Origin of the sequence: Veillonella montpellierensis (genome assembly GCF_947090115.1) — a bacterium.
Lineage (GTDB): Bacteria > Bacillota > Negativicutes > Veillonellales > Veillonellaceae > Veillonella > Veillonella montpellierensis.
Genome location: NZ_CAMUMS010000010.1, coordinates 1 through 115,343, shown reverse-complemented (window position 1 = coordinate 115,343; position 115,343 = coordinate 1). Strand labels below are relative to the sequence as shown.

Here is a 115,343-nt window from a genome sequence, read left to right as displayed (position 1 = left end):
GGTGACTTTGGCACTGAAGACAAGTTGAAATTGAATGAACAACTTGCTGTTACTGGTGGTATCACTGATAAAGCTAAGTTGAGTCAAGATGACAACATCGGTGTTGAAGCAGATGGTGCTAAAGGGTTAATTCTTCGCTTAGCGAAAGAGCTTAAAGGGTTAGATGGCATTACCTTCGGTGCTGGCGATACAGCGATGAAGATTGATGGCACTCAAAAAACTATCAATAACATTACGAAGATGACTTTCAAAACACCAGATAACAAGGATAGCATCGTAGTAGATGGTACCAATAAAGTAATTACTGGACTTTCCAATACTACATTGCCAAAAGATATGACCACCATAAAGGCTGACCAAGCAGCGAGCCAAGGCCAATTAAAAGAAGTTTTGGATAATGCTGTGAAGTATGATAAAAAACAAGATGGTACCGTAGATACAAGTAGCATTACCTTAGAAGGTGGTAACGATGGTACAGTTATCAAGAATGTAAAAGCTGGCGATGTGTCTGAAAACAGTAAAGAAGCTGTCAACGGTAGTCAATTGTACAAGACAAATCAAGGTTTTGATGTGTATATTAAAGACAAGACTGATGACAATACATTTAATGTAAAATTAGGCGACGATACAAAAGACGCTTTCGGTTTCGATGCAGGCAATGGCCTTGCTATTACACGAAATGGTAAGAAGATTATCTACTCCTTACAAGATGATGTTTCAATTGGTAAAGCTGGACAAGATGGTAAGGACGGTAAAATCACTGTCAATGGTAAAGACGGCGAATCGGTTACTATCAAGGGCAAAAATGGTGAAATTGGAATTCAAGGACCAAAAGGTGCTGATGGTAAGTCGAATAGCGTTACTTTGAGTGGTAAAGATGGCACTATTGGCGTTCAAGGACCAACAGGTGCTGATGGTAAAGATGGCAACAGCGTTACTTTAAATGGTAAAGATGGTTCCATCGGTATCAAAGGCAAAGATGGTGAGAATAAAGTAGACATTACCACTGGAAATGGAAAAGTGGGCCTTGACGGTACGGATGGCGAAACACGTATTATCGTTAAAGATGGTAATAAGAACAATGAATTGGCAACCATGAATGATGGCTTGAAATTCCAAGGCGATGATGGCAATGCTATTGGCGTTAAATTGAATAAGCAAGTAAATATCGTTGGCGGCGCTAAAATTGTTAGAGATCATGAAACCATCACCAACTTGACCGACAATAATATTGGTGTAGAATCTATTGCTGATGAAGCAGACGGAACAAATGCGAAGATGAAGATCCGTTTGGCGAAGAACCTTTCTGATTTAGAAAGTATTACCTTTAACAGTAAAGACAAAACAAATCCAATGAAGATTGATGGCGACGCTAAGACTATCGAAAACATCAAGAAAATGACCTTCGGTAAAGATGGTAGTACTGATAGTGTTACCGTAGATGGCGAACAAAAGGTGATTACCGGACTTTCCAATACAACCTTACCAACTGATTTGAGCCAATTAAAAGATGATCAAGCAGCGAGCCAAGGTCAATTGAAAGCAATTTTGAACAAAGCGACTGCTACCGATGACGCTTCTGTTAAATATGATAAAAAAGGTACTGGCGAAATCGACAAAAATTCTGTTACCTTAGGCGGCGATACAAATGGTACAGTTATCAAGAATGTAAAAGCTGGCGATGTGTCTGAAAACAGTAAAGAAGCTATCAATGGCAGTCAATTGTACAAGACAAACCAAGGTTTCGATATTTTGGTAGGTCAAGATACAGCCGATAACAGAGCCAACGTTGCGTTAGGCAAAGACAATAAGGAAACTGTTGAATTTGCAGCAGGCAATAGCCTTGAAGTTACATTGGACAAGAATGCTAAGAAAGTTACCTATTCCTTGAAAGATGACATTGAAGTCGGCAAAGAAGGACAACCTGGACAAGCTGGCAAAGATGGCAAGGTTACTGTAAATGGTAAAGACGGTGAAAAGGTTACTATTGATGGTAAAGATGGTAAGATTGAAAGCAAGGCGAAAGATGGTACAACCGTTACAGTAAATGGTAAAGATGGTACTGTAGGCGCTACAGGCACAGATGGTACAACTGTTACCATGAACGGTAAAGATGGTACTGTGGGTGCTACAGGCACAGATGGTACAAGTGTTACCATGAATGGTAAAGACGGTACCATCGGCGGTAAAGGTGCAGACGGCACAACTGTTACCATGAACGCTAAAGACGGCACAATCGGTGCCCAAGGACCAAAAGGTACTAATGGTAAAGATGGCGCGTCTGTTACTATCAACGGTAAAGATGGAGTTACAACGATTACCGGTGCTACCGATGATAAGGATCATAAAAATGTCATCGCTCTTGACGGTAAAGACGGCAAGATGGGCGTTACCGGCAAAGACGGCAATAGTGTTACATTAAATGGCCAAGACGGTTCTATCGATATGAAGGGTAAAGACGGTACAAATAAAGTACAAATTACCACAAAAGATGGCAAAGTCGGCGTTGACGGTAAGGATGGAGACACACGTCTTGTTGTCAAAGAAGGCACGAAGACGCATGAATTGGCAACGATGAATGACGGTATGAAATTCATGGGTGACTTTGGCACTGAAGACAAGTTGAAATTGAATGAACAACTTGCTGTTACTGGTGGTATCACTGATAAAGCTAAGTTGAGTCAAGATGACAACATCGGTGTTGAAGCAGATGGTGCTAAAGGGTTAATTCTTCGCTTAGCGAAAGAGCTTAAAGGGTTAGATGGCATTACCTTCGGTGCTGGCGATACAGCGATGAAGATTGATGGCACTCAAAAAACTATCAATAACATTACGAAGATGACTTTCAAAACACCAGATAACAAGGATAGCATCGTAGTAGATGGTACCAATAAAGTAATTACTGGACTTTCCAATACTACATTGCCAAAAGATATGAGCACCATGCAGGCGGACCAAGCGGCAAGCCAAGGTCAATTGAATGAATTATTAACTAAGGTACAAACAGAAGCAACTGATTATCGGTTGGTGGGTAATGAACAAGCTACTGATAAGAAATACACAGTAGATGCGAATGGTGATATTACACTTACTGTACAAGATCAAAATCATAAAGATAAAACCGAAACAGTTACCATTAAAGATGTAGCGAAGAAGTCTGATTTAACTGCATCGGATAAGAAATTTACCGATTATGCGGTGAAATATGATAAAAAGGGCGACACAGTAAACAAGGATTCTATTACCTTAGAAGGGGATACTACAACAGGTACAGTTATTAAAAATGTAGGTGCTGGTAGTGTTAATAAGGATAGCAAAGAAGCTGTCAACGGCAGTCAATTGTACAAGACCAACCAAGGCTTTGATGTATATATTAAAGATAATAGCATTGACAATACATTTAATGTAAAATTAGGCGATGCTACAAAAGACGCTTTCGGTTTCGATGCAGGTAATGGCCTTGCGATTACACGAACTGGTAAGAAGATTATCTACTCCTTACAAGATGATGTTTCAATTGGTAAAGCTGGACAAGATGGTAAGGACGGTAAAATCACTGTCAATGGTAAAGACGGCGAATCGGTTACTATCAAGGGCAAAAATGGTGAAATTGGAATTCAAGGACCAAAAGGTGCTGATGGTAAGTCGAATAGCGTTACTTTGAGTGGTAAAGATGGCACTATTGGCGTTCAAGGACCAACAGGTGCTGATGGTAAAGATGGCAACAGCGTTACTTTGAATGGTAAAGATGGATCCATCGGTATCAAAGGCAAAGATGGTGAGAATAAAGTAGATATTACCACTGGAAATGGTAAAGTGGGCCTTGACGGTACGGATGGCGAAACCCGTATTATCGTTAAAGATGGTAATAGGAACAATGAATTGGCAACCATGAATGATGGCTTGAAATTCCAAGGCGATGATGGCAATGCTATTGGCGTTAAATTGAATAAGCAAGTAAATATCGTTGGCGGCGCTAAAATTGTTAGAGATCATGAAACCATCACCAACTTGACCGACAATAATATTGGTGTAGAATCTATTGCTGATGAAGCAGACGGAACAAATGCGAAGATGAAGATCCGTTTGGCGAAGAACCTTTCTGATTTAGAAAGTATTACCTTTAACAGTAAAGACAAAACAAATCCAATGAAGATTGATGGCGACGCTAAGACTATCGAAAACATCAAGAAAATGACCTTCGGTAAAGATGGTAGTACTGATAGTGTTACCGTAGATGGCGAACAAAAGGTGATTACCGGACTTTCCAATACGACCTTGCCTGAGGATTTAAGCACGATGCAAGCTGATCAAGCGGCGAGCCAAGGTCAATTGAAGGAAGTCTTAGATAAAGCAACTGCTACCGATGATTTCTCTGTTAAGTATGATAAAAAAGATAATGGTGAAGTCGACAAAAATTCTATTACCTTAGGTGGCGATACAAATGGCACAGTTATCAAGAATGTAAAAGCTGGCGATGTGTCTGAAAACAGTAAAGAAGCTATCAATGGCAGTCAATTGTACAAGACAAACCAAGGTTTCGATATTTTGGTAGGTCAAGATACAGCCGATAACAGAGCCAACGTTGCGTTAGGCAAAGACAATAAGGAAACTGTCGAATTTGCAGCAGGTAATAGCCTTGATGTTACTTTGGATAAGGATAATAAGAAAGTTATCTACTCCTTGAAAGATGACATTGAAGTCGGCAAAGAAGGACAACCTGGACAAGCTGGCAAAGATGGCAAGGTTACTGTAAATGGTAAAGACGGTGAAAAGGTTACTATTGATGGTAAAGATGGTAAGATTGAAAGCAAGGCGAAAGATGGTACAACCGTTACAGTAAATGGTAAGGATGGTACTGTAGGTGCTACAGGTGCAGACGGTACAACTGTTACTATGAACGGTAAAGATGGTACAATCGGAGCTACAGGCGCAGACGGTACAACCGTTACAGTAAATGGTAAGGATGGCACTGTAGGTGCTAAAGGCACAGATGGAACAGCTGTTACCATGAACGGTAAAGATGGTACAATCGGCGGTAAAGGCGCAGATGGTACAACTGTTACCATGAATGCTAAAGATGGTACAATCGGAGCTCAAGGACCAAAAGGTGCTAATGGTAAGGATGGCGCGTCTGTTACTATCAATGGTAAAGATGGAATTACAACGATTACTGGTGCTACCGATGATAAGGATAAGAAAAATGTCATCGCTCTTGACGGTAAAGACGGCAAGATGGGCGTTACTGGCAAAGACGGTAACAGTGTTACATTAAATGGCCAAGATGGTTCTATCGACATGAAGGGTAAAGACGGTAAGAATGCTGTCAATATTACTACAAAAGATGGCACTGTTGGTGTTGATGGCCAAGATGGTACGACTAGAATTGTCGTTAAAGATGGCGATAAAACTAACGAATTAGCCACTATGAATGATGGTATGAAGTTCATGGGTGACTTTGGCACTGAAGACAAGTTGAAATTGAATGAACAACTTGCTGTTACTGGTGGTATCACTGATAAAGCTAAGTTGAGTCAAGATGACAACATCGGTGTTGAAGCAGATGGTGCTAAAGGGTTAATTCTTCGCTTAGCGAAAGAGCTTAAAGGGTTAGATGGCATTACCTTCGGTGCTGGCGATACAGCGATGAAGATTGATGGCACTCAAAAAACTATCAATAACATTACGAAGATGACTTTCAAAACACCAGATAACAAGGATAGCATCGTAGTAGATGGTACCAATAAAGTAATTACTGGACTTTCCAATACTACATTGCCAAAAGATATGACCACCATAAAGGCTGACCAAGCAGCGAGCCAAGGCCAATTAAAAGAAGTTTTGGATAATGCTGTGAAGTATGATAAAAAACAAGATGGTACCGTAGATACAAGTAGCATTACCTTAGAAGGTGGTAACGATGGTACAGTTATCAAGAATGTAAAAGCTGGCGATGTATCTAGTACTAGCAAAGAAGCTGTCAACGGTAGTCAATTGTACAAGACAAATCAAGGTTTTGATGTGTACATTAAAGACAATACTGATGACAATAGATTTAATGTAAAATTAGGCGACGATACAAAAGACGCTTTCGGTTTTGATGCAGGTAACGGCCTTGCGATTACACGTACTGGTAAGAAGATTAGCTACGCCTTACAAGATGACGTTTCAATTGGTAAAGCTGGACAAGATGGTAAGGACGGTAAAATCACTGTCAATGGTAAAGACGGCGAATCGGTTACTATCAAGGGTAAGAATGGCGAAATCGGAATTCAAGGACCAAAAGGTGATGATGGTAAGTCGAATAGCGTTACTATTTCTGGTAAAGACGGTACAATTGGAACAAATGGCAAAGATGGTAGTTCTGTTGTATTGAACGGTAAAGACGGATCCATCGGTATCAAAGGTAAAGATGGTAAGAATAAAGTAGACATTACCACTGGAGATAGTAAAGTAGGTCTTGACGGTACGGATGGCGAAACACGTATTATCGTTAAAGATGGTAATAAGAACAATGAATTGGCAACCATGAATGATGGGTTGAAATTCAAAGGCGATGATGGCACAGCGGTAGGCGTAAAACTAAATAATCAAGTGAATATCGTTGGCGGCGCTAAAATTGTTAGAGATCATGAAACCATCACCAACTTGACCGACAATAATATTGGTGTAGAATCTATTGCTGATGAAGCAGACGGAACGAATGCGAAGATGAAGATCCGTTTGGCGAAGAACCTTTCTGATTTAGAAAGCATTACCTTTAACAGTAAAGATAAAACAAATCCAATGGTAATTGATGGTGCAGGCCGTACAATTAAAGATATAACTACTATTAACTTCTTGAAAGATGGAAAAAATAATTCCATTACTGGACTTTCCAATGTAACATGGCCAGCTAAGGACCAAAGAGGTACTGATTTCGATGTATCTAAGGCGGCTACACAGGGACAAATTCAAGATGTAGAAAATGCAGTAGATGAAAAGTTGAAGAAGAGCAATCAAGGCTTTGATATTCTAGTAGGCGAAGATACAGAAGAGCATCGAGCTAATATTGCCTTAGGTAAAGATAAGAAAGAAACTGTCGAATTTGCAGCAGGTAATAGCCTTGATGTTACTTTGGATAAGGATAATAAGAAAGTTATCTACTCCTTGAAAGATGACATTGAAGTCGGCAAAGAAGGACAACCTGGACAAGCTGGCAAAGATGGCAAGGTTACTGTAAATGGTAAAGACGGTGAAAAGGTTACTATTGATGGTAAAGATGGTAAGATTGAAAGCAAGGCGAAAGATGGTACAACCGTTACAGTAAATGGTAAGGATGGTACTGTAGGTGCTACAGGTGCAGATGGTACAACTGTTACTATGAACGGCAAAGATGGTACAATCGTAGCTCAAGGACCAAAAGGTGCTAATGGTAAAGATGGCGCGTCTGTTACTATCAATGGTAAAGATGGAATTACAACGATTACTGGTGCTACCGATGATAAGGATAAGAAAAATGTCATCGCTCTTGACGGTAAAGACGGCAAGATGGGCGTTACTGGCAAAGACGGCAACAGTGTTACATTAAATGGCCAAGATGGTTCCATCGACATGAAGGGTAAAGACGGTAAGAATGCTGTCAATATTACTACAAAAGATGGCACTGTTGGTGTTGATGGCCAAGATGGTACGACTAGAATTGTCGTTAAAGATGGCGATAAAACTAACGAATTAGCCACTATGAATGATGGTATGAAGTTCATGGGTGACTTTGGCACTGAAGACAAGTTGAAATTGAATGAACAACTTGCTGTTACTGGTGGTATCACTGATAAAGCTAAGTTGAGTCAAGATGACAACATCGGTGTTGAAGCAGATGGTGCTAAAGGGTTAATTCTTCGCTTAGCGAAAGAGCTTAAAGGGTTAGATGGCATTACCTTCGGTGCTGGCGATACAGCGATGAAGATTGATGGCACTCAAAAAACTATCAATAACATTACGAAGATGACTTTCAAAACACCAGATAACAAGGATAGCATCGTAGTAGATGGTACCAATAAAGTAATTACTGGACTTTCCAATACTACATTGCCAAAAGATATGACCACCATAAAGGCTGACCAAGCAGCGAGCCAAGGCCAATTAAAAGAAGTTTTGGATAATGCTGTGAAGTATGATAAAAAACAAGATGGTACCGTAGATACAAGTAGCATTACCTTAGAAGGTGGTAACGATGGTACAGTTATCAAGAATGTAAAAGCTGGCGATGTATCTAGTACTAGCAAAGAAGCTGTCAACGGTAGTCAATTGTACAAGACAAATCAAGGTTTTGATATTTTAGTCGGTGAAGATACAGAGGCTAATCGAGCTAATGTAGCGCTTGGACAAGATAAGAAAGAAACAGTTAAATTTGATGCTGGTAAGAACTTAACAGCTTCACTTGATAAAGCATCTAAGAAAGTATCGTATCGCTTGAATGATGAAATTGTATTAGGCGAAGAAAAAACGGCAGATGCAACAGGTATAAATGGTAAGATCACTATCCATGGTACTACTGGAGAAAAGATGACTATGGATGGGAAAAATGGTGAAGTTATCATTGAAACAAGTGATGAAAATGGCAAGAAGAATGAAGTATTCCTTAAGAGTCATGATGGCACTATGGGCGTTATTGGTAAAGAAAACAATGGAGTCACTTTACACGGGGAAGGATTTGTACAAATCAAAGGCGCTGGCAGTGATAAGGCTATCGATTTGACAACCGAAAAAGGACAAGTTGGTGTTGATGGTCAAGGTACCTCCACACGTCTTTTGATGAAAGAAGGCAATATTCCTCATGCATTGGCTACTATGGATGATGGCTTGAAATTCATGGGTGATAGTGGCACCACTGTAGGTGTAAAATTAAACAACCAAATCAATATTGTTGGTGGTGTGAAAGCTGAAAAAAAAGGCGACGTAGTTAAGAATTTAACTGACAACAACATCGGCGTTGAATCAATAGTAGACGATCAAAATGGCAAAAATGCGAAGATGAAGATTCGTTTGGCTAAAAAACTTTCTGATATGGAAAGCATTACCTTTAATAGTCAAGATAAAACAAATCCAATGACGATTGATGGTGCAGGCCGTACGATTAAAGATATAACTACTATTAACTTCTTGAAAGATGGAAAAAATAATTCCATTACTGGACTTTCCAATGTAACATGGCCAGCTAAGGACCAAAGAGGTACTGATTTCGATGTATCTAAGGCGGCTACACAGGGACAAATTCAAGATGTAGAAAATGCAGTGGATGAAAAATTCAAGAAGAGCAATGCTGGTTTTGACGTGTATATCAAAGAAAAAACCAATGAAAATACCTTTAATATCGCTCTTGGAAAAGATGAAAAAGAAGCCTTTGGATTCTTAGCAGGTAATGGACTTGAAATCACACGAAATGATAAAGAAATTACTTATGCTATGAAAGATGACATCACATTAGGTCATACAAATAGCGCTGGCCAAGATGATGGCAAGGATGGTAAATTTACTGTTACTGGTAAAGATGGTAATTCTGTAACTGTTGATGGCAAAGATGGTAAGTTGACATTAGCGAGTGCGACTGATGATAAGGGCAAGACTAATCAGATAGCCTTGAATGGTAAAGATGGTAGTGTTAGTGGTAATGGTAAGAGCGGCAATGCGTTTGAAATGAATGCAGATGCTGGTACTGTCGGTGCAAAAGGTGCTGATGGCAGTGCAGTTGTATTAAATGGTAAAGACGGCACTATCGGTATGAACGGTAAAGACGGTAAGAATAAAGTCACCATAGGAACCCAAGAAGGTAAAGTCGGCATAGATGGTACTGATGGAACAACACGCGTTGTTGTAAAAGAAGGCGATAAAACGAATGAATTAGCTACCATGAATGACGGCTTGAAATTCAAGGGTGATAGTGGCGATGTAGTCAACCGTAAATTGAATGAAACACTTTCCATTGAAGGTGGTGCAGATACAACAAAATTATCTGATAAGAATATCGGCGTAGTAACCGATGCAGCAAATGGCAAGATGCTAGTTAAATTGGCAAAAGACTTGAAAGACTTGACCAGTGTAGAAACGAAGGACGATCAAGGCAATACTACCAATATGACTGGTGCTGGTGTTACTACAAAAGATGATAAGGGTAATATTACTGCCACAACAGCTACAGGCATGACGAATACGGATGCTGCTGGCCATGAAACAAATACTACGGCGTCTGGTGTGGTTGCGAAAGACATAGATAAGAATGAAACAAGCCTATCTGCAACAGGTACAGTTGTAAAAGATAAGGATGAACATGAAACATCTACTACCGCAACCGGTGTTGTAACAAAGGATAAGGATGGCAATCAGACCACAGTGAGTGCTGCCGGTGTGACAACAGAAGATAAAGATAAGAATACAAATGTATCGACAGCCAAAGATATAACAGTAGCCGATAAAGATGGTAATAAGACGGTTATTAACAAGGATGGCATGACGATTACTCACGCAGGACAAGACGTGATTTCCTTAACTAAAGATGGCCTTAACAATGGTGGTAAGACTATTACCGGTGTAGCGACCGGTGTTAACGATACAGATGCAGTAAATGTTAAACAGTTGAAAGATGAAATAGAGAAGAATCGTACGAGGTTAGAAGGTAGTGATAATATAGCTGTATCCGGTTCCGGTAAGGCAGACGATCCGTTCAAAGTATCCTTGAAAGATGACATCACCTTGGGGAAAAAGAATAGTGCTGGTCAAGATGATGGTAAGGACGGTAAGTTCACTGTTACCGGTAAAGCCGGCAACTCCGTAGCCGTAGATGGCAAAGATGGTCAGTTGACATTAGCGAGTGCTACTGATGATAAGGGTAAGAAAAATCAGATAGCCTTGAATGGTAAAGATGGTAGTGTTCGCGGCGATGGTAAGAGCGGCAATGCGTTTGAAATGAATGCAGACGCCGGTACTGTCGGTGCAAAAGGTGCTGATGGCAGTGCGGTTGTATTAAATGGTAAAGACGGCACTATCGATATGAACGGTAAAGACGGTGAGCATAAAGTCACCATAGGAACCCAAGAAGGTAAAGTTGGCATAGATGGTACTAATGGAACAACACGCGTTGTTGTCAAAGAAGGCGATAAAACGAATGAATTAGCTACCATGAATGACGGCTTGAAATTCAAGGGTGATAGTGGCGATGTAGTCAACCGTAAATTGAATGAAACACTTTCCATTGAAGGTGGTGCAGATACAACAAAATTATCTGATAAGAATATCGGCGTAGTAACCGATGCAGCAAATGGCAAGATGTCAGTTAAATTGGCAAAAGACTTGAAAGACTTGACAAGCGTAGAAACGAAGGACGATCAAGGAAATACGACCAATATAACCGGCGGAAGTACGACTACAACCGATAATAAGGGTAATACGACTGTCACAACAGCTACAGGTGTGACGACTACTGATGGAAAAGGGAATAGTACTACCACCACAGTGGATGGTGTAACAACCACTGACGGAAAAGGTAACACGACTGTTATCAATAAGGGCGGTATTACCATTCAGGCAAAAGATAAGAAAGCTGTTTCTTTAACCGAAAAAGGATTGGATAACGGCGGTAATAAACTAAGCTCTATTGAAAATGGGGATATTAGTGAAAATTCAAAAGATGCGGTTAACGGCGGTCAACTTTACAAGACAAATCAAGGTTTTGATGTATTGGTAGGAGAAGATAAAGCCGAAAATAGAGCTAATGTTGCCTTAGGTAAGGATAAGAAAGAAACCGTAGAATTTGCCGCCGGAAATGGTTTGATTGCTACTATTGACAAAGATACCAAGAAGATTACCTATGCGATGAAAGATACTATCGAAATCGGTAAAAAAGGCGAAAAAGATGGTAAATTAGTTGTTAATGGTAAAGATGGAGAATCCATTACCATGAATGGCAAGGATGGTATCGTTGAAACTAAAGGCACAGATGGTACAACTGTTACTATGAACGGTAAAGATGGTACTGTGGGCGCTACAGGTAAAGACGGTACAACTGTTACTATGAATGGTAAAGATGGCACAATCGGTGGTAAAGGTGCAGACGGCACAACTGTTACCATGAATGTTAAAGATGGCACAATCAGTGCCCAAGGACCAAAAGGTGCTGATGGCAAAGACGGCGCATCTGTTACTATCAACGGTAAAGATGGTACTACGACTATTAACGGTGCTACTGATAAAGACGGTAAGAAAAACACTATTTCTCTTAACGGTAAAGACGGCAAGATGGGCGTTACTGGCAAAGATGGCAATAGCGTTACATTAAATGGCCAAGATGGTTCTATCGGCATGAAAGGTAAAGACGGTAAGAATACTGTTCAAATTACGACCAAAGATGGCAAAGTCGGTGTTGACGGTAAAGACGGAGAAACACGTATTGTTGTCAAAGATGGCGATAAAGTCAATGAATTAGCTACCATGAATGACGGCTTGAAATTCAAGGGTGATAGTGGCGATGTAGTCAACCGTAAATTGAATGAAACACTTTCAATTGAAGGTGGTGCAGATCCAACAAAATTATCTGATAAGAATATCGGCGTAGTAACTGATGCAGCGAATGGCAAGATGCTAGTTAAATTGGCAAAAGAAATCAAAGGTCTTGATCGTGTAGAAACAAAAGTTCTTAAAGCAGATAACATCGAAACAAAATCCATGACAATGGGTGATGTGACTGTGAATGAAAATGGCCTTACTATTAAGAATGGACCAGCTGTTACAAAACAAGGTATCAATGCTGGAGGAAAAGCTATTCACAATGTAGCACCAGGTGTGATTGCACCGAATAGCCTTGATGCTGTTAATGGTGGACAACTCTTTGGTACAGAAATGCGTGTAGCAGAACTTGGTGGACGTATCAGTAAGGTCGGTGCTGGTGCAGCTGCATTAGCAGGACTTCATCCGCTTGATTTTGACCCTGATAACAAGTGGGATTTTGCCGCTAGTTATGGTAACTATAGTGGAAATAGTGCATTTGCATTGGGCGCTTACTACCGTCCAAGTGAAAGTTCTATGATTAGCTTTGGTGGAACAGTGGGCAATGATCGCAATATGTATAATGTTGGTGTTAGCTTGAAGATGGGTAGCGGTGAAAATAATGTAACTGGTTCTAGAATTGCTATGGCAAGAGAAATCATTGACTTACGAAAAGAAAATGATGGACTTAAAGGTCGCCTAGATGCAATGGAACGTAAAATGAATCAAGTGCTTACCCAATTAGATGCACCAAAAGATCAGTTGTATACACCAGCGATGTATCCAGATACACCTGACAATCATTGGGCATATGAATATATCAAACAACTCCAAGCAAAAAATATGTTGGGAGCGTTCCAAAACATGGCAAATAAAGCAGAACTTTCTCGCCATGAAATGGCACAAATGATTTATGCCGCATTGAAGAAAGGTGCACCGGTAGATGATATGATGGACAGAGCTTTGAGTGAGTTTGAAAACGAAATCAGAGATGTGCGTGATGCACGTATTCGTGTAGATCTCGGTGGTCGCCGTATCATTAAAAAATCAATCGATCGTGTTCGCGTTAATCCTGTATATGATACAAAACAATCTCAAGCCAATGTGTAATACATATTTCTAATAGGTACAACTAAAACAGCGAGGCTCATAGAGCCTCGCTGTTTTATGTATGTCCTTTTTATTATTTTATCTATGTTCCTATGCTATATGATTTGATGTATCGTCTTTCACAGTTTTACCTATGTTTTTTTATTATTTCATCTATCTATCGATTAGGACACTACTATGGTGTAGTAATGTATATAGCTATAGATTCACTATCATAGAAGATGCATAGGCATCATGGATACGTATGGCGAAAGAGAATCTATATTTTGAAGATAGGTGCGTATAAGTTTGCTAGATGTATAGCTTCTACTATAGATTGGTTTAACATTTTTTAAGAGTTGATATGGATAGAAAGAGAGAATACTATGATGTATAGCGATAGTCCTACTAATAGATGAGAACTGCTCTATATATGTGTATCATCATCTATGTGGTATATAATTTTTATGACCTCTATGTAGAAGGAACGATAGATTACTATATTTCATGGTATAATAAAGTAACGTTATATGTTGAAGGATACATTGTTAATAGGTATATATATGGAGAGGGGTAAGTACTATGGATATCGTCATAGCTACGTTTATATTGGGTACCATATTAGGTTTTGTCGGTGCTGGTGGGGCTGGCGTAGTCATTGCTCTATTGACGGTAGGTTTTGGTATTCCCATTCATTTGGCACTGGGCACATCTTTGGCAGCCATGGCATTTACTACTTGTTCAGGTGCATATAGTCACTATCGAGAAGGCAATGTGTATGTTAAGCTCGGTGTTGTGATGGGATTAGCGGGTGCCGTAGGGGCCTATATAGGATCTCATATTGCTAATGCTATTCCAGCTAATTTTATGCATTATTGTACAGGGATAATGTTGATTATATCAGCCATTTTAATCTACCTACGCGTCTATCATCCACACAATGGACCGTTTGCAACCCATGATCGAGAACCTATGGCAGTAGGTACTAAATTTTATAGTACCGCCATTGTAGCTGGTGTAATTTGCGGCATTTTATCTGGTAGTTTTGGCATCGGTGCGACTCCTTTTATACAGCTTATGTTACTTATTATTTTTGGCGTTCCTTTGTTTATCGCTGTAGGTACGACGATGTTAGTCATTTTACCCATTGCTATATCCGGTGGTTTTGGGTATTTAGTGGCAGGTCATTTAGAAATGCTTTTATTAGTAGAAGTATTAATCGGTTTGACTTGTGGGGCCTATGTGGGAGCTAAATTTACTCGTCGTGCTCCACGATGGTTCTTACAATTCATGATGGTCGCAGCCCCTACTATCGGTGGTATGATTTTATTAATTAAGTAACGATGGTTATTTATGAAGCTTTGTATTATGTAAGAAATATGCATTGGGAATATGCATTTTTAATTAGCGATTTATATATTCCTTATAAGCATGGTCAGTTGAGAAGAATTACGTACGTTAGCTATGGTATGGGAATAAGACCTCATGCATATCTTTTACAGGTCTAAGCAGGCTGAAATAAATTATTAGCCATGATTGATCGGTAAGAATGTGTTATCTGATGAGAGACTATTATGTGGTATAAGTTAATTTTCAATATACTATGATAGATACTATCTACTTTTATATGATATACTTTGATAGGATATTAAGAGATTATCTATGAATTTTATTATCTATAGAGTGAGTATAGTTTAACGAGGAGGTGAGAGTATTCGATTAGATATGACCCATGGTAGCATGGGAGATAAATTGATTATGTTTGCCTTGCCAGTAGCGGCAACCGCCTTATTAGAACAGTTATTTAATGCGGCAGATATTGCCGTCTTAGGCCGTTATATAGGCACTAGTGCAGTAGCAGCAGTAGGTAATAATTTTGCGATTATTGGCATGTATATTTGTTTGTTTATTGGCTTATCCTTAGGCAGTAACGTAGTCATTGCTAAATTGTTGGGAGCCAAACAAATCAGTTCTGTTAAAGAAGCGGTGCATACATCGTTAGTAGTAGGATGTATTGTAGGTGTTATGATGTGCATTGTAGGACAGTTAGTAACGCCCTATGTATTGCAATGGCTATCTGTACCAACGGATGTATTAAAAGATGCAGAAACATATATGCGTGTCTATTTATGGGGCATGCCGTTCATTAGTATCTATAATTTTGGTACCGCTGTGTTTAGAAGTAATGGTAATACAAAAACACCGCTAATAGGTCTAGTATTGGCAAGTATTGTGAATGTGGTATTGAATATCGTATTTGTTACTACCATGACTGATGGTGTAGCCGGTGTCGCTTTGGCTACGGTTCTATCTTTTGTGGTAGCCGCCACGTATGTGCTAGGAAGATTATATCAGTCTAACGAGACGATTGCTTTTCGTTGGCGCTTATTAGGAATTAATTTGTCTTTATTACAACCTATTGTTCGCATTGGCGTGCCTGCTGGATTACAAGGCGTTGTATTTTGCTTATCGAATATTTTAATACAAGAAGCAATTAATAGTCTAGGCCCTGATGTTATGGCCGCTTCGAGTATTTCTATAGCCATTGAAATGTTTATTTTTTGTATCATTATGGCTTTTTCTCAAGGAGGAACTACATTTATTAGTCAAAATTTTGGGGCAAAGCATATTAGGCGCTGTATACGGGTAACGGTGTGGTCTTTAGGCTTGGCATTTTTTTTCACCATCATAGCGTGTGGACTTGTTATGATATGGGCCGCAGACATCGCTGGATTTTTCAATCCAGATCCCACTGTGATTGCTCTTTGCGTATTGCGTATGACTTATGTAGTAGCCTTAGAACCGTTACAAGTGCTGATTGATGTACTAGCAGGCGCTATGCGTGGTTATGGATTGTCATTAGCACCGGCTATGCTTACGTTGCTTGGCATTTGTGGTGTGCGCATTATCTGGGTATATACAGTATTTCAAAGAGATCCGTCTTTTGAGCTATTGATGATGGTATACCCTATTAGTTGGGCCGTAGCAGGGGGCTTATTAATTTTGCTATATATGTACTTTACTCGTCATTTATTGACGTTTTTACAACGAAATCGATAATATAAAACATGCGAGTTGTAGACACATAAGTGTGTACAACTCGCATGTTTGCTTTTATAAGGAACTGCCGAACAGGTGGCATATTTATTCTGTTAAAATAGTGTATAACAGGTCAAGTATATCACTGCTTATACTAGGTAAATCGCAATCATACATAGTAAGTATGGAGCGTCAGAACTGATTGTGGTTTCTAATCAATTTGATGCTATCTATTCTTGCTTCGTAGTAGAAATTGCAGCATCTTCTTTATGATCTGTAGTTTCTTTGGTAGATGAAGTATATTCATCAGAATGTGTTGTGAAAGCGTCTGCTACTTCTTCCGATGTTTTGGCGTTTAATGAAGTAGGTCCTTGGATCGCCATGCTGAACCCTTGGCCGATTACTTCTGATGTGTCGGTAATAAACATAAATGCATAGGGATCGACTTCGTTGACCGCATTTTTGAGTTTAGCCACTTGCAATAGGCTTACAACGGTGAGAATGACTTCTTTCTTATCATGAGTATACGCGCCTTCACCAGATAGTAATGTAGCACTGCGACCAAGTTTGTGAATGATACTATCACAAATGAGATGTGGTTTATTAGAAATGATGAAGATAACTTTTCGCTTACTGAAACCCATTACGACACGATTCGTTAGTTCTCCCGTTAAAAATACATTAATGAGAGCGATAATGGCGAGTTCCACATTGGTAATATAAATGGCCATAGCAATGATTATACTGTTAAGCATAAATGAAACGGAACCGATTTGTAAACCATAGTATTTGCGGATAATGAGCGCAATGGGGTCAAGGCCACCAGTATTTCCACCATAGCGATAGACGATGCCGAAACCAATACCAGCAATAATACCACCTGCCATGGAGGCGATAATGGGATCATGCACGACTTGATAGGCCGATAAAAAATGAAGGGCATCAATGGCAACGGATACGATAAGCGTGCCAATGATAGTCATCATAGTTTGCCAAGTGCCTAACCATCGATAAGCGGCATAGATAACGGGAATATTTAGGACCGCATTGATAATACCTACAGGAATATCGGTCACATAATAGATGAGTAGAGCCATACCACTCATACCACTACTGGTTAAGTTGGCAGGTATGATAAAGAGGTTCAGGGCAAATGAAAAAATGAGCGACCCTACCGTTGTAGCGAGTAGGGTAATAACTTTATCTTTCCAAAATAATGTCATAGGGCCTCCTATTATAATGTTATGAGTTACTTAGGTTAGCAGTATAGACAGGTCGTTAGCGTGTTATCTATTTGGCCTGTAATGCATTATGATACATAGACGATTAATATATGTCATGCTTTAAGTATAATAGAAAATTCGATTTGTTGCTACTGTATAGTATAGGCGAGTTAATGAGTAAGGAACTTATAGATTTGGATAAATATAACCATCAATTGGCATGGCATCCATGATTTCTACGTTGGTTACATAAGGACGAAGACGACCATGATTCATGCGTGTGTTAATATAACCTTTAACAGTAATCCAGGTTCCCTCTGGAAGTCGTTCATTATTTGGCGGTTCTGTCACCATACCAAATGAGGCTAAATCGGCAAGACAACAAATGAGCAATAAACGGGAAGTAGTAAACTCATTACCTGTTAATTCTGGCGATGAGTAGGATACAAAGCCAGTCATGACTACTTCATAGCCTTTAAATTCATCAACATTTTTAGTGATTTGTAAAATGGTTTTATAATAATTGTTACTATTTAATAAAATACGTTTATGTGTTCGATCAATACCGTCACCAGTGACCGCTTCTAGGTCGTAACCAAATGGTTTGTCGTCAATGGATACGACGGAAATTTCCTTGTTATCACTAGGAGAAGCGATGGCATAGTTAGGATATATGAGAAGTGGCACAGAGAGTAAAATTAGCGGTATTATACAAGTGAAACAATGCCAATATTTTTGCTGATATTGAACTGTAAATAGGCGTTTAGCTGACAGTAGACCCCATATAAATAATAAAGCTACAAAGAACCATAACCAATAGAAAGAGCGGGGAGATACTAAACTTTTATAGATACCACTTATAAGTAAGTAACTAATCAATAAGGCTAATAGTATGGATAGACAAGCTTCGCATAGTGCTTGTTTATTAATATGTGTTAATTTCATAATGATCACCTGTTAGTATATAGCTGTTGCACCATAATACGCGAAGAATAAAGAAGCAAAGAAACATACTATACATGTAGTAATGAATAGACGTATGATAAATGACTTTGGAAATGAACTAGATAGGATGAGAATATTTTTGACATCCATCATAGGCCCTAGTAGTAAAAATCCCATAATTGCATTGAGTGGTAGATGGGTACTAAAGCTTTTGGCTACCATTGCATCCGATGTGGAACATAGAGATAGTAAACAAGCCGCTACCATCATACATAGAATGGATAGAGGAATATTGTTTTGTATGATCTTGGTGGTTACTGCATAGGTACCAAATACTTGGAATAGAGATGCCACCAATGAACCGACAATCATAAAAGGCGCCATATTGTAAAACTCTTTACGGCTATGTAGTATGAGTTGCTGCCAACGCGATGGCTGTTTATTGTCAAAGTCCCAGGTGGTAGCGTAGGATTTACGCATGGATTGAGCTAGATTGTCTGGTGTAAGTCCTCGATAGCGACTAAAGGTAGCACTAATTATGATGGCCCCTAGTATACCTAGCACTAAACGCCAAATCACTATTTCTGGTTGTCCATTAAAAGCGTAGTAGGTAGCTAGTATGGCAATTGGATTAGTAATAGGACTAGAGAGCATGAACATCATGGCTACGGGCACAGGGACACCTTTAGCGACTAAGCTTTTAAAAATGGGAATCGTCCCACAGTCGCATACAGGAAAGATGGCACCACTTAGCATAGCAACTAGATAGCCTTTAATAGGATTTCCAGACAATAATTTTTCTAAATAGCGAGGTGGAATCAGAATCTGTAAAAGCCCAGATACGATGGCTCCTGCTGCTAGAAATGGTAGGGCTTGTAATAAAATGGATGTCCAAATTAGTAGCATTTTATATATGTTTGCTATAGAGGCATTTGGCACATATAGTAAAGCGCCTATATAGAAAATGGCTAATAGCAAGGCGAGCAGCAAGGGACGCGATAGATGAGATTTACGAACCTTAAAAATCGGTTTTTCATTCTCTCTATACGTGGATTGACGAGGTGGTAAGTTTTCTATATCGTGCCATGTATAGATAGGTCGATTATGAGCCATCTTTTGTAATAGGGTTGGCACTTTCCCCGTTGTCATAACGATTAGTACATCTGCTTGTTCTAGTTGGCTAGTAGGGGCATTTCCTGTTAAACCAAGCATATGCTCACAATAGCTAGTTGTTGTAACATAATATACTTGTGATAGTGAAAAGGCGGCTTTCATAGTCGGTAAGGCGCATAAACGTTCCAACAAAGAAAAATCTGCCATACCATTCCATTCAATCCACACTTCTTGAATATAATTATGTGCTATATATTCTGTAAGTTGCGTAGCAATCGTGTGGAGTGAATCGTCGGTAGGAATCGGCAATGATAGAACGTGTTTTTCGTCTATCGTTGCATGGCCTTGTTCACACTGACCAATTAATATACGCGACGCACTACGAGCGTTAGTCATTGCTTTTAAGCACGTAGTTTTTCCCGTACTGAGAAACCCCATGACTACATAGAGAGGAATTTTTTTATTGTTATAACTCATAAGGCATCATCCCATACAGCATGCACCTCATCTTCTGATAAGTGAGAACCGATAATAGTTAGACTGTTACCAGCAATGTCGATAGGTGCATCACTTATAGCATGTCCATTGTACTGAAAGCTCCTATAACCCTCTGGTGTAGGTAGAATTCCCTTTATACGAAGAATATGGTGAGGCCATGCATGTATTAGTTGCTCTATAGCAGCTATGAAGCTGCTAGTTGCGTGCGGATGCTGGATAGTTAGCGTAATCGCAGCAAACACGTCATGGGCCATATGCTCATGGGAATGCTCGTGATGATCATGGTGCTCGTCGTGGCATCCGCAGTCATGATTATGGGTGCCATCATTGTCAGCTTGATGCGGGCCATGGTTATGGGTCTCTGTATGAGAAGAGCTTGTTTTCTCCGTAATAGACGCATTATCATGGGACGCAGGGCCCATTAGATAGTCATAGAGTGAAATGTCCTGCCATGATTCTGTGTGAATGGGAGCAACATGATTAATGTCTTGTATACCATCAATTAATTCTTTCGTTTGTGCTGGCAATACATGAGCTTGACTAAGAAAAATATGATGGGCATAGGTTAATTGATTTTTGTAAAATTCGCCAAAATTCCGTAGTAATAATGTACCTTGTTGTGCATCGGCAATAGTGATTATATAATCTACAGATACTTTTTCTTCTAATTCCTTAGAGCTACAGGCTTGTATAATGTCTGATAGTTTGGCGACGCCAGATGGTTCGATAATTAATAAGTCAATCGGCTGATCGGTTGTTTGTAATGCTTGTAATACAGATGTTTTAAAATCACCTGCTAGACTACAACAAATGCAGCCAGAGGTGAGTTGTGTTAATTGAATACCTGTATTTGATAATATATCAGCATCATAACTAACACGACCAAAATCATTTTCTAGTATCATTAGGCGCTCTGGTGCTGGATATTCATTAATGAATTGTTGAATGAAAGTCGTTTTGCCGGCCCCAAGAAAGCCAGATATAATCATAATTGGTGTTTTCATACATATTTCTATACTAGGTAATTAGTATAGCTCCTTTCTATAGTATATAATAACAAATTACTTATGATAGTAAAGGATAAACTCTGTAGAGATTATCGTATGTAGGATTACAATAGACTATCTTTATGAACGTTATATCCCTATCACTTGTATGTTAGATATGGTATGCTCGAGAAAATTATATAGTCTTTCATTAGAAGGATTATATAGTTAATAGAATACCTTTATTATTATATACCTATGTAACGAGTAGAATCTATGGAGAACTGAATAATTTTGATAGGCCATAGTGTTGATAGTGTGTTTGGGGCTGTTATTATTAAAAGTGTTTTTTAAGGCGTAGTTTTTCTCTATCATCTATCAATATAGGCAATGATAGAATAGAGTGGTATTTTTATGGAGTCTATTCTGTTATATGGATCTATTGGGCGGTCCAGATAGATAGAAAGCCTTATAACAATGAACACTGGCATACATCATTATACTTTGATGTATGCCAGTGTTATTATGTATTGTAGATAAGGTTAGCTATCATAGCCTATCTATATGATACAGTATTTTTTTGAAAATTTATCTGTTATAGCCTATGCCATGTGAATGAGTAATAACTACCGCCTAGTTATTATTTATTTGTGTTAGAGAATGGTTTAGATCCTGTTTTTTCTTTTGGTAATGTTAAACAGAGTAAGCCGGCTACAAACATAGCGGCCCCCATAATGTAATAACCAAGGTTAATATTTCCCGTATATTGTTTAATGATACCTAACATGTAAGGCCCCACTAATCCGCCTAGATTACCAGAGGAATTAATGAGTCCCATGGCACCAGCAGCGGCCGCTCCTGATAAGAAGGCGGTAGGAACGGTCCACCATACGCCCATGCCACCATATACGCCAACGGACGATAAACAAATGCAAATTAAGCTTACTAATGGCGTAGGTGCTAGTGGTGTAGTAGCTAAGCCGATAGCACCTACAAATAGTGTAAGGGCGATGTGCCAACGTTTTTCACCAGTTTTTGTGGAAGAATGACCACACCATAATTGAATTATTAAGGCTGCTATCATAGGAAAGACGATGGACCAACCAACTAAACTAGGGGACCAACCGGATAAATTTTTTAGTACTTGAGGCATCCAAAAACTAAAACCCCAAAATCCGACAACCCATAAGAAATAAATTACGCATAATTTTAATACTGTAAGGTCTGTTAATGCTTGCCATATGGTATATTTTTTTTCGCTTTGTTTTTTTGCTTCTTCCTTTGCTAATTCAACAGCCATATAGTTTTTTTCAGCATCTGTTACCCATGAAGCTTCACTAGGATGCGCTTTCATCCAGAAGGCAAAAATGAATGCAAATATAATAGCTGGCACAGCTTCGATAATGAATAATGTTTGCCAACCGTGTAAACCAAATAAATCCATTTCTAGTAGTGTACCAGCTAAGGGTGCACCAATAATAGAAGAAAATAGTAGAGACGTTAGCATATAGGAAATGGCTTGTGCCCGTTCTGATGGTACATACCAGTTTGGAATTAATAGGGAATAGATGACGGGGTAGAGTGATGCTTCACATAGGCCTAATAAAAAGCGATATAGGTAAAATTCAAATTGCGTGCTCATAGTTGTCATTAGTATGCAGACTAATCCCCAACTAAACATGATGCGAGCGACCCATTTCATGGGATTAAATTTAGAGGCTAGTATAGAAGCAGGTACTTCAAAGACTACATAGCCGATGAAAAATATGCTGGCCCCAGCGCCAAATACTTCTGGTGATAACCAGGGTAAGGTATCTTTCATGGTCATTGCAGCATAGGCAATATTGACACGATCTAAAAAAGCGATAATGGATACGAGAAATAAAGGTAAGATAACATGTAACAAACGACGTCTTCTGAAATCTTTATGATCGATTGTTACTACCGATGATTGACAATTTCCCGCTTGGGTTGGTTGTTCCATATACAGGACCTCCTTATACAATTCATACTATAGTCATACATCAAAAATATAGTAGGTTGAACGAAAAGAGGTCTTGTGGACCTAATTTGATGGTTGGATAAACCTTTATGGTGAAAGATGCTGTATATATCTTATGGATATGGACAGCAAGGTCGAACAAATCACTATTTTTTTATTATAACAAGGGGTATCAAATATTTCAAATCTGAAAGATAAAAATAGGTACTACATAGTTTCTCTTATGGTCGATGCACTAGCAGTATGTGAAAGACTATTTATAGTGTATAATAAATGGTGTTGTTTTATGTATTATTATATTTATATTGTTTGACTAGAAGAAGTACAACTTATTTATAGATTGTGTAAGGGTAGTCATTATAGATAGAGAGACAAGGAGATAATCATGGTGATGGTAAAGACCAATGAATTACTTCGTAAAGGGGAAGTATTATTTTTATCCTATCAATTAGAAGAGGCGTATGCTATTTTTTCTGAACTGGCACAGGAAGGAGAGCCTCGGGCTATGTATTTTATTGGGGAGTTATATTGGCAAGGGTTTGGACTCGCTTCGGTGAATCACGTTATGGCCTACGAGTGGTATAAAAAAGGTGCTAAATTAGGAGATCCTTTATGTCAACTTTGTACGCTGTTACATATGGAGTTAGATAGCAAAAAGGATAGTAAGGACGAAAAAATTCAGGAAAAGATTAGCGATTTACTTCCTATACTAGAAAATATGGCGAAAGCGGGAGATGCTTTTGCACAATATGAGTTGGCTAGTGTATATGCAGGGAAAAGTGGTACTACGATACATCATCATAGAAGTACACATTGGATGCAATTAGCAGCTAGTCAGGGACACTATGGTGCTATGAGTGAACTAGTTAAGTCTGCTTATGCGGATAAACGATTTGACGATGCCTTTGTTTGGTGTGATAAGTTGGCCCATATGGGGCGTGTGCACGCTATGTATAGTTTATCTACATTATATAAAGAAGGCCTAGGTTGTGATAAGAGTGAGCAACAGGCAGCTATATGGTTAGAAAAAGCTGCTACGGCAGGATATGCAAAGGCGCAAGTCGAACTAGCTGTCTATTATGAAGAGCGAGAAGATGAAGATAGCGCTCTATTTTGGTATGAAAAAGCAGCAGAACAAGGTGTTCTTTCTGCTCAGGTTGAAGTTGCTTATGCATACATGGGAACTACTGTAGTCGCTGCTAATCATGAAAAAGCTTGTTATTGGGCTAATCAGGCAGCAAAACAAGGCAGTAGGGACGGTAAATTCTTGCTAGCTCAATGTTATTGGGAAGGGTTGGGCGTAGATATGAATCATGCGTTGGCAGATAATTTATTAACTGAATTAGCAAATACGCAGGAAGCAGATATTGTATATAGTGTGGCTCGTATGTATGCTAAGTATGGGGGAGAGGAAAAAGCACAGACCTACATGATACAAGCGGCAGAACTTGGATCTAAAGAAGCCAAAACTGTTATAGCTACGAATTATGAAACTAAATAAGGAATAAATTTTCTTTATATAGAATATAGTGTTATCTGTGTCATAGTGTGGATAAGAAACATGATGATGAGGGTATAGTATTTACAAATCCATATATAGACAATCTTTTTGGAGATTACCATAGATATACTGACCCGTTAATGTATGGTGTATACATAGAGAAATCAGTAAATAATAATTGTATTTTTACAAATTTTTATAGTATAATATAAAAAATAGTAATACGTTCTATAGAAAAAGTTATAACTCTATTCTTTATATAGTAGAACCTAGATTTAGGTGTACATGTGAAGTGAGTGTAATTTTATATAGAGGTTGCTATGAAGTAATCATGCATTATGTGTGCGAGGGAGGTATAAATTATGGGTGGCGAAGCATTACTAATTAAAGTAAGCAGCGTACAAGCTGTAGCATTAGCCTTTGTAACATATTACATTGGCGTTTGGATAAAAAGTAAATTTATAACACTACAAAAACTAAGTTTACCATCAGCTGTCATCGGAGGGTTACCGTTTGCTCTTATTCTTTCTATATTACGAGTATATGGCATTTTAACAGTTGAATTTGATAATGCCCTATCCACAGTGGCTTTATTGGTATTCTTTACATCGATTGGTATGATGGCGAGCCTTAAATTAATTAAATATGGTGGTATGGCACTGATTGTGTATTTATTGGTATCTACTGTACTAGGTTTTTTCCAAAACTTATTGGGAATGACCATTGCTGGTGCGATGGGCATTGATCCGCATTATGGTATCTTGGCTGGTGCTGTATCGTTAATGGGCGGCCTTGGTACATCGGCAGCATTTGGCCCTTATTTTGAAGAGACGTACGGTATTACAGGAGCAACTACTGTGGCGATTACATCAGCTACTTTTGGTATGGTGATTGCTTTAGTACTAGGTGGACCATTTGGCGAATTTTTAATAAAAAAATATAAAATTGCTACACCAGGACATCATAGTGATGATGATACACATTTAGAACCACATGTGTATGATATGTCGATTTTGGAAGAAGAAGAAACTACAGATGTTAATGGTACATTAAAAGCATGTGCCTTTGTATTCTTGGCTGTAGGGTTAGGTGCTATTTTAAGTTCCTATTTAAATGAGCTTATTACCTTACCAGCGTATATTGGTGCCATGTTAGTGGCAGCGGTTATTCGTAACATTGGTGATTTTACTGGCAAATACCGCGTGCAAGGTGGCGGATTGAATGTAGTATCTGAAGTGGCATTAACCGTGTATGTAACGATGGCGATTAACAGTTTGAAACTATATGAACTTGTTAATTTAGCGGGCCCTCTTATTCTTATACTAATAGGTCAAACTGTGTTAATGATTCTATTTGCATGGTTAGGGTATTTCTTACTATTTGGTAAAACCTATGATGGAGTCATGCTTGGTGTAGGTGGTATCGGTTTTGCTATGGGTGCTACAGCCAATGGATTGGCTAATATGCAAGCGTTAGCTGAAAAATATGGGCCATCACCACGAGCGTGGTTGATTGTATCGCTAGTAGGAGCCTTTTTAATCGATTTTATTAACGCCATTATCATCACTTGGATGGGGGCTTGGTAATACTTATAATCTATACAGATTATGAGTACTTAATCGCCTTTACTTACTATAGTATCCATATATGCAGTAAGATATGTATAGCGTAGATGATTAATAAGATTATAAAAACGTTGAATTGCATAGTAATAGTAGTAACTATTACTCATGTAACTCAACGTTTTTTTAGAATTTTTATTTTATTTATATCCTTATGGTATTGATTGTGAGGATGTGATAAGACATTAACTTGGTTGGTAACTTGATTTTATGAATCATCCTTGGGAATACACTCATGCAATCGTTTGATTTCATTTACATTGTGTATGCAGTGTTACCTTTCATTGGTAATATAGTTTCACGTGCCTATTGGCTTACAGACTGTATCATTTTATGAATATTAGGTAGAGGATATATTCCATATGTCTGTACATACTAATATAAGAATGTATCACTTTGACGATGTACGAGTATTATGATTTCTTTTACATGTAGCAATAATGAGTCATTGCCAGTTGGTATCACCTGGACTATCGCATTGATGTATTGGTGATGCTCTTACAAGTCTATATTTTTATAGTAGTATTTTATACGTTTTTGGAGCATCATGTATAATCTATTTCTTATATATGTGTATTATTAGAGGAAACTATAGTAAAATAAATACAGAGTTTTGCATCATTGCATCTAAGCTGTGTTATACACAGCGTAGAAAATCGTATGCACTTTGGAATAGTAAAGATATATAATAGTTATATCATGTTAGAATAATTAATAATAAGTATGCATGTAAGTTAGTATAAGGTGGTAGCATATGGCTCAGAATAGTCAACGAAATATAACGATGCTCATGGATTTATATGAGCTAACCATGAGTAATGGATATTTTTCTGATACGTATACAGATGAACAAGTTGTATTTGATGTATTTTATCGAAAAAATCCAGATAATGCAGGATTTTCCATCTTTGCAGGGTTAGAACAAGTGATTGAATATATAGAAAATTTACATTTCGATGAAGAAGAAATTGCTTATTTGCGATCCTTGCAGATTTTTAAGGAAGAATTCTTGACCTATTTATCGACCTACCAGTTTAGAGGACATATTGAGGCGTTACCTGAAGGGACGATTATGTATCCCCATGAGCCTATTTTAACGGTAACGGCATCGATTATTGATGCACAATTAATCGAAACGGCAGTATTAACGATATTAAATCATCAATGTTTGATTGCCACTAAGGCACAACGTATTGTGAAAGCTGCTGCAGGTCGTGGCGTAGCTGATTTTGGTGCACGGCGTGCTCATAATGTGGATGCTGCAGTGTATGGGGCTAGAGCTGCGTATATTGGTGGTGTTGCTAGTACGGCTACAGTATTAGCAGGACAGATGTTTTCAATTCCTGTGAGTGGTACTATGGCGCATAGTTGGGTTATGTATTATGGTGATGAATATGAAGCGTTTAAGCAGTTTGCCAGTGTATATCCTGATGCCACTATTTTATTAGTTGATACATATGACGTACTACATTCTGGTATACCGAATGCTATTAAGCTAGCGAAAGAAGTGTTAATACCACAAGGAAAACGATTACAAGGTGTACGATTAGATTCTGGGGATTTGGCGTATTTGTCACAAAAAGTGAGAGTTATGCTCGATGAAGCAGGACTTTCAGATTGTAAAATTATGGCCTCTAATAGTTTAGACGAATATACAATTCGATCCATTTTACAACAAGGTGGTGCCATCGATGGATTTGGCGTAGGTGAACGATTAATTACGGCTAAATCAGATCCTGTATTTGGTTGCGTTTATAAGATGGCTAGCGTGAAACGAAATGGACAATGGGAACCGCGTATCAAGGTGTCTGAAAGTATTGAAAAGATAACCAATCCTGGACGAAAAGCATTATATCGTGTGTATGATGCTAAAGGATTTGCCATTGCTGATTTAATTGCCTTGGCAGATGAAACCGTATCTATGTCTGCACCGTATCGCTATATTCATCCGCAAAAACCATGGAAAGAGATGTATTTTGAAAACTGTACGGTAAAACGATTGCAAGTGCCCGTTATTGATGGGGGAAAACGAGTGTATCCTAAGCAGTCGCTTACGGACATAAGAAAGTTTGTACAGCATCAAATTGAGCATGAAATTTGGCGAGAAGAACAGCGATTTGAAAATCCTCATATTCATTATTTAGATATGTCACCTTCTTATTATGCTATGAAAATGAATTTACTTGATAAAGTAGATAAACACTAATTACATAGATACATACAAAATTGTTACTCATTGATAGGAATGTGAATCATATAAAAATGGTGATAAATAGTATATAATGGAGAGTAAGATGTTAAAAAATGCAAAAGAAACAGCCTTAGCTATCGAAATGTGGATTCGTAATTATTTTGATGCCGCAGGGGAACATACGAAAGCAGTTATTGGCCTATCGGGTGGTAAAGATTCTAGTGTAGTAGCAGCCTTATGTGTGGCCGCTATAGGCAAGAATCGTGTCATTGGTGTTTTAATGCCGAATGGGGAACAACGTGATATTGCCGATGCTCATCGAGTAGCCAATCATTTAGGCATTCAGACAGTAGTTATTAATATTGCATCTGGAGTTAACAGTATGTGTGACGCTATCGAGACGGGCTTAAAGCAATCACCTAGTATGTGTAGGAATTTGATGAATATAGAAACTGAGTCGAAAGGGTCTACACTCTTATCACAAGATACAATGATTAATTTACCAGCTCGTATGCGTATGCTTACTTTATATGCAGTAGCACAGTCTTTACAGGGAGGTGGTAGAGTAGCTAACACGTGTAATGCTTCGGAGGATTATGTAGGGTATTCTACGAAATATGGTGATAGTGCTGGTGATTTTAGTCCATTGCAACATATTTTAGTAGAAGAAGTGCGTCAGTTAGGAGAAGTACTAGGCTTGCCGTATGAGTTAGTGTATAAAGCTCCATCTGATGGGTTGAGTGGCATGACAGATGAAGATAAATTAGGATTTACCTATGAAGCATTGGATCGTTATATTGTCACTGGACAATGTGACCAGGCTAATTTACAAGCGAAAATTGATCGATTGCATGAAAGGAATTTACATAAATTGCAAGTCATGCCGGCGTTTATATTAGACCCATCTAGTCGATTGCGTGAGTAAAGAAATATGGTAGTTTGCAGTGCTTAATGGGGGTTGTGATGACAACTGTTAATCAGGTTAGGGGATGGGAGCATTTGAAAGAAATAGAGCATATAGATGAACATCGACGTATCGGTGTTTTTGGAGGGACCTTTAATCCTATTCATATGGGACATCTGATGATTGCTGAGTTTGCTACAGAAGCATTTGGATTAGAAACAACTATTTTTGTGCCTACTGGTAGTCCACCACATAAAGATGTTGCTATAGCGAGTGCAGCAGATCGATACCAGATGACAGCACTGGCAATTCTTGATAATCCGCGATTTACGATATCTGATATAGAAATACAGCGAAGTGGTGTATCATATACAGTTGATACAATCCGTGAATTGAAAAAACAGTATCCTAAGGAAACAGAATTTTATTTCATTTGTGGTACTGATTCGATTCAAGATTTACCAAATTGGAAATTCAACAGAGAATTATTAGAACAGGCTTATTTTATAGGTGCCACTCGCCCAGCTGGGTCAGATTTTATTGGCAATATTATTGATTATTTTGGCGCATTAGGAAAAGAAAAAATTCATTTATTGGAAGTGCCAGAATTGGCATTATCTGCTACTGTTTTGAGAGAGAGACTTAAGGCGGGACAATCTGTTCGCTACATTGTACCAGATGTAGTGATTCGATATATTGAAGAACATAGTTTATATAGTGGAAATTTACAGATAGAGTATTTTCTATGAAAGAAACAGAATTATTTTATGAACAGCCCTTTACGATGATTGGGCGTAAAATGAAATTATTAGTGGATACAGGCCGCTTATTATTAGAAAAAGGGTCTGATACAAATCATTTGATACGAGATGTAAAACGAGCCGCAGTATTTATGGGGATGCATGAAGATGATGTACATGTTCATGTCACTCATAATACAGTTATGGTGGCGATTACGACGGAAGATCGGTCCTATACATCGTTTACCAAGACTACATCCCATAGTGTAGATATGACTAAGTTGTCGGCGTTGAGTAAATTATCGTGGCGTGCGTTGGAGAATCGTTATACACTAGATGAATATGAAGCGGAATTAGAACGTATTGAACATATTCCATCTCACTATCCATTAATACTACGATTTTTGTCAGCAGGTATGGCCTGTGCAGGATTTTCCATATTATTTGGTAGTAGTTATTTAGCAGCTATGATAACGGCTGTTTGTGCTACTATTGCGTATGCTATGCGTCGCGCGTGTGAACACTTAAAGTTTAATGGATTTATTAATATAGCCATTGCAGCCTTTGTAGCAACTGCATTAGCAGGGCTTTCTTGTTATGTGGTGGGAGATATTACCACTATGACCTATGCCATGATTTGTGCTAGTTTATTTTTAATTCCTGGTGTACCATTGATGAATGCCGTTAATGATTTGCTCAATGGATTTACAATTTCTGGTGTAGGGAGAGCCGTTTTTACCTTACTTATTGTAGGGTTTTTAACATTTGGTATTGTTGTGGCCATACATTTGCAACCGCAGGGGAATATTAGTCAATTACCTATTTTACCTACCTTTGTGTCGCCCATTCATATTATAGCTGGAGGCATTTCAGCATTAGGCTTTTCTACGTTGTTTAATACGCCAGTGCGCTTGTTGCCTTTTGTTACTTGTGGTGGTGCATTAGCGGTAGCTATACGTAATATACTATTAGTGTCGATGTCGTTTGGGTTGGTATCCGCCTCTTTGGTGGCTACCATCGTAATCAGTGTAGTCATGATATTTTTGGCAAAAAAGGGGAATACGGCAGTATCCGTTTTATCGATTCCGTCAGTGATTCCCTTAATTCCAGGCGTGTTATTATATCGCTTTGCTTATGCGATTATGCAAATTAATGGATTGGATCCGAATGGCTTTTTACAAGCAGAGCAAGCTGGATTTACAGGAATTATCACCATCTTTTGTATGACCATAGGTGTAGCAACACCTACTTTGTTTGGCAGCAGTATTATGAATCGTGATAAAAGTGAACGGGTGCATATGCTTGTAGAAGCTCGTCGTAAACAAGATTCTTTGCATTCGTAGAATAATTTGTATGTACAAGGCTCTTTAGTAGAGAGCCATCATTGATATGGTTAAGAAATCGTTTTATGGGTAATCATGAGGATGATAGATATGTAGATATCTACCATCCTCATGGTTACTCTATTTATATAGGGGAATGTGAGAAAGTGAAAATTTAGTGTTATGTCATGATGTCTTATATCTATATTCCATATAGAGTGTGTAGGTGCAATAATTGATATTACATTAGTAGGCACGGTATTTATATTTCATATAGAATGTGTAGGATAGATACTTTCAAAATAGGCGTGACTTTGTTATAATACACTTGATTGAATAAAATCGATATAAAGATATATGTTAGAAACATACATGTGTAGTATCTGACTGTATAGTTCATAGTTGGCTAGTCCGTTATGCATAGTGTGTTTGTGGATATAGTTATTGAATGCGTAGACGAATCACTTGACGGTCGTGTTTTGTAACGTGTGATTGGTGTATATAGCGACTGTGAATGTGGTAAAAACGCGGGCAATAGAGAGTCTAAGTAGTAGAGCTAGTATTAGTTTATTACATCCTATCGTGAGGTCATGGATAGTAGCAAATTGTATATAGCATATAACATGATGAGAGTATATCGTTTCTATGATGAGTAGCGCAGTATATGTGAATCGTGCTCTAGGAGGTACGCCTGTGGATGAATCAAAAGTAATACAAATGTTACAAATCAATCCAAGAGGATTAGAAAATATTTCAGATGCAACGGAAGCAATGCAACTGGCTGCAGTTACTACGAATGGATTAGCATTAGCCTATTGTCATAATCCGTCTGACCGGGTGGTGATGGCAGCTATTGAAGAAAATGGCAGAGCGGTAGAATATATTAAGCACCCCAGTGAAAGCATATTAGAATTTGTAATTGATAAAGGGTGGAATTATTTGGAATATATAGATAGTCCATCAGAAGCAATTGTGAAACGTGCATTAGCACAGTCTGGTTGGGCTATTAAATACGTGAAGAATCCTAGTGAAGAGTTACAATTATTAGCAGTAGAAACTAATTTTGATGCGATTCAATATATAGAAAATCCATCGCAACAGGTACAAGAAATGGCTATTCGTCATAATTATCAAGCCCTTCGGTATATCAAAGTTCCTACCTTTGCTTCGGAATGTTTAGCGGTTAGAGAACATGAAAAGGCTATGCGATTCATTAGTGATTTAACGATGGAAAAAGTATTACAATTATTGGCTGTAAACAGTTTGATTATTAAATATGTGCCACATAATTTGTTGCCACCTGTAGAAGCGATAAGAAAGGCGTTGGCTACGGCATTAGGAGAGGAATCAGTTTGTGAAACCTATGTAAGACAATTTATGACTGTTTTTACCTTGGATGATGGACAGGGAAACTCATTGATTAATAAATTGGCACTTGTAGATACATATGGTAGTGCTAAGGCGAAACGTATTGCTATGGATGAGCGACTAGCATTTAAATAAGTAAGGAAGATGAATTATGAATTTTAGTGAAACAATGCAAAGTTTAAATATTGTGCTAGAGGCTCGACAAGTGCCTTTACTCGTGGGCGGCACAGGGATTGGTAAAACCTCATTAGTAGCGAAGGTGGCATTGACTCATGGATGGACATTGATTACGATTGATGGCAATTTGTTGAAAGAAGGGGAAATTGGCGGATTACCTACTGTTAAGACACATAAAAAAAGAAATGCGTCCGGTGACGTAGAGGAAGAGAAGATAACTGTATATGCCATTCATCATAAATTGTATGAGGTGGATCAAGCCGTTTCACAGGGGCAATCTGTCATATTATTTATTGATGAAATTAATCGTTGTGAACATGCAGTGCAACAAGAATTAATGAACTTGATTTTGAATCGAGAAATTAATGGGTATCAGTTGCCGGAGAAAGTTCATATTGTGGCAGCTATGAATCCAGTTAACTCCTATGATTATGAAGTGACTGAAATGGATGGAGCACAAGAAAACCGCTTTGTTTGGTTATATATGGAAGCGGATTATAAACAATGGCTTGATTGGGCCGTAGCATCGGGGATTGAAGAACGGGTCATGGAATTTATTTCCACATTCCCTGAGTATTTGAATAAAGCCAATGAAGATGATATTAATGCGACACCACGTAGTTATGAACGCATATCTAATTTATATACGATTTATAAAGAGAAGAAAGAAACAATTCCTCGGTCTGTATTTTTTAATTTGGTTCGCGGCAATGTAGGGTCTATCATTGCAGAAGAGTTTGTCAATTTTGTGGAATCTGAGTATCAACCACTAGTATCTTATGAAGATGTATTTGAAAAACCTACTTGGTCTAGCTCTATGGAAAAGAGAATCCGTGAAGAAAGTCATACGCGTTTATATTTAGCAGCACGCAATATACTAACACAATTAGAACAGCGTATAAAAGACAAAGAAATAGATGCGCCAAAAGCGATAGAAAGATTGGTAGCGTTTCTTCGTGCCTATCCTGTAGATTTGCGTATTGCTGTTATGAAGAGTATAAAACAAGACATGCCTCATGTATATAATCAAGCACAATATGATGCAGCCTTTGTGGACATATTCTTTGCAGCCTATCGATAAGAGGTATAACTATGAATCTATACATGGCAGATATGCTCTTAGAAGAGGCGAGAGCTATAGTAAATGACTATGAGAAAAGTCAGGCTCATATTGTTCCTCATGTAGAGTTTGATGTGCTTGGCACTATGACAGCGAATGTGGAAAAAGATCCATTGGTTGTGCCGGAGAGTTATAAAAGAAAAGTACTAGATTATCTACATCAGTTAAATTTACGACTTATGGATGGAACGGATAATTTTTATGGATACTTTTTTCTTCAAATGCAACATGATGTGCGGTTTGATATAGCTAGTCCTACAGGAATTGCTTTTAAAAAAACAAAATATGTGTTGTATATTAATCCTTTGCAATTTTTTGCCTTATCGCATCTACAAATGGAGAGTGCTATTAAGCATGAAATTTTACATATCGTATCGCTTCATTTGTTACGTGTACGTGATTTGGATGCTAATTATAGTCAATTGGCTATTAATCTAGCTATGGACGTGGTGGTGAATACACAATTAACATCATTGCCACCTGATGCAGTTGATTTAACATGGGTAAATCGTCAATTTAGAATATCCTTGCGCCCTTTTAAAACACTTGAATATTATGTGGAGGAAATTCAAAAAGCAATTCACATGAAAGATGGCGTTGATGCAGCAGGGGCATCTGTTGCTGTTGCTGTACATGAGGAAGCTAGTGAGATTTCTACACATTTGGATCCACGTCGCATGCACGATATATGGATGGAATGTGATGATGTATCGGAAGAAATGATAGAGACATTTACAGAAACATATATTGATGCGGCTACAAAAGGAGAACTAACGGGGTATTTAGCCAATCAAGTAGCCATTATTAAAGATAGAAAAGATACATTACCATGGCACTATTATTTAAAAAAAATAGTGGGAACTGTAACAAATGCTCATAGAAAGACGACAACACGACGTCATAGACGACAGCCAGAACGACTTGATTTGAGAGGTACATTGCGAAATCATCGCGCTAAGATTGTAGTAGCCCTTGATACGAGTGGCAGTATTAGTAATCACGAGTTTATGGCGGCTATGGAAGAGGTCTTTCAAATTGTTAAGAATTACAATCATGAAATTACGATTGTAGAATGTGACAATGCGATTCGTCATACGTATCGTGTGAAAGATGTTAAGCAGTTGGAAGAACGACCTGCTAAACGAGGTGGCACAGCATTTAGTCCCGTAATTACATACTGTAATCAACAGTCTATCGATTTGTTGATTTATTTTACTGATGGAGAAGGTGAGACTTCCTTAGTTGTACCACCTAGAGGTTATCGCGTATTATGGGTATTAACGGGACGATCAAAAGGATTATCGTTGCATACCTCCTATGGATTAGTTAAACAATTGCGCCTTGTTCCAGAAACAGAAGACACGGTAGATTTTTCTGATTTGCGGACAAGTGGATACTCTATGGCAAATCAACCACGAGATGCAGATATTATGTAGATTGTATAAAGGGTAGATCCACTATATATAGTGCTTCTACGACCCTTGTGCATGGCATTCTTTTGTTGCGCGGGAAATGAGGGACTACGCCTTTTATACTTTAAAGAAGAGGTACACTAGGTAGGTCATCTGTTTACGGCCACCATACAGCAAGAAAGTACTGAATTTTTGGGTAGTAAGTTATGCTCTTTTTTAACGATGCCAGTATATATAGAAACATGTTTTGTGTACTAGTTGGTGCGTATCCATTAGTGTGGATGGTGTATAGAGCAATAAAAAAACAGCCCCGAGAGAGTGTGGACTGTTTTTTTATATGCTTTGTGTTATTGGAGAGTAGATTTCTTAGGAATGTACAAAGAAATCTAGTTGAGAGAATCATAATAATGAGAGCATCATTATGACTATGAATTATATAATCGATAGTATATAATTCAACTTTCACACACATTATAACGCTCGTTACAGGATTATAAAAATGGCAAAAAATTATTATATACATAAAAGTTTGTTATAGATATAATAGATGTAAGAGAGGGGATAGTGGGCTATGGATATACTCCTATATGGGAGCTAGTAGAATTGGTTGTATTGTAGTATAGGATGAGTGTTATATGGATAGTAAAAAATGTGAAGCCTTTTTAGCAGCCATTGATTATGGGAGCTTGACTGCTGCTGGTGATGCCTTGGGGTATACACAACCTGGCATTACACGCATGATTAATACGCTAGAAGAAGAATTAGGATTTAAGCTGTTTGTGCGAACTAAAAAAGGTGTGTCTGTAACACCTAATGGAGAAATTATGATTCCCGCATTTCGTGAAATCGTGAGAGCACAGAGGGTGGCGGAAGAATTAGGGTCTACTATACAAGGCATGTTAAGTGGTGTATTGACGATTGCCGCCTATTATAGTATTTCTGCAGTGTGGTTGCCTGCGATTATTCAGCGATTTCAAAAAGATTATCCTTATGTAATCATTCGCGTTAACGAGGGAGGGAATCGAGAAATTGCACAATGGTTACATGATAAATCTGTAGATTTAAGTTTTGCGGCACAACCAAGTGAGAAGGTGCCATGTGATTGGATTCCTTTAGTTCAAGACGAAATGGAAGTGTGGTTACCGATAGATCATCCAGCGACAAAAGCAGCATCATTCCCTATTGAACAGTTAAATGGTGCTCCCTTTATTATGACTTCAGCAAATCAAGATACAGAAATTGATCGTTTGTTAGCGAAAGAATCATTAATGCCAGATATTAAATTTTCTACTAAAGATTCCTTTACAACCTATTGTATGGTAGAAGCTGGCTTGGGGATTAGTATGAACAATCATTTGATTTCACAGAAATGGTCAGGGCAAGTGAAACAATTGCCATTTAATCCACCTCACTATGTAGAACTAGGATTAGCCATTCCTAATTTAGAAGAAGCTTCACCGGCAACGAAAGTATTCATTGACTATGTGAAATCCTTCTTGGAAACGATCAAATAATCTGTGCTAGCGTTTTCCTCTTCCACATGTGATGCGTGTGAGAGGATGCATAACACTATGCTAGCTTATGGAGTTGACTTGCCTTCACATGTATGAAAAAATATGATAAGTCGGATTAACATCATGGTTAGGAATTAGAAAGCGTTAGGATAGACATAATGACAGATAGCGCATAGAATGCGCTATCTGTCATCTAGTACGTTCATTATATATGTTTGGATACCATAAAACCTGTGGCTTGTTGATTAGCCATGATAACCATATCAGAAATTTGAACCCGCCGTGGCTGGTTTACTACATAGAGAATTGTGTCGGCAATATCTTGTGCTTGTAAGGCTTCGATGCCAGCATAGACATTAGCTGCTTTTTCTTTGTCTCCGTGAAAACGAACTTCACTGAACGGTGTTTCAACGATACCTGGTTGTATGGTAGTTGTTTTTATATTCGTATCAATTGTGTCAATACGAATTCCGTCACTAATTGTTTTAATGGCTGCTTTAGTGGCACAATAGACGGCACCATTGGCATAGGCATAGATACCAGCTGTGGAACCAAGATTGACGATATGTCCTTGATTAGCTTGTATCATAAATGGCAAGACTGTGCGTGCTACATAGAGCATGCCCTTAATATTGGTATTAATCATGGTTTCCATATCATCAAGACTGCTGTCTTGGAATGGATCTAAACCTTGTGCTAGGCCTGCATTATTAATTAATACATCAATACCACCAGCAGAGGTAATCATTTCTGGAATCATTGTTTCTACAGCTGTGCGATCTGTTACGTCCAATGGAAAAGTTGTCACGCTAATGCCATAGTTATCTGATAAGGTTTCTTTTATATGTGCTAACTTATCTTGACGCCTACCGCATAGTAAAAGGTTATCTCCATAGGCGGCAAAAGCCTCAGCACTTGCTTTACCAATACCTGATGTAGCACCGGTTATTAATATTGTTCTTGCCATAGTTTGACTCCTTTTCTTTTAGCATATAGTATCGTTATCATTCTTATTGTACCTAGATTTTGTGATTTGTAAAAGAAAAATATGATTTTTAGGTAACAAGTTAAAGAAATTGTGAGATAATTATGAATAGATAAGATGCTAAATTATATGATATAGCATTTATAGTTTATTCTATCATATACATAGCTATATTCATTATTGGTGAGATAGAGTTGTATTGGCAAGAGCTGATGTTAAATTTTATAGGTTTATAGAAAGGAGGAAGGGATTTTTATGGTTAATAAGGTATGTGTGCATTGTTGATAGTTATAATGTATACGCTTTGTTTGACCATATATCCTTATATAGTATGTTAGAAGTAGGTTTACAAGCACCTGATTTTACAATGCCTAACCAAAATGGTGACATGGTTAGTTTGCATGATTATCGAGGTAAAAAAGTTATTTTATATTTTTATCCAAAGGACAATACGAAGGGTTGCACTATGCAAGCTCAAGAATTTGCTAGACTACAAGAGCAATTTGCAGCAGAAAATGCTGTGATTATTGGTGTTAGTAAAGATAGTGTAGCATCACATAAAAAATTTGAAGAGCAGCATCAATTGCCATTTACATTGATTTCAGATCCAGAGTTAACAGTTATTCAAGCCTATGATGTATGGGGAGAAAAAAATATGTATGGTAAAAAGACAATGGGATTGATTCGTAGTACGTATATTATTGATGAAGCAGGTATTATTATCGGAGCCTTTGGTAATGTACGAGCCGCTAAAAATCCTGAAAAAATGTTGGAAGAAATTAGTAAATAATCGATAGGTTTATAGCTATGAAATATAGTATTCTCTAAGGAAAGCATATAAGAATAGCCACTATGATTGCTTCATACAGATTAGTATAGTGAAGTATGAGTAGATAATTAGTAGCTAGCAAAGTAATTTATATATTGTATAGGCATAGTGTTAATAGATTGTGGATTAGGAATAGATAATTAAAAGATAGGTTGCTATCGATCGATTATTTAATGGAAGTTTATCAAAAAAGTCACACCGTGATAGAATACTTTTCATTTTAAGAAGTACTCTATTTGGAGTGTGACTTTTTGTTTATTTATTTTCTATATGGAGTAAATTGTTGACTCTATGTATAGAGGTATCGCTATTTTTGATGGGTATCGTATTTCGCGTTATATTGGATAGAAATGGTCATGTGTAGCCATCGTGCTGATGATAATTGCTAGGGAAAGGTATGACTCTAATTAGTATCGACTATAGGTAGTGACGCGGAACGCGTTCAGAAAAACCACAGAAAATTTCATAAGGAATAGTGTCGGCTAAGGCTGCTATATCTAACACCGATATGGTTTCATTCCCTTGGGAACCTAGTAATATGACAGGCTCACCAGGATGTATATCAAGAGTATCTGGCAGTGCTACCATAAGTTGATCCATACATATGCGACCAACGATAGAACAATGAGTACCCTTGATTAAGACAGAACCTTTATTGGATAGACTGCGTGGATAACCATCTGCATAGCCGATAGGAATAGTGGCTATTTTCATGTCTTTAGGCGCTATATAGGTACTGCCGTAGCCAATGCCAGAACCAGCAGGCGCTTGGTGTACATGAACTACTTCGCTATGAAGGGATAGGGCCGGTTGCAAGTGTAGCGTATTCGGCACATCTACTGATGGCATAATGCCATATTGAATAATACCGGGTCTGGCATCCGTAAATAAACTGTCTGTAAGCACTAATAAACCAGCACTATTCGCCAAGGAAAAACGATATTGCTTATTAGGTCGAGCCTCTTTGACGGTGGATACTAGACGATTAAATAGTTGTGTTTGTTCATGAGCATGTGTTTGATCCGCCGCATCAGCATTGGCCATATGTGAGAAAAAACCATTGATTCGTAATTGTGGATATGCGTCTATTACATCAATCCAATGTAATACTTCCGTAGGGGAAATGCCAATACGATGCATACCTGTATCGACGGCAATAGCTACTTCAATTACTCTATTGTGTTTACTAGCACAGGCATTTAATGCTTCAAAATCAGTAGATTCACAAACGGCAGGAATTGTATTAGTTGTGGCAATTAAATCGAATGATTGTGGTCGAGTTAGTCCTAATAGATAGATAGGAGCCACGATACCTGCTTGTCGAAGGGGAATTGCTTCTTCGGGGATAGCAACAGCTAGTGCATCATAGCCTTCCTCTATGGCTATTTGACTCACGATGACACTGCCATGACCGTAGGCGTTAGCTTTTACAACGGCTGTACATGTCATGCCATTAGGTAGACTATTTTTTATGGCACGTAAATTGTGGCGAATACATGTGGTGTTAATTTCTAAATAGGTAGGTCTCATACTATATCTCCTAACCTATACAGGATATCAGTAATTATAAGCTTGCTTGCATCAACTATACATATAGTTAAGATAAAGGAGCATACTTATTGTCTGTAATGCGTATATAGAATTACTAACGGTATCTGTTTGTACTCATCATACGCTATAGTAGTATAGGTAATAATATATTATTCTATAACTTTCATAGAAATGTTACAATAGAAAGATAAAAGATAATAGATTATATGAATCTTTTAATGAGTATAATGAACGTCTATGAAAGCGAGGCACTATCCGTTGACATTATTACAATTAAAATATATTGTGACTGTTGCTGCAGCAGGCACGATTAGTAAAGCGGCAAAACAGTTATTTATTGCACAACCAAGTTTGACAGCGGCTATTAAGGAGTTAGAACAAGAATTGGGTATTACTATCTTTAATAGAACCAATAAAGGAGTTATTTTGTCGGTGGAAGGAGAAGAGTTTTTAGGCTATGCACGACAAGTCATCGATCAAACCAATTTAATTGAAGAAAAATATTTTGGACAAGAACCTGTGAAACATCAATTTTGTGTATCTACGCAACATTATTCTTTTGCCGTAGAGGCATTTGTGGACCTGTTAAAGAATCATGGTGGTGAAGAATATGATTTTCGTATTCGTGAAACACAGACCTATGAATTAATTGAAGATGTAGCAAAATTGAAAAGTGAAGTGGGAATTTTATATTTGAATAGTTTTAATGAAACTATTATTCGAAAAGAATTGCGTCGCCATGACTTGAAATTCAATCCTTTGTTTACAGCACAACCGCATGTATTTGTCAGTGTGTTTAGCCCTTTAGCTAAGAAAGAGATAATTACCTTAGAGGATTTAGAACCATATCCACGATTATCCTATGAACAAGGTGAACATAATTCATTTTACTTTTCTGAAGAAGTGTTGAGTACACGTGATGCGAATAAAGATATTTTAGTATGTGATAGAGCAACATTATTTAATTTGTTGATTGGCCTTGATGGATATACTATTTGTAGTGGTGTTATCAATGAAGAATTAAATGGAGAAAATATTGTAGCTCGTCCGTTGGATGTAGATGATCCGATACAGATTGGTTATTTGACGCATAATAAAATTGCGCCTGGCCGATTTGGTCAACTTTATATTGAAGCGCTTAGAGAACGAACTAAGGATTATTCCATTGACAAGGCAGTATAGAAAGATACTTATGTTTCTTATCCATTTATGATATACTATCTTTATAGAAAGTTATCGATATGAACGTATTTCCTGTATATATAAGGAGTTATGTATGAGAAGTTTGAATCGTATATTATTAATTGTGGCATTAATGGCAATTGTTTGGCATATATATCAAAATGGTATACAGTTGATTAATGTAGGCGCATTAGTTGTGTTGGCGGCCTCATCTTGGCTAGAAAAGTGGGCAGCTAAGAAGAGAAAAGCCTTAGATGCTCAATATCGTCGTGATTGTGAAGAAGCGCAGCGTAAAAGTAGTGAACGAGAAACAATCGATATAGATGGGCATGTTGAAAAGGAAGATCATCAATAGATTACATAGGTAAAAGTTATAGGAGATAGTATGAAGTTAGTATCATGGAATGTAAATGGGTTACGAGCAGCTGTTACGAAAGGCTTTATGGATGCCTTTCGTGAACTAGATGCAGATATGTTTTGTTTACAAGAAACAAAGTTACAGCCAGAACAAATTGAAATGGTGTTGCCTGGTTATGAACAATATTGGAATAGTGCGGTAAAAAAAGGCTATAGTGGGACGGCTCTGTTTACGAGAGTTAAACCTCTAGCGGTGACAAACGGCCTAGGCATTGAAGAACACGATCAAGAAGGACGAGTTATCACTGCAGAGTTTGATAACTTTTATTTAGTGACTTGCTATACACCGAATAGTAAACGAGAATTATTACGCCTTGAGTATCGCATGGAATGGGAAGATGCATTCCGTACATATTTATTGGGATTGAATGCGAAAAAACCAGTCATCGTTTGTGGTGATTTAAATGTAGCCCATCAAGAAATTGATTTAAAAAATCCTAAAACAAATCGTCGTAATGCAGGTTTTACTGATGAAGAAAGAAACAAGATGACCGAATTGTTACAAGCAGGATTTACGGATACTTTTAGATATAAGTATCCAGATGCGATAGAAGAGTATAGTTGGTGGTCTTATATGGGCAAAGCTCGTGAGAAAAATACGGGGTGGAGAATTGATTATTTCATTACATCCAATGATATTGTTGATAAAATTGAAGATGCGAAGATTCATCAACATATTTTTGGCAGTGATCATTGCCCAGTAGAATTGGATATTAAGTTATAAATGAAATGGTAGATGGAAAAGCATATATTAGCAGGACCATACATGCTTTTTTAGTATTTGTAAGAATTGATGGAAGCATACTATGATAAATGAAAGAAATGAACGTGCCGTTGTTTTATTGAGTGGCGGTGTTGATAGTACTACTTGTTTAGCCTTGGCTATTGAACGATTTGGAAAAGATTGTGTTATACCGTTGTCTATTTTATACGGACAAAAACATAGTAAAGAATTAGAAGCGGTGCATGCTATATTAAATTATTACCATATGCAAGGACAATCATTGGATGTAACAAAAATATTTGCTTTTAGTAATTGCTCTTTGTTGCAACAATCTACAGAATCAATCCCTGAAGGATCCTATGCAACGCAGCAAGCAAATAGCGGTAGCGATGTAGTGAGCACGTATGTGCCTTTTCGCAATGGCTTGTTTTTATCAGCGGCTGCGTCATTAGCACTTTCATTAGAAGCTAGCCATGTATATTATGGAGCTCACAGTGATGATGCAGCGGGCAATGCGTATCCTGATTGTAGCAATGCTTTCTATAATGCTATGGGCACGGCCATCTATGAAGGTAGTGGCAAGCTATTAACTTTAGAAGCTCCTTTTATCAATGTTTCTAAAGCAGATGTTATTAAAGAAGGCATACGATTAGGGGTTCCCTATGAATTAACATGGAGTTGCTATGAAGGTGGTGCAACACCTTGTGGTCATTGTGGTACCTGTATTGATAGAGCACAGGCATTTGCCGCTAATGGGATTGAGGATCCTGCTATCAAATAAGCACATTACTATGTATCATATACATTTTATTAAAATTTTTTTATGTTTATACAAAAAAAGACTTGCCAAAAATAAATCTGGTATGATACTATAACAAAGTACTAAGGTGCTGGCGTAGCTCAACTGGTAGAGCAGCTGACTTGTAATCAGCAGGTTGTGGGTTCAATTCCTATCGCCAGCTCCATTTTACAATTACATAAGACAGTTCGTAACCATCCTGTCTATAAACAAAACTAGGAAGACATAAGCTAAGCAATATGAGTATGGTTAACCATACTCTTTTTTTATGTAAAAGGAGGTGAGTGTGATGAAGATTAATTCTATTAGACGATTAACTATCTCTTCTATGGTAATAGCTATTTATATTGTTGTTTTATATATTACACAAGGTATGTCTTTTGGCCCTTATCAAATTAGAATTGCCACATCTTTATATGCACTTGCTTATATCTTTCCTTTTCTCGTTATTCCCATGGGGATTGCTAATTTGATTGCTAACTTTTTATTTGGCGGTTTAGGCTGGCTCGATTGCCTTGGCGGCTTTGGTGTGGGCATCATTACAACCATGATTATTGTAGGCCTAAAACGGCGTCAAATGAATCTATGGTGGTCACTCTTACCTATTGTGATTGTTCCTGCTGTGTGCGTATCGGCATGGCTAGCATATGTATTGCATATCCCTTATACGGTGTTGATTTGTAATCTGTCGGTGGGGCAAGTTATTCCTGCTGTGGTAGGATGCTTACTAGTGCAATTATTAAAACGACGATTAGTACTACCTATTAGAAAGTAAGCGGATAGTTATTAGATATAGTGTGAGTAATTTGGAAGTTAAAAAAATAAAAAAAGCACTTGCATAAGATAATCTAGATGTGGTATATTAGTTAAGCACTAAGGAGTGGCAATAATTGAGAGGCTTTGGTTGCATGGTATTTGAAAACTAAGCAATAAAAAATTATTGACAAGCTTATTGCCTGAGTGCTATAATATATCTTGTTATGAAATGCTGGCGTAGCTCAACTGGTAGAGCAGCTGACTTGTAATCAGCAGGTTGTGGGTTCAATTCCTATCGCCAGCTCCATATGGAGGGATTCCCGAGCGGCCAAAGGGAGCAGACTGTAAATCTGCCGTCTTCGACTTCGAAGGTTCGAATCCTTCTCCCTCCACCATTTTTTCATAGCGGGGTGGAGCAGTTGGTAGCTCGTCGGGCTCATAACCCGAAGGTCGCAGGTTCAAGTCCTGTCCCCGCAACCATAATTATAGCAACAGTATAATTTCTATTATGCTGGTGTAGCTCAGTCGGCAGAGCGTATCCTTGGTAAGGATAAGGTCACCGGTTCAATCCCGGTCACTAGCTCCATATACGGCGGCATAGCTCAGTTGGCTAGAGCAATCGGTTCATACCCGATGTGTCCGCGGTTCAAATCCGTGTGCCGCCACCATACCTTCCTTAGGAAGGCTTTTTTTATATGTAAATTTTGGGTAGATACTTTATATTTATCTTGCTTTATACTATAATGGATATATACACCATTATTTTGTTATGATGAAGGAGGCTATTTACTTAAAATGGCAAAAGAAAAATTCGAACGTACAAAACCGCATGTTAACATTGGTACTATCGGTCACGTTGACCATGGTAAAACAACATTAACAGCAGCTATTACTAAAGTATTGGCTGAAAAAGGTCAAGCTGATTTCCAAGACTACAGCATGATCGATAAAGCTCCAGAAGAACGTGAACGCGGTATTACAATCAATACAGCACACGTTGAATATGAAACAGCAACTCGTCACTATGCACACGTTGACTGCCCAGGCCATGCTGACTATGTTAAAAACATGATCACTGGTGCTGCACAAATGGACGGCGCTATCTTGGTAGTATCCGCAGCTGATGGCCCTATGCCTCAAACTCGTGAACACATCTTGTTAGCTCGTCAGGTTGGCGTTCCAGCAATCGTTGTATTCTTGAACAAAGCTGATATGGTTGACGATGAGGAATTATTAGAATTAGTAGAAATGGAAGTTCGTGAACTTCTTTCTTCCTACGAATTCCCTGGCGACGATATTCCAGTAGTTATCGGTTCTGCTTTAAAAGCATTAGAAGGCGATGCAAAATACGTTGCTAAAATTGAAGAATTAATGGATCAAGTTGACTCCTACATTCCAACTCCAGTTCGTGATACAGACAAAACATTCTTGATGCCTGTAGAAGACGTATTCACAATTACAGGTCGTGGTACAGTAGCTACTGGCCGTGTAGAACGTGGCGAAATTAAAGTAGGCGACACTGTAGAAGTAGTAGGTCTTGCAGATGAAGCAAAATCTTACGTAGTAACAGGTCTTGAAATGTTCCGTAAAACATTGGATGAAGCAGTAGCTGGTGATAACGTAGGTGCTCTTCTTCGCGGTGTTGAACGTAAAGATATCGAACGTGGTCAAGTATTAGCAAAACCAGGTTCCATTCATCCACACACTAAATTCAAAGGCGAAGTATACGTGTTGACTAAAGAAGAAGGTGGCCGTCATACTCCATTCTTCTCCAACTACCGTCCACAATTCTACTTCCGTACTACAGACGTAACTGGTGTTATCAGCTTACCAGAAGGTACAGAAATGTGTATGCCTGGTGATAACATCACTATGGATATTGAATTAATCACTCCAATCGCTATCGAACCAGGTCTTCGTTTTGCGATTCGTGAAGGTGGTCATACAGTAGGCGCTGGTGTTGTTACTGAAATCGCTGACTAAGAATAACACATATATACGCTTATATGAATAGTCATCCTCCTCGTATTTACTATGATAAATGCGAGGAGGATTTTTGTTATATACTGTTAGAGTGAGACATTTTATTGATAGAAGACTATACACTACTATCTATGCGAAAAAGATAAGGAGTTGATAACATATCATCTAATGTATATATTAGAGGTATTTATATTGTATTATATGTTAGAAAGATGAGTGTTTATGGTGAACCTTTGTTACTAGATGTGATTTACATTGGAATATACAAATGAAAAGTGACAGTACTGATCTATACACTATAGGACTATGTGGTACTTTTATATTGTTATATAGATGCTAGTGATGAATAGAGGAATTACTAGTTACTAGGAAGACTGTTGTTAGACGTGCAGGTTATATTAAGGAGGTTATATGAAAAAAGTAGCAATTTTAGTCAATGAAGAAACTATGCAACGTTGTTCATGTGGTGGATGTTTAGGCGCATTATTTGATAAAAAAGATGCTTTCGCACGATATGGGGATGAACCAATTCAATTGGTGTCGATGACGCATAGTGGTGGTGATTTAGAAAAGAAAATTGCCACATTGCTCAAAAAAGGGGTAGACGTTGTTCATTTATCGACATGTACACGTGGTAAAAATGAAAATTACGAGGCTATTGCTCATCGATTAGCAGAAGATTTTAATGTAGTTGGATATACACATGGTAGTGCTGTTTCTAAAAATGGTGTAGAAGCTATTATACTAGATAAAAATCATGGTCATACTTCGTCAGAAACTAAATAAGATATGATATGCAATGAACATGTGTGATAGAAAAAGGAGAAAATTATGGGGAAACGAGTACAAGTAGTATTATGGGCATTTATAACAATTTTATTCTGGGCATCAGCATTTCCTTTTACAAAATATGTTATATATAGTGTAAGTGCTACTTCGCTTGCAGAAGCGCGCATGATTATTGGCGCTCTTGTATTATTGCTAGTTACTAGTAAACAAGGCCTGTCGTTTCCTAGGCGAAAGGACTGGATACTATTTATTGGAATAGCGATAGCTGGTAATATTGGTTATCAAATTGTCTTTAGTCTCGGCATACTATCCATTCCAGCAGCTACTTCTAGTATTATTATGGTTTTAACACCACTTATTGTAGCCAGTATGGCCTATGGTATTTACAAAGAACGATTACATACTATGGGCTGGCTATGTATTATAACAGCTTTCATAGGAGTGGGGATTGTATTGTTATGGGACGGCATGTTATATATACAAATGGGTGCTATATGGACCTTATTAGGCATGTTACTCTTTGCTGGCTACACTATACTAAGCCGTGAATTATCAATGAAAGGATACACACCATTGACAATTGCTACTTGGGGTATGGTTGTAGCTTCTTTTATGGGGATACAATGGATACCATCTATGATAGAAGAGTTAGCGCATGTGACGATGATTGAGGGTGGTATGATTTTCTTTTTAGGAGCTTTATCTAGTGCTGTAGCATTTATTACATGGGCATATGCATTGGAATTAGCAGAAAAAACAGCAGATGTAACATGTTTTATGTTTTTATCACCTGTTATTGTTACTGGTATGAGCTGGGCATTGTTAGGCGAATTCCCTAATAGGGGATTTTTTATTGGTGGTGCATTAATTATCATTTCTTTATTTTTATTTAATAAATATCGATAAGTATTCATGTGATTACTAACTGATAGAAATTATTTTGTTAAGTCTATCATTATAATTAACTTGTTTTCAATTCATAGTTTGATATACTAGGAAAGTACTGTTTTTCTAAGGAGATATGAAATATGAGTGAAAAGAAAGTTGTACCACTTTGGAAATTGTTAGCACCAGTTGTGGTAGCTGTTATTGTTTGGCTAATTGGTGCTCCTACAGGTCTTGGCGCAGGTGCGTGGCTGTATGTTAGCATTTTTGCAGGGTTAGTAGTAGGTCTTATTTTAGAACCAATGCCACCAGCATTTGTAGGTCTTATTGCTATCATCGTATCTATATTATTTAGAGTAGGGCCAGCGGTAAAAATTGATGCATTAACAGGAAATGCATTTCCTATTACTAGTGCGGCGGCTATTAGTTGGGGGCTTAGCGGCTTTTCCAACACTATTGTGTGGTTAATTTTTGCAGCATTTATGATAGGCATCGGCTATCAAAATAGTGGATTAGGCCGTCGTATTGCATTGTTTTTAGTACAAAAATTAGGAACATCTTCATTGGGATTAGGATATGCCATCGCTTTAACAGATTTGATATTAGCCCCATTTATACCGAGTAATGCGGCTCGTAGTGGTGGCACAATTTACCCTGTTGTTAGTAGTATCTGTCCTATGTTTGATAGTTATCCAGATAAAAACCCTAGAAAAATAGGGTCTTATTTGACCTGGGTTAGTTTGGCTACTACCTGTGTATCTAGTTCTATATTTTTAACAGGGCAAGCGCCTAATCCATTAGCTGTCGAATTAGCAGCTAAATCGGGCGTTGTAACTATGAGTTGGACGTCTTGGTTCTTGGCTCTATTGCCAGTAAGTATCATTTTATTTATTATTACACCATTGTTGGCCTATATTTTATGTAAGCCTGAAGTCAAAGGTTCTTCAGAAATTGCGAAATGGGCTCGTACGGAGTTTCGTACATTAGGAACTATGAGTTTTGGCGAAATAGCCATGGCATGTATTTCTGTATTAGCGTTGGTATTGTGGATCGGTTCTAGTTATTTTGGTATTAATCCAACCACTACTGCATTAATTGTTATCATTTTGATGGTTCTTACAAAAATTATTACATGGCAAGATTTTTTAGCTAACAAACCAGCTTGGAATGTTTTGACTTGGTTTGCTACATTGGTACCGATGGCAAGTGGTTTAAAAAATGTGGGATTTTTAAATTGGTTAGCCCATATGGCTGGAGGTACACTCGTATCATTAGATCCGACAATAGCTATGTTAGGTTTGTTAATTGCCTTTTGTGTATTGCGGTATTTCTTTGCATCAGCAACCGCCTATGTAACGGCTATGGTGGGTTTATTTGTTGCATTAGTACTAGAAATTCCTGGTGTGAATGCTACAGAAGTAATGACCATATTATTATTACCAATGGGGATAATGGGTGTATTAACTCCTTATGGTACTGGTCATAGTCCAGTTTGGTTTGCCAGTGGCTTTATCAAGGGTCCTGAATTTTGGAAACTTGGATTTATTTTTGGATTTATTTACTTAGCAATTTTTATCATTGTAGGGATTCCTTGGATTCGGTTTATTTTACCGTATATAGGCTGATCGAGGTCCTGTACAATAATTAGTATTACTTAAATAGAAAACAGTTACTACAGTATGTAGCTTATATATTTCTTAGCTAGATACGCATCTTATGTGTATCCGTATAGAATATATAGGCTACATTTTTGTTTCTCAGATATTTTTAGAGAGTGCAGCTAGGTTATGTAGTGTGACTCCATGATGATATTACACAGTGAATAGGATAGACTATGATGGGGATAGATACACGTAAATTTAGTGATTTCTTTAGCTTTATTACTACTATTTTGTGTAGGTCATATACATATGGGGAGAATAGAGATAATAACCGTTGCTAGCAATAGTAGAATCATCATACACATTACGTATAGTTAGATAGTGACATATATCACTAATTTTTCCCCATTATAGATTGTACGAGAGAATCAATACAAGACCTATAGGATGTATGCATATTAGTAACGATACTAGTAGCAGATATTACTAAATGGAATGTGATATATATTATACTTGTGAGATTTGTTACATTCATAATCAGAGATTTTCAGTACACTAAAAGTAAGTAGGAGGGTATATATATGAGTAATCTTTTTCAAAAGTTTAAGTATTTAGTACCAATTCATACATCCAAAGATGGGCATCAACAATTACATGAAGGTGGTCGTGATTGGGAACAAATGTATCGTGATCGTTGGTCATTTGATAAAGTTGTTCATTCTACGCATGGTGTTAATTGTACAGGATCGTGTGCGTGGAATATTTATGTTAAAAATGGATTAGTGGCTTGGGAAAATCAAATTCACGATTATCCAGAAACAGATGAATCTATGCCTGATTTTGAACCTCGTGGATGCCCAAGAGGGGCGTCGTTTTCCTGGTATTTATATAGTCCGCATCGTATTAAATACCCTTATTTAAGAGGAGAACTCGCTGAGTTGTGGCGTGAGGCTAAAAAAAATCATAGTACGGCACTTGCGGCTTGGCAAAGTATTGCTAATGATCCAGGTAAAAAGAAAAAGTATAAGCAAGCTCGTGGCATGGGGGGATTTGTTCGTTCTACATGGGATGAAGTGTCTGAGTTAGTAGCCTGCTCGTTATTGCATACAGCAATCACCTATGGGCCAGATCGTAATTTTGGATTTTCCGTTATTCCTGCTAAATCTATGTTAAGTTATGCTGGAGGACTTCGATTCCTACAATTAATGGGCGGTGTTGGTTTATCATTCTACGATTGGTATGCGGATTTGCCACCAGCAAGCCCACAGGTATGGGGCGATCAAACAGATGTACCAGAATCATCAGATTGGTTTAATGCAGGATATATTATTACTTGGGGATCAAATGTACCACTTACACGGACACCGGATGCACATTTTTTAGTAGAAGCTCGTTATAAAGGGACTAAAATAGTATCCATTGCGCCGGATTATGCAGAATCTACTACCGTTGCGGATACATGGATACCACTCAATGTGGGCAGTGACGGTGCTATGGCTATGGCTATGGGGCATGTTATATTAAATGAATATTATTGGGGACAACCAAGTGAATTTTTCACTACCTATACTCGCAACTTTACAGATTTTCCATTTTTAGTACAACTCGATGTAGATGGAGATTATTTTAAACCAGGTCGTTTCTTAAATGCTAATGATTTAGGCCGTGACGATAAAAATGCAGAATTTAAGTATTATGTAATAGATGAGTTGACTGAAGAATTAGTAATTCCTAATGGCACCATGGGCGATCGTTGGGACCGTAAAGAAAAATGGAATCTCCGTGAAGAAAATTCCGATACAGGCGAAGCGATTAAACCATTGTTATCTATCTTAGACCATCGGGATGCAGTAGTGACGATTAATTTACCCTACTTTGGTAATGAACGTGAAAGCCGCGTATTGCAACGGCCTGTACCAGTAAAACGAATCCAAACAGTTAATGGAGAACGGTTAGTTACCACTGTGTTTGACTTAACTATGGCTAATTATGCAGTGGACCGTGGCATTGGCGGTGATGTAGCTCGTAGTTATGAAGATGATATACCGTATACACCATCTTGGCAGGAAAAATATACAGGTGTGCCAGCAGAAACTGTTATTCATACAGCTCGTGAATTTGCTGATAATGCGATTAAGACTAACGGGCGTACCATGGTTATTATGGGCGCAGGTATCAATCATTGGTTCCATGCAGATGTTATTTATAGAACCATCTTAAACTTATTACTATTTTGCGGTTGCGAAGGCCGTAACGGTGGTGGATGGGCTCACTATGTAGGGCAAGAAAAACTTCGCCCTCAAGAAGGTTGGGGCGCCATTATGAAAGCTGGTGATTGGCAAAAACCACCGCGGTTACAAAACTCCACATCATTCTATTACTTTGCTACAGGACAATGGCGTAATGATGAAATGGATATGCAAGATTTAGTATCTCCTGTAGAAAGCAATTCCTTACGCTATAGAAACCCTGGTGACTATAATGTGTTGGCCGCACGATTAGGTTGGTTGCCATCGTATCCGACTTTCAATAAGGGCGGTCAACAATTAACTGATGAAGCCATGTCTCAGAATATGAGTGTAGCTGACTATATTGTCAAGAGTTTACAGGATAAAACGTTGCAATTTTCAGTAGAAGATCCTGATGCGCCAGAAAACTTCCCACGCAATTTATTTGTTTGGCGATCTAATTTAGTAGGTTCGTCCTCTAAGGGGAATGAATTCTTTATGAAATACTTGTTAGGTACTAAACATGGTGCTTTTGCAGAAGAAGAAAGTCGAGTGAAACCGAAAGAAATTAAGTGGCGTAGTGAAGAAGAAATTAATGTACCTGGTGGCGCTGGTGAAGGTAAACTTGATTTATTAATTGATTTAGATTTTCGTATGGCTAGTACAGCGTTATATTCTGATGTAGTTTTGCCAACGGCAACGTGGTATGAAAAAGATGATTTGTCTTCCACCGATATGCATCCGTTTGTACACCCTTTCCAGGCCGCAGTGGATCCTTTATGGGAGTCGAAAACAGATTGGGAAATTTTCAAAACCTTAGCACAAGCTGTTTCTAAGGTGGCAAAAGAATCGGATTTACCAGTTTACAAAGATGTAGTAGCAGTGCCATTAGGTCATGATAGTGAAGGAGAAATTGCACAACCGAATGGTCAAGTTAAAGATTGGAGTAAAGGTGATTGTGAACCAATTCCAGGAAAAACAATGCCTAAATTAGTAACGGTAGAGCGCGATTTTAAACAGATTTACGAAAAATGGATTGGTTTGGGACCCAATATTTCTAAGCAGATGAGTTTTGAAACGATGACGTGGGACTCTCAAGAATTCTACGAAGAAGTAGGACGACGTAATGGATATATTGATAATAAGGACTATGTATCGTATGGATGTCCATCTATTTTCACTGCGAAACAGGCGGCGGATGCTGTGATGGGAGTATCCAGTACGACGAATGGTAAGGTAGCCGTTAAACAATGGCGTGAAATGGAAAAACATACAGGCCTTTCTAATTTAACACGACTTTCTGCTGACCGTGAAAGTGAGCGGTTCACCTTTGAAATGGTGGCTGTACAACCGAGAGAAACAATTACGTCTGCTATTTTTACTGGAAGTAATCAGAATCGTCGATATACACCGTTTACAAATAATGTTGAAGAATTGATTCCGTTCCGCACAATTACTGGTCGTCAGTGTTTCTACTTAGATCATGAAATGATGCGTGAATATGGAGAAGCACAAGCAGTCTTCCGGCCAATTTTAGATTATGCACCTATGAAACACGCTATTGGTGGCACTAAAGAAATTACATTGAAATATTTAACACCGCATAATAAGTGGAGTACGCATAGTATGTACTTTGATAGTCAACAATTATTGACATTATTCCGTGGTGGTCAAACTGTATGGATGAGTGAAATCGATGCCGCTAAAATTGATATTAAAGATAACGATTGGGTAGAATTGTACAATCATAATGGTGTTGTCACATCACGAGTGGCGGTGTCTCCTCGTATTCCAGAAGGCGTTGTATTTATGCACCATGCACAGGATCGCCATATTAATGTGCCTGGCTCTCAACTATCCGGTACTCGTGGTGGTACGCATAATTCACCAACTCGTATTCATATGAAACCGACACATATGATTGGTGGTTATGGTCAATTAAGCTATGGATTTAACTATTATGGACCTACAGGAAATCAGCGTGATATGTATGTAATTGCTCGTAAAATGGAGGAGGTTGATTGGCTTGAAGATTAAGGCACAAGTGTCCATGGTAATGAATCTTGACAAGTGTATCGGTTGTCATACTTGCTCCATTACTTGTAAGAATGTATGGACTAACCGCGAAGGTGCGGAATACATGTATTTTAATAATGTAGAAACAAAACCAGGTATTGGATATCCTAAAAATTGGGAAGACCAAGAGCAATGGAAAGGTGGCTGGGAATTAAAGGATGGAAAATTAGCATTAAAATCTGGCTCTAAAGGATTGCGATTAGCTAAACTTTTCTTTCATCCAGAACAACCAGAATTACATGATTATTATGAACCGTGGACCTATGACTATGAAACATTGATTCATTCTAAACGAAAAAATCATCAACCCATTGCGCGTCCTCGCTCGCTTATTACACAGGAACGTATGGAAATTAACTGGGGTCCTAACTGGGAAGATGATTTGGCTAATGGAGAAACAGCACGACAAGATGTGAATTTAAAGAACCTTGCCGAGTCTATTACGATGGAATTCAAAGATCTATTCATGAAATATTTACCGCGTAATTGTAATCATTGCTTGAATCCAGCCTGCGTAGCGGCGTGTCCATCAGGGGCTATTTATAAGCGCGATGAAGATGGGGTTGTTCTTGTATCGCAAGATGTATGTCGTGGGTGGCGCCATTGTGTACCATCATGCCCGTATAAAAAAGTATATTATAATTGGAAAACTAATAAAGCGGAGAAATGCACATTCTGTTTTCCTCGCTTGGAAAATGGATTGTCGTCTATTTGTGCAGATACCTGCGTAGGGCGTATTCGTTATCAAGGGGTACTACTCTATGATATGGACAAAGTAGAAGCGGCAGCATCTGTCACTAATCCACAAGATATTTACGATCATTTATTAGACGTTATTTTAGATCCTCATGATCCAATAATTATTGAAGCGGCTCGGCAAGAAGGCATTCCAGTAGCGTGGATAGAAGCAGCACAAAATTCGCCAGTGTATAAACTGATTAAGGAATGGAAAGTATCATTACCATTGCATCCCGAATATCGTACATTACCAATGGTATGGTATGTGCCACCGTTGAGTCCTATTACGCGTGCTGTAGAGTCAAATGTATACTTGCCAGACTCAAAAGAGATGCGGATTCCATTAGCCTATTTAGCAGAGCTATTTAGTGCTGGCAATGTAGAAGTAGTGGCGAATACATTACAACGGTTATTGGATATGCGTGCCGTTATGCGTGCTAAAGAGGTGCATGAAGCATTACCAGCTCAGTTAGAATATGATGAGGCTACTTATGAAGCTATGTATCGATTAATGGCAATTGCTAAATATAAGGATCGCTTTCATATTCCAGCTGGTATGCATGAACAATCACAGGAAAAATTGAAAGAATTGCAAGGTAGTTGTGGCTATCATTGCCCAGGGGGGTGCTAAGTATGATAGACCATAGCAAAACGTTACAGATAATTTCGTATTTATTAGAATATCCAGATGCAGAGTGGCGTGAGGAGTTTTCTCTTTATCGTCAGATGCTTGGTGAGGTTAGTGTCCCTCAAAATCGCGATGCATTGGCAGAGTTTTTTGATTATGTAGAAGAACAAGGATTTGCTGCATATGAAGAAGAATATGTACGGAGTTTTGATTTTTCACAAAATACTAACTTATATTTAACTATGCATGATCGTACTGATTTTGGAAAGCAAGCGAATGAAATGGTTGTATTTAAACAAATGTTTTTGGATCATGGATTTGATATTACCAATGAACTACCAGATTATTTACCTGCTATTCTAGAATTAGCCAGTACATTAGATAGACGTGAAGCTTTTACTGTATTAGCATTTGCAAAGCAGAAAATTGAGTTATTGCGCAATCGATTAATCAAAGCTAAATTACCGCATGTATTTTTGCTAGATGTCGTATTAACTGTTATGACGCGATTGGAGGAACAGTAAGATGAAACTATTTATCTATGGCATATTACCATATATTGCTCTAACAGTATTTTTGGCAGGTACTATTCTTCGCTATGTATACTTTGAAAGAAATTGGACGACCAAGTCCAGTGAATTCTTATCTAAATCAGATATTCGCTATTCAAATAATATTTTTCATGCCGGGCTTATTATGGCTTTTGGTGGTCATGTAATCGGATTATGTATTCCTGAAAGTTGGACGTTATCGATAGGCATGACTAATGAGGTGTATCATTTCGTATCGTTAGCAGGAGGATTACCAGCGGCAATATTGATTATTATTGGCTATATATTACTCATGAAACGGAGATTTACCAATCCCTATCTTCGAGCAAATACGAGTCGCATGGATATAGTATTATATATTCTATTAGGAATTACATTACTTACCGGTTGTAGTTCTACCTTGTACAATATGGTTAATCATTTTGATTATCGTCAATTCATTTCTCCATGGTTTAGATCGTTGTGGATGTTATCACCAGACATAGAACTGATGGAACATATTCCTATGATATTTAAGATTCATATGGTATCGTGGCAATTGTTAGCGATTGTGTTTCCCTTTACTCGTTTAGTTCATTGCTTGAGTTTTCCTTTTACCTATTTACGTCGTAGTCCTATCGTATACAGGAAAAATAAATAGTAACGACGACGGGATGGTATTGTAGAGATAGCATGATAGTGTAGGATATATTCTACTAGAAAATTTAATATGGACCTATAAAACAATCTTACATAAGAATTTAATAGATTATAGTAATAGAAAATCTAAGAAAAGCATACAAGGCTATGACATAATTGTCATAGCCTTGTATGCTTTTCTATATCAAAGGTAGTAACTATTACTATAAAGTTATGGGTATTAGGCTTTGATGCTAGCACCTTTACGAGCATAATATATCCAAGTGATGATAGTTGAAATAAGCGTAAAGGCGATTAATACATAGAATGCAGGTGCTACTTCTCCAAAATTACTATAAGCAATGCCGAATAATTTAGGAATAAAGAATGCTCCATAGGCTGCTACAGAAGCAGTGAATCCAGTAACTAACGATGCTTGTAGATTATCAGGGAATACAAAGGGAATCATGCGGAAAATAGCACCATTGGCAAATCCAGTGGATAAAAATAGTATCATAAACGATATAAAGAACAAGATAAAGTTATGAACTTGAATACCTGTTAATACACCAATGGCTGTTACTAATAATAGTAATAGACTCCAGAATGTAACAGAGGCGCCACTATTCACTTTATCAGCAAGCCAACCGCCAACGGATCGAAGACTAGCGCCGATAAATGGTCCCAAGAAGGCGGCAAAGCTAAAGGATACTTCTGGAAATTCTTTGGCTACTAAGATAGCTAATGCGGCAGAGTAACCGATGAAAGAACCAAAACCACAAGTGTACAACCAGGTTAATAGCCAAGTGTGCTTGTTGCTTATAATCGAAAGAATCGCTTTTGGATTTGGTTTTGGTGTAGGAAGATCATCCATAAATAGAGCAATTAATAATAATGTGATGATAATAGATGATACACCAAAATAAGAAAGATTTTGCAAATATAAAATATTGCCATTGGTAGTTACGAGACCATTACCTAATAATCCACCAAAGCTTAAACCAGTTACGATAGGACTGGCTAAGAAGATGACTGAGACACCTAAATTACCAAGACCACCATTAATACCAGCAGCAGTCCCTTTTTTTGCTTTTGGAAAGAAGAATCCAATATTGGCCATAGAAGAAGCAAAGTTGGCACCAGCTAAACCTAATAGAGCTACAATGTAAAAGAATGTGTCATAGGATGTGCTAGTATCGCCCAAAGCTTGATCAAGCCAGATGATAGGAATTAATAGGATAGCTGTTGAGATAAATGTCCATGTTTTACCGCCTAACAATCCGGGCATATAGGTATAGACAAAACGAAATGTAGCACCTACTAAACCAGGTAAGGCAGCTAATGAAAAAATTTCTGCATCGGTAAAATGAAAACCTACCTTATTGAGATTGGCGGCAATGGTAGCCCATAACGTCCATGCAACGAAGGCAATTAATAAGGACCAAGTGGATGTCCATAGATTTTGTGTAGCAATTTTTTTACCAAATTGTTCCCAAAATTCAGGGTTTTCAGGTTCCCAATGAGCTAATATTTGCTTTCGTGTAGGGTGACTCCCTAATATATTCATTACATTTGTATCACTCATAGCATCTCCTCCTACGTATTTACTATACAATTACCGTGATTTTATGTGTTATATTTATAAATAGCTCTAGGAATATTATATAGTACTCTAGTCCAATTCAATGTAATAAATATCACATTACTATCAATTCTATAAATAGTAAGAATGGTAAATACAGAACCATAGATTTTGTGATATGATAATACTATAGGGTAAGGAGGTAGGTATGGATTCATTAGTTCGACAATTATATGAATTGCCTGGGAGAATCATCAAATTACATGCAAATGAATATTTGTTTACAGAAGGTGAAGAAGCACGCTATTTTTATATAGTTCGGTCTGGGCAGATTTTTATTACTAAAAATTCAGGTACGGGTAGAACATTGTCACTACGGTTAGCACAAGCTGGTAGTATTATTGGAGAATTAAAATTATATGATGGTACAGGTGGATATTTGTTTAATGGTGTAGCACAAAGTCCATCAGAAGTATATGCCATTGAAATTCCTTGCTTAGAACGTCATTTGGAAAAACATCCTAAGTTAGCGATTGCTTTATTGAAAATTTTTAGTAAGCATATGAGAAAACAACATTCTAAATTTAGAGATTTATTATTATATGGTAAAAAGGGAGCTTTATATTCAACCTTAATTCGATTGGCGAATAGCTATGGAAAGCAAGAAGCAGGGGGGATTTTGATTTCTGTACCGTTAACGAATCAAGAGTTGGCAAACTATTCGGCTACCGCTCGTGAAAGCACGAATCGCATGCTTACGGAACTTAGAAAACAAGATGTGATTGAGTATCGAGGCCATTTAATTTTTATTAAAAATTTATCCTATTTAAAAGAGGCCATTCAATGCGAAGATTGTGATAGAGAAATTTGTAATATTGAATAATGTATACAGCGCTATATGGTTAGTCATTGAATGAATCTAAAATAGTCATAGATGATAATGATTTCTAAGAATTTATGAGAAAATGTTAGTTTTTATGAATGACATTGATGTGGATGTGTAAAGCTCTTACAGTGATAACTATATTTCATTATGATGCTACATGTCATGGTAATATGAATTGTTATGTTTGGTACCTTTCTAGTAGGCCTTATCGTATATAATTCTATAGGCAAATTATATACGGCGAGGAAACTACAGTTCTTTTCATAATACAATATAGAGATTAGTTGATTATACATAATTAACTAATCTCTATTTTTAATGGGTAGGTTAGATTGTAATGTGCTATGGATATATTAATGAAATTATTTTATTAGCTTTCAGGTATATACATTTGGCATGACGTGTTACATACAAATGGTCGTTTCAGTATAGTTAATGTCGATAGGATTCACTTTTAGTATGTGATGGTGTATAATACTATATTGTTTATCTATGAATAGCATAGTGATTATTATTGTATTCTTATCATATCATGTTATAAATAAAGAGAAAGAAGAGATATTATGAAAGAATTAAGTAGACGTACAGCCACTTTTACCGATTCAGTTATTCGTCGCATGACAAGAATTGCTAATCAATATGGAGCTGTTAATTTATCCCAAGGGTTTCCAGATTTTGATCCACCTAAAGAAATTACCAAGCGATTGGCAGAAGTAGCACTAGAAGGTCCACATCAATATGCAATTACCTGGGGCGCTCAAAATTTTAGAGAAGCATTAGCGAAAAAACATGCTCATTTTTCGGGGATGACAGTTGATCCTAATCGTGAAATAGTAGTCACTTGTGGTAGTACGGAAGCCATGATGGCAGCGATGATGACGATTGCTAATCCAGGGGATAAAGTAGTTGTTTTTTCTCCATTTTATGAAAATTATGGAGCTGATACTATTTTATCTGGGGCAGAACCAATTTATATTCCGTTGGTACCTCCGAGCTTTCACTTTGATGCGGATTTATTAGAACAAGCATTTAAAGATGGTGCTAAGGCGCTTGTGTTATGCAATCCTTCAAATCCGTGTGGTAAAGTATTTACCGCTGAAGAATTACAAGTAATTGCTGAATTAGCCATTAAATATGATGCCTATGTAATTACTGATGAAGTGTATGAACATATTTTATATAAACCTAATACACATGTATATATGTCCACATTGCCAGGTATGCGGGAACGTACTATTATTTGTAACTCCTTGTCAAAAACATATTCGATTACTGGTTGGCGCCTAGGGTACGTAATCGCTTCTCCAGAAATTATAGATCGCGTTAAAAAAGTACATGATTTCTTAACGGTAGGTGCTGCAGCACCATTGATGGAGGCAGCTGTAGTAGGCCTTAACTTTAAAGATGATTATTATGAAGAATTACAAAATCATTATACTCATATGAAAGATGTATTCGTAGGAGGTCTACACAATCTTGGTATGAATTATACAGAGCCACAAGGTGCATATTATGTCATGATGGACGTATCTGAATATGGCGTTACAGACGATGTGGCTTTTGCCGAGTGGATGACACAAGAAGTTGGCGTTGCTACTGTACCTGGTTCTAGTTTCTTTCATGAAGATGTACATCACTTAGTACGGTTTCATTTCGCTAAGGAAGATGCTACCTTATATAGTGCATTAAATCGTTTAGAAACGGCGATGAATGCTACCAATGTAAGTTGGCGATTATAAGCACTAATTTTTCAAGGATAAAGTGCTTTTTAATTCTGTCATGTTAGCATGATTGATAGTAGATGGAAATAGATCCAATGTATGAATGAAAGTGTATAGAAACCATAGAATTGTTATTTAGAATACTTTCATAACTAGTGCCTGACTGCTATACAGCAGTCAGGCACTAGTTATATCTGTTACAGCATAGGCGTAAATGAAGAGGACTCTTAGTAAACTTTCATTGTAGGTATACTAGACTATTGCGAATGATTCATCGAATTCATAGGGGTGCTCACATAGATCTTTACAGTTTTTGATATACCCTATAGTGCAGACATAGAGAATGAGTGGGGCCTATTGTTAACACAATAAATAGGGAATTAGTTGACTATATAATTCATGTCATTTATAATCATACAGAGAGGTGATATCATGCGTGACTTGTTTAAAGCATTAACCACATGTGAGGTACCTTTTTATAATCCTATTGTAATTACGAGACTAGAGTGGACATCTCTTCATGATTCCAATGAATTGCAAAGGGATATATTACAACAGTCATCTAGACTCATTTCAGTTCAACTTGTTAATCATGAAGGTACGCTAATCGTGCAGATGATGAAGCATCAAAGTCAAACAAGTCAACTGAATAGGAAAGAATACGTTCGTAAGGTGACTGATGATACTCATAGAATGGGGACTTTCATAGAGAAGCAAATGGTAATCACCAAAGATGAAATTATTGATTTCGTTCATGATGTAGGTGATACTAATCCCATTCATCGACAAGTGCCGTATATTGTGCCAGGCTGCCTTATATTAGAGCGTTTACATAAAGAATTACCGACGGTTAGACGCTGGAAGTTGCGTTTTTATCATGCGTTATATGCAGGAGAACCTTTTCTGATTAGAGGGAGCGCATCGTCTATGATTGGCAGTGTGGGGCCTAGAAAAATTGTGGCGATAGATTATACATCATAATCGTTATAATCCTATAGGTAAGAGAGACAAATTAATTACTTTTATTACTGTGATGAAAGGTATGTGAATGACATGCCTAATAGAAAGAGGTAACTATGATTGATGTACGAACATTAACGAAAATGGCATTATTATTAGCATTAATGTGTATTTCTGCATTTTTATCATTTCCGAATCCGTTGACACCAGGCATGATGACAACATTGTTAACGTTGATTATGTGCTTAGTAGGTTTTATGTTACAACCTAAACAAGCATTTATTGTATTAGCCGGGTATGTTATATTAGCCTCGTTTGTGCCTGTCTATGTGGGTGGTCGTATTGCTAATATTTTTGGACCTACTGGTGGCTATATTTTGAGTTGGCCTATTGCCTATACTGTATTGAGCTTGTTAAAGGGACATACTTCTAGTTTCTGGCAATACACATGGCGTTCGATTGTCATTACGATTCCTTTAGTACATATTGGTGGTATTGCAGGATATATGTTATTCACTGGCATGGGACTTCATCAGCTATGGGCAGCATTCCTTCTTGTGTCTGCGCCATTTATTCCTACAGATATTGTGAAATGTATTATCGCTGCTTGGTTGGCTACTAAAATTAAAATTTAAGACTTATCATTTTCTAGTTGCGTTATCGCACAGAAATTGCTAGTACCTTTATGGTGGTGAAAGTAAGCTAATTTATAAGGTATCGTTCCACAGGTCTATATGCCAGTAATTTTCACATGTGCATTAACAATGATTCCCTATAGGGGCTTCCTTAGGATGACACTATTTTTTATTACTAGTGATGTACTTGCATTATATAGGCGGAGTATGTAATAAGAGTGTAGATATCAGTTCTTATTTGTGAACACAACATGAGGCATGTAGGATTGACATGATGTCTATACACGGTGTTACAGATATGGCGAAACAGTTGATATGAAAAGAGATAGTTTTGATGATGCTACTATAGTTTACTAGTAAAATTAGTGCTTAATGAAAGCTATCTTATGTAACTATAGTTAGCGTATCTTATGGATATGGTATATTAGAAAAAGATAGTTAATAAAGAATGGAACGAGAAGAGATTGTTTCTTTGCACAAAATGATATTTCAATAGTAAAACTAGTTGGCGAGATTCTGCCAATTCGCTATTAATATATGGGAAGTAGCTTTGTTTATAATCACATATTAATGAAAAGATCCTTTTAGATTTTTTTCTTATTAAACGATAAAACCAGAGGCAAGTTGATGTTTTTTCATCAACTTGCCTCTGGTTTTATGCTATTTTATTACAGTTTCGTTTACATAAGAGGGGATGTAGTTATTACACATTAAATCTAAAGTAGGTTACATCACCATCTTGCATGATATACTCTTTGCCTTCTAGGCGAGCAAGACCTTTTTCTTTAGCTACTTTTTCACTGCCACAAGCGGCTAATTCGTCAAAAGAAACGATTTCAGCACGAATAAATCCCTTTTCAATATCGGAATGAATTTTACCAGCAGCTTGTGGTGCTTTAGTGCCCTTTACAATTGTCCAAGCATGGGTTTCCTGAGGCCCTGCAGTGAAATAGTTGATGAGTCCAAGTAGGGAATAGCTAGCTTTGATTAATTTATCGAGTCCACTTTCAGTGAGACCAATTTCTTCTAAGAACATAGCCGCTTCTTCATCGGATAATTCTGCAATTTCAGCTTCAATGCGAGCAGACACGACAACACAAGTAGAGCCTTCTTTAGCAGCATAGTCTTGTACGTGTTTTACATAGTCGTTTTGCGAGTAATCAGCTACTTCGTCTTCAGCTACATTAGCCACGAATAAAGAAGGCTTAGCTGTTAATAGATTTAATTCTTTTAGCATATCTAGTTCTTCTTCAGTAAGGCCTATGGCACGAACTGGAGTAGAGTTTGTTAAATTATCTATAACACGTTCTAGGACAGGCATTTCAGCGCGCGCATTTTTGTCGCCAGATTTAGCAATTTTTTCAATGCGTTGTTTACGTTTTTCTACAGTATCTAAATCGGCTAAGCATAGTTCAATGTTAATGATTTCAATATCTCGTAATGGATCAATAGAACCAGCTACATGGGTAATGTTAGGGTCATCAAAACAACGAATGACTTGGGCAATGGCATCAACTTGACGGATATGGCTTAAAAATTTATTACCGAGTCCTTCGCCTTTAGAAGCACCAGCTACAAGACCTGCTATATCAACAAAACGCATGGCAGCAGGAATGATTTTTTTGGATGCGTACATAGTGGCTAATACTTGTAATCGTGCATCGGGCACATCAACTACACCTACATTAGGCTCAATAGTACAGAAAGGATAATTAGCTGCTTCTGCACCAGCTTTTGTAATGGCATTGAATAATGTACTTTTACCGACATTAGGAAGACCTACAATACCTACTTCAAGATTTGTACTCATGTTTTACCACCTTTGTTATTGTAAATGACTAGAGTGACTAGTATTATGAAAGAATAAATTAGTATTTGTTTATTAGATTTGTTTACGAACATATATTATATCATATATTGTGTGTAAATATATATCTTTATCGTGATTATTTAGATAGAGTCTGTGAGTTAGTGTTTTTAAGCATGTACAGATGGTGTTTTAATGATATATAGATATACTAAACATTGCTTGTAGTGTTGTGGCGTTACTATGATCATTGTATGTATGCTAGCTAGTATGTCAAAGAATTTTATCAGGACATGAACAAGATGAAACCATTAGAAAGCGGTAGACATCGATGTTTTAATAAACTATGATTGGTAATGCTTATATACTGCAGCATAACGATTTTAAGAAATGACTACATGGATATTCATGGTATGAATCATTGTAAGAAACAATGATTCGATCGGGACTTAGTATATACAATAATAGTGAGGCACTATCATAGGACAGTACCTCACTAAATGAATCATTCATTGTTTATAAGGAGTGAGCTCGCAATTCCTCAGCACTATGTGGTGATAGCCAAGCAGGAGCAATATCAAATACAGTGTAAGCTCCTTTTCCGCCATGGTTAGCTAAACGATATAAACCACGACTATAAGCAACGAGTACAGCACCAGTAAATTCTGGATTTGAGTCTAATGTTAACGAGTATTCAATTACGTGACGAGTACCTTTTTTTGTTTCCCCTGAACGAAGGACGAAGCCACCATGAGGAATTCCTTTGTGATGGGTATCTAGTTCTTCTTGTGAAATAAAGTGTACAGTTGTTTCATAGCCAACAAAATAATTTTTCATTGTTTTGATAGATTGTTCAATTTTCTGTTTATCAGCACCATCTGCGGCAACTACATAACATTCACGAGTGTGCCCTGTATACGCGTCAACAGTTGGTGTTTGCCCATGACGAATTTCATCTAATAAATTTTCTTTTGGACAAGTATATTGACGGGCATCAAGCACACCATCTATACGACGAATCGCATCAGAGTGACCTTGACTTACACCACGTCCCCAAAATGTATAAGATGTTCCTTGCGGTAAAATACTTTCTGCATATACGCGGTTTAGAGAGAACATACCTGGATCCCATCCACAGGAAATGATGGCTGTGTGGCCATTAGCTTTTGCTACTTTGTCAACGTTTGCAAAATGTTCAGGAATCTTAGCATGTGTATCAAAACTATCGATACAGTTAAAATGTTTTGCAACCATTGGTGTTTGTTCCATTAAATCAGTTGCTGAACCACCGCATAGTATCATTACATCAATTTTCCCTTTGAAAGTAAGTAGCTCATCCATACCATAAACAGGTACGCCACTCACACTTGTAATACCACTACGACGGGAGAAAATAGCGACTAACTCCATATCTTTCTGTAAATGTAGTGAAGTTTCAACGCCGCGTGCTAAATTGCCATATCCGACAATACCAATTTTAATACTCATAATATCACTCCTTTAGTCTTTAATGCTTAGTGAATACTTTTATTATACAAAATTACTGGGAAGAAGTATATGAAGGATATAGTTAGGAAAGGTAGATATGACAAAGTACTTTCCTAGTAATGCTATACATTGTATTAGGAAAGTACTTTTTCGGTAAGGGGATTACATTGTTAAAAGTTGTAATTTATTTTTTATTTGGTGTTATAGAGGGGTAATCAATATTAAAATCGCAATGTTTTAATACGTTCGACGGCACGAACAGTATTTTCACGGCTGCCGAAAGCAGTTAATCGTAAATATCCTTCACCACATGGACCGAAACCAGATCCTGGAGTAGATACGATATGCACTTTTTCTAATAATACATCAAATAATTCCCAACTAGTCATGGTACCTGGTGTTTTTAACCAAATATATGGAGCATCAACACCACCATATACAGTTAAGCCAATCGATTCTAAGCCTTCTTTGATAATACGGGCATTTTCTTTGTAGTAGGCGATATTAGCACGTGTTTGTTTTTGACCTTCTGGTGTATACACTGCTTCGGCGCCGCGTTGAATAATATAAGGAACGCCATTGAATTTAGTACATTGACGACGATTCCATAGAGGTTGTAATGCTTGGCGTTTACCATCTTTTGTGCGTGCTGTTACTTCCTTCGGTACTACTGCATAGGCACAACGAGTTCCTGTAAAACCAGCTGTTTTAGAGAATGAACGAAATTCAATAGCTACATCCTTAGCACCAGGAATTTCGTAAATGGATTTCACTGTATCTTCGGTGCTAATAAATGCTTCATAAGCAGAATCAAACATTAAAATTGTATCATTTTCTTTACAGTAAGCAATCCATTCAGCTAATCGTTGGCGAGATAATACTGTGCCAGTTGGATTATTAGGAGAACATAAGTAGACGATATCTACATGGGAGGTAGGAAAGTCAGGAGAAAAATTATTCTCTGCATGTGTTGGTAAATACACAACGTTTTCAAAAATACCATCTACAGCTTTGCCAGTACGACCAGCCATTACATTAGAATCTAAGTAGACAGGATATACGGGGTCAGTGATAGCGATAATATTGTCTTCACTAAATAGTTCTTGAATATTTCCTACATCTGTTTTAGCCCCATCGGACACAAATATTTCATCTATGGAAATATCTAATCCTAATGGTGCATAATCACCATTTACGATGGCTTGGCGTAAAAACTCATAACCTTGTTCTGGGCCATAACCACGGAATGTATCGGCATTAGCCATTTCATCAACAGCTTTATGCATGGCTTGAATCACAGCAGGAACTAGAGGTAGTGTCACGTCTCCGATGCCAAGTCGAATAATATCTGCATCAGGATGTTTTTCGCTATAGTCACTCACTTTGCGCGCAATATTTGCAAATAAATAAGATCCTTGCAAATTTAAATAATTTTCATTTACATATGCCATAATCGAACTCCTTTGTATCTATTATCATAAGTAATTACTGTATAATCGATAACATTATACTATGGACTTGGAGGGACTACAAGATAAAAACAGAAGCATCAGAATTTTTATCAAATAAGTAAAATTTTTAATCTATCTAATTTTAGTATGATATATATACGTATTATGTATAGTTCTGCCATATATTTTTCTTCTATAAACGAAAGTAATAATGATATGATAGACATACCAATAAAAATATATGTTTATTAATTGGAAGGAGAAAAAAGAGATGGAAACACTAAGTAGGTTAAGAACAAAACAGAAGGAGTTGCCTTGGGAAAAGGCAGGTATGTCAGAGACTGAATGGAAGAAAGCGATTGCTTTTGACAGTATGGACTGGGGATGGGTTATTCTCAGTATTGGTATGGCAATTGGTGCAGGCATTGTATTTTTACCAGTGAAAGTGGGGTTAGCTGGTATTTGGGTGTTTTTGCTATCGTCTATTATTGGATATCCAGCCATATATTTGTTTCAACGATTATTTATCAACACTTTGGCTAAGTCGCCACGATGTGAGGACTATCCAAGTGTGATTGGAAATTACTTAGGTAAAAATTGGGGATTTTTCTTAGGTATACTATATTTCTTAATGTTAATCATTTGGATTTTTGTGTATTCCACAGCGGTTAATAATGATAGTGCATCATTTTTAGTAACCTTTGGTATTACACAACAGTCACTAGCACATAATCCTTTATATGGATTAGTTATTATTTGTCTATTGGTAGCCTTAGCATCAAGCGGTGAAAAAGCACTTTTTAAGATATCAACGTTTATGGTATTGACCAAGTTGGGCGTTGTGGCTGTATTGGGATTTTTAATGATTCAACATTGGGACTTTTCAAATATTAGCGCTTTACCGGATATTTCCTATTTGATTCGTGAAACAATTATTATGTTGCCATTCACATTGACTTCGATTTTGTTTTTACAAAGTCTTAGCCCTATGGTAATATCGTATCGATCTCATAATAAGTCAATCGAAGTAGCCCGTCATAAGGCGCTGCGAGCTATGAATATTGCATTTGGTATTTTGTTTGTTGTCGTATTCTTTTATGCTATATCTTTTACCCTAGCGATGGGGCATGATCAAGCGGTTATGGCGTATGAAAACAATATATCTGCTTTGGCATTAGCTGCAAAGGGGATTCCTGGCGAATCTGTTAAGATTATGAGCTTAATTTTAAATATATTTGCAGTAGTTACAGCATTCTTCGGCGTATTTTTAGGGTTCCGTGAAGCATGCCAAGGATTGGCTATGAATGCATTAAAGCGAGTGATTGCAGAAGATAAAATATCTACACGGATTGTATCTTTTGGTATTCTTGTGTTTTCTGTATTAATGTCCTGGGGCGCTATCATTTTGAATGCACCAGTATTAAGTTTTACCTCAATTTGTAGTCCTATTTTTGGATTGGTAGGATGTTTGATTCCCGCGTATTTAGTATATCGCGTACCTATTTTACAGGAATTAAAAGGTGTATCTTTATATTTAATTATTGCTACGGGTATTTTACTAATTATATCGCCTATTTTAGCATTCTCCTAAGAACTGCTATACCATGAGATAGACTGACATCGTCTTACTTATTTATTAGAAAGTCTAGTTATTTTATACGTATTGTTTAGTGTGGTCTTATTAGAAATGATTGACGACTACAGATAGATAACTAGCTACTAATAGGCTTTTTCTTGACGATAAGGGGTAAATGCTGTATAATTAAAAAGCTTATTGATGGTAAGCACTTCCTACCCCTATGAAAGATAGGGGCATTAGTCCGAAAGAGGAGGTGATTTTGTATGAATAAATACGAAGTCATGTTTATTGTGAAACCAGCCGAAGAAGAAGTTATCAATGTAACAGTTGAAAAAGTTGAGGCTTTAATCGCTCGTGTAGGCGGCACAGTAGAAAAGGTTGATCGTTGGGGCAAGCGTCGTCTTGCATATGCAGTGAAAAAATTCACTGATGGTTTTTATGTATTGATTAATTTTGAAGCAGATCCTGCTGAAATTAAAGAAATTGATCGTGTTATAAAAATCAACGATGAGATCTTGAAACATTTGATCGTTAAGCGCGAAGCTTAATCACTCAACCAGGAGGTAAAGATTATGAATTCTGTACAAATCCTAGGTAATTTAGCTCGTGATCCTGAAGTTCGCTTTACTAAAAATGGTAGAGCTGTTGCTACATTTACAGTAGCAGCTACTAACACATATGTTGACTCCAATACAAATGAAGTGAAAGAACAAACTGCTTTCATTAATTGCGTTGCTTGGGGTAAATTGGGTGAAGCAGCAGGCAATCTTCGTAAAGGCAGTCGTTGCTTTGTAGAAGGTCGTTTGCAAACTCGTTCTTATGAAACTCAGGATGGTCAAAAACGCTATGTAACTGAAGTAGTGGCTAACTTTATTGGTCAAGCACTAGATGCGAATACAGGTTCCTTTGAAGGAAGCTCTAATTTCGATAGTTTCAGTACACCGAGTGGGGATGAAAATATCCCATTCTAATAGTGAGAGTCAAGACTCCTACTAATTCTAAAAGGAGGTTTCGCAATGAGAAGAGATAGAGGCAGAAAGCCAAGAAGAAAAGTTTGCAATTTCTGCGCAGATCATTTGGACCAAATCGACTATAAAGATGTAGCTAAACTTCGTCGTTTTACGACTGAACGCGGCAAAATTCTTCCACGTCGTATTTCTGGTACTTGCGCAAAACATCAACGCAAATTAACATTAGCTATCAAACGTGCAAGAGCAATCGCTTTATTGCCATTTACAGCTGAATAATTAATTACAAATCAAGAGCCCAGTAACTAGCATGGTTGCTGGGTTCTTTGTTTTGTAAAAAGGGGTTAAAAGGGTATAATTTAGAATTATTGCTACCCTATTGCTACCACTCCTCATGCTTTTTTGCGTGCGGTTGCTACCACTTTTTCATGTGGATCAATGACCATTTCAGGGCCAAATGGTAGAGAATTTACGGCCCTCAATAACTGGTCTTGTGTCTTGTGGGTGTAGACATCTTGTGTGACGTTGCGCCCCTGTGAGTGTCCTACGATACGCTTTACTAATACTTCTTCAACTTCATAATTGCTCGCTAGGGTGATAAAGGTATGGCGCCCGTCATGGGCCCTGTGTGGTCCGATTCCAATCTCTGGCCACACTTTAGCCATTTGATATCGCATCGTTGAAGCGGTGTTGATAGGGAATAGAAATCTTCTTTGAAATCGTTTGGCCTCGTACCAGCGTTTAATAAATGGGTATATACAGTCAGCAATTGGAATTTTTCTATTTTTGCCCGCTGCGGTTTTTACCCCGCCAACCATATAGCGTTCCGTTAGATTGACATTCTCTACACGCATTTCCATCAGCTCAATCGGCCTTGCCCCCGTGTAGCAGTAGCAGAGGTTCATGCATACCACATCTATATCCGTATGCTGCCATAGAATTTGCATCTCCTCAGATGTGAACGGCTTATGTATGTTTGATTTTTCTAATGTGGGAAGTTGAATCAATTCTGCGTAGTTCTTTTGGATATAGTCGTTTGCGTAGGCTAAGCTAAACACGGCGTTCAATGTGACTTTCATTTGGCGCTTACTGGCGGATGATAGACCACACGTATCTACGATGTCTTGTAGATGTATCAGTTTTAGGTTTTGGATTGGTATATTCCAAATATGGCCACAACGGTTTTTTGTCATGTTATAATTAGCTGCACTGGAGACCCCGAGGTTCTCCTTCTGTTTAATCATTAAATCCCACATCTTGCCGAAGGTAATATCTTTGGCCATAAATTGTTGAGGATTTGCTGTGTACTGATCTATAGCTCTACGCGCTTCTGTCGCCTTCTCAAAACTCCCTAGTGATTTTCTAATCGGTTTTCCTGTCTCCTGGTTAGTGCCAATCGTAATTACTGCGATATACGGCTTACGTCGTTTTTTATCGGATCGTTTGTATACGGATCCTGTACCGTTAGCACGTCTCATATATCATCAGCTCCTTTCATGTGTACTGTTTTTTATTCTATGTGAGCTGTGGATAACTCAAAAAATCTTATATTTGATATGAAGGATTATGTTTATATAGTTCTAATGGCTTATTTGTTTTGTCTAAATTTTTTATGTATATTGGACTATTAAGAAATATAGTCCAATAAAATGGGATATACTGGACTATAAAAAATATAATCATTTACTTCATATTGGTTTAGGCTCTTCACCGTACAATCTAATCATAGAGGCACGCGTAACAAGCCACGTCTTACCTGATTGGCGACATTCTTCTTTAGTGAAAGCCAAATCCCCCTTTACCCTACCGATACATTTTTGTTTTAATGTGTTGGCGGAAACATGCCAAAGTTCGGCTGCTTCTTTTAATGTTAAGACCTCATGAAGTGCACTCACTATTTCCACATCCTTCCCATGATAAAACCCCAAACGGCATAGAAAATGGCAACTTCAATCATATGCTTGTTCCAGTCAAAAATAAAAGTTATAGCAATTGCTAATACAATCATCGGTAAATATCGTTTCATAGTATGTCTCCTTTATGGTATAATACATACAGGTGGGGAGGCTTTCGCCTCCGCCTGTACTTAAGAGTCCCTATTTGTTAGATTTCTTGGTCGATTTCTTCTTAGGGGCTTTTTTCTTTTTGCTATCGTAGTGTAAGTAAATCATTACTACCAATCCGATGAGCCACTCAATATCGTTCTTATCAAAGTTCATTATTTCACCTCCTCTCTATACTTATATTATACACTAATTGGTGTATAAAGTAAAATATAAAAGGATAAATTTATAGACAAAAATAATATTTTGGTGTATATTATAGTAAAGTTGACTTGTGAAGGAGTAAGGCTGGGTTCCCGAATGGGAGTAGGATAGAATCTTAGAAATCCCAAGCCCCTGGGGTCAGCTTATTTTTTTAATGAATCTCTTAGCCCTTGAATGATATGTTCGGGGTCTTTTTTTATTTCTTCCTTTATGAAGTCTAAAAGTCGTTGGCTATACGAATAATTTGGAGTGGAATTTAGAGTGTAAGCATAGGTGTAATCGGGATTGGTCTTAATATTATAAAACTTACAGAACAGTTCAAAATGACTACTATTAAATCTACTAGGAATTGTATCTGGAGTGTTAGGAGATATAAATCGAATGGTATTCTTTTCAATCCACTGATTAATAAGTTTTAAGCATTGTTTTTGTCTAAATGAATATTGTTTTTGAGGGTCAACTCGTTGCTTCATAATGTATGTAGATTGTTCGGCATCTTTTGCGATGGAGAAGGTAGCGGTGGCATGCTTCGGTTGCTTTACCAAAGCCCAATCATGTATTACTTTAATTGCATAGTTTAGGTTACCGTTCGAAGGGAGAGAGGCATCAATATCTTCTTTTGTGTGTAACAATTTATCAGATATCTCTTTAGGGTATCTAGCTTTTATTTCTGATGATTGGATATCAGATAGTTTAACAGATAGCGTCAAGAAGTTAGAACCAAGTTTGTCAGTAATATCGACATCAAAGTATGCTATAAGCTTATTTGTATAATTAAGAACACAGGATTGGAATAATGGGATATAAAATGACTCATATTCTTCTGTAATATAATGAGTACTGATATTACGCAACTGTATAATTTTCTCTAAATTTTGGCGTAATGGATCGTGTGAGTTAGTTAGTACTTTACGAATGCAACCCTCTAAAGATAATGTTCTAGCATTATTATCTCCGTAATAGATGGAGTCATTTTTAGAAAGTAGATACGCTTTCAAAAGTAGTTCCCAGGCATTGCAGATAAAAAAACTGAAACCTTCAACACGATATTTGATAGTAGGTTTATTGTATATTTCAATTGATAAAATAAACGCTTCTTGGCTTTTTTCCAATAGCTTAAAAATAAGATTGTTTTCCATAATACCTCCTTGCAAGTCGTTTAATAATTTATATCAAAACGGCCTACGCAGTTCAACCACTTTGCCGACAATAGTCACAGGTAGGTCTTGTATTTCTTGGTTTGAATAAAATCGAGGTGGATATACAGCCACGTTGTAGCCGATTAAGGTGATACCCGACGTGGCTTTTTTTATTTGCTTTACTGTGGCTTCGTCGCCGTTTACAAGAACGACTGCGATCTCGTTTGAATCGACATCGGACTGTTGGCGAATGACTAATATATCACCTTCAAATAGTTGCGGTTCCATGCTTGCCCCTTTGACTTTCAAACAAAAATAATCTCCAGTAGCTGCCATCTCGGGTGTAATTTCTTCATAGCCGAGTATATCTTCTATAGCACTAATCGGTGTGCCTGCTACCACTTCACCGAGAATTGGTATTTTTACGCCCACACGGGGGTGAAAGTTGATAGTGTCGGTTGATGTTTGCTTGTTGTTTTCATCATTCGTCCAACCCATTAAATAACTAGCCTTAACTTGCAGGACTTTGGCAAATTTCGCAATTTTATTTCTAGTAATATCAACTTGCCCGCTTTCAATTTTATTGATAGTTGAGCGTGATTTATAACCCATCAATTTTGCCAGCTCTTCTTGTGAGTAGCCTAATTCAATCCGCCTATTTTTTATTTTTTCATATATTGTATAGTCCATAATATGAACCTCCTTGTGGCTTAATTTTATCATTGTGTAAAAAAATATTCAACAAAAATTGAAAAAATAGTAAAAAAATGTTGACTTAATTTCTACAATGATGTAAACTGCAAATGTAGAATAAAATTCAACAAAAAAGGAGGTGATAGGATGGCGTATAATAGTCAACTGTTAAAAAATAGAATTGATAAATCAGGTGTTAAATTGAAGTTTTTAGCTGTGAAATTGGGCATATCTCCATATGGCTTAAAGCTAAAATTAGATGGTGTCAATGAATTTAAAAATAGTGAAATTATTAATATTTCAGAAGCTTTAAATTTAACAACAGAAGAAAGAGATTCTATTTTTTTTAGTTAAGTTGTAGAAAAATATTCTACAACAAAACAAAGAAAGGAGCGATACACATGAACGAACTAAAAATATTCACAAACAGCATATTTGCTGACACCCTCGGGTACCAAAACGGTAGTCGAGATATAAACAGACATACTGATGAAGAAGATAGACCAAAAGCAAATTGTATTAGGCAAGATACATTAATAGTTAAAATCGATGCTCGCAGTACATTATCAAAGTTGAATGAAATCGTAGAAAAAGCGGATGAGATAAGAAAAGAGCACAATTGCAATTGCACTCTTTTCATCAAAATAATTTAAGCATTAGCTATGAAGTTTTATTACATAACCCTTAGGGGAAGATTTTATAACAAAAAGCAAAGAAAGGAGTTTAGTTATGGAAAACATTACGGTAGCTCAAGCAGCAAAGATGTTAGGTTGGGACATTGACTTCTTACGTGTCGGATTACGGCAGGATAAGTACCCATTCGGGGTAGCCAGTAAGGCAGAAGGAAAGAGGCGGTATGCGTATCGGATTTATCCGAAAGCGTTACAAGATTTCATGCGGGACAAGTTAGGAAAGGAAATGGTGCTATGAAAAATTCTAAAATGGAACAGTTGTACAACTTGTATGTGGACAATCCACATGTACTAATTTCTGAAGCAGCAGAGGCGTTAGATGTATCAGAAAGTGCGATTCGGACGATGAAATATCGAATGGGGCAACGGGGATTTATTATGCAAGGCGAAGATGGCGAGGTGCTCGTCGTAAAGCCTTGGCGTGAAAACCTAGAAAAACCTTTAACAGTAAAAGCGGCCATCTATCAAGAGATGGTACAGGTCTACATGGAAGATTTTAGGGCTGCTGAAACTTTCAAAGACCGCCTAGAGGTCGGTCAAGAAATCCGACTTATTCTTAAAAATGTATAGGAGGTATCCGATGAAAAAGGGGGCATTGCTAGTAGGGATAATCGTAGTGGTGGTACTGGCTGGTTTTGCTATGCATACACTTAGTACCCCTAAGTATCAAATCCGTTATGACTATACGGTAAAAGCGGGGGATACGTTGTGGAGTATTGCTGAAGAAAACGTATCAAATGATGTAGATATTCGTGAGTATGTATTTAACGTGAAAAAGATTAACGGTATGAGTGGCGTAGTGATTCGCCCTGGCCAAGTTATCACACTGTACCGTTATTAAGTGAAAGGACGTGATTATATTGCAAGTAGAAAAAAAGAGCCCCCTTGTAAAAGGAGACTCAATCATATATCCACCAAAAGTATATCATATTATCAGACCGAAAGGAAGAAACGCAATGATTGAAATAAAGATTACTGCTGATTCAGCAGAACAAATCACAAAAGAAATTCAAGGATTAGCAGAAAAGGTAGTAGGTACCCGTTTTTCTGACACGAACGATGGCGATTTAGTAGCAGACACACCAATGGTAAAAGATCCAGAGCCTACGCCAGCGGTTGAAGCGCCTAGCCCTGTAGAAGAAATGGTAACAGCTACTACTGGACTTCCAACGGCTGAACCACCTACGTATAAGCTTGAAGAAATTATGGCTGCGTGTGGCCCACTTCTTGATCAAGGGAAACAAGCTGAACTATCCGCCCTTGTACAGAGTTTTGGGGCGCAGTCGATTTCATTCTTAGGCAAGGAGCATTATCCTGCTCTTGTCGTTAAACTTAGAGAAATGGGGGCACACATATGACAGCTCATGCAAAATTATCAGCGAGCAGTGCTTATCGATGGCTTAACTGTCCTGGAAGTGTTTCGTTATGTGAAACGTTCCCTGATACGACGTCGGATTTTGCTAGAGAGGGATCGTACGCTCACGCTATCGCAGAACAAAAGGTGCTGGCCTACAAAGGGGATATTACAAAGGCTACCTGTACTCGTCGTATCAATAAATTAACCGATACGGCCGAGAAAGAAGAGTGGAAAAAGGAAGCGATGCGCCATACGGACACCTACCTTGATTATGTGAATCAGGTGGCGCTCTCCGTTGCGGTAGCCCCTTTCATCGTGGCCGAGAAACGGGTCGATTTTTCAGAGTATGTGCCAGAGGGGTTTGGTACGGCGGATTGCCTTATCTTTTTAGGAGACGAACTTCATGTGGTTGATTTTAAGTATGGTAAAGGTGTAGCGGTTGATGCCGAGGATAACCCGCAGATGAAACTTTATGCCTTAGGTGCTATGCACGATTACGCACTTATTTATGGGGGTATTACTAAGGTCAAACTCACTATCGTACAGCCTAGGCTGAACAATATTAGTGAGTGGGCAACTACAGCGGATGATCTCCGTGCGTGGGGAGAGTCCATTAAGCCTATTGCGCAAGAGGCCTTTGAGGGGGCTATTGCATGTAAGGCAGGGGACTGGTGCCGATTTTGTAATGCAAAAGTTGAATGTAAGGCACGGGCGGAACACTATGCTAAAGTTGCTCGCATGCCTAGACACGACCCACGGCTTATGACGAACGATGACCTTGCAGGGTACATCGGACTAACAGAGGGTATGGATAAGTGGATGAAAGAGATCAAGGAATTGGCACTTACGAAATGCCTTAACGGTGAAGACGTTAACGGGTATAAAGCTGTAGCTGGTCGTAGCACTCGTTCTTTTACGGATATGGACGAAGCGTTCAACGTGCTGATGCGGAACGGTATCGATGAGGCTATATTATATGAGCGTACGCCGCTAACGTTGGCCAAAGCTGAAAAAGTTGTTGGCCAGAAAGAATTTAACGCCTTAGTAGGCGATTACATTATTAAATCAGAAGGGAAACCAACATTGGTTCCCGTATCCGATAAACGGGAGGCAATCACTAATCAACAATCTGCTTCTGACGTATTTACAGTAGTTAAAGGAGAATAACATCATGGTAACAAACATCGTACTTCAAAACATTCGCGGTTCTTATGTTCATATTATGGAACCTTACGCAGCGCAACCAGGGCAAGAGGCTAAGTATTCAATGACAATTCTTTTGCCTAAAACAGATACAGCAGGCAAGGCTCAACTTGATGCGGCTATTGCTGCTGCAGTTGAACAAGGAAAAGCGCAAAAATGGAATGGCGTAGCACCTGTACAGGTTCCTCACCCTGTCCATGATGGTGATGGCCTTAAAGCGAACGGTGAACCGTTTGGGGTTGAATGTAAAGGACACTGGGTATTTACGGCATCGTCTAAATTACCGATTGAAGTGGTAAACGGGCAAATGCAAAAAATCTTGTCCCCTACTGAGGTGTACTCTGGCGCTTACTATAATGTGGCGGTGAATTTCTACCCGTATTTGTACTCGGGCAAGAAAGGCATTGCTGCAGGTCTTGGCCCTGTACAAAAAGTAGCGGATGGCGAGGCCTTTGGTGGTAGCGCTCCTTCTGCTTCTTCTGTGTTCAGTGCTGTGGGAGCTCCTGCGGATCCATTTTAGGAGGCGGTCATGAAACATTTGTCCGTGGACATTGAAACGTTCTCGGACAATGATATAGTCAAAGGAGGGGTATTCAAATATGTGGACACCCCTAATTTTGACATATTATTGTTCGCGTACAGTGTTGATTTTGGCCCTGTACAGATCGTTGACCTCGCAAATGGGGAAACGCTCCCACAGGAGATAATCAACGCATTAAATGATGCATCTGTCATCAAGCATGCGTATAATGCTGCGTTTGAAATTACTTGTTTGACCAAGGCGGGCTATGCTACGTCAGTTGATCAATGGCGATGCACTATGCTTCATGGCCTATACCTTGGCTACCCTGCGGGGCTTGCTGCATTAGGTAAGGCCTTACATATTCCAGACGATAAAAAGAAATTAGCAACGGGTAAAGCGCTTATTCGCTATTTTTGTGTTCCGTGTAAAGCTACTAGATCTAATGGACAACGAACAAGAAATCTTCCGCATCATGATGTGGATAAATGGAATTTGTTCAAAGCGTACTGTGTTCAGGACGTGGTAACCGAAATGGAAGACTATAAACGACTTTCCGCTTTTCCTGTGCCAGACTTTGTACAAGCACAGTGGGTAACAGATTATACGATGAACCTACGCGGGATTGCCGTCGATACAGATCTCATCAACGGGGCTTTGGCCATTGATGATGAAGAGAAGACGGAGCTTACCAATAAGGCTATTGCGTTAACGGGGTTAGATAATCCTAACAGTCGTAATCAACTGCTCGCTTGGCTCAACGATCATACTAACGTGTCTATGGATACGTTGACTAAGGCTAGCGTTGCGGATGCACTTGGTATGGCCGATGATACGGCTAAGACGGTGCTATCGATTAGGAGTAAGTTGTCTAAGTCTTCTGTAACTAAGTATAAAGCTATAGTGTCCGCTATGTGCACGGATAGTCGTGTGCGTGGATTGCTTCAATTTTACGGAGCCAACCGCACTGGACGATGGGCGGGGCGACTCGTACAAGTACAGAATCTGCCTAGAAATTATATCGAGCCTCTCGACGTCGCACGAAACAGGGCTAAGGCTGGTGACCGATTAGGGCTATCTATTCTGTATGGAGATGTATCGGATACGCTGTCTCAACTCATACGAACTACTTTTATAGCACCAGAAGGATACTCGCTGGTTGTGACTGACTTCTCCGCTATCGAGGCACGGGTAATCGCGTGGCTATCTGGTGAACAATGGCGACAAGCGGTATTTGCTAATGGCGGGGATATTTATTGCGCATCGGCATCTGCTATGTTCCACGTGCCTGTAGAAAAGCACGGGGTCAATGGCCACTTACGACAAAAAGGCAAAGTGGCCGAGCTCGCCCTGGGTTATCAAGGGGGGCCGAATGCGCTGATTGCTATGGGCGCCCTTAAAATGGGACTTACGGAAGAAGAGCTGCCTGACATCGTCGCTAAGTGGCGAACGGCGTCACCTCATATTCGTAATTTTTGGTACGCTTGTGAAGACGCTGCCATTCGTGCTGTCCGAGATGCGGAGATAGTCCACCTACAGTACGGTATTACTTTTAGAAAGGAATGTGACCCCGTATATGGAATCACATTCTTAACGATAGAATTACCTAGCGGACGAAAGCTATATTACCCTGAACCTCATTTACAGGTGAATAAGTTTGACAGGGAAGCTATTCACTATAAAGGACTTACTGTGGGGCGGTGGTGCACATTATCAACCTATGGCGGTAAACTCGTTGAAAATATTACCCAAGCCGTTGCTCGTGATTGCCTAGCAGAAGCGATTGAACGGCTTAACGCAGAAGGTTATCGACTCTTAATGCATATCCATGATGAGGTGGTATTAGAAGTGCCGACATGTGATCTAAAAGAAAAAGGACTTGACCACGTTAATAGTATTATGTGCCAAACGCCGTCATGGGCGGAGGGGCTACTGCTCAACGCTGCGGGATTTACGAGTCCGTATTATATGAAAGATTAGAAAGGGGGGCTATCATTGCAAAACGATAGACTACTAACTGTATCTATCGGCAAGAGCCGACTATCCACTGACTGGCAACGGTCAGATATCATGTGGTCGGAACTCGTGGATAGGCTCCGCACACCGATTCGTACCACTGAAACTTTTGAGGCGTATAGTCGTCTATCGAAAGCTGAAAAGGCTAAGCTAAAGGATGTAGGTGGTTTTGTAGGGGGCACACTCAAAGGTAGTCGCCGTAAGTCCTCGGAGGTTCTCAGTCGTGATCTGATTACCTTGGATCTCGATACAATCCCTGCTGGTGGTACTAACGATATTATCCGTAAGGTGGCAGCGCTTGGGTGTGCGTATGCTATCTACTCGACACGCGCCCACGCGGAACACTGCCCTAGGCTTCGTATCGTTATCCCATTAGATCGGGCTGTATCGGCGGACGAATATGAGCCTATTGCTCGTAAGATCGCCTCGACTATCGATATGGCAGCGTGCGACGCGACGACGTTTGAAGCGTCTCGGCTTATGTATTGGCCGTCGTGCTCGAAAGATAGTCAATATGTATTCGAATACGATGATAGGTTGTTTGTGTCGGCGGATGGTATTCTAGGTCTTTATGAGGATTGGCATGATGTTGGTGCATGGCCTATTATTCCAGGTGTCGAAGACGGGCCTAGGGTAGCACGAGCTAAGGCGGAAGACCCCACGACTAAGAAAGGTATAGTCGGCGCCTTCTGCAGGATGTATCGTGTTGAAGAGGCGATGGAGAAATTTATTCCTCATGCGTACGAACCTACTGATAAAGACGATCGTTTTACCTATACGGGGGGCACAACGGTAGCGGGGGCTGTGGTATATGATAATGGTTTGTTCCTTTACTCTAACCACGCTACAGACCCCATATGTCATACGTTAGTGAACGCCTTTGACCTTGTTCGCTTACATCGTTTCGGTGATTTAGATGTCGAAGTTAAAGACGGTACGCCTATTAACCGTGTTCCGTCTTATCTTGAAATGTGTAAGCTAGCCAGAGGTGACGAGGCTGTCGCTATTGAACTCGAAAAAGACCGTATGAAGGCGAGTGACGTGTTCGAAATGGTCGGCACGCATCGTTCTGATTGTGCTATCGAATTGAAAGCGGAGACGTCTCTCGACTGGCAAAAGCACGCTGAACTAAAACGAAACGAGAATGGTAAGGTTCGCCCTACGATAGATAACATTCTTCGTATTCTTAATTTTGACCCTGTCTTAACGGGAAAAATTGTACTGGATGAATTTTCTGTACGCGGCCTTGCTATGGGCGCATTGCCTTGGAATCCTACGCTAAGTGAACGTCTGTGGGATGATAGCGATGATGCTGGTATTAAATGGTATCTGGAAGATAAATTCGACATTACGGGAGATACTAAGATTATGAATGCTGTCACCTTAGTAGCCCAGCAGAATAAGGTCAATCGTGTACGAGATTATCTGGATAGCCTTGATTGGGATCATACGCCTAGGCTGGATACGGTGTTAGTTGATTATTTAGGAACAGAAGATACGCCTTATACAAGAGCCGTCGCTAGAAAGGCTTTTGTAGCGGCCGTGGCCCGTGTCTATGAGCCAGGCACTAAATGGGACTATGTACCTATTCTGATTGGCCCTCAAGGGTTTGGCAAATCGACCTTTCTACGAACAATCGGTATTAACTGGTTCAGTGATTCCTTACAGTCTTTTGATGGTAAGGATGCTGCCGAAATGATTCAGGGAATATGGATTAATGAGTTAGCAGAAATGGCGTCTTATTCCAAGTCGGAGATGAACGTTGTTAAGCAGTTCTTATCGAAATGTGACGATATCTACCGCCAAGCCTATGGTCGACGGACTGCACGATATCCCCGCAAGTGTACTTTCTGGGGCACGTCTAACGATCATGAGGTATTACGTGATCTTACGGGGAATAGGCGTTTTTGGCCAATCGAAGTTGGCGTGGTCCAACCTTGCAAGAGCGTGTGGGATACCTTAGAGGGCGAAGTTGACCAGTTGTGGGCAGAGGCTCTTCAATACTACTACATAGGCGAAGCGTTATATATGGAAACCGACGAATTGAAAGTGTTAGCAGAGAGCGCCCAAGAAGCACACCGCGAAGCGTCTATCAAAGAAGGTATGGTATATGATTTTATAGAAAAGCCAGTGCCTAGTAATTATGCTGCTCTTTCCATCGATATGCGCCGCCAATTTTGGGCGGGTACTATGAGGATTAATAACGCAGAGCTCGTACCTCGTGATAGGGTGTGTGCTATTGAGGTATGGGTAGAGTGCTTTGGCGGTCATCCGAACTACATGAAAAAATCAGATGCTAGGGAGATCAACCAAATCTTGGCAAACATGGATAGTTTAGAGAGGATTACGACAGGTAGATTTGGACCTTACGGTAGACAAAGAGGGTTTATGATGAAAGTTAAACCTGTGGATAAGTCTGAAAAATAGGTGTCAACATTTATAAATTTGTCAACATTCTCAAATAAAAATATAATTGAGAATGTTGACAAATACCACGAATGCTGACAAGAATGTTGACGTATAAATACAGTAATCATAAGGCTTTATAGTAGTTGTCAACATTCTCTACATTCTTTCTTATAGTAGATATAGAAATAGGTAATTAGGCGATATATACTCTACCTAATGCACCTAATTCTAATATCTCTATATAGATAGTATAGAAAATGTTGCATCCATATAATTGGCCTGTGGATAACTTTTAGAAAGGAGTTGTGGATCATTTCGTGTTAGAGAAACAGATCGAGGCTCGTTTAGTAAAAGGGGTAAAAGCCTTGGGCGGTCGAGCGTATAAATGGGTGTCACCTGGAAACATAGGTGTGCCAGACAGGGTGGTCGTTCTTCCAGGTGGCCATGTTGAGTTTGTAGAACTTAAAACGGAGAGAGGAAGACTGTCTAAAAGTCAGATAGTACAAATAGAACGGCTTGCTAAATTAGATCAACATGTATCCGTATTATACGGTGCGGAGGAAGTCGATCGGTATTTGAAGGAGATAGCGAATGAAATTCATACCCCATAAATACCAAGATTACTGTCTACATCGTATCTTGGATACGCCAGCGTTGGGCCTTTTCCTAGATATGGGGTTAGGTAAGACAGCAATCACATTACATGCTATCAATGAATTAAAGTATGGGCGGTTTATCGTCGGTAAGGTTCTCGTGATAGCACCTAAGAAAGTGGCGGAGGCTACCTGGCAACGAGAGATAGAAAAATGGGACGGAATATCCCATTTACGAGTTTCTAGCGTGCTAGGGGGACTACAAAAGAGAATTAAGGCATTGTGCACGCCCGCTGACATCTATATCATTAATCGTGAAAATGTAAGTTGGTTAGTCGATTACTACAAGAACGCTTGGCCGTTTGACATGGTAGTTATTGATGAGATGAGTAGTTTTAAAAGTCATAGTGCTAAACGATTCAAATCCTTAAAAGCGATTAGACCACATATTAAACGCATGATAGGGTTGACGGGCACACCTTCACCAAATGGGTTAGGCGATTTATGGGCACAAGTATATTTGTTAGATCAAGGCGCACGATTGGGAAGAAGTTATTATGCATTTCGTGATAGATATTTCAATCCAGGTAAGACAGATGGACATGTGATTTATTCCTATGATCTTAAAAAAGGTGCTAGCCAAGCTATTAGTAATGCGATATCTGATATTTGTATTTCTATGAAGTCGGAGGATTATTTGGAATTACCCGATGTGGTTATTGATGAAATCCCTATTGTACTAGAGAGTAAAGCTGAAAAGGCGTATCGAGAGCTAGAACGTACTATGGTTCTTGAAGTGGAGAATGCAGAATATATTGATGCTGCTAGTGCAGCGGCTTTGTCGAATAAGTTACAACAGTTAGCTAATGGGGCAGTTTATGATGAGGATAGGCATGTACATGAAATTCATAATTGTAAGATAGAAGCTTTCATGGAGTTGGTTGAACAGCTAAATGGGAAACATGCATTAGTATTTTATAACTTTCAGCATGACCTATATCGATTAGAAAAAGCCCTAGCTAATACGAAGCTACGAGTTGAAAAGTTAACGGGTGCCAAAGAAGAAATGGCGTGGAATGATGGAAAGATTGATATTCTATTAGCCCATCCTGCCTCTGCTGCTTATGGACTTAACTTACAGGATGGCGGAAATCACGTTATCTGGTTTGGGCTTAATTGGTCCTTGGAATTGTATCAACAAGCGAATAAACGACTGCACAGGCAGGGGCAGAAAGAAAAGGTAATTATTCATCATTTAATATGCGAAGGTACGAGGGATGAGGATTTACTAAAGGCAATAAGCTTAAAAGAAGAAGCACAAAGTTATTTATTATCTTCTCTGAAAGCCCGTATCGATAAATATAAGGAGGAATAACTATGGATAAGAAATGTCAACGGTGCGGTAAGAAATTTACTACATCGACGGGAAATTATATGTATTGTGATTCTTGTAAAGATGCATATGAAAAGCAGTTAGAAACTGCTAAATCAGAGAAAAAAGGATATGTAAGATGTTGTCCGATTTGTGGAAATACGTTTACTACGAAGCTATATAACAAGAAATATTGTTCGCAAGAATGCTATGAAGAGGGAAACAGAAGAATAAAACGAGAACAATATCAGTCTAAAAAATCAAAATTTGCTGGCAAGAAGGACGATGAAAACGATTTGAAGATAAATTGTACAGAAGAAAATGGAAACGTTGCTGCAGATGAAAACATGGCGGTTGATGTAGTCAATCATCCGAAGCATTATGAAGTGTGGGACGGGTTAGAAGCAAAAGAAATCGTTCGTATGTTGTTGACAGAAGAAGAATACAATGGCTGGTGCAAAGGTAACTTAATTAAATACAGAATGAGAGCAGGATTGAAGAATCCGCAGAAAATTGTAGAAGACATCGAAAAGGCAGAATGGTTTAAGAGGGAGCTAATGCGAAGGCGGTGAATGTCCGCATAAAATTATGTAATGGAGGTGTTTCAGTGACAGCAAAAGAAGAGCTAATACAGATCAGGCAAATAGATAAAGCTTTACGCAGCACAGAACTAGAAATCGCACGATGCAGAGCAGATATTTATTCTGTACACGCAGTTGATTACAGTGCAGAACGAGTGTCGGGCGGCTCTCATCAAGACATAGCAGACAAGATTGCAATCTTGACTGAACTGCTTGATAAAGCAAACAGAGAATGGGACCAGCTAATTAATTTGCGTACTGAAATACGACAAAAAATAGCTAACATTGATAGTTATGTGTTGCGAGCTGTACTGATTGAATATTACGTGCTACAGAAGAATTGGGAACAAGTGGCGGATGATATGGGATACTCTATACAGCATGTATATAGAATCCATGGCAAAGCGTTGCAAGCGTATCAATCTAAAAATTATAAAGATGAGAGAGAATGAGAGTATGGGTCTGTGATATAGTGTATGTGTGAAAAGTTGGAAAGTAAAAAAAAGAGACCTATGAAAGGTCTCTTTTTACATGAGGTTCGCGACACCTCATTTGTGCGTTTTACCATGAAGGCTGTGCAGTTAGTTTTTTAAAGCAGATAAATATATCGTGAAACAGTGAATACCTAGAGTACAAAAGCAAAAAGCCCCTGCTTCGGCAAGGACTTTTTGTTATAGGTTAGCTACTCCTATAAGGTAGTGCGATCGCAATAGGATGAAAATTAATGGTACGTTATATACTAAACGTAAATAACAAAGGCGCGTTTGCCGTAATCACGAGCATAACGACGCTTACCAGTTTTAGGGTCTGTTACATATGAAACAAATTTCTTTGTGCCACGTTTAGACCCGTTTTGAGATGTTTTCGACATAGTAGCTTTTCCTTTCATAAATTTCTGATGAGATTTATGGCGGGCCCGCACTGTTTATATTATAACCATTATTTATTAATTAAACCAGCATTGAGATGTAAATAAAAAAGGCCCTGAAATCAGGGCCTTTTTTATTAGACGGAACAAGTAAACTTGTTTTGAAATAAAATGAGTTGTAGCTAGTAACTCAAAGCATTCTTTATACGTCTAAACATCTCACTAACATCATATCACTATACTATAAAAAAAACAATTGTAGGACTGTAAATAAGGTTGCTTTTAATTTAGATAAAAAATAAAATAAACATTCCATACAAGATGTAGTTTTTTAAAAGATATCATAACAATATATAGTATATTGATGATAAAAACAAATATATCTATGCGAAAGAAGAATAAAATACGGTGAATACAGTTGACAGATGTGTGAGGAAAGATAAGGATGTGAGATTATGGAGACGAAAAAAACGAAAGCAAGGGCCAAAGGGCCGCCTAAAAAAACGACGAAAAAACGGGTAGGACGACCGCCAAAAATTGATGCAGCGGTTCTTGAAAAATTAGAATACGCATTTACAGTGGGTGCGACAAATGAGCAAGCTTGTGATTATGCTGATATTAACGCTGCTACGTTATACAGATATAAGGCTGGTAATGATGAGTTATGCGAGAAGATTGAGCATTGGAAACATCGAACTAAATTTAGAGCTAAAGTGAATGTGGCCAAAGCGATTGATGAGGGGGATTTGGATGTGTCGAAATGGTATTTGGAAAAGACGGATGACGCATTTAAACCTAAAATGAGACAAGAGGTCACTGGTAAAGATGGAGGAGCAATTAACATTGCTTTCAAATGGGAAGATGAGTAATCAAACTGTGATAATTCCGTACAAGCCCCGCTCGATTTGGAAGCATGAAATACATAAAGGGATTGAAACGCACCGCTTCTCAGTGATTGTTGCGCATCGACGATTTGGAAAGACGGTCGGGAGTGTCAACCATCTTATCAAGATGGCGTTAATGTGTAGACTACCTAGTCCGCAATATGCGTATATTGCACCGTTCCGCGTGCAGGCAAAACAAATAGCTTGGGCATATCTAAAATACTACACGTCGGTGATTCCTGATCGCATGGTGAACGAATCAGAATTATATGTAGAATTGCCTACATTGCACACGAATCGGCAAGGAGCAAGGATATATGTAAAAGGGGCAGATAATCCAGATAGTTTGCGTGGTGCCTATTGGGATGGAGTTGTACTTGATGAATATGCACAGTTTAAGCCAGAAGTGTGGAACGAAGTATTACGGCCGTCATTATCAGATCGTAATGGATGGGCGGTATTTATCGGCACACCGAAGGGACAAAACGCATTTTATGAGATGTATCAACGAGGCATAAGCGATACCAGTTGGTACACGTGCAAGTATACCGTATCCGAATCTAAGCTAATTCCCGATGATGAAATCGCCGATATGAAAGCTTCAATGAGTGAGGATGCTATACGGCAAGAGTTGTATTGCGACTTTACCGCTTCAGCGTTTAACGTACTGATACCGATTGATAGTATTAGTGATGCTAAAAGCACAGTGGTTAAACCTAATGATATGTTACACGCACCCGTTATATTGGGTGTCGATGTAGCTCGATTTGGTAGTGATAGGTCAGTCATTGTAAGACGACAAGGATTGGCCATGCATAAACCATCAGTGTTTAGCGGTGTCGATAATATGCGTTTGGCGGATATTATTGCGCGTGAAATTGACCATCATAAGCCTGATGCGGTCTTTATCGATGCAGGACGCGGTGAAGGGGTCATCGATAGATTGCGACAACTTGGGTATCGCGTATCGGAAATACCATTCGGTGGCAAGGCGTTAAAAGATAACAAATATACGAATCGGCGAGCGGAGATGTGGGATACGATGGCGCAATGGCTTAGAGATGGCGGTTCGTTGCCTGATGATGAGGAGCTATGTGCTGAACTTGCTATGCCCGAATATGGATATGATGCAAAAGGAAGAATTTTGCTAGAATCAAAGGATAAAATGAAAGAGCGTTGCGGTCGTTCTCCCGATTTAGCGGATGCAGCGGCACTTACATTCGCAACGCCTGTGCGCAAGCACAATGGAGTAAGTGCCACAAGTAATAGGAAGCTGGTAGCCAATACGGACTATCAGCCTTTTTAGTATGATCAAGAGAAAGGAGTGTGCAAGATGAGTAGAGGTTTATTTGGTGGAGGTCGTCCAGATCCTGGTGCCATAAAGATTCCTGACCCTACGCCTACAGCAACGGCGGACAGTGGGCAAACAGGGGATACTATGGCAGTAGGTCAAAAGAAAAAGAAACGAGGTTTTGAATCCACAATTTCTAATACAATTCTTGGCGGTGTAGGGCAAGATACTAAACGCACATTGGGGTAACAGGTTATGGCTAGTACATTATTAGGAAAGTCAAAAGCGAATCAAAACAAGGAAACGCTTGTTGCTCATTCGTATGTAAAGTTACGGCAACGGTTTAGCTCGCTTATGCAGAAACGAAACAAATACGAAAAGACGTGGAAAGATATTAAACAGTATGAGTTGCCACATATCGGTTTGTTTGATGACGAGGAAGATCTATCTAAGAATAAAACGGGAAAGATATACAATTCAACTACATGGGAAGCGTGTCAGATATTTGCTGCAGGTGTTATGAGTGGACTAACGCCACCTAGCCGTCAATGGTTTAAGCTATCACTAGATAACGCCCAGATGGCTTCTAATAGTGATGTAGCAAAGATACTCGATGAACGGCAACAAATCTTACAGGCTGTGCTAGCTAAATCTAACTTTTACACGACAGCGTTTAGCTGCTATACGGAACTTCCATTTGGACAAGCTCCTATGGGTATTTTTACGGATCCAAAGTACGGTGTGCGATACGTACCATATACAATTGGTACTTATGCCATGGAAGCGGGTGCTAATGGGGAAATCAACACGTTTGCTAGGCGGTTTAGAATGACTGCCTCACAGATTGTAGAACAGTTTGGAATGGAACAGTGTCCACAATCTGTAGTGACTGCGTTTACATCGAACAGTAGTTACAGCAAAACATTTGTTGTGAACTGGCTAGTTGAACCGAATAGTAAGCGGACGTTGGGCGAGATTGGTCGTTCCAACATGCCGTATCGTTCCGTGTATTGGGTAGAGGGTCAAGAAACGAATAGCGCATTATATGATGGTGGATTTGAGGAGTTCCCAGTCCCTGTTGCGCGTTACACTGTTGTAGGTCATGAGGCGTACGGAAAAGGGGCAGCGTGGTTTGCACTGGATGACGCACGTATGCTTCAAAAACTTGAATATGACCATTTGATGGCCATTGAATTAGGTGTTAAGCCACCTATGCAGGCTCCGAGCGGCATCATGGGGCAAGTCAATTTGTTTCCTGGTGGTATTACGGAAAGTGACACAGGTGAGATGGTTAAACCTTTATTTGATGTGCGGTTAGACACGGCGTCATTGATGAACAAAATTAAAGAAACAGAGGATCGTATCAAGCGGTTTTATTCTGCTGATTTGTTTTTGATGATTGACCAGATTGACAGTGGACGTATGACGGCACGAGAAGTGATGGAACGGTCACAAGAAAAATTACAACAATTAGGCCCTGTTGTTGAACGGCTGTTGTCGGAATGGTTAAACCCGATTATTGAACGTACCTATAATATATTGGATAGAGCGGGGGTATTCCCTGAATTGCCTGATGAGTTAGCAGAAGAATTAGCGGATGCAGACGTGAAAATCGAATATATTAGTCCATTAGCACAGGCGCAAAAAATGAGTAGCTTAACAAACATTGAACAGTTATTAGGGTTTGTTGCCAATGCGGCACAGTTTGACCAATCCATCTTGGGTAAGTTAGATCTAGTACAAGCGGTCAATATTTATGCGAATAGCTTAGGAGCTCCAGCACCAATGTTAAAGTCTGACGAAGAGTTCCAACAAGTGCTGCAAGCACAACAACAGGCAATGCAACAACAGCAGGAGCAACAACAGGCTATGCAAATGGCACAGGCGGCACCGCAGATGGCACAGGCGGCTAAGGTGGCCACAGAGGCGGCAAATGATGGCAATCCTGCGTTACGAGAATGGTTAGGTATGTGATGAAAGCAAATATAACGGATGAACAGAGACAGTACAATGCGTTAATGCGACATAAGCAACGAGAAAAGGACGAACAAGCAATCCGCTCTATGTTGGGTACAGAGACGGGGCGGTGGTTCATTACTCGCTTGTTAGATGCAACAGGTATTCATGCTAAGTCGTTTACTGGGAATAGCGAAACATTTTATCGAGAAGGTAAGCGCGCAATTGGTATTTATGTATTGCAACAAATTGAAAGCTTAGGTATGGAAGGATTACGGTTGAAACAGCAAGCGGAACTTGAATATGCAAATCAACAGATTGAATGGATTACATTAATTAATCGAAAGAAGGAGGAAGAATAATGGCAGATGATACTTTATTAGGCGGTCAACATAGCACTGAACCCGCACAAGACGAAGCACAACAGACAAACACGCAAGGTGGACATGAAGAAAATCCAGAGGCTTCTAGTGATACAACAGCACCAGTAGTACCTGAACAGTATGATTTTTCTGATGCAGTAGGTGATCAATTAGATGCTGAAACGGCTGCCAGTTTTTCTACTGTGTTAAAGTCTGTAAAAGCGACACAGGAACAAGCGACGGCTATTGCGAAATACGGCGTTGAATATGCGCAACAGATTGCACAACAGGCGGTAGCGTATCAACAAGAACAGGCAGTTAGACAATCGCAAGAGTGGGCAGAGCACACACGGAAAGAATTGGGGGCATCATTTGATGATACATTAAGCCAGTGTGGCACTGCCGTTGAATATCTTGAACGCGTTGTTCCAAATATTCGCGAGGTATTAAATGAAAATGGCTTGGGGAACCGAGTTGAAGTCGTTCGCATTTTTGCCAAAATCGGACAGTTAGTATCCGAAGATAGAGGGCATCACGCGAATGGCATTGGCGGTGCACAAACGGCCGCCGACATTCTTTATGGTGGTAGTAAATAACAAAGGAGACAAAAATTATGGGAATTATTGCAGAACAACGACCTACACTTTTAGATGTGGCCTCTCGTACAGAGGACTTAAAAATCGGTGCTATTGCGGAGTTGCTCACAGAAAATAATGAAATCTTATCAGATATGGTAGTTAAAGAAGGGAACTTACCAACAGGGAATAAAACAACTGTACGGACTGGTTTACCACAAGCGACTTGGCGTTTACTTAACTATGGTGTGCAGCCTTCTAAATCAAAAACTGCACAAATTACGGATACGTGTGGCATGTTAGAAGCGTACGCAGAAGTGGATAAAGCGTTAGCTGACCTAAATGGAAATACGAATACATTCCGCTTGTCAGAAGACATGGCATTCTTGGAAGCCATGAATCAAGAAATGGCTAAGACTTTATTTTACGGTGATACCTCTATCGACCCTGAAAAGTTTGTAGGGTTAGCGCCACGATATAATACGTTAGATGTTAAGAAAGCGGAAACTGCTAAGAATGTACTAGACGCAAAAGGTACTAAGAATCTTACATCTATCTATCTGGTTGTGTGGGGAAATAATACAGTACATGGTATTTTCCCGAAAGGCTCTACAGCAGGATTAAAACATGAAGATAAAGGGCAAGTAACCATTCAAGATGCTAACGGCGGTAATTATGAAGGATATAGAACACACTACAAATGGGACTTAGGACTTACCGTTCGTGATTGGCGTTATGTTGTTCGTATTGCTAATATCGACGTAACTGCATTGACAAAAGACGCTTCGGCAGGCGCTGACCTTATTGATCTTATGACGTCTGCTGAAGAACTTATTCCAAACTTAAATGCAGGCCGTGCTTGCTGGTATATGAATCGTAATGTCCGTACTTTCTTACGTAAGCAAAAGAATGAAGCACATAAATACCAAATCACTGAAGGTAACGAAGGTGGCAAAATTACTACTGAATTTGATGGTATTCCTGTACGTCGTGTAGATGCTCTTATTAATACAGAGGCACAAGTTAAATAATCACAACATATCATGTATACACCACTCCCTATATGGGGAGTGGGAGAGTATTGTAAAGGAGACATACTATGATTTTAGATAAAGAGAATGCATTTTTTTATAAAGCTGATTTAGTAAAAGGCACTACTGGTGATATCGTAGCCGTTGGCGGTGATGCGTATGAACAATGTTTTATTGTAGGGAATGTCACAAAAGTGCTATCAGGAGCTGCGACAGTGACATTGATTACATCCGATAAGGCGGATATGTCATCTCCTACAACCTTAGGAACGTATACGCTTGCAGCAGAAACGGGATCTAATTTTGCTGCTCGTATTCCGTTCGGTACTAAGAAATACCTACAAGCTAAGATTACTAATGCTACCAGTGGTGTATGTACTGTTGCAGTAGCTATGGATGTTCGCATTGTACGTTAGGAGGCAACATATGAAATATATTGCGTTATGCGATTCCTATGGAGTTGCAGGAGGCTATGTAAAACAAGGTGAAACTGTAACGATTACGGACAGGCAAAAGAAAGCGTGTGATTCTGAATACTTTGACGTATTGTTTGCACCTGTAGATCAAGAACCGCATCAAGAAGAAAATGATGGGGACGTTGGAGGTGAATAACATAGTAAGGGGTGGTAGTACCGCCCCTTATTTTAATGGCAAGATGAGAGGTACACGATGACACATACAGATATTTGTAATACGGCCTTATCGTATATTGGCCAAGGGATGATTACAACGCTTGAGGCAAATAATGAATCCGCTCGTCAATGTAGATTACACTATGATAACACTCGTAAATTATTACTTAGACAATATGAATGGTCATTTGCTCGACGTCATGAAAAGCTAACGTTACTCAATGCAAATGTGAATGGGTACCAGTATATCTATTTATACCCTGAAAAATGCTTAAAGATGTTGGCGATTCTTGATCATCACAACGGGTTTGATGCGTTCCGTCAAAAAGAGTTCGAGGTATTTAACATTGATAATAATACGAAGGTGATAGCTTCTAATGTTATGTTAGCCTATATTGATTACATTTATGATGTTACTGATTGCAATATTTTTGATAGCTTGTTTTTAGAAGCGTTTACTAGAAAATTAGCGTCTAACTTGGCAGTCCCGTTATTAGGAAATGAAGCAACAGCGGACCGTAACTATAAGATGTATCAGGCAGCCTTAGAAGAGGCTAAATCATTGACGGCAAAAGAACGTAAGTCACGCATTACGTATCCTAGTTTATATGCACAAGTACGAGGTGGCGAATAATGGCATTAACTCCTTTATATACAATTCAACCAGCTTTTACGAGTGGAGAAATTTCAGATGAAGTGAATAGCCGTGTTGATATTGAACAATATAAATCCGCGTTGTTGTTAGCTCAAAATGCGGTCATTCGCCCTTTTGGTGCGGTGTGTAAACGGCAAGGGTCACAATATATAGGGGCGGTAAAGTATAATAATAAACCTGTACGGTTAGAAGAATTTACTACGGTAGGGGATATATCGTTTTTGCTGGAATTTGGTGTGAAATACCTACGCGTCTATAAGTCGGGCACTATGATAGTGGAGATAGAAACGGTCTTTGACGAGGCGGATATTCCACAGCTTAACTTTAATCAATCAGCGGATGTACTATTTATTTGCAGTGGTAACAAACCAGTACAGGCGTTACGGCGTATCGATGATGCGCATTGGACGATAGGAGAATATGTGTTGAATCCGATGCCGTTTGAAGATATTAATGCTGATACAGACGCTAAGGTTAGAGTGGATGACGGTAAAATCTATGCGACTGTAGACCTATTCCATGAGGGCATGGTAGGCAATCAAATCAAAGTGTTCCATAAGATGCCGATGCAAAATTACAACGAGAGTGGTCAATTTAATAGCAGATTAATAACACAATGTGTACGTACCGATTTTACTTATCCTGGTTGCGAAAATTTAGACATAATGAATGGCGGCGCTTCAGCCACGAGTACAGTACCTGATTATGAAATTGAAGAGGGAAAATTATCGTGGTCGATAACGACACATGGCACGTGGACGGGTACGGTCACGATACAAACATCAGAGGATAGCGGAAAGACGTGGTTAGATTACCGCATCTATAAATCTAAAGATGATACAAACGTCGTAGATAGCGGCACGTTTACTAACACGTATACCACAAGTCGAGTGATTACGAATATACCGAGTGGTAACAATACGTTTGAATATAAAATTCATGCCCATACAGCTTTTGGGATTGTCCGCATTAAAAAATATATTTCTCCGAGAGAGGCGGAGATAGAGTATATTTTAAAACCAGCGAAAGACACGAAAACGCATTTATGGCAGATTGGGTCATTTGGTGAGTCGCAGGGATACCCTAAGATGTCGGCGTTCTTTCAAGATAGGTTGATATTTGCCAATACGAAACGATATCCAAATAAAATATGGATGAGTCGAACAGGGGACTATCCGAACTTTGGCATTGAAAAAGCGTCGGGTACATTGACGGATGACAGTGCGATTACACTTAGCATTATCAATCGTAAATTGTTTAGCATTCATCATTTAGTGCCAGCAACGGATTTGATTATTCTTACTGATGGTAATGAATGGATTATTAGCGGTAGTAATACGGTAACACCTAGCACAGTGTCGGTACGGATACAAACACAATTTGGCACGTCGACAACACAACCACAGTATATTGGCAATCGGTGCGTATTTGTGACAAACAGAGGGAATAACGTACGTGATATGGCATATGATTACACGAGAGATGGGTATTCAGGGAATGATTTATCCATTTTATCCAAGGACAACCTGCGGAATGTAGTCATCAGCAAGAGTACCTATATGCAGAACCCTGATAGTATTATTTGCTATGTGGGCGATGATGGCGTTATTCGATGTATGACCTATATTGCGGAAGAAAGAGTTAATGGATGGTCTCATTATGTTACGGACGGTAAATACATCGAGTGTGAAGTGGTGACAGAGAAAGAAAATGATACGTTATACGTTGTAGCGGAACGCATCGTCGATGGTGAAACAAAACGATATATTGAAAAAATAGAGGCACTAACAACGTATGCAGTCGATGATAATGTATTTCTTGATTCATTTGTACACAAAGTACATAAAGAGAATGTATCCAGTATCGATGTAAATCATTTAATCGGTAAGCGAGTAACGATTGTTGTGGATGGCGTTGTGCATCCTAAACAGACCGTGCCAGCTGATGGCATTGTCCGATTAATGACGGCAGGTAAAGATATTTTGGTAGGGCTTGATTATGAATTTAAGATTAAGCAACCTGCTTTTGAAATGCAGTTACATGATGGGACCATTCAAGGACGATTCATGCGATTGAATGGAGCTATCCTTCGACTAGTTAATTCTAAAGGTGGGCAGTGTGGCCACAACTTTGACATGATGGATGACATTGAATTGATAGACGAGGACGGGTTATATACGGGTGATTATGCAATTACGTTCCCGCAAGGGAGTGATGGGTTTAATGAACAGTGTTATCTTTGCATTAGGCATAGCGATCCGTATCCATTTAATCTAAAAGCGATTATTAGAAATCTAAGTTATGGTGGTGGTAAGCATGAAAACATCAATCGTGGCCTATAACCCTAGCTATCATAATAAGGATATAGAGTGGTTATCTCATCATTTGCGAGCTATGGATCTATTGGAATTAAGAGAGAAGGGCAAATGGGATGGCATAGATACATTAAAAGAGGCAATCCAACACAAAGGATACAAAAATTACTGTGCCTATGGCGATGATGGGGCGATGATAGGAGTTCTCGGGATTTCAGAAAAGCCTATGTATGAGGATATGTATTGCATATGGTTTATGGGTTCTACTGTAATGGCAACATCGTTACCGATAAAAAGGGAGTTTGTCCGCCGTTCTAAACAGATATTGGAAAGGTGGAAAGCAGAGTACGGGCGATTATTTAATTATGTACATAGAGAGAATCACTTAATCCGAACGTGGTTACTATCCGTTGGTGCCACGTTATATGATACTGACTGTCAAGAGTATCAATTGTTTATTATTGATTGAAAGGGGGAATGCTTATGTGTGCTCCAGCAGCGATGGTATTGACTGGTATATCTACCCTTATGGGGATGCAGTCGGCACGACAACAAGCAAGTGCACAAGCGGCAATGTATAATCAACAGGCGGCGGTAGCGGAACAAAACGCCCGCATTAGTGCTGCTAAGCAACGGCAAATCAATGCACAGTACTTGCAAGAAAAAGAACAAATGGACGATAAAATGCGGTTAGTAGCTGGACAGAACGCAGCCGAGGCTGGGTCATCTTCCTTGATGATGACAGGCACGCCATTACAATCGTTGGGGGCGGCTTATGATGCATATAATCAAGATGTGAATAAATGGGACACGAATAAAAACAATGCGATTTGGAATGAAAAGGTGAATGAAACTAACTATCTAAATCAAGCCAATGCGTCACGTAGTGCGGCAGCGAACGCGAAACGACAAGGCAATATGCAAGCATTAGCAACATTGATTAGTGGAGCTGCCTCTATGTATTCGTTAAAGCAACAATATGCAGGTGCGCCTAAGAATACGGGGAATACGGCACGACAAAATGGATATACTTCTGGTAGTAATGCTAATTCTAATAGCTATCAAACTGTTAAGAGGGATACTAAGTGAAATTAAAAAGTTATAACCCAAATGAAAAATTAAATACGATTAATGCACAAGTAGCGAATACAGGAAATAGCGCAAGCTACGGAGCGGATATCAGCGGTACTACTGCTTTACAAAATGCATTGCTAAAGGCGGCAAAAGTAGCGGATGACGAACATACCGAACGGATGAATGTGGCGTATATGAATGCGGAAACAGATTATAATAAGCAAGTGATTGATATGCTGTACAATGAAAAAAATGGTCTTGCTCATACAGAGCTTGGTGGTGCAGCGGGAGTCACGCAACAATTTGTCAATGCAGAGGCTACGATTCGACAACAGGTTATAAGTCAATTACCTGACAATAAACTGGTGTATGAAAAATTTAATCGTATGGCGGATGACGCTACGATTCGCAATGGCCAAATGATGCAGAATCATGAAGCAGCGGAAAAAGAAAAATATACGGATCTAACGTTTGATACTAATTTTGATACCATGAAAGACTTGGCCACTTTACAATACAATAATGGCACTGGCTTATTAGCGATGGCCAAGAATCTTAAATCTAATATAGAGAATACCTATAAGTTACGTGGTAAAGAATATACAAAGGATCTATATAATCACAAGGTTGATGAAGTGGGTGCGATTGTGTTAGATCAACTAGATAGGCAGCAAGACTATTCTAACGTAAGTAAAATTACTGGTGTGCTCCGTGATATTGGCGTTAGTGAAGAGCTTGTCCAAAAGTTGGAGGCTAAATCACGTAAACAAGAAGCTGCGTTTAATGCTACCAATGGGGCCGCCCAATACGCAGCGGCTCATTGGGGGAATGGAAAGCCACCAGCTAATGCAGCGGAAACGGCATATAACGAAAAGTTTGCAGAGCTAAAAGCAAAGCAAGCTAAGAGTGGGCATATTGATGTTAATAAATTAAGCGCAGAATTTGAACGGACAAAAGGCAAACCGTATCTTGAGGGTAGTGATGGCGTCAATGCGACCGACTGTGGTAAATGGGTACAAGACACGATGAACAATATAGGGGGCTATCGATTTCTTGGTAGAACCGCAGATGGCCAATATTATCAGTTAGAACAAGCGGGTATGATATTTAATGATACGAGCCAGTTACAACCAGGTGATACGGTATATTGGAATGTACCTGGACATTCCTATCCAGATACAGATGATATATCCCAGGGCGGTGATAATGGAAGCGCTGCCTATAAAGGGATATCGCATGTAGGCATTTATATGGGTAATGGCATGGTGGCACAAGCTGGTACGAGTGGTGTTTCTGAAATTCCTCTTGATACGTACCCTATTGTTGGTATGGGGAAAGTAGGAAGTTCGGGAAAAGTAATGACAGACGGGGAAATTGATGCACAAGCTAAGGCGTTTGCTGACGCAGTAGGGTCAAAGGCGACATCGGATATGCGTGTGTATAATCAAAACATTCAAAATCAAAAGAAAGCCATCTTATTGCAACTTGATCAGATGGATGCGAACGGTGCTACTTCGCAAGAAAAGTTAGATTTTCTAAACGGAGCTACGGGGGATAATTCTGACTTACGAGCCGAGCTCATTGGTAAAGTGAGTGCGGAGCGGAATGCGGTTAGACGAGAAGCAGCCAAAGCATCATTAATTAGTACGCAAGATTATATTTATGTCCAGCAGTATGCGGCCACTCATTCGTTGCAGGATACGATGAATGAATTTGACAGAGTCCATCCAGGGCAAAGCATGACACAAGCACAGCTTGATGGCATTATTTCTATTACGGGAAATAGAGATAATGTAAAAGCGCTTAAATCTGAATACGGTGGCTATATTGATGGCATTGTGAGTGCGAATAAACCAGAAGGCCCAGCGGGCGATGTGTACGAGGCAGGTGTCTATGGAAACATTGCCAAACAACGAGCCAAATGGCAAGACGAGAACGGCTATGATCCTGGCTACGAAACGATTCGCCAAATGGCAGCGGATGCTGTTGTAAGTCAGACGACCTATCAACCAGGTGGAGACGGTGCTCTTACGTATACGGCGGCACAACTTACGGGCCTTGGTATTAAAAACTTAGCGTGGGCTGGCAACGAAGGATACATGCAAGCCACATTTAATAATGGTGATACAGAAACATTGCCATATTGGGAATGGGCAAAACGATTAAATGGAGAATAACTATTATGCCAGATGAAATGAAAACAGTTGCCAATAATGGCATTTATCAAAAAGATTATTCGGTAGCGGGTACGATAGAAGGCGGACCTGCACCAAAAGGAATATGGGATACGGTGAAAGATACGGTCAGCAGTATTGGTGACAGTGTAGAGCGTATCAATACGACGTTAGCAGATCCTAATGCGAATATCATGGATAAACTTACTACAGTTACGGGAGAGCTAGGTATTCATGATTCACTACAGAAATTCTCACGTTATACTGATATGTATACCATGAGCCGTGCTAATGACAATAACTTAGCAGGATATTTATATGCTAGTATATATGCTAAACCGAATTATGATGCCGTTAAGCGTGATAAAGCGATTGAGATTGGCAGTAAATTACATATTAACCCTGATGTTATTTTAACGGCAAGTGAAGACGGATTCGCTCGGGCAATCGATATATCGAACCAAATGGATCGAGGCAAAACCTACGAAGAAGTTACTAGAGAATATCCAGAATTATTACATCTTCGCTATGACTCGTTGGCCAGTGCTGAAAAAACATTTGATGATGTACAAAATGTCAATAAGACTAAGGGCGTATTTGATAGCATTCAGCAATCGTTATGGGCCATGAATGACCAATTACTACTTGGGTATGCGGGGTATAAATTGGCAGAAACAACAGACGAGGCGGATCGTCAAACTATTTTACAAGAGATAGACAGATTACAGAATAATTTGCAACAGTATCGGACAACAGACGTGGCAGATTTAGGGTCGAAAATTGTCGGCGATAGCGTAGCACAACTATATATGATGGGGGTACAAGCTTTTAAAGGCTCCAATCGTGCAGTACAAGGTATGGGGGCTGGCGCTGCCCTTGGCGCTGTTAGTGGTTCTGCCCTTGGTGGTGTTGGTGCTGCGCCTGGCGCCGTGGCAGGTGGTATCACTGGTCTAACCTATGGCGCTCAAGTGGGTATGGCGGAACAAATGTATCAAACGTCTTTTGGTAAAAAATATATAGATCTTATCCAAAAGAAAGATGCGAATGGCCGTAATGTGTATTCACATGATGAAGCGTATAGCATGGCTCAAAAATTTGCAGCGATTGATACGGGCATTGAATTTTTTGCAATGCGCGTAGGCGCTAAGGCCGTTGTGAAAGCTACTCCTGCTAGCCGTATGGTGGCACAAGCACTTACTACAGGTGTGGATACTACCGTGTCTACCATCAATAAAGGAATGGGGGCTATTGTTGGCCAAGCAGTGAAACGAGGTGTAAAGGCTGGCATTCCTGAACTTGTAGAAGAGGGACTGCAAGATGTGAATGAAAAGGTACAACATAATCTTTTCCGTAAGGCAAATGATCCCGAAGGTAGCTACTCGGTAGGAGACATTGCAAGTGGAGCATTGGGAGCCATGGTGCAAGCGGCACCTTCCATGATAGGGATTGCTGGATTAGGTAGTATTGCTGGTGGTCTTCGTGCTAGACATGATTTGCGGAAGTGGCAACGCTTAACGCCTGAAGAGCAAACCGCATTACTTCAAGAAGAGCAGAATCGAAATGCACACACGTTGATGGCCAATATTAGAAATGATGCCAGAACGAATAAAATCGCACAAGAAAATCCAGAAATTTACGGGCAGTTAGTACAAACATATGCACAAAAGGTGCAAGTACCAACTGCCTATATTAATGTTCACGAAATGGTGGAAACACCTGAAGGGCAACAGGCTATCCGCGAACTGGTGAACGCAGGCATTGTGAGTAATGAACGTGTGGCCAAGTCGATTGAAGCAGAAACGCCGATTGAGGTTCCACTCGGTCAGTTTGCCCAAAAAGCAACTGATTTGTCTGACAATGCGATGGAAGCGATAAAGAACACGACCTACTATACTGAAGGTGGTCGCTCCATGCGTCGAATACAAAAAGAGAAAGAATCCTATGAACAGGCACGCCAAGACGTGAATGAAGAGTTAAAAAATCATAAAGCCAATGTAAAGAGAGATATTATTAATGAATATGTGCCAGATGCGAGTGCATACCAAAAAGAAATTTTAAATGATGTATTAGATGATTATGACCATGTGGCACAGACGTATCATACGATTCTGTTAGAAGCACAAGCGGAGTTCCGTGAGAAATACAATAGACAGTATCAAAATATTAAACAGGCCGAAAAAAATGGCGTTTCAGTTCCTTATGTAAGTATGGACGGGATTAATTCTAATGTAATTACACCTGAGGCAGAACGAATGCGTGTTATAGCGTACAATAGGCAGCTAGAAAAGGAAAGCGTACAAAATGACCCTGAGGCTACCCTAATGATTGACCAAACCTATGACGAGATGGAGCAAGCATCGAAATCGATTCGTGACATCGAAGGACTAGAGGGTGCAGTAGACAAAATCGCTAAGGGAGACGTGGCCATGCGTATGAACTTTAGTAAAGATGGGTATCAAGTATTTCAAGATGTGTACAATACGTTGCGACAATCTCCGAATCGAGAAGTAGCCAAACAAGCTAAAGAAGGGGCCTTGTTATTTGCCTCACACGCAGATGTGATGGCCAACATTATGCAAAAAGCTGGGAAGTGGAATTTTACGGCCAAGGACTACATGGATAGGTACATATCTATTCAAATGGGTGATACAAAACAAATCAAGAACGGGTTTACGCAACCACTAAATCCTGGTGTAGATCTAAAGACGAAAGTTAATATTGTTGATATTACAACGCCTAGGACTGATATCATCCACAAAATGAATAACTCTGAGTTAGCTAACTATTTAAGAAAAAAGTTTACAGGCTCCATTTTATCAAAAGATAAATTGGCTACACTTGGAATAAAAGATTATAAAGGGGCTAAACATCTTGCGTGGAATTTTACACAGAATAAGAGCGTTCATAGAAGTGCGTTGGATAACTTAGAATCTGTGATAGAAAATTCTGTTTTAATAGAGAGTAGAAAAAATATTAAAAAAGACTTCACAACCCCTATTTCTGAAAGACAAAAAAGGAAAAATGAAGTCGAATTTTATCATAGATTTTATGTGCCAATTAGATTATCAGGAAGTGTATATGTATTAAGGATTATTGGAGAAGAGAGACAGAATAAGATTACATTAAATCCAACACAATTGGACTTGTATAGTGTGATTATTGAAAATAAGAAAAAGGAGCGTGGGCTACAAACACAGAGTGATAAAAGCGTAGCCGACGCTCCTGATAAAATTACTATACAAGAAATGTTATCAGGTGTCAAGGATATGAATGGTAACTCTTATATAGATTCAAATGAACATTCTGAATATTATCAATCACAACAATCAGGTGTTACAAAGCAACAAGTCGTAGAGGCTAAGGCAAAATTAAAAGCTGACACAGAAGCGTGGGGCACACTGATTGATGCGTTTAAAGCTAATAAGGTTACAGGAAATAGACATCGGGTTATGAGTATGCCATTGGTGTATCAAATGATTGGTATGTCAAATAAAGATATATATATTGAAAATAATATAATAAATAAGGTTATTAACAAAAAACATGCCAATAAGATTAAGTTAGAATTAGTGAAACAGCTTCCAGAGGCATTAGCTCATCCTATTGCTGTTTTTAAAAATTATGATCCTAAAAAAGATCAAGTAAAGAGTAATTCTTTTATTAGTATTATTGAGATAAAGTCAGAAGAAGGTAAGCTTACTAATATACCTATCGTGTTTGATAAAAATAAAAATGGGAACTTTATAATGTCTATTTTCCCTAGAGAACATGATACGTGGTATGAACAACAGTTAAAGCATGATCGATTGTTATATATTGATCGGACAAAAAAAGATAGCATCTCTGTGGGCGGGAAATCAAAACCCAGCCACACTGAAATGCTATCTATTGATGACAGTATACCAAACGAAGAAGATTTACGCAAGCTAAAAGAGGAAAATCCTTCCTATTATCAATCACAACCCGCAGTTGTTACAAAGCAACAAGTCGTAGAGGCTAAGGCAAAACTAAAAGCTGATACAGCAAACTGGAGTAAGATTATCGACAATTTAGATTCTTATGATGCAGGTATGCAAGTTAGAGTAATGACTACACCGCTTGCGTTACAATTGGCAGGGGCAAAACCATATGAAGTTGTTATGGGTGTCGGTAAAATTCGTAAAATCATGAAAGAACATCCTGAAATTACAAAGGCGGGGCTTAAAAATCTAATTCAACAATTGTCTGACCCTATCGCCGTGTTTGAATCTAAAACACAAAAAGGTAGTATTATTGCCATGGTTCAATTAAAGTATCCAGTTAATAATGCTAATGTTATTATTCCGATTAAGCTAGATGCTGATAGTAGTCGCGGTACATATAAGGTTAATGTTATAACTAGTACATATGCAAAATATAATATGAAGTCTTTATCTCCTTCTATAAGTTGGTATAAAAATAAATTAGAAGGAAAAGAAGAAAAAGCGTTGTATTTGAATGCAAAAAAAATCACCGATTGGTATTCGGTCAACCGGCTCCAATTGCCATCGACGGAATACCACATCAGTGATTTCTTTACGTACACTATACCAAATGAAGAAGATTTACGCAAGTTAAAAGAGGAAAATTCTTCTTATTATCAATCCGTACGGGGCGTAACATCTATGTACGATGATGGAAGAAAGTTAGTAGAACTCTTTGATAGTGCTAATTTCTCTACGTTTGTACATGAATCAGGCCATGTGTTTTTAGAAGATTTACGCATGTTGGCCAACATGGAAGGTGCACCTAGAGAGGTGGTAAGTGATTGGGAAGCCATCAAGACATGGACGGGGTACCAGGAAGGGGCGGATGCCGATACAAACCGTACCGCACATGAAAGATTTGCCCAAGGATTTGAAGCTTATGTCCGTGATGGTTCGGCACCGACGAAATCATTGCAACGAGCCTTTAGACAGTTTGCTAAATGGCTTACTAAATTGTATCAAAAGGTATCCATGCTAGGTGGTTTGCCACCGAAAGAAATTCGCGAAGTGATGGATCGTATGTTGGCCACGGAACAAGATATTGAATCGTGGGCGAACGAACGAGAGGTAGAGCGTTTAGAAACAAATGACCATATGCAGAACTTGTCGGAACAAGAACAGGCGTTATTGCATGATAAAGTCGCTAGTATCAAAGAACGCGCCAAAGAAAAAGTGCGGGCTGAATACATGAAAGAAATGGAAGAGCAAAAGAAAGTTCCTTGGGAAGAGGTAAAAGGTGAAGCACAGGCACGCATTGAAAAGGGATTAGTTGAACGGTATCCGATTTATCGAGAGCGAGCTAGGTATGAAGCATTCGGGATTGATGCGTTGATACATACAAATCATCCAACCTTAGAATCTTTAGAAGAGGCAGAAGAAACAGAAGGTATTGGCAAATGGCATGTGGTGGTTAATGAACAACTGCACGCAGCGGAAGAAAGCTATCAATCGTCGGATAGAAGTGCCATGGATAATGCAGATATGGCGGAGAAATGGTTACTTACACACCAAGCAGAACAACGCTTGCGCATGGCAGAAGCCGACATGATTAAGGACGAAATCCGAAAGGCGTGTGCTAGACATTATCGGGCGTTGGCCATACTGCAACGTATTGATACAGAAGGTGATGTAGAACAGCAAGTTACACAAGGACTTCATGAACTTACGGAGCGAGAGCGTAAACGCATTGAAAAGGGGTTGGCGAAAGAAGCAGACAAAAAGGATGCGTTGATTGCTAAGCTTCAAAGTAGGGTACAAGATATGAGCCGTTTACGAGATATGCATACGGAAAGTTTACATGTGGCCATGGGGAAAGCAAAAAACAAACTAGCAGGTTTGACGGTAAGTCAATCCACGAAGTATAAGCGCTTTGTTCGTGAGTCGGTAACAGCTGGTAAGCACGCGGACATCGCTTTTAGTAAAGGGCAACTCGATGTGGCGTACCAACTTAAACAAGAACAATTGATGAAAACGGCCATGGCTCGTGTTGCCTTTGAAATTCATCAAGAAATGGATAAGGAACGGACGAAACTTGTACAGCAGTTACAACGCATTAGTAGCAGTAAAAGCACGGTGAAACTAGAGCCACAAGCTCGGTATTGGTACCAGCATATGATGTATCAGTTAGGAATGTCTACCCGTGATGGTATATTGCCTGCTGATGGACAGTTTGATATCGCTTCTGTGTATGCTGTGCTAGATGCAGATACGTTATTGTCGGATACGAATACAAAAGAAATCGTGCCACCTTCTGTATATACTGTGTGGGCTAGTAAAGAGCCAATACCTTATCACCAGTTATCTGTAGCGGATGTTAGAGATATTGTTGAAATCATGCATGCTATTTACCACAATGGCAGAACAGATTATAAGGGGGTGACGATTAAAGACGATACGGGGCAATCCATTTCTATTGATCAGGCAGCACAAGAGCTAGTAGAGCAACTTGAAAAAACGATGGGTGGTATTCCAGATCAAGATTTGCTGGATAAGCTTACCAGTGAAACGTGGAAGACGAAAGTATCGCACAGCATATCGGGTAATATGCTTGAACTTGCCAAAGTTGAAAGTATACTGAATCGTTGTGATGGTGGCGTAGCTGGAGGCAGTGTATGGTACCGTTATATATATGAACCGATTAATCGGGCCACGAATGAGGCTAAAAAGCGTACAGAAATAGCCATGAAGTGGTTATCTTTGGCGATTAGTCAAAGTTATTCTCCAAAAGAATTATTTGAGATTCGCAATGTACGACGATATACACTTGGTGATGTTAGAAATTTAACGAAGGAACAAATTATTACGGCAGCACTTAACTGGGGCACGGAAGCGAATCGCCAGCGCGTTCTTGAAACGTTTAGTGCGACGGAGGTAGAAGTCGAAAAAATATTCTCCAACGTACTAACGGACACAGACTGGAACTTTATTGAATCGACGTGGAATCATATTAATTCGTACTTTGACGAGCGTAACCAAGTACAAGAACGGTTATATGGTACACCGATGAAGAAAGAAGAAGGCGTTGCGTTTACGATTGCAGGACGTAAGATTCAAGGTCAGTATTACCCAATTGTATATGATCCTAGACTGGACAATAAGTCCTCCGACTATGCGATAGAGGATGTGATTAAGTCACAGATGAGTTCTAATGCAGTTATGGGAATGGGCCTTAGCGCCACTAAGAAACGATTGACCACCGTTAAGGGTAAGAAACTTATGCTCTCTCTTGATGTCATTCCGAGTGCTATTACGGAATCCATCAACCACATTGCCATGCGTGAAGCTGTTACTGACGTTAATAAATTGATCCAACACCATGAGGTGGAGCGTGCAATCGTACAAACACTGGGTCGAGATGCACACCAGTATATAAAACAGTGGGTGAGGGATAATTGGCAAACTGAAATCAGTAAGACCAGCCGTTGGGATAGAACATTGTCGACGCTGCGTAAAAACTCTACGATGGCGGTTATGGCATACCGTACATCTACGGCTTTATTGAACGTATTGAATATCATTCCTGCTATGCATAAAATGGGGGCCATCAATACGTTGTCTGCGGTTAAGTCGTTTTACTTTGGCGGACCGATTACTAACAGACGATTTGTTATGAGTAAGTCGCTATTTCTTCGTGAACGGATTCAGAATCTCGACAAGGATATGAAAAATGGAATGAAAATTGATGGAACATCTCCATTTTCTACGGGCGGTGCTATTGATGAAACAATGTGGCGAACACAGAAAATGCAAGAAGAAATTAATCGATACGGGTACTTTTTCATTACGGAAACTGACCTCATGTTGTCTATGCCGATATGGATGCACGAGTATGAAAGCAAGAAAGCGGAACTGGTTGGTAAGTCGGGATATAGTCCTGAAGAAATAGAAAATAGGGCGATTGAAGCAGGTGACCGTATGGTCCGTTCTATCTTTGGCAGCGGTGACACAAAAGACCAAGCAGGTGTGCAGCGTAAGAATCATTCACTTGTCGGTATATTCACGCCGTTTTATAGCTATTCTAGTACTGTGTTTAATGCACTGTTAGAAGCTGGATGGCTTGCTAAAGATAGTGGCAATTGGTGGAAACTGGCACATGCATTTCTATTTTGGATTGTGTTACAGTCTGTTGCAGAAGCGTTACTTCGTAGTTTGTGGGATAACGACAAGGACACGCTTAAAACCATCGCCAAGAAATCAGTCAGTGCGATTGGTTCTGCTACGGTGCAAGGGTTCCCTATCGTGCGTGATATATTAGGCGCTGCAGGGGGAGCGATTACGGGCGATACGATAACGAATCGAGGCAGTGAAGTTGTGGCGTTGTCAATGACGTCTAAGCTTACAAAGGCACTGGGCGACGCTTTACTTCGTCAAGACAAAGTGAGTGCTACAGATATTGGTAGAAGTGCATCGGAAGTGGTCAATCGCCTAATACCAGGTGGATTTAGTGACACGCTTACCGATGGAGCATGGACAATGGCCAAATGGTTACTGACGGATACAGATGCTACGATATTAGATATGGCCACGGCAGTGATCATGGATAAAAAAATCCGTACTCGTAAAGAACAAAAGAAATACGATGTGTATATAAAACGTCACGAACATACAAATAAATGAGGGTTCATGCGGTGAATCCTCATTTTTAATGAAAGGAGATTAGATTAGTATGGTAGGTAGTGAAAATACGTATATTCAATTTAAAGGGGATGGACATACTACAGTGTTTGAGTATCCCTATGATGTCGCTCCTAAGAGCGAGTTAAAAGCGTTATATGTAGACACATCAGGAAGGGCGAAAGATGTAACGGATAATATAACGATAGAAGGGCGTAAGGTTACCTACCCACGACGGGGTGATGCTATGCCAACGGGAGGCTTGCTTGTTGTATATCGAGATACGGAGATTACACAGACAATGGACTTTCCCGACAAATACCCGTACGACAATATCGAAACCGAATTTGATTACATCACACGTATATTACAAGAATTAGATGCGAAACTAGATCGTAGCCTACAAGTCCCAATCCATTCTCCACATAGAAATCTAACCATACCAGACAGCAAAGAAAGAGCCTTTATTGGCTGGTCTAACACGGGCGAAGAACTAACAACATACCCAGTGGCCAACTTCGAGAATATGACGAAAACGGTAAAAGATGGGTATGACTATGTAAAGGGAACTAAGGCAAAGTTTGACGGTGATTTACTTACTATAAAATCAGATTAAGACGATAGAGACGAGTAAGAAATTGATTGAAGGTTTTGTTGCTAGTGCAAAAAAATGTGTTACACAAGTAGAGGCCTTTAATAAAGACTTGTCAAAAGATAAGGCAGATATTAACAATCAGATAGATATGATTCATGGCGTATTTGAAGAAATAAAAAAAATACGTACGGCTGTTGAAGTGATTAATAGTACAGTAACCGATAATAAATTACTTACCGATGCGAACGTTACTACCAGTAAACAAGCTAGTGAGATAGCATTACACTGTAAGAATGCAATTCATGACGTATTAGCACAAGTAACGGAGGTTAAGAGGGCAATCGATAACCGTACGCAGAGTATTATTGAGAGTATCGCCAAAGTTAGTAAAGGTGTCGACGAAGCAACAAATCAAGCATTACTGGAGAAAGGTTATGCAGAAAAAGCTAGAGACATTGCAGGCGGTGATTATGTAACACATGCAGAATTTACAAATGTGTTAAAAGATAAAGCTGATAAAGGGGAATTTGCATCGGTAGAGTATGTAGAAGGTGCTGTTGCTAATGTGGTAGATTCTGCACCCGAAACGCTAAATACACTGAAAGAATTAAGCAAAGCACTGAATGATGACCCTAATTTTGCAACTACTATATCGACGCAATTAGGCAATAAGGCAAATGCTACTGATGTGTATAATAAGTCGTATATTGATTCAGAATTACATAAAAGAGATATACAGCTTGAGACGATGGGAAAAGAAAAAATTAAAACAACTACTGGTTCTGAGTATGCGGTAGGATCTACTAGCTATATTACTCGTGATATAAATGATTTTACAACAGAGGGGTTTTACAGTATTTCTGCAGATAGTCCAACCACACATTCCCCTTCATATGGTAATCCAGCCCGTTTACTTGTATTAAACCAGACGATACAATCTAGTATGAATAGTGGCTATATAGGGCAATTAGCTTTTGAAGGAATTTACAAAGGCATATGGTATCGCTATAAAAGTATGGTAGATACCAAGTGGGGCAAATGGGATAAACTGGTATTCAAAAGTGATTTAGACAACTTAAAAAACGGTATAGATAGTAGAGTAAAAATGATAGATGAGATGTTTCAAAATAAAGGACTGGAACATCTCGTAACTCAAGAAATTGAAAGAATTAAAAGTGAAATAATGAAGAATATAAGAATACCAACTATACCAGACATGGACTTAATTTTTGATGGGCGTAAGTATAACAGTAAGAAAGGCGCATTAAATAAAAAAATTTATTTTACAGCCCCATGGGATGAGTATGATATCTTATACGTATTTTATACTCTTGAAAACAGTGGAACCGTATCGATGTCTATAGTTCAATCATCAATTATAAAGAATCTTCTAAATATTGCACGTGAGATGGACTTGCATATGGCATGCATTATGGATAATGTGTGCGGAATAAGCACTGAAACCTTAAGTACGGTGTGGGATGTAGTTTATGGTCATGCAGGTATCTTATACATCTATGGCTACAAGCAGAGGGGGGGGGCAAGTGATACCTAAAGAGGAACACAAGGTAGCACCTAAAGAGATAGAACGACCTAAAACACAAGAAAACCCAGAACCACCTAAAAAGACAAAAGAAGAACTAAGACAAGAAGCAATAGCAGAATGTGAGGCGGAAGACCCAGAATTTACGGAAAATAACCCAGGATATTGTGAAAGACATGTAAGAGTGCCTTAAAATAAAAATAGGAGATAGTAAATAAAAAAGAGCCTACAAGGCTCTTTATATGTTATAATCTATACGAGATAGTAAGTGAGTTAGGTTCATCACGTAGGTGGTGATACTATGAGCGTGTATGAAGCGTTATTACTAATGATAGCTTTTGCAAAACTTGTAGTCATGATTCTGAAATAGAAAAATGACCTAATGTAATAAACACTAGGCCATTTCCCAAGAATACATATTATTTTTGAGATGAGCCTAGCGTTTCCGACACTTGCTATCTCTTTACATTTATTATAGCACATACGGTCAAGACATCGAGGGATGTCTTTTTTTTTAGTGCAGATGTAAAGCTGTATAAATTAGAGTAAAAATAAAATGGAGGGTAACTATGAATCAATCTACAGTTGAGTTCTTAACATTTGCTATTACTGTAGCAAGTTTGGTAGGCTCGTGGATTTATTATTTTAGCAAGATTGGAGTAACGTTGCAGCTGATTAAAGAAGAAATCAAAGAAATCAAAGAAGAAATAAAAAAATCGCAAGATGATCGTGCGTATTTTAAAAGTGAATTAGCTGCACATCATGAAGCGATTAAGTCTGCACACAAACGCATTGATGCATTAGAAGTAACAGGACGGTGATACAATGAATGTTATTAGAATGTTATTATACGAAAATGGTGAGATGTCACTTACTAGAACGCTAGCTGTCATAGGATGGCTAGCGTTTTTAGTTGTCAGTATTTATTTAGTTCTTATGCATACGGGTTGGCAAAATTATGAAACCTTTGCAAGCCTGACAGGCGGTGGCGGTGCTGCTACACAAATTGCAAATAAGTTTATAAATAGCAAATATAACAGCCAAGCTGGTGGGTATGAGCAGAATACAAAATAAGGAGGAATCACAATGAAAGTATTTATTAATCCAGGACATGATCGTACTTATGATAGCGGTGCAGTAAACCCTAACACTGGCATGCGTGAAGCTGATGTAGTAGCGGAGATTGGAGAAAGATTAAAAGGGTACTTAGAAGCGGTTGGAATTGAAACGGAAATGCTTCAATCAGATAACCTGTACTATGATAGTAACTATAGCGATAGAAGCATACCTGTGTGTGAAGCTGCCAATAATAGCGGTGCAGATATATTTGTAAGCATACATTGTAATTCAGTCAACAGAACCGCGAGAGGAACAGAGACATTTGTATATAGTTGGGGCGGAGCTTCTACTGTATTGGCTAATTGCGTACAGAATCAAATTTTAAATGCATTGGGAACTATTGATAGGGGTATTAAAGTTCGCAATGATTTAATTGTACTAAAACGCACAAATATGCCAGCAATTTTGGTTGAAACAGCATTCATTGATAATGATAGTGATGCAGAATTACTAACCAATCATAGAGATGATTTCGCGGCGGCCATTGCTCGTGGTATAACTGACTTTCAAAACAACAGGGGGTAACTATGTATGACACAATCAAAAAGCTTATTCATATTTATTACATTATTATTACTATCTGCGTTATCGTGTGTATCGTCGCTTGCATATTGTGCTACGCCACAAAATCAGCAAATCACGTTGACACAAGAGGAATACAGAACGCTCAACAAGAACTTGTTACAGTTAGACGAGAACAATCAAAAGCTAGCGAGCAAAATAGAAATGCTAGAGAATCAATCACAGATAGCATTGATCTCAACGAACGAGCAAGCGAAGCAATTACAAGTAGCGAAGAATACAATCAACGAACAGAACAAGCAATTACAACTAGCAAATCAGAACTTGCAGAAGCAGCAAGAATCATTAATGAGAACGCAAAACTCATTAGCGAAAGCCGAGATATACTTAGAACAGCAAAAGAAAGAGCTGGAGCGAGCGAATAAAGAACGTCGCACCAGTAAATTACTTAATGTTTTACTGGGTGGAGCAGTCATATATCTTGCTGTAAAGAATTAGCACGATTAATATATAGGAAAGCAGGATATATTAAAGGTTAATATATATACTGTAAGAGGACAAATAGGAATAAAATATAGTGTAGATACTTAATAAAAAATCTTAGAAAAAAAAGAATCAGAAAATTAGTAAACTGGATGTGGTTGGCATAAAAATATATCTTGTTGCACACTTGTTGCTACCCAAAACATTGATAAACCATTATTTCATCGGGGTTTACTGGTTGCCAGCTGAATAATTAATTACAAATTAAGAACCCAGTAACTAGCATGGTTACTGGGTTCTTTTGCTACCTTAATAGAGTTAAAGAAACATGCGATTATTTTCCTCTTTCGGAGGTATAGGAGAAAACCTGTTATTTTGAATACCGATGGAACTAGGAAATACCTAGCTCTATCTGTATTTTAGAGTTATAGGACAAGACGATGCTCACTATTTGGATAGGTTTATCCGTATTGATACATCATAGTTGTGAGTGACTGTAATAGCCATGTATATTCTGTAACTAGTTAGAGAATTAGAGTAACTCATTCTCTTATGATTGACGGTCGTAGATAATCTTCTTATAATAGATAAGATGAGTTATTATATAATATAGATTAGGAGAGTATATGAGATTACGAAGAAAACCTTGGATTGATGAGGCTATTTTGGAATATGCACCGTATACCATTATGGAAAACCATGAAATACATAAGGGGCATTGGCGTGATTTATTTAAGGACCCATCAAAACCTTTGTATATGGAGTTGGGTACTGGCAAGGGACGATTTATTGCGGGCATGGCACAGGCACATCCGGAATCTAACTTTATTGGTTTTGAAGTGAAAATAGGTGTTATGTATTATGCGGCTCAAAAATTATTTGAACAGCATATGGATAATGCTAAAGTTTCATTATTTGATATTGCCGGTATTGAGGATATTGTAGCACCTAATGAAGTGGATCGATTTTATATTAACTTTTGTGATCCTTGGCCAAAGGCAAAGCATGCTAAACGACGATTAACGTATCATACTTTTTTAGAACGATATGCTCGTTTGTTAAAGGATGATGGAGAAATTCATTTTAAAACTGATAATGAAGGGTTATTTATGTTTTCTCTTGAAGAATTTAAGACCTGTGGTTGGACACTGAAGAATGTTACTTATGATTTGCATGCTACTGATATGCCTAATATACGAACTGAGTATGAAGAAAAATTTAGTGGAAAAGGACAACCTATTTTCAGATTAGAGGCCATTAAACCAAAGGAGGTTTAATGTATGAAACGCAAAAAACGACGACATAACGTATGGTGGCGTAGTATTTTTAAAAATGATGCACAAGGGATGCTTACTTTTATAGTGCTATTAATTATTATTGGCAGTATTAATGTGTATAGTGCTACTTTTGTAGAAGCGACTTTATCGGGTAGTTCCATGGGAGGATTTTTCGGTAAGCATCTAGGAATCTTAATCGTTTGTGGATTAGCAGGTATTGGGGCCTATCGTATGGACTACCGTCGGCTTCAAAATCAACGATTTAACTATATAGTCATGGGGATTATATTGTTTTTGCTGGTAGCCGTATTCCTTATAGGTGATGTTGTTAATGGAGCTAGGCGATGGATTTCGATTGGGTCTATGTCTATGCAACCATCAGAATTTGCAAAACTTGGTGCTATTATTTGGACTGCCACAGGATTATTGAAGTATAAATGGAAGGATTTACCAGTACGAAAGAAAAGAACCATGACAGGTAGGCGTAGCCCTAGTATGGGTAATGGTATTCAGCGACTATTCCAATATATATGGCATACAGTCACCTACTTAGCTCCTTTAATGTCGGTGCCGATGGTGTTTTTTGTAGCCACATTATTGCAACCAGATATGGGTACAGCAGTATTAATTTTATTTTTCCCTTTCGTGCTGATTGTTATAGCAGGACTTAATCGAACCGTTACCCTTTCCTTATTTGGTATGGGGGCGGTAGGTGCTTTTCTACTAGCGATTATACAACCGTATCGTCTTGATCGTCTGCGATCACTATTTGATCCTTGGTCGTATGCACAGGAAGGTGGTTATCAAACGGTTCAAGGTTTATTGGCTATCGGCTCAGGGGGACTATGGGGGCAAGGCTTTACTCATGGGACTTCACAATATTTTTACTTGCCTGAAGCACATACGGATTTTGCTTTTGCTGTGTGGGCACAAGAAACTGGATTTATAGGGTCATTGGTGGTTGTTTTCTGTGTGTATATGTTCTTTCGGATTGGATTTCACATTGCCAAACAGTCACGGGATTATTTGGGATCATTATTGGCGACAGGCATTACGTTGTTGATAGGATTTCAAGCAGTGTTCAACATGTTTATGGTATGTGGATGTCTTCCTGTTACAGGTGTTCCATTACCATTTATTAGCTATGGCGGATCGTCTATGCTATTAAACCTAGTGGCTGTTGGTATATTAGCAAATATTGCTAAACGTAATGAAGCAGGTGTAAAATCAATAGGGACACATGCTGCGATGCCGTCATTGCGCGAAGAAACACAAAGTCGTTTTAAAATTCATTCTAGTAAGGGAGAGTCACATGAATAATTTTATTGATGTATCAGAAAGACCAGCACTAGGTCGTATGTTGCCATTGAGTTTACAGCATTTATTTGCTATGTTTGGGTCAACTGTATTGGTACCATTTTTATTGAAAGTAGATCCATCTACAGCATTGTTTATGAATGGCATTGGTACCTTACTCTATTTGTTAATTTGTAAAGGAAAAATCCCCGCTTATTTAGGGTCTAGTTTCGCTTTTATTGCACCAGTTAGCGCCGTATTGGCTAGTGGACTAGGATATGGGGCAGCGAAAGGTGCATTCATTGTATTTGGTGCATCTTTTGTTATTTTATCAATTTTAGTTCGCTATATAGGTGTAAAGTGGATTGATGTTCTATTTCCACCAGCAGCTATGGGCGCCATTATCGCCGTTATTGGATTAGAATTAGCACCAGTAGCGATGGATATGGCAGCTATTACAGGGCATTCTTGGGAAAATCTTGGCATGACACAGGCACAAGCGTTGACCTTATCTATGTTTAGCTTGATTGTAACCTTATTAGGAACAGTTGTATTCAGAGGATTTATGGTTGTGATTCCTGTATTAATCGGGGTTATAGCAGGTTATATATTAGCCGCCTTTATGGGTGTAGTAGACGTAAACAGTATTGCTACTGCTCCTTGGATTGCTCTTCCTACATTTTATGAAATGCCTGTATTCAATATTAATGCCATTGCTATGATTATGCCTGCATTATTCGTCGTATTTGCTGAACATGTAGGACATTTGGTCGTAACTAGTAATATTGTGGGTCGCGATTTAATGAAAGATCCCGGCTTGCAACGCTCATTATTAGGTGATGGGCTGGCTAATATTTTATCCGGTTGCTTTGGAGCTACGCCTAATACAACATACGGTGAAAATATTGGAGTTATGGCAATTACTCGTGTATACAGTGTGTATGTAATTGCTGGGGCCGCCATTTTAGCTATTTTGGTATCTTTCGTAGGTAAGATTTCTGCGTTAATCCATGCGATTCCAGTACCAGTTATGGGTGGTGTTAGCATTTTATTATTTGGTATTATTGCCTCTTCTGGACTTCGCATGTTGGTAGAAAGAAAGGTAGATTATACAAAATCAACAAATTTAATGCTAACTGCAGTTACATTAATTGTCGGTGTTAGTGGTGCCAGTGTTACACTAGGCCCTGTTACCCTACGGGGAATGGGATTAGCTACCGTAGTGGCTATGGTGATTAGTTTAGTATTTGTTATATTGAAAAAAACTGGAATCGGCAACAGTGAACTTAGGTAAGGATTTTTATAAATAATTACGATAGAGGTAGACGCTCTGTTGGGAAATAGTAATTACAAAACTAGTAGGATGACAATGCCTACTAGTTTTTTTATATCTTTGAGGCGTTGAGATTTTGGGATAATTCGAAATAATTCATCATGGATTATGTAGGGTGGATAGAATTAGTTATATAAAATAGCTTAATTATAAAATGAAATTGAACACATAAAAAATCCATAGTGAACCTTGTGTT

Annotated in this window: 92 protein-coding genes, 6 tRNA genes and 1 pseudogene; 80 read left to right on the top strand and 19 right to left on the bottom strand. The window is 38.7% G+C overall.

Features of this window, described 5'->3' with window-relative positions:
* Positions 1-14,190: 14,190 nt before the first annotated feature.
* Entirely contained in the window at positions 14,191-14,949 is a 759-nt protein-coding gene (locus P6940_RS06655; protein WP_028257952.1) for a sulfite exporter TauE/SafE family protein, read from the top strand.
* 399 nt (positions 14,950-15,348) lie between these two features.
* Positions 15,349-16,668, top strand: a complete 1,320-nt coding sequence (locus P6940_RS06650; RefSeq protein ID WP_277293560.1) for an MATE family efflux transporter — start codon at positions 15,349-15,351, stop codon at positions 16,666-16,668.
* Positions 16,669-16,877: 209 nt separating this feature from the next.
* Here the strand turns inward: P6940_RS06650 and P6940_RS06645 are convergent, their stop codons facing one another.
* From P6940_RS06645 to P6940_RS06625, 5 genes are all read right to left on the bottom strand, one after another.
* Complete coding sequence (locus P6940_RS06645; protein ID WP_052076930.1) at positions 16,878-17,870, bottom strand: YitT family protein; 993 nt, start codon at positions 17,868-17,870, stop codon at positions 16,878-16,880.
* A 186-nt stretch (positions 17,871-18,056) separates the two neighbouring features.
* Positions 18,057-18,815, bottom strand: a complete 759-nt coding sequence (locus P6940_RS06640; RefSeq protein ID WP_277288035.1) for a TIGR03943 family putative permease subunit — start codon at positions 18,813-18,815, stop codon at positions 18,057-18,059.
* Between the two features lie 12 nt (positions 18,816-18,827).
* Positions 18,828-20,405, bottom strand: a complete 1,578-nt coding sequence (locus P6940_RS06635; protein WP_277293559.1) for a permease — start codon at positions 20,403-20,405, stop codon at positions 18,828-18,830.
* On the bottom strand, positions 20,402-21,430 hold the full coding sequence (locus P6940_RS06630; protein ID WP_277293558.1) for a CobW family GTP-binding protein: 1,029 nt from the start codon (positions 21,428-21,430) through the stop codon (positions 20,402-20,404). The genes P6940_RS06635 and P6940_RS06630 overlap by 4 nt, the downstream gene beginning before the upstream one ends.
* Before the next feature lie 622 nt (positions 21,431-22,052).
* Entirely contained in the window at positions 22,053-23,396 is a 1,344-nt protein-coding gene (locus tag P6940_RS06625; RefSeq protein WP_277293557.1) for an MFS transporter, read from the bottom strand.
* A gap of 403 nt (positions 23,397-23,799) precedes the next feature.
* Between P6940_RS06625 and P6940_RS06620 the strand changes: the two genes are divergently transcribed.
* The 10 genes from P6940_RS06620 (at position 23,800) to P6940_RS06575 (ending at position 37,285) form a co-directional block, all read left to right on the top strand.
* A complete protein-coding gene (locus tag P6940_RS06620; protein WP_277293556.1) occupies positions 23,800-24,915 on the top strand; it encodes an SEL1-like repeat protein in 1,116 nt (371 codons plus the stop codon).
* Positions 24,916-25,277: 362 nt separating this feature from the next.
* A complete protein-coding gene (locus P6940_RS06615; RefSeq protein WP_277293555.1) occupies positions 25,278-26,501 on the top strand; it encodes a sodium/glutamate symporter in 1,224 nt (407 codons plus the stop codon).
* Between the two features lie 790 nt (positions 26,502-27,291).
* A complete protein-coding gene (locus P6940_RS06610; protein ID WP_277293554.1) occupies positions 27,292-28,743 on the top strand; it encodes a nicotinate phosphoribosyltransferase in 1,452 nt (483 codons plus the stop codon).
* An 88-nt stretch (positions 28,744-28,831) separates the two neighbouring features.
* Positions 28,832-29,653: an NAD(+) synthase gene (gene nadE / locus P6940_RS06605; RefSeq protein ID WP_277293553.1), complete on the top strand. Its 822-nt coding sequence runs from the start codon at positions 28,832-28,834 to the stop codon at positions 29,651-29,653.
* Positions 29,654-29,691: 38 nt separating this feature from the next.
* The gene (gene nadD, locus P6940_RS06600; protein WP_423839125.1) at positions 29,692-30,381 is read left to right on the top strand and encodes a nicotinate-nucleotide adenylyltransferase; all 690 of its coding nucleotides are present in this window, start codon (positions 29,692-29,694) and stop codon (positions 30,379-30,381) included.
* Positions 30,378-31,715, top strand: a complete 1,338-nt coding sequence (locus P6940_RS06595) for a threonine/serine ThrE exporter family protein (RefSeq protein WP_277293552.1) — start codon at positions 30,378-30,380, stop codon at positions 31,713-31,715. Before nadD ends, P6940_RS06595 begins: the two co-directional genes overlap by 4 nt.
* 672 nt (positions 31,716-32,387) lie before the next feature.
* A complete protein-coding gene (locus tag P6940_RS06590; protein ID WP_028257962.1) occupies positions 32,388-33,197 on the top strand; it encodes a hypothetical protein in 810 nt (269 codons plus the stop codon).
* 16 nt (positions 33,198-33,213) lie between these two features.
* Positions 33,214-34,320, top strand: coding sequence for an AAA family ATPase (locus tag P6940_RS06585; RefSeq protein ID WP_277293551.1), 1,107 nt, complete (start codon positions 33,214-33,216; stop codon positions 34,318-34,320).
* Positions 34,321-34,331: 11 nt separating this feature from the next.
* Positions 34,332-35,795: a VWA-like domain-containing protein gene (locus P6940_RS06580; RefSeq protein WP_277293550.1), complete on the top strand. Its 1,464-nt coding sequence runs from the start codon at positions 34,332-34,334 to the stop codon at positions 35,793-35,795.
* Positions 35,796-36,406: 611 nt separating this feature from the next.
* A complete protein-coding gene (locus tag P6940_RS06575; RefSeq protein WP_028257965.1) occupies positions 36,407-37,285 on the top strand; it encodes a LysR family transcriptional regulator in 879 nt (292 codons plus the stop codon).
* A gap of 205 nt (positions 37,286-37,490) precedes the next feature.
* On the opposite strand, the gene P6940_RS06570 is transcribed toward P6940_RS06575, so the two are convergent.
* On the bottom strand, positions 37,491-38,252 hold the full coding sequence (locus tag P6940_RS06570) for an SDR family NAD(P)-dependent oxidoreductase (protein ID WP_028257966.1): 762 nt from the start codon (positions 38,250-38,252) through the stop codon (positions 37,491-37,493).
* A gap of 349 nt (positions 38,253-38,601) precedes the next feature.
* Here P6940_RS06570 and P6940_RS06565 point away from each other — a divergent pair, with 349 nt between their 5' ends.
* Positions 38,602-39,060, top strand: a complete 459-nt coding sequence (locus P6940_RS06565; protein ID WP_277288022.1) for a peroxiredoxin — start codon at positions 38,602-38,604, stop codon at positions 39,058-39,060.
* Between the two features lie 456 nt (positions 39,061-39,516).
* Here P6940_RS06565 and alr read toward each other — a convergent pair whose 3' ends face one another.
* Positions 39,517-40,629 carry an alanine racemase gene (gene alr, locus P6940_RS06560; protein WP_277293549.1) on the bottom strand — a complete coding sequence of 371 codons (1,113 nt, stop codon included), beginning with the start codon at positions 40,627-40,629 and terminating at the stop codon, positions 39,517-39,519.
* 279 nt (positions 40,630-40,908) lie between these two features.
* Between alr and P6940_RS06555 the strand changes: the two genes are divergently transcribed.
* From P6940_RS06555 to narI, 19 genes are all read left to right on the top strand, one after another.
* The gene (locus P6940_RS06555) at positions 40,909-41,832 is read left to right on the top strand and encodes a LysR family transcriptional regulator (RefSeq protein ID WP_277293565.1); all 924 of its coding nucleotides are present in this window, start codon (positions 40,909-40,911) and stop codon (positions 41,830-41,832) included.
* A 94-nt stretch (positions 41,833-41,926) separates the two neighbouring features.
* Positions 41,927-42,187: a hypothetical protein gene (locus P6940_RS06550; protein ID WP_277293548.1), complete on the top strand. Its 261-nt coding sequence runs from the start codon at positions 41,927-41,929 to the stop codon at positions 42,185-42,187.
* A 30-nt stretch (positions 42,188-42,217) separates the two neighbouring features.
* Positions 42,218-42,973, top strand: a complete 756-nt coding sequence (locus P6940_RS06545; RefSeq protein ID WP_277293547.1) for an exodeoxyribonuclease III — start codon at positions 42,218-42,220, stop codon at positions 42,971-42,973.
* A gap of 82 nt (positions 42,974-43,055) precedes the next feature.
* Positions 43,056-43,754: a 7-cyano-7-deazaguanine synthase QueC gene (gene queC / locus P6940_RS06540; protein ID WP_277293546.1), complete on the top strand. Its 699-nt coding sequence runs from the start codon at positions 43,056-43,058 to the stop codon at positions 43,752-43,754.
* Positions 43,755-43,862: 108 nt separating this feature from the next.
* A tRNA-Thr gene (locus P6940_RS06535) sits at positions 43,863-43,938 on the top strand.
* Between the two features lie 129 nt (positions 43,939-44,067).
* The gene (locus P6940_RS06530; protein ID WP_338116629.1) at positions 44,068-44,547 is read left to right on the top strand and encodes a QueT transporter family protein; all 480 of its coding nucleotides are present in this window, start codon (positions 44,068-44,070) and stop codon (positions 44,545-44,547) included.
* A 212-nt stretch (positions 44,548-44,759) separates the two neighbouring features.
* A tRNA-Thr gene (locus tag P6940_RS06525) sits at positions 44,760-44,835 on the top strand.
* Positions 44,836-44,838: 3 nt separating this feature from the next.
* Positions 44,839-44,923: transfer RNA gene (locus P6940_RS06520), tRNA-Tyr, on the top strand.
* A gap of 9 nt (positions 44,924-44,932) precedes the next feature.
* A tRNA-Met gene (locus tag P6940_RS06515) sits at positions 44,933-45,008 on the top strand.
* A 30-nt stretch (positions 45,009-45,038) separates the two neighbouring features.
* Positions 45,039-45,114: transfer RNA gene (locus P6940_RS06510), tRNA-Thr, on the top strand.
* Between the two features lie 5 nt (positions 45,115-45,119).
* A tRNA-Met gene (locus P6940_RS06505) sits at positions 45,120-45,196 on the top strand.
* 127 nt (positions 45,197-45,323) lie between these two features.
* Positions 45,324-46,511: an elongation factor Tu gene (gene tuf / locus P6940_RS06500; RefSeq protein ID WP_277293138.1), complete on the top strand. Its 1,188-nt coding sequence runs from the start codon at positions 45,324-45,326 to the stop codon at positions 46,509-46,511.
* Positions 46,512-46,922: 411 nt separating this feature from the next.
* The gene (locus P6940_RS06495) at positions 46,923-47,297 is read left to right on the top strand and encodes a CGGC domain-containing protein (protein ID WP_028257761.1); all 375 of its coding nucleotides are present in this window, start codon (positions 46,923-46,925) and stop codon (positions 47,295-47,297) included.
* A gap of 45 nt (positions 47,298-47,342) precedes the next feature.
* Complete coding sequence (locus tag P6940_RS06490; protein ID WP_277293545.1) at positions 47,343-48,206, top strand: DMT family transporter; 864 nt, start codon at positions 47,343-47,345, stop codon at positions 48,204-48,206.
* 122 nt (positions 48,207-48,328) lie between these two features.
* The gene (locus P6940_RS06485; protein WP_277293544.1) at positions 48,329-49,810 is read left to right on the top strand and encodes a DASS family sodium-coupled anion symporter; all 1,482 of its coding nucleotides are present in this window, start codon (positions 48,329-48,331) and stop codon (positions 49,808-49,810) included.
* Between the two features lie 557 nt (positions 49,811-50,367).
* The gene (locus tag P6940_RS06480; protein ID WP_028257758.1) at positions 50,368-54,051 is read left to right on the top strand and encodes a nitrate reductase subunit alpha; all 3,684 of its coding nucleotides are present in this window, start codon (positions 50,368-50,370) and stop codon (positions 54,049-54,051) included.
* Positions 54,041-55,459, top strand: coding sequence for a nitrate reductase subunit beta (gene narH, locus P6940_RS06475; protein WP_277293543.1), 1,419 nt, complete (start codon positions 54,041-54,043; stop codon positions 55,457-55,459). Before P6940_RS06480 ends, narH begins: the two co-directional genes overlap by 11 nt.
* A 2-nt stretch (positions 55,460-55,461) precedes the next feature.
* Positions 55,462-55,980 (top strand): nitrate reductase molybdenum cofactor assembly chaperone, encoded by a 519-nt coding sequence (gene narJ / locus P6940_RS06470; protein ID WP_028257756.1) that lies wholly within the window; start codon positions 55,462-55,464, stop codon positions 55,978-55,980.
* A 1-nt stretch (position 55,981) separates the two neighbouring features.
* Complete coding sequence (narI, locus tag P6940_RS06465) at positions 55,982-56,647, top strand: respiratory nitrate reductase subunit gamma (protein WP_277293542.1); 666 nt, start codon at positions 55,982-55,984, stop codon at positions 56,645-56,647.
* Between the two features lie 219 nt (positions 56,648-56,866).
* Here the strand turns inward: narI and P6940_RS06460 are convergent, their stop codons facing one another.
* A complete protein-coding gene (locus P6940_RS06460) occupies positions 56,867-58,210 on the bottom strand; it encodes an MFS transporter (protein WP_277293541.1) in 1,344 nt (447 codons plus the stop codon).
* 205 nt (positions 58,211-58,415) lie between these two features.
* On the opposite strand from P6940_RS06460, the gene P6940_RS06455 reads away from it, so the two are divergent.
* The 4 genes from P6940_RS06455 to P6940_RS06440 all read left to right on the top strand — a co-directional run bounded on the left by P6940_RS06455 (position 58,416) and on the right by P6940_RS06440 (position 62,409).
* Positions 58,416-59,090, top strand: a complete 675-nt coding sequence (locus P6940_RS06455) for a Crp/Fnr family transcriptional regulator (protein ID WP_277288355.1) — start codon at positions 58,416-58,418, stop codon at positions 59,088-59,090.
* A 566-nt stretch (positions 59,091-59,656) separates the two neighbouring features.
* Complete coding sequence (locus tag P6940_RS06450) at positions 59,657-60,832, top strand: pyridoxal phosphate-dependent aminotransferase (RefSeq protein WP_277293540.1); 1,176 nt, start codon at positions 59,657-59,659, stop codon at positions 60,830-60,832.
* 414 nt (positions 60,833-61,246) lie between these two features.
* Entirely contained in the window at positions 61,247-61,795 is a 549-nt protein-coding gene (locus tag P6940_RS06445) for a hypothetical protein (RefSeq protein WP_277293539.1), read from the top strand.
* Positions 61,796-61,890: 95 nt separating this feature from the next.
* Complete coding sequence (locus P6940_RS06440) at positions 61,891-62,409, top strand: biotin transporter BioY (RefSeq protein ID WP_231562217.1); 519 nt, start codon at positions 61,891-61,893, stop codon at positions 62,407-62,409.
* 703 nt (positions 62,410-63,112) lie between these two features.
* Here the strand turns inward: P6940_RS06440 and ychF are convergent.
* The 3 genes from ychF to P6940_RS06425 all read right to left on the bottom strand — a co-directional run bounded on the left by ychF (position 63,113) and on the right by P6940_RS06425 (position 67,155).
* The gene (ychF, locus tag P6940_RS06435) at positions 63,113-64,219 is read right to left on the bottom strand and encodes a redox-regulated ATPase YchF (RefSeq protein ID WP_277293538.1); all 1,107 of its coding nucleotides are present in this window, start codon (positions 64,217-64,219) and stop codon (positions 63,113-63,115) included.
* 513 nt (positions 64,220-64,732) lie between these two features.
* Positions 64,733-65,704: a diaminopimelate dehydrogenase gene (locus P6940_RS06430; RefSeq protein WP_028257749.1), complete on the bottom strand. Its 972-nt coding sequence runs from the start codon at positions 65,702-65,704 to the stop codon at positions 64,733-64,735.
* Positions 65,705-65,925: 221 nt separating this feature from the next.
* Positions 65,926-67,155, bottom strand: coding sequence for an LL-diaminopimelate aminotransferase (locus P6940_RS06425; RefSeq protein WP_028257748.1), 1,230 nt, complete (start codon positions 67,153-67,155; stop codon positions 65,926-65,928).
* Positions 67,156-67,486: 331 nt separating this feature from the next.
* Here P6940_RS06425 and P6940_RS06420 point away from each other — a divergent pair, with 331 nt between their 5' ends.
* The 4 genes from P6940_RS06420 (at position 67,487) to rpsR (ending at position 69,981) form a co-directional block, all read left to right on the top strand.
* Entirely contained in the window at positions 67,487-68,746 is a 1,260-nt protein-coding gene (locus tag P6940_RS06420) for a hypothetical protein (RefSeq protein WP_277293563.1), read from the top strand.
* A gap of 251 nt (positions 68,747-68,997) precedes the next feature.
* Complete coding sequence (rpsF, locus tag P6940_RS06415; protein WP_028257746.1) at positions 68,998-69,282, top strand: 30S ribosomal protein S6; 285 nt, start codon at positions 68,998-69,000, stop codon at positions 69,280-69,282.
* 24 nt (positions 69,283-69,306) lie between these two features.
* Complete coding sequence (locus P6940_RS06410) at positions 69,307-69,705, top strand: single-stranded DNA-binding protein (RefSeq protein WP_277293537.1); 399 nt, start codon at positions 69,307-69,309, stop codon at positions 69,703-69,705.
* A gap of 45 nt (positions 69,706-69,750) precedes the next feature.
* Positions 69,751-69,981, top strand: coding sequence for a 30S ribosomal protein S18 (rpsR, locus tag P6940_RS06405; RefSeq protein ID WP_028257744.1), 231 nt, complete (start codon positions 69,751-69,753; stop codon positions 69,979-69,981).
* 113 nt (positions 69,982-70,094) lie between these two features.
* Here rpsR and P6940_RS06400 read toward each other — a convergent pair whose 3' ends face one another.
* From P6940_RS06400 to P6940_RS06370, 7 genes and pseudogenes are all read right to left on the bottom strand, one after another.
* Positions 70,095-71,180 (bottom strand): tyrosine-type recombinase/integrase, encoded by a 1,086-nt coding sequence (locus tag P6940_RS06400; protein WP_277293536.1) that lies wholly within the window; start codon positions 71,178-71,180, stop codon positions 70,095-70,097.
* Between the two features lie 210 nt (positions 71,181-71,390).
* The gene (locus P6940_RS06395) at positions 71,391-71,606 is read right to left on the bottom strand and encodes a helix-turn-helix domain-containing protein (RefSeq protein WP_277293535.1); all 216 of its coding nucleotides are present in this window, start codon (positions 71,604-71,606) and stop codon (positions 71,391-71,393) included.
* Positions 71,597-71,728, bottom strand: coding sequence for a hypothetical protein (locus P6940_RS06390; protein WP_277293534.1), 132 nt, complete (start codon positions 71,726-71,728; stop codon positions 71,597-71,599). Before P6940_RS06390 ends, P6940_RS06395 begins: the two co-directional genes overlap by 10 nt.
* 70 nt (positions 71,729-71,798) lie before the next feature.
* Positions 71,799-71,921, bottom strand: coding sequence for a hypothetical protein (locus P6940_RS06385; RefSeq protein ID WP_277293533.1), 123 nt, complete (start codon positions 71,919-71,921; stop codon positions 71,799-71,801).
* A 191-nt stretch (positions 71,922-72,112) separates the two neighbouring features.
* Positions 72,113-73,108 carry a DUF3644 domain-containing protein gene (locus P6940_RS06380; protein ID WP_277293532.1) on the bottom strand — a complete coding sequence of 332 codons (996 nt, stop codon included), beginning with the start codon at positions 73,106-73,108 and terminating at the stop codon, positions 72,113-72,115.
* Positions 73,109-73,141: 33 nt separating this feature from the next.
* Positions 73,142-73,606: a LexA family protein gene (locus P6940_RS06375; RefSeq protein WP_277293562.1), complete on the bottom strand. Its 465-nt coding sequence runs from the start codon at positions 73,604-73,606 to the stop codon at positions 73,142-73,144.
* A gap of 12 nt (positions 73,607-73,618) precedes the next feature.
* A pseudogene (locus P6940_RS06370) lies at positions 73,619-73,798 on the bottom strand (helix-turn-helix domain-containing protein); the annotation flags it as partial.
* 150 nt (positions 73,799-73,948) lie between these two features.
* Here P6940_RS06370 and P6940_RS06365 point away from each other — a divergent pair.
* The 14 genes from P6940_RS06365 (at position 73,949) to P6940_RS06300 (ending at position 84,996) form a co-directional block, all read left to right on the top strand.
* Positions 73,949-74,155, top strand: coding sequence for a toxin-antitoxin system, antitoxin component, Xre family protein (locus tag P6940_RS06365; RefSeq protein ID WP_277293531.1), 207 nt, complete (start codon positions 73,949-73,951; stop codon positions 74,153-74,155).
* A gap of 47 nt (positions 74,156-74,202) precedes the next feature.
* Complete coding sequence (locus P6940_RS06360; protein ID WP_277293530.1) at positions 74,203-74,454, top strand: hypothetical protein; 252 nt, start codon at positions 74,203-74,205, stop codon at positions 74,452-74,454.
* A gap of 76 nt (positions 74,455-74,530) precedes the next feature.
* Positions 74,531-74,731, top strand: a complete 201-nt coding sequence (locus tag P6940_RS06355; RefSeq protein ID WP_038152939.1) for a hypothetical protein — start codon at positions 74,531-74,533, stop codon at positions 74,729-74,731.
* Positions 74,728-75,063 carry a hypothetical protein gene (locus tag P6940_RS06350; protein WP_277293529.1) on the top strand — a complete coding sequence of 112 codons (336 nt, stop codon included), beginning with the start codon at positions 74,728-74,730 and terminating at the stop codon, positions 75,061-75,063. Before P6940_RS06355 ends, P6940_RS06350 begins: the two co-directional genes overlap by 4 nt.
* 10 nt (positions 75,064-75,073) lie before the next feature.
* A complete protein-coding gene (locus P6940_RS06345; protein WP_277293528.1) occupies positions 75,074-75,334 on the top strand; it encodes a LysM peptidoglycan-binding domain-containing protein in 261 nt (86 codons plus the stop codon).
* A 115-nt stretch (positions 75,335-75,449) separates the two neighbouring features.
* Complete coding sequence (locus tag P6940_RS06340; RefSeq protein WP_277293527.1) at positions 75,450-75,851, top strand: hypothetical protein; 402 nt, start codon at positions 75,450-75,452, stop codon at positions 75,849-75,851.
* Positions 75,848-77,017: a DUF2800 domain-containing protein gene (locus tag P6940_RS06335; protein ID WP_277293526.1), complete on the top strand. Its 1,170-nt coding sequence runs from the start codon at positions 75,848-75,850 to the stop codon at positions 77,015-77,017. The genes P6940_RS06340 and P6940_RS06335 overlap by 4 nt, the downstream gene beginning before the upstream one ends.
* Before the next feature lie 4 nt (positions 77,018-77,021).
* Complete coding sequence (locus P6940_RS06330) at positions 77,022-77,573, top strand: DUF2815 family protein (protein WP_277293525.1); 552 nt, start codon at positions 77,022-77,024, stop codon at positions 77,571-77,573.
* Positions 77,574-77,582: 9 nt separating this feature from the next.
* The gene (locus P6940_RS06325) at positions 77,583-79,553 is read left to right on the top strand and encodes a DNA polymerase (protein ID WP_277293524.1); all 1,971 of its coding nucleotides are present in this window, start codon (positions 77,583-77,585) and stop codon (positions 79,551-79,553) included.
* A 15-nt stretch (positions 79,554-79,568) separates the two neighbouring features.
* Positions 79,569-82,016 carry a virulence-associated E family protein gene (locus P6940_RS06320; protein ID WP_277293523.1) on the top strand — a complete coding sequence of 816 codons (2,448 nt, stop codon included), beginning with the start codon at positions 79,569-79,571 and terminating at the stop codon, positions 82,014-82,016.
* A 299-nt stretch (positions 82,017-82,315) separates the two neighbouring features.
* Positions 82,316-82,609, top strand: coding sequence for a VRR-NUC domain-containing protein (locus P6940_RS06315; protein ID WP_038152933.1), 294 nt, complete (start codon positions 82,316-82,318; stop codon positions 82,607-82,609).
* Entirely contained in the window at positions 82,590-83,966 is a 1,377-nt protein-coding gene (locus P6940_RS06310; protein WP_277293522.1) for a DEAD/DEAH box helicase, read from the top strand. Before P6940_RS06315 ends, P6940_RS06310 begins: the two co-directional genes overlap by 20 nt.
* Before the next feature lie 2 nt (positions 83,967-83,968).
* Positions 83,969-84,535, top strand: coding sequence for a DUF3310 domain-containing protein (locus tag P6940_RS06305; RefSeq protein WP_277293521.1), 567 nt, complete (start codon positions 83,969-83,971; stop codon positions 84,533-84,535).
* Positions 84,532-84,996 carry a DUF1492 domain-containing protein gene (locus P6940_RS06300; protein WP_081936463.1) on the top strand — a complete coding sequence of 155 codons (465 nt, stop codon included), beginning with the start codon at positions 84,532-84,534 and terminating at the stop codon, positions 84,994-84,996. The genes P6940_RS06305 and P6940_RS06300 overlap by 4 nt, the downstream gene beginning before the upstream one ends.
* A gap of 287 nt (positions 84,997-85,283) precedes the next feature.
* Here P6940_RS06300 and P6940_RS06295 read toward each other — a convergent pair whose 3' ends face one another.
* Positions 85,284-85,433, bottom strand: coding sequence for a hypothetical protein (locus P6940_RS06295; RefSeq protein WP_277293520.1), 150 nt, complete (start codon positions 85,431-85,433; stop codon positions 85,284-85,286).
* A 434-nt stretch (positions 85,434-85,867) separates the two neighbouring features.
* On the opposite strand from P6940_RS06295, the gene P6940_RS06290 reads away from it, so the two are divergent.
* From P6940_RS06290 to uraA, 26 genes are all read left to right on the top strand, one after another.
* Positions 85,868-86,281: a hypothetical protein gene (locus tag P6940_RS06290; protein ID WP_277293519.1), complete on the top strand. Its 414-nt coding sequence runs from the start codon at positions 85,868-85,870 to the stop codon at positions 86,279-86,281.
* Positions 86,274-87,602 (top strand): terminase large subunit domain-containing protein, encoded by a 1,329-nt coding sequence (locus tag P6940_RS06285; RefSeq protein WP_277293518.1) that lies wholly within the window; start codon positions 86,274-86,276, stop codon positions 87,600-87,602. Before P6940_RS06290 ends, P6940_RS06285 begins: the two co-directional genes overlap by 8 nt.
* 27 nt (positions 87,603-87,629) lie before the next feature.
* Complete coding sequence (locus tag P6940_RS06280; RefSeq protein ID WP_038152929.1) at positions 87,630-87,836, top strand: hypothetical protein; 207 nt, start codon at positions 87,630-87,632, stop codon at positions 87,834-87,836.
* A gap of 6 nt (positions 87,837-87,842) precedes the next feature.
* Entirely contained in the window at positions 87,843-89,561 is a 1,719-nt protein-coding gene (locus P6940_RS06275) for a portal protein (protein ID WP_277293517.1), read from the top strand.
* Entirely contained in the window at positions 89,558-89,905 is a 348-nt protein-coding gene (locus P6940_RS06270) for a hypothetical protein (RefSeq protein ID WP_277293516.1), read from the top strand. The genes P6940_RS06275 and P6940_RS06270 overlap by 4 nt, the downstream gene beginning before the upstream one ends.
* On the top strand, positions 89,905-90,501 hold the full coding sequence (locus P6940_RS06265; RefSeq protein WP_277293515.1) for a hypothetical protein: 597 nt from the start codon (positions 89,905-89,907) through the stop codon (positions 90,499-90,501). The genes P6940_RS06270 and P6940_RS06265 overlap by 1 nt, the downstream gene beginning before the upstream one ends.
* Before the next feature lie 17 nt (positions 90,502-90,518).
* Positions 90,519-91,511, top strand: coding sequence for a major capsid protein (locus P6940_RS06260; RefSeq protein WP_277293514.1), 993 nt, complete (start codon positions 90,519-90,521; stop codon positions 91,509-91,511).
* A gap of 68 nt (positions 91,512-91,579) precedes the next feature.
* Positions 91,580-91,927 (top strand): hypothetical protein, encoded by a 348-nt coding sequence (locus tag P6940_RS06255; protein ID WP_277293513.1) that lies wholly within the window; start codon positions 91,580-91,582, stop codon positions 91,925-91,927.
* 10 nt (positions 91,928-91,937) lie between these two features.
* Positions 91,938-92,123 carry a hypothetical protein gene (locus P6940_RS06250; protein WP_277293512.1) on the top strand — a complete coding sequence of 62 codons (186 nt, stop codon included), beginning with the start codon at positions 91,938-91,940 and terminating at the stop codon, positions 92,121-92,123.
* 57 nt (positions 92,124-92,180) lie between these two features.
* Positions 92,181-92,777 carry a hypothetical protein gene (locus P6940_RS06245; protein WP_277293511.1) on the top strand — a complete coding sequence of 199 codons (597 nt, stop codon included), beginning with the start codon at positions 92,181-92,183 and terminating at the stop codon, positions 92,775-92,777.
* The gene (locus P6940_RS06240; protein WP_277293510.1) at positions 92,777-95,140 is read left to right on the top strand and encodes a hypothetical protein; all 2,364 of its coding nucleotides are present in this window, start codon (positions 92,777-92,779) and stop codon (positions 95,138-95,140) included. Before P6940_RS06245 ends, P6940_RS06240 begins: the two co-directional genes overlap by 1 nt.
* Positions 95,115-95,582 carry a hypothetical protein gene (locus P6940_RS06235; RefSeq protein WP_277293509.1) on the top strand — a complete coding sequence of 156 codons (468 nt, stop codon included), beginning with the start codon at positions 95,115-95,117 and terminating at the stop codon, positions 95,580-95,582. The genes P6940_RS06240 and P6940_RS06235 overlap by 26 nt, the downstream gene beginning before the upstream one ends.
* Positions 95,583-95,596: 14 nt before the next feature.
* The gene (locus tag P6940_RS06230) at positions 95,597-96,202 is read left to right on the top strand and encodes a hypothetical protein (RefSeq protein ID WP_277293508.1); all 606 of its coding nucleotides are present in this window, start codon (positions 95,597-95,599) and stop codon (positions 96,200-96,202) included.
* Positions 96,199-98,364 carry a C40 family peptidase gene (locus P6940_RS06225; RefSeq protein ID WP_277293507.1) on the top strand — a complete coding sequence of 722 codons (2,166 nt, stop codon included), beginning with the start codon at positions 96,199-96,201 and terminating at the stop codon, positions 98,362-98,364. The genes P6940_RS06230 and P6940_RS06225 overlap by 4 nt, the downstream gene beginning before the upstream one ends.
* Before the next feature lie 5 nt (positions 98,365-98,369).
* Positions 98,370-106,982, top strand: coding sequence for a hypothetical protein (locus P6940_RS06220; RefSeq protein WP_277293506.1), 8,613 nt, complete (start codon positions 98,370-98,372; stop codon positions 106,980-106,982).
* A gap of 49 nt (positions 106,983-107,031) precedes the next feature.
* A complete protein-coding gene (locus P6940_RS06215; RefSeq protein ID WP_277293505.1) occupies positions 107,032-107,595 on the top strand; it encodes a hypothetical protein in 564 nt (187 codons plus the stop codon).
* 22 nt (positions 107,596-107,617) lie between these two features.
* Entirely contained in the window at positions 107,618-109,129 is a 1,512-nt protein-coding gene (locus P6940_RS06210; RefSeq protein ID WP_277293504.1) for a pyocin knob domain-containing protein, read from the top strand.
* The gene (locus P6940_RS06205; RefSeq protein ID WP_277293503.1) at positions 109,119-109,310 is read left to right on the top strand and encodes a hypothetical protein; all 192 of its coding nucleotides are present in this window, start codon (positions 109,119-109,121) and stop codon (positions 109,308-109,310) included. Before P6940_RS06210 ends, P6940_RS06205 begins: the two co-directional genes overlap by 11 nt.
* Positions 109,311-109,418: 108 nt before the next feature.
* Positions 109,419-109,487 carry a putative holin-like toxin gene (locus P6940_RS08145; RefSeq protein ID WP_423839124.1) on the top strand — a complete coding sequence of 23 codons (69 nt, stop codon included), beginning with the start codon at positions 109,419-109,421 and terminating at the stop codon, positions 109,485-109,487.
* 199 nt (positions 109,488-109,686) lie between these two features.
* Entirely contained in the window at positions 109,687-109,938 is a 252-nt protein-coding gene (locus P6940_RS06200; RefSeq protein ID WP_277293502.1) for a hypothetical protein, read from the top strand.
* A gap of 4 nt (positions 109,939-109,942) precedes the next feature.
* Positions 109,943-110,191: a hypothetical protein gene (locus tag P6940_RS06195; protein ID WP_277293501.1), complete on the top strand. Its 249-nt coding sequence runs from the start codon at positions 109,943-109,945 to the stop codon at positions 110,189-110,191.
* Positions 110,192-110,203: 12 nt separating this feature from the next.
* Positions 110,204-110,761, top strand: a complete 558-nt coding sequence (locus P6940_RS06190; RefSeq protein ID WP_277293500.1) for an N-acetylmuramoyl-L-alanine amidase family protein — start codon at positions 110,204-110,206, stop codon at positions 110,759-110,761.
* Between the two features lie 86 nt (positions 110,762-110,847).
* Positions 110,848-111,183, top strand: a complete 336-nt coding sequence (locus tag P6940_RS06185) for a hypothetical protein (RefSeq protein ID WP_277293499.1) — start codon at positions 110,848-110,850, stop codon at positions 111,181-111,183.
* A 684-nt stretch (positions 111,184-111,867) separates the two neighbouring features.
* Positions 111,868-112,518: a tRNA (guanosine(46)-N7)-methyltransferase TrmB gene (gene trmB / locus P6940_RS06180; protein ID WP_277293498.1), complete on the top strand. Its 651-nt coding sequence runs from the start codon at positions 111,868-111,870 to the stop codon at positions 112,516-112,518.
* A gap of 3 nt (positions 112,519-112,521) precedes the next feature.
* Positions 112,522-113,838, top strand: a complete 1,317-nt coding sequence (locus P6940_RS06175; protein WP_277293497.1) for an FtsW/RodA/SpoVE family cell cycle protein — start codon at positions 112,522-112,524, stop codon at positions 113,836-113,838.
* On the top strand, positions 113,831-115,108 hold the full coding sequence (uraA, locus tag P6940_RS06170) for a uracil permease (RefSeq protein ID WP_028257741.1): 1,278 nt from the start codon (positions 113,831-113,833) through the stop codon (positions 115,106-115,108). The genes P6940_RS06175 and uraA overlap by 8 nt, the downstream gene beginning before the upstream one ends.
* Positions 115,109-115,343: the final 235 nt, after the last annotated feature.

What these genes read in the sequence shown, in the direction of transcription:
- alr (WP_277293549.1), bottom strand. Translation starts at nt 40,629, where the DNA reads ATGAGACCTACCTATTTAGAAATTAACACCACATGTATTCGCCACAAT.
- P6940_RS06450 (WP_277293540.1), top strand. Translation starts at nt 59,657, where the DNA reads ATGAAAGAATTAAGTAGACGTACAGCCACTTTTACCGATTCAGTTATT.
- P6940_RS06545 (WP_277293547.1), top strand. Translation starts at nt 42,218, where the DNA reads ATGAAGTTAGTATCATGGAATGTAAATGGGTTACGAGCAGCTGTTACG.
- P6940_RS06650 (WP_277293560.1), top strand. Translation starts at nt 15,349, where the DNA reads ATGGGAGATAAATTGATTATGTTTGCCTTGCCAGTAGCGGCAACCGCC.
- P6940_RS06645 (WP_052076930.1), bottom strand. Translation starts at nt 17,870, where the DNA reads ATGACATTATTTTGGAAAGATAAAGTTATTACCCTACTCGCTACAACG.
- P6940_RS06330 (WP_277293525.1), top strand. Translation starts at nt 77,022, where the DNA reads ATGGTAACAAACATCGTACTTCAAAACATTCGCGGTTCTTATGTTCAT.
- P6940_RS06290 (WP_277293519.1), top strand. Translation starts at nt 85,868, where the DNA reads ATGGAGACGAAAAAAACGAAAGCAAGGGCCAAAGGGCCGCCTAAAAAA.
- trmB (WP_277293498.1), top strand. Translation starts at nt 111,868, where the DNA reads ATGAGATTACGAAGAAAACCTTGGATTGATGAGGCTATTTTGGAATAT.
- P6940_RS06615 (WP_277293555.1), top strand. Translation starts at nt 25,278, where the DNA reads ATGGGTGGCGAAGCATTACTAATTAAAGTAAGCAGCGTACAAGCTGTA.
- narJ (WP_028257756.1), top strand. Translation starts at nt 55,462, where the DNA reads ATGATAGACCATAGCAAAACGTTACAGATAATTTCGTATTTATTAGAA.
- P6940_RS06175 (WP_277293497.1), top strand. Translation starts at nt 112,522, where the DNA reads ATGAAACGCAAAAAACGACGACATAACGTATGGTGGCGTAGTATTTTT.
- P6940_RS06445 (WP_277293539.1), top strand. Translation starts at nt 61,247, where the DNA reads ATGCGTGACTTGTTTAAAGCATTAACCACATGTGAGGTACCTTTTTAT.
- P6940_RS06355 (WP_038152939.1), top strand. Translation starts at nt 74,531, where the DNA reads ATGGAAAACATTACGGTAGCTCAAGCAGCAAAGATGTTAGGTTGGGAC.
- P6940_RS06260 (WP_277293514.1), top strand. Translation starts at nt 90,519, where the DNA reads ATGGGAATTATTGCAGAACAACGACCTACACTTTTAGATGTGGCCTCT.
- P6940_RS06490 (WP_277293545.1), top strand. Translation starts at nt 47,343, where the DNA reads ATGGGGAAACGAGTACAAGTAGTATTATGGGCATTTATAACAATTTTA.
- P6940_RS06390 (WP_277293534.1), bottom strand. Translation starts at nt 71,728, where the DNA reads ATGAAACGATATTTACCGATGATTGTATTAGCAATTGCTATAACTTTT.
- P6940_RS06550 (WP_277293548.1), top strand. Translation starts at nt 41,927, where the DNA reads ATGAGAAGTTTGAATCGTATATTATTAATTGTGGCATTAATGGCAATT.
- P6940_RS06495 (WP_028257761.1), top strand. Translation starts at nt 46,923, where the DNA reads ATGAAAAAAGTAGCAATTTTAGTCAATGAAGAAACTATGCAACGTTGT.
- P6940_RS06420 (WP_277293563.1), top strand. Translation starts at nt 67,487, where the DNA reads ATGTCAGAGACTGAATGGAAGAAAGCGATTGCTTTTGACAGTATGGAC.
- P6940_RS06345 (WP_277293528.1), top strand. Translation starts at nt 75,074, where the DNA reads ATGAAAAAGGGGGCATTGCTAGTAGGGATAATCGTAGTGGTGGTACTG.
- P6940_RS06350 (WP_277293529.1), top strand. Translation starts at nt 74,728, where the DNA reads ATGAAAAATTCTAAAATGGAACAGTTGTACAACTTGTATGTGGACAAT.
- P6940_RS06305 (WP_277293521.1), top strand. Translation starts at nt 83,969, where the DNA reads ATGGATAAGAAATGTCAACGGTGCGGTAAGAAATTTACTACATCGACG.
- P6940_RS06190 (WP_277293500.1), top strand. Translation starts at nt 110,204, where the DNA reads ATGAAAGTATTTATTAATCCAGGACATGATCGTACTTATGATAGCGGT.
- P6940_RS06200 (WP_277293502.1), top strand. Translation starts at nt 109,687, where the DNA reads ATGAATCAATCTACAGTTGAGTTCTTAACATTTGCTATTACTGTAGCA.
- P6940_RS06630 (WP_277293558.1), bottom strand. Translation starts at nt 21,430, where the DNA reads ATGAAAACACCAATTATGATTATATCTGGCTTTCTTGGGGCCGGCAAA.
- P6940_RS06360 (WP_277293530.1), top strand. Translation starts at nt 74,203, where the DNA reads ATGAACGAACTAAAAATATTCACAAACAGCATATTTGCTGACACCCTC.
- P6940_RS06215 (WP_277293505.1), top strand. Translation starts at nt 107,032, where the DNA reads ATGGTAGGTAGTGAAAATACGTATATTCAATTTAAAGGGGATGGACAT.
- P6940_RS06640 (WP_277288035.1), bottom strand. Translation starts at nt 18,815, where the DNA reads ATGAAATTAACACATATTAATAAACAAGCACTATGCGAAGCTTGTCTA.
- P6940_RS06485 (WP_277293544.1), top strand. Translation starts at nt 48,329, where the DNA reads ATGAGTGAAAAGAAAGTTGTACCACTTTGGAAATTGTTAGCACCAGTT.
- P6940_RS06255 (WP_277293513.1), top strand. Translation starts at nt 91,580, where the DNA reads ATGATTTTAGATAAAGAGAATGCATTTTTTTATAAAGCTGATTTAGTA.
- P6940_RS06565 (WP_277288022.1), top strand. Translation starts at nt 38,602, where the DNA reads ATGTTAGAAGTAGGTTTACAAGCACCTGATTTTACAATGCCTAACCAA.
- P6940_RS06655 (WP_028257952.1), top strand. Translation starts at nt 14,191, where the DNA reads ATGGATATCGTCATAGCTACGTTTATATTGGGTACCATATTAGGTTTT.
- P6940_RS06580 (WP_277293550.1), top strand. Translation starts at nt 34,332, where the DNA reads ATGAATCTATACATGGCAGATATGCTCTTAGAAGAGGCGAGAGCTATA.
- P6940_RS06380 (WP_277293532.1), bottom strand. Translation starts at nt 73,108, where the DNA reads ATGGAAAACAATCTTATTTTTAAGCTATTGGAAAAAAGCCAAGAAGCG.
- P6940_RS06400 (WP_277293536.1), bottom strand. Translation starts at nt 71,180, where the DNA reads ATGAGACGTGCTAACGGTACAGGATCCGTATACAAACGATCCGATAAA.
- P6940_RS06570 (WP_028257966.1), bottom strand. Translation starts at nt 38,252, where the DNA reads ATGGCAAGAACAATATTAATAACCGGTGCTACATCAGGTATTGGTAAA.
- P6940_RS06480 (WP_028257758.1), top strand. Translation starts at nt 50,368, where the DNA reads ATGAGTAATCTTTTTCAAAAGTTTAAGTATTTAGTACCAATTCATACA.
- P6940_RS06265 (WP_277293515.1), top strand. Translation starts at nt 89,905, where the DNA reads ATGGCAGATGATACTTTATTAGGCGGTCAACATAGCACTGAACCCGCA.
- P6940_RS06460 (WP_277293541.1), bottom strand. Translation starts at nt 58,210, where the DNA reads ATGAGTGATACAAATGTAATGAATATATTAGGGAGTCACCCTACACGA.
- P6940_RS06340 (WP_277293527.1), top strand. Translation starts at nt 75,450, where the DNA reads ATGATTGAAATAAAGATTACTGCTGATTCAGCAGAACAAATCACAAAA.
- P6940_RS06220 (WP_277293506.1), top strand. Translation starts at nt 98,370, where the DNA reads ATGCCAGATGAAATGAAAACAGTTGCCAATAATGGCATTTATCAAAAA.
- P6940_RS06275 (WP_277293517.1), top strand. Translation starts at nt 87,843, where the DNA reads ATGGCTAGTACATTATTAGGAAAGTCAAAAGCGAATCAAAACAAGGAA.
- P6940_RS06455 (WP_277288355.1), top strand. Translation starts at nt 58,416, where the DNA reads ATGGATTCATTAGTTCGACAATTATATGAATTGCCTGGGAGAATCATC.
- rpsR (WP_028257744.1), top strand. Translation starts at nt 69,751, where the DNA reads ATGAGAAGAGATAGAGGCAGAAAGCCAAGAAGAAAAGTTTGCAATTTC.
- P6940_RS06365 (WP_277293531.1), top strand. Translation starts at nt 73,949, where the DNA reads ATGGCGTATAATAGTCAACTGTTAAAAAATAGAATTGATAAATCAGGT.
- P6940_RS06335 (WP_277293526.1), top strand. Translation starts at nt 75,848, where the DNA reads ATGACAGCTCATGCAAAATTATCAGCGAGCAGTGCTTATCGATGGCTT.
- P6940_RS06410 (WP_277293537.1), top strand. Translation starts at nt 69,307, where the DNA reads ATGAATTCTGTACAAATCCTAGGTAATTTAGCTCGTGATCCTGAAGTT.
- P6940_RS06635 (WP_277293559.1), bottom strand. Translation starts at nt 20,405, where the DNA reads ATGAGTTATAACAATAAAAAAATTCCTCTCTATGTAGTCATGGGGTTT.
- queC (WP_277293546.1), top strand. Translation starts at nt 43,056, where the DNA reads ATGATAAATGAAAGAAATGAACGTGCCGTTGTTTTATTGAGTGGCGGT.
- P6940_RS06440 (WP_231562217.1), top strand. Translation starts at nt 61,891, where the DNA reads ATGATTGATGTACGAACATTAACGAAAATGGCATTATTATTAGCATTA.
- P6940_RS06575 (WP_028257965.1), top strand. Translation starts at nt 36,407, where the DNA reads ATGGATAGTAAAAAATGTGAAGCCTTTTTAGCAGCCATTGATTATGGG.
- rpsF (WP_028257746.1), top strand. Translation starts at nt 68,998, where the DNA reads ATGAATAAATACGAAGTCATGTTTATTGTGAAACCAGCCGAAGAAGAA.
- P6940_RS06425 (WP_028257748.1), bottom strand. Translation starts at nt 67,155, where the DNA reads ATGGCATATGTAAATGAAAATTATTTAAATTTGCAAGGATCTTATTTA.
- P6940_RS06195 (WP_277293501.1), top strand. Translation starts at nt 109,943, where the DNA reads ATGAATGTTATTAGAATGTTATTATACGAAAATGGTGAGATGTCACTT.
- P6940_RS06620 (WP_277293556.1), top strand. Translation starts at nt 23,800, where the DNA reads ATGGTGATGGTAAAGACCAATGAATTACTTCGTAAAGGGGAAGTATTA.
- P6940_RS06250 (WP_277293512.1), top strand. Translation starts at nt 91,938, where the DNA reads ATGAAATATATTGCGTTATGCGATTCCTATGGAGTTGCAGGAGGCTAT.
- P6940_RS06235 (WP_277293509.1), top strand. Translation starts at nt 95,115, where the DNA reads ATGAAAACATCAATCGTGGCCTATAACCCTAGCTATCATAATAAGGAT.
- P6940_RS06595 (WP_277293552.1), top strand. Translation starts at nt 30,378, where the DNA reads ATGAAAGAAACAGAATTATTTTATGAACAGCCCTTTACGATGATTGGG.
- P6940_RS06610 (WP_277293554.1), top strand. Translation starts at nt 27,292, where the DNA reads ATGGCTCAGAATAGTCAACGAAATATAACGATGCTCATGGATTTATAT.
- P6940_RS06280 (WP_038152929.1), top strand. Translation starts at nt 87,630, where the DNA reads ATGAGTAGAGGTTTATTTGGTGGAGGTCGTCCAGATCCTGGTGCCATA.
- P6940_RS06375 (WP_277293562.1), bottom strand. Translation starts at nt 73,606, where the DNA reads ATGGGTTGGACGAATGATGAAAACAACAAGCAAACATCAACCGACACT.
- P6940_RS06325 (WP_277293524.1), top strand. Translation starts at nt 77,583, where the DNA reads ATGAAACATTTGTCCGTGGACATTGAAACGTTCTCGGACAATGATATA.
- nadD (WP_423839125.1), top strand. Translation starts at nt 29,692, where the DNA reads ATGACAACTGTTAATCAGGTTAGGGGATGGGAGCATTTGAAAGAAATA.
- P6940_RS06430 (WP_028257749.1), bottom strand. Translation starts at nt 65,704, where the DNA reads ATGAGTATTAAAATTGGTATTGTCGGATATGGCAATTTAGCACGCGGC.
- P6940_RS06295 (WP_277293520.1), bottom strand. Translation starts at nt 85,433, where the DNA reads ATGAAAGGAAAAGCTACTATGTCGAAAACATCTCAAAACGGGTCTAAA.
- ychF (WP_277293538.1), bottom strand. Translation starts at nt 64,219, where the DNA reads ATGAGTACAAATCTTGAAGTAGGTATTGTAGGTCTTCCTAATGTCGGT.
- P6940_RS06585 (WP_277293551.1), top strand. Translation starts at nt 33,214, where the DNA reads ATGAATTTTAGTGAAACAATGCAAAGTTTAAATATTGTGCTAGAGGCT.
- P6940_RS06285 (WP_277293518.1), top strand. Translation starts at nt 86,274, where the DNA reads ATGAGTAATCAAACTGTGATAATTCCGTACAAGCCCCGCTCGATTTGG.
- tuf (WP_277293138.1), top strand. Translation starts at nt 45,324, where the DNA reads ATGGCAAAAGAAAAATTCGAACGTACAAAACCGCATGTTAACATTGGT.
- P6940_RS06230 (WP_277293508.1), top strand. Translation starts at nt 95,597, where the DNA reads ATGTGTGCTCCAGCAGCGATGGTATTGACTGGTATATCTACCCTTATG.
- P6940_RS06310 (WP_277293522.1), top strand. Translation starts at nt 82,590, where the DNA reads ATGAAATTCATACCCCATAAATACCAAGATTACTGTCTACATCGTATC.
- P6940_RS06240 (WP_277293510.1), top strand. Translation starts at nt 92,777, where the DNA reads ATGGCATTAACTCCTTTATATACAATTCAACCAGCTTTTACGAGTGGA.
- P6940_RS06385 (WP_277293533.1), bottom strand. Translation starts at nt 71,921, where the DNA reads ATGAACTTTGATAAGAACGATATTGAGTGGCTCATCGGATTGGTAGTA.
- uraA (WP_028257741.1), top strand. Translation starts at nt 113,831, where the DNA reads ATGAATAATTTTATTGATGTATCAGAAAGACCAGCACTAGGTCGTATG.
- nadE (WP_277293553.1), top strand. Translation starts at nt 28,832, where the DNA reads ATGTTAAAAAATGCAAAAGAAACAGCCTTAGCTATCGAAATGTGGATT.
- P6940_RS06245 (WP_277293511.1), top strand. Translation starts at nt 92,181, where the DNA reads ATGACACATACAGATATTTGTAATACGGCCTTATCGTATATTGGCCAA.
- P6940_RS06625 (WP_277293557.1), bottom strand. Translation starts at nt 23,396, where the DNA reads ATGGAACAACCAACCCAAGCGGGAAATTGTCAATCATCGGTAGTAACA.
- narI (WP_277293542.1), top strand. Translation starts at nt 55,982, where the DNA reads ATGAAACTATTTATCTATGGCATATTACCATATATTGCTCTAACAGTA.